Annotated in this window: 92 protein-coding genes (2 of these 92 running past the window's edge); 49 read left to right on the top strand and 43 right to left on the bottom strand. The window is 74.6% G+C overall.

The genetic code is table 11. From position 1 onward, the window contains the following. The 3 genes from O7633_RS17730 to O7633_RS17720 all read right to left on the bottom strand — a co-directional run. Nucleotides 1-294, bottom strand: partial view of a cupin domain-containing protein gene (locus O7633_RS17730; RefSeq protein ID WP_282323210.1) — the 5' portion only. Its footprint begins 168 nt before the window's first position; the window shows 294 of its 462 coding nt (coding positions 1-294); its start codon is at nt 292-294; its stop codon lies beyond the left edge, outside the window. A gap of 14 nt (nt 295-308) precedes the next feature. Continuing rightward, a complete protein-coding gene (locus tag O7633_RS17725; protein ID WP_282323209.1) occupies nt 309-1,262 on the bottom strand; it encodes a helix-turn-helix domain-containing protein in 954 nt (317 codons plus the stop codon). A 151-nt stretch (nt 1,263-1,413) separates the two neighbouring features. Continuing rightward, nucleotides 1,414-2,046, bottom strand: a complete 633-nt coding sequence (locus O7633_RS17720; protein ID WP_282323208.1) for a hypothetical protein — start codon at nt 2,044-2,046, stop codon at nt 1,414-1,416. A 338-nt stretch (nt 2,047-2,384) separates the two neighbouring features. Between O7633_RS17720 and O7633_RS17715 the strand changes: the two genes are divergently transcribed. Further along, on the top strand, nt 2,385-2,804 hold the full coding sequence (locus O7633_RS17715; RefSeq protein ID WP_282323207.1) for a peptidase inhibitor family I36 protein: 420 nt from the start codon (nt 2,385-2,387) through the stop codon (nt 2,802-2,804). Nucleotides 2,805-3,015: 211 nt separating this feature from the next. Next, nucleotides 3,016-4,455: an alpha/beta fold hydrolase gene (locus O7633_RS17710; protein ID WP_282323206.1), complete on the top strand. Its 1,440-nt coding sequence runs from the start codon at nt 3,016-3,018 to the stop codon at nt 4,453-4,455. A 102-nt stretch (nt 4,456-4,557) separates the two neighbouring features. Here O7633_RS17710 and O7633_RS17705 read toward each other — a convergent pair whose 3' ends face one another. Beyond that, nucleotides 4,558-6,150: an MFS transporter gene (locus O7633_RS17705; protein ID WP_282323205.1), complete on the bottom strand. Its 1,593-nt coding sequence runs from the start codon at nt 6,148-6,150 to the stop codon at nt 4,558-4,560. A gap of 168 nt (nt 6,151-6,318) precedes the next feature. Continuing rightward, a complete protein-coding gene (locus O7633_RS17700) occupies nt 6,319-7,278 on the bottom strand; it encodes an NAD(P)/FAD-dependent oxidoreductase (RefSeq protein WP_282323204.1) in 960 nt (319 codons plus the stop codon). A gap of 95 nt (nt 7,279-7,373) precedes the next feature. Here O7633_RS17700 and O7633_RS17695 point away from each other — a divergent pair, with 95 nt between their 5' ends. Further along, nucleotides 7,374-7,970 (top strand): XRE family transcriptional regulator, encoded by a 597-nt coding sequence (locus tag O7633_RS17695; RefSeq protein WP_282323203.1) that lies wholly within the window; start codon nt 7,374-7,376, stop codon nt 7,968-7,970. A 99-nt stretch (nt 7,971-8,069) separates the two neighbouring features. On the opposite strand, the gene O7633_RS17690 is transcribed toward O7633_RS17695, so the two are convergent. Both O7633_RS17690 and O7633_RS17685 read right to left on the bottom strand, forming a co-directional pair. Beyond that, entirely contained in the window at nt 8,070-8,819 is a 750-nt protein-coding gene (locus O7633_RS17690) for an MOSC domain-containing protein (protein ID WP_282323202.1), read from the bottom strand. A gap of 304 nt (nt 8,820-9,123) precedes the next feature. Further along, complete coding sequence (locus O7633_RS17685) at nt 9,124-9,834, bottom strand: hypothetical protein (RefSeq protein WP_282323201.1); 711 nt, start codon at nt 9,832-9,834, stop codon at nt 9,124-9,126. 236 nt (nt 9,835-10,070) lie between these two features. On the opposite strand from O7633_RS17685, the gene O7633_RS17680 reads away from it, so the two are divergent. The 3 genes from O7633_RS17680 to O7633_RS17670 are packed head-to-tail and all read left to right on the top strand — an operon-like array spanning nt 10,071 to nt 13,131. Continuing rightward, the gene (locus O7633_RS17680; protein ID WP_178066803.1) at nt 10,071-10,877 is read left to right on the top strand and encodes an SAM-dependent methyltransferase; all 807 of its coding nucleotides are present in this window, start codon (nt 10,071-10,073) and stop codon (nt 10,875-10,877) included. Then, a complete protein-coding gene (locus O7633_RS17675; RefSeq protein WP_282323200.1) occupies nt 10,874-12,730 on the top strand; it encodes a bifunctional diguanylate cyclase/phosphodiesterase in 1,857 nt (618 codons plus the stop codon). The genes O7633_RS17680 and O7633_RS17675 overlap by 4 nt, the downstream gene beginning before the upstream one ends. Beyond that, nucleotides 12,721-13,131 carry a hypothetical protein gene (locus O7633_RS17670; RefSeq protein ID WP_282323199.1) on the top strand — a complete coding sequence of 137 codons (411 nt, stop codon included), beginning with the start codon at nt 12,721-12,723 and terminating at the stop codon, nt 13,129-13,131. Before O7633_RS17675 ends, O7633_RS17670 begins: the two co-directional genes overlap by 10 nt. 82 nt (nt 13,132-13,213) lie before the next feature. Here O7633_RS17670 and O7633_RS17665 read toward each other — a convergent pair whose 3' ends face one another. The 3 genes from O7633_RS17665 to O7633_RS17655 all read right to left on the bottom strand — a co-directional run bounded on the left by O7633_RS17665 (nt 13,214) and on the right by O7633_RS17655 (nt 16,473). After that, on the bottom strand, nt 13,214-14,413 hold the full coding sequence (locus O7633_RS17665) for a cellulose binding domain-containing protein (protein WP_282323198.1): 1,200 nt from the start codon (nt 14,411-14,413) through the stop codon (nt 13,214-13,216). Between the two features lie 86 nt (nt 14,414-14,499). After that, nucleotides 14,500-15,741, bottom strand: a complete 1,242-nt coding sequence (locus tag O7633_RS17660) for a S8 family peptidase (protein ID WP_282323197.1) — start codon at nt 15,739-15,741, stop codon at nt 14,500-14,502. A 327-nt stretch (nt 15,742-16,068) separates the two neighbouring features. After that, nucleotides 16,069-16,473 carry a hypothetical protein gene (locus O7633_RS17655; protein WP_278130101.1) on the bottom strand — a complete coding sequence of 135 codons (405 nt, stop codon included), beginning with the start codon at nt 16,471-16,473 and terminating at the stop codon, nt 16,069-16,071. Between the two features lie 74 nt (nt 16,474-16,547). Here O7633_RS17655 and O7633_RS17650 point away from each other — a divergent pair, with 74 nt between their 5' ends. The 3 genes from O7633_RS17650 (at nt 16,548) to O7633_RS17640 (ending at nt 20,689) form a co-directional block, all read left to right on the top strand. Beyond that, nucleotides 16,548-19,466 (top strand): tetratricopeptide repeat protein, encoded by a 2,919-nt coding sequence (locus tag O7633_RS17650; RefSeq protein ID WP_282323196.1) that lies wholly within the window; start codon nt 16,548-16,550, stop codon nt 19,464-19,466. Nucleotides 19,467-19,484: 18 nt separating this feature from the next. Beyond that, a complete protein-coding gene (locus O7633_RS17645; RefSeq protein ID WP_282323195.1) occupies nt 19,485-19,922 on the top strand; it encodes a hypothetical protein in 438 nt (145 codons plus the stop codon). A 104-nt stretch (nt 19,923-20,026) separates the two neighbouring features. Next, nucleotides 20,027-20,689, top strand: a complete 663-nt coding sequence (locus tag O7633_RS17640) for a hypothetical protein (protein WP_282323194.1) — start codon at nt 20,027-20,029, stop codon at nt 20,687-20,689. On the opposite strand, the gene O7633_RS17635 is transcribed toward O7633_RS17640, so the two are convergent. Next, entirely contained in the window at nt 20,663-20,821 is a 159-nt protein-coding gene (locus O7633_RS17635; protein WP_282323193.1) for a hypothetical protein, read from the bottom strand. The two genes, O7633_RS17640 and O7633_RS17635, sit on opposite strands and share 27 nt — an antisense overlap. Before the next feature lie 62 nt (nt 20,822-20,883). On the opposite strand from O7633_RS17635, the gene O7633_RS17630 reads away from it, so the two are divergent. From O7633_RS17630 to O7633_RS17615, 4 genes are all read left to right on the top strand, one after another. Further along, nucleotides 20,884-25,947 carry a CHAT domain-containing protein gene (locus tag O7633_RS17630; protein WP_282323192.1) on the top strand — a complete coding sequence of 1,688 codons (5,064 nt, stop codon included), beginning with the start codon at nt 20,884-20,886 and terminating at the stop codon, nt 25,945-25,947. 266 nt (nt 25,948-26,213) lie between these two features. After that, a complete protein-coding gene (locus O7633_RS17625; protein ID WP_282328590.1) occupies nt 26,214-28,943 on the top strand; it encodes a cytochrome P450 in 2,730 nt (909 codons plus the stop codon). Continuing rightward, entirely contained in the window at nt 28,940-29,962 is a 1,023-nt protein-coding gene (locus O7633_RS17620) for a hypothetical protein (protein WP_282323191.1), read from the top strand. The genes O7633_RS17625 and O7633_RS17620 overlap by 4 nt, the downstream gene beginning before the upstream one ends. Nucleotides 29,963-30,057: 95 nt before the next feature. Beyond that, nucleotides 30,058-31,416 carry a cytochrome P450 gene (locus O7633_RS17615; protein ID WP_282323190.1) on the top strand — a complete coding sequence of 453 codons (1,359 nt, stop codon included), beginning with the start codon at nt 30,058-30,060 and terminating at the stop codon, nt 31,414-31,416. 55 nt (nt 31,417-31,471) lie between these two features. Here O7633_RS17615 and O7633_RS17610 read toward each other — a convergent pair whose 3' ends face one another. Beyond that, nucleotides 31,472-32,971 carry an FAD-dependent monooxygenase gene (locus O7633_RS17610; RefSeq protein ID WP_282323189.1) on the bottom strand — a complete coding sequence of 500 codons (1,500 nt, stop codon included), beginning with the start codon at nt 32,969-32,971 and terminating at the stop codon, nt 31,472-31,474. 132 nt (nt 32,972-33,103) lie between these two features. Next, nucleotides 33,104-33,724, bottom strand: a complete 621-nt coding sequence (locus tag O7633_RS17605) for a helix-turn-helix domain-containing protein (protein ID WP_278130093.1) — start codon at nt 33,722-33,724, stop codon at nt 33,104-33,106. A gap of 233 nt (nt 33,725-33,957) precedes the next feature. Here O7633_RS17605 and O7633_RS17600 point away from each other — a divergent pair, with 233 nt between their 5' ends. Beyond that, nucleotides 33,958-34,131 carry a putative ATP-grasp target RiPP gene (locus O7633_RS17600; RefSeq protein WP_178066790.1) on the top strand — a complete coding sequence of 58 codons (174 nt, stop codon included), beginning with the start codon at nt 33,958-33,960 and terminating at the stop codon, nt 34,129-34,131. Nucleotides 34,132-34,283: 152 nt separating this feature from the next. Beyond that, entirely contained in the window at nt 34,284-35,021 is a 738-nt protein-coding gene (locus tag O7633_RS17595) for a hypothetical protein (RefSeq protein WP_282323188.1), read from the top strand. Between the two features lie 46 nt (nt 35,022-35,067). Here the strand turns inward: O7633_RS17595 and O7633_RS17590 are convergent, their stop codons facing one another. Continuing rightward, nucleotides 35,068-37,089, bottom strand: a complete 2,022-nt coding sequence (locus tag O7633_RS17590; RefSeq protein WP_282323187.1) for an ABC transporter permease subunit — start codon at nt 37,087-37,089, stop codon at nt 35,068-35,070. Continuing rightward, nucleotides 37,086-38,474: an extracellular solute-binding protein gene (locus tag O7633_RS17585; RefSeq protein WP_282328589.1), complete on the bottom strand. Its 1,389-nt coding sequence runs from the start codon at nt 38,472-38,474 to the stop codon at nt 37,086-37,088. The genes O7633_RS17590 and O7633_RS17585 overlap by 4 nt, the downstream gene beginning before the upstream one ends. 699 nt (nt 38,475-39,173) lie before the next feature. Between O7633_RS17585 and O7633_RS17580 the strand changes: the two genes are divergently transcribed. From O7633_RS17580 to O7633_RS17540, 9 genes are all read left to right on the top strand, one after another. Beyond that, nucleotides 39,174-40,634, top strand: a complete 1,461-nt coding sequence (locus O7633_RS17580; protein ID WP_282323186.1) for an RICIN domain-containing protein — start codon at nt 39,174-39,176, stop codon at nt 40,632-40,634. Nucleotides 40,635-40,735: 101 nt separating this feature from the next. Continuing rightward, nucleotides 40,736-41,530, top strand: coding sequence for a PrsW family glutamic-type intramembrane protease (locus tag O7633_RS17575; RefSeq protein ID WP_282323185.1), 795 nt, complete (start codon nt 40,736-40,738; stop codon nt 41,528-41,530). A 209-nt stretch (nt 41,531-41,739) separates the two neighbouring features. After that, a complete protein-coding gene (locus tag O7633_RS17570; RefSeq protein ID WP_282323184.1) occupies nt 41,740-43,692 on the top strand; it encodes a hypothetical protein in 1,953 nt (650 codons plus the stop codon). 362 nt (nt 43,693-44,054) lie between these two features. Further along, nucleotides 44,055-44,828: a hypothetical protein gene (locus O7633_RS17565; RefSeq protein WP_278130081.1), complete on the top strand. Its 774-nt coding sequence runs from the start codon at nt 44,055-44,057 to the stop codon at nt 44,826-44,828. Between the two features lie 27 nt (nt 44,829-44,855). After that, entirely contained in the window at nt 44,856-45,353 is a 498-nt protein-coding gene (locus O7633_RS17560) for a YcxB family protein (protein ID WP_178066782.1), read from the top strand. A 349-nt stretch (nt 45,354-45,702) separates the two neighbouring features. After that, nucleotides 45,703-46,308: a lytic polysaccharide monooxygenase gene (locus O7633_RS17555; RefSeq protein ID WP_178067926.1), complete on the top strand. Its 606-nt coding sequence runs from the start codon at nt 45,703-45,705 to the stop codon at nt 46,306-46,308. Nucleotides 46,309-46,572: 264 nt separating this feature from the next. Then, nucleotides 46,573-47,997, top strand: coding sequence for a non-reducing end alpha-L-arabinofuranosidase family hydrolase (locus O7633_RS17550; RefSeq protein ID WP_282323183.1), 1,425 nt, complete (start codon nt 46,573-46,575; stop codon nt 47,995-47,997). Between the two features lie 141 nt (nt 47,998-48,138). Beyond that, nucleotides 48,139-49,347, top strand: a complete 1,209-nt coding sequence (locus O7633_RS17545) for an aldolase/citrate lyase family protein (RefSeq protein ID WP_282323182.1) — start codon at nt 48,139-48,141, stop codon at nt 49,345-49,347. Between the two features lie 46 nt (nt 49,348-49,393). After that, nucleotides 49,394-50,008: a dihydrofolate reductase family protein gene (locus O7633_RS17540; RefSeq protein ID WP_282323181.1), complete on the top strand. Its 615-nt coding sequence runs from the start codon at nt 49,394-49,396 to the stop codon at nt 50,006-50,008. A gap of 16 nt (nt 50,009-50,024) precedes the next feature. Here the strand turns inward: O7633_RS17540 and nshR are convergent, their stop codons facing one another. Continuing rightward, nucleotides 50,025-50,945, bottom strand: coding sequence for an NshR/TsnR family 23S rRNA methyltransferase (nshR, locus tag O7633_RS17535; protein WP_282323180.1), 921 nt, complete (start codon nt 50,943-50,945; stop codon nt 50,025-50,027). Between the two features lie 141 nt (nt 50,946-51,086). Here nshR and O7633_RS17530 point away from each other — a divergent pair, with 141 nt between their 5' ends. Continuing rightward, nucleotides 51,087-51,404 (top strand): helix-turn-helix domain-containing protein, encoded by a 318-nt coding sequence (locus tag O7633_RS17530; RefSeq protein ID WP_256095454.1) that lies wholly within the window; start codon nt 51,087-51,089, stop codon nt 51,402-51,404. Between the two features lie 15 nt (nt 51,405-51,419). Then, nucleotides 51,420-51,914 (top strand): SRPBCC domain-containing protein, encoded by a 495-nt coding sequence (locus tag O7633_RS17525; protein ID WP_282323179.1) that lies wholly within the window; start codon nt 51,420-51,422, stop codon nt 51,912-51,914. An 85-nt stretch (nt 51,915-51,999) separates the two neighbouring features. Here O7633_RS17525 and O7633_RS17520 read toward each other — a convergent pair whose 3' ends face one another. Together O7633_RS17520 and O7633_RS17515 are read right to left on the bottom strand one after the other, a co-directional pair. After that, nucleotides 52,000-52,458 carry a helix-turn-helix transcriptional regulator gene (locus O7633_RS17520; protein WP_282323178.1) on the bottom strand — a complete coding sequence of 153 codons (459 nt, stop codon included), beginning with the start codon at nt 52,456-52,458 and terminating at the stop codon, nt 52,000-52,002. Between the two features lie 438 nt (nt 52,459-52,896). Beyond that, on the bottom strand, nt 52,897-55,458 hold the full coding sequence (locus O7633_RS17515; protein WP_282323177.1) for a S8/S53 family peptidase: 2,562 nt from the start codon (nt 55,456-55,458) through the stop codon (nt 52,897-52,899). Between the two features lie 130 nt (nt 55,459-55,588). Here O7633_RS17515 and O7633_RS17510 point away from each other — a divergent pair, with 130 nt between their 5' ends. Beyond that, a complete protein-coding gene (locus O7633_RS17510) occupies nt 55,589-57,373 on the top strand; it encodes a sigma-70 family RNA polymerase sigma factor (RefSeq protein WP_282323176.1) in 1,785 nt (594 codons plus the stop codon). Between the two features lie 87 nt (nt 57,374-57,460). Here the strand turns inward: O7633_RS17510 and O7633_RS17505 are convergent, their stop codons facing one another. The 3 genes from O7633_RS17505 to O7633_RS17495 are packed head-to-tail and all read right to left on the bottom strand — an operon-like array spanning nt 57,461 to nt 61,705. After that, nucleotides 57,461-58,858 carry a PHB depolymerase family esterase gene (locus O7633_RS17505; protein ID WP_282323175.1) on the bottom strand — a complete coding sequence of 466 codons (1,398 nt, stop codon included), beginning with the start codon at nt 58,856-58,858 and terminating at the stop codon, nt 57,461-57,463. A 40-nt stretch (nt 58,859-58,898) separates the two neighbouring features. Then, complete coding sequence (locus O7633_RS17500) at nt 58,899-60,602, bottom strand: PQQ-dependent sugar dehydrogenase (RefSeq protein ID WP_278130058.1); 1,704 nt, start codon at nt 60,600-60,602, stop codon at nt 58,899-58,901. Nucleotides 60,603-60,637: 35 nt separating this feature from the next. Beyond that, a complete protein-coding gene (locus O7633_RS17495; RefSeq protein WP_282323174.1) occupies nt 60,638-61,705 on the bottom strand; it encodes an SMP-30/gluconolactonase/LRE family protein in 1,068 nt (355 codons plus the stop codon). Nucleotides 61,706-62,156: 451 nt separating this feature from the next. On the opposite strand from O7633_RS17495, the gene O7633_RS17490 reads away from it, so the two are divergent. Further along, nucleotides 62,157-62,981 carry an SAM-dependent methyltransferase gene (locus O7633_RS17490; RefSeq protein ID WP_282323173.1) on the top strand — a complete coding sequence of 275 codons (825 nt, stop codon included), beginning with the start codon at nt 62,157-62,159 and terminating at the stop codon, nt 62,979-62,981. A gap of 34 nt (nt 62,982-63,015) precedes the next feature. Here O7633_RS17490 and O7633_RS17485 read toward each other — a convergent pair whose 3' ends face one another. Then, the gene (locus tag O7633_RS17485; protein WP_282323172.1) at nt 63,016-63,525 is read right to left on the bottom strand and encodes a helix-turn-helix domain-containing protein; all 510 of its coding nucleotides are present in this window, start codon (nt 63,523-63,525) and stop codon (nt 63,016-63,018) included. Nucleotides 63,526-63,730: 205 nt separating this feature from the next. Between O7633_RS17485 and O7633_RS17480 the strand changes: the two genes are divergently transcribed. The 17 genes from O7633_RS17480 to O7633_RS17400 all read left to right on the top strand — a co-directional run bounded on the left by O7633_RS17480 (nt 63,731) and on the right by O7633_RS17400 (nt 86,966). Then, a complete protein-coding gene (locus O7633_RS17480) occupies nt 63,731-63,973 on the top strand; it encodes an acyl carrier protein (RefSeq protein WP_074474870.1) in 243 nt (80 codons plus the stop codon). Further along, the gene (locus O7633_RS17475) at nt 63,966-65,540 is read left to right on the top strand and encodes a class I adenylate-forming enzyme family protein (RefSeq protein WP_282323171.1); all 1,575 of its coding nucleotides are present in this window, start codon (nt 63,966-63,968) and stop codon (nt 65,538-65,540) included. Before O7633_RS17480 ends, O7633_RS17475 begins: the two co-directional genes overlap by 8 nt. A gap of 112 nt (nt 65,541-65,652) precedes the next feature. Further along, nucleotides 65,653-66,372 (top strand): Phenylacetic acid catabolic protein, encoded by a 720-nt coding sequence (locus O7633_RS17470; RefSeq protein WP_176734421.1) that lies wholly within the window; start codon nt 65,653-65,655, stop codon nt 66,370-66,372. Nucleotides 66,373-66,391: 19 nt separating this feature from the next. Next, entirely contained in the window at nt 66,392-67,522 is a 1,131-nt protein-coding gene (locus tag O7633_RS17465; protein ID WP_074474872.1) for a radical SAM protein, read from the top strand. A 30-nt stretch (nt 67,523-67,552) separates the two neighbouring features. After that, a complete protein-coding gene (locus O7633_RS17460) occupies nt 67,553-67,810 on the top strand; it encodes a phosphopantetheine-binding protein (protein WP_043960761.1) in 258 nt (85 codons plus the stop codon). Next, nucleotides 67,807-68,691: an SDR family oxidoreductase gene (locus O7633_RS17455; RefSeq protein ID WP_282323169.1), complete on the top strand. Its 885-nt coding sequence runs from the start codon at nt 67,807-67,809 to the stop codon at nt 68,689-68,691. Before O7633_RS17460 ends, O7633_RS17455 begins: the two co-directional genes overlap by 4 nt. A gap of 21 nt (nt 68,692-68,712) precedes the next feature. Continuing rightward, nucleotides 68,713-71,865 carry a 3-phosphoshikimate 1-carboxyvinyltransferase gene (gene aroA, locus O7633_RS17450; protein WP_282323168.1) on the top strand — a complete coding sequence of 1,051 codons (3,153 nt, stop codon included), beginning with the start codon at nt 68,713-68,715 and terminating at the stop codon, nt 71,863-71,865. Continuing rightward, complete coding sequence (locus O7633_RS17445; RefSeq protein ID WP_282323167.1) at nt 71,862-73,010, top strand: acyl-CoA dehydrogenase family protein; 1,149 nt, start codon at nt 71,862-71,864, stop codon at nt 73,008-73,010. The genes aroA and O7633_RS17445 overlap by 4 nt, the downstream gene beginning before the upstream one ends. Then, a complete protein-coding gene (locus O7633_RS17440) occupies nt 73,007-73,801 on the top strand; it encodes an SDR family oxidoreductase (RefSeq protein WP_282323166.1) in 795 nt (264 codons plus the stop codon). Before O7633_RS17445 ends, O7633_RS17440 begins: the two co-directional genes overlap by 4 nt. Beyond that, nucleotides 73,798-75,786, top strand: coding sequence for an FAD-dependent oxidoreductase (locus O7633_RS17435; RefSeq protein ID WP_282323165.1), 1,989 nt, complete (start codon nt 73,798-73,800; stop codon nt 75,784-75,786). The genes O7633_RS17440 and O7633_RS17435 overlap by 4 nt, the downstream gene beginning before the upstream one ends. After that, nucleotides 75,783-77,894: an ATP-binding cassette domain-containing protein gene (locus O7633_RS17430; RefSeq protein WP_282323164.1), complete on the top strand. Its 2,112-nt coding sequence runs from the start codon at nt 75,783-75,785 to the stop codon at nt 77,892-77,894. Before O7633_RS17435 ends, O7633_RS17430 begins: the two co-directional genes overlap by 4 nt. Beyond that, a complete protein-coding gene (locus O7633_RS17425; protein ID WP_282323163.1) occupies nt 77,891-79,729 on the top strand; it encodes an ABC transporter ATP-binding protein in 1,839 nt (612 codons plus the stop codon). Before O7633_RS17430 ends, O7633_RS17425 begins: the two co-directional genes overlap by 4 nt. Before the next feature lie 58 nt (nt 79,730-79,787). Then, nucleotides 79,788-81,056, top strand: a complete 1,269-nt coding sequence (locus tag O7633_RS17420) for a cytochrome P450 (protein WP_074474879.1) — start codon at nt 79,788-79,790, stop codon at nt 81,054-81,056. Continuing rightward, nucleotides 81,049-82,854, top strand: a complete 1,806-nt coding sequence (locus O7633_RS17415) for a condensation domain-containing protein (RefSeq protein ID WP_282323162.1) — start codon at nt 81,049-81,051, stop codon at nt 82,852-82,854. Before O7633_RS17420 ends, O7633_RS17415 begins: the two co-directional genes overlap by 8 nt. Before the next feature lie 130 nt (nt 82,855-82,984). Further along, nucleotides 82,985-84,271, top strand: coding sequence for a beta-ketoacyl-ACP synthase II (gene fabF / locus O7633_RS17410; protein WP_282323161.1), 1,287 nt, complete (start codon nt 82,985-82,987; stop codon nt 84,269-84,271). Then, entirely contained in the window at nt 84,268-85,353 is a 1,086-nt protein-coding gene (locus tag O7633_RS17405) for a branched-chain amino acid aminotransferase (protein WP_282323160.1), read from the top strand. The genes fabF and O7633_RS17405 overlap by 4 nt, the downstream gene beginning before the upstream one ends. Continuing rightward, the gene (locus O7633_RS17400; protein ID WP_282323159.1) at nt 85,353-86,966 is read left to right on the top strand and encodes a polyketide synthase; all 1,614 of its coding nucleotides are present in this window, start codon (nt 85,353-85,355) and stop codon (nt 86,964-86,966) included. Before O7633_RS17405 ends, O7633_RS17400 begins: the two co-directional genes overlap by 1 nt. A gap of 86 nt (nt 86,967-87,052) precedes the next feature. On the opposite strand, the gene O7633_RS17395 is transcribed toward O7633_RS17400, so the two are convergent. Beyond that, on the bottom strand, nt 87,053-87,508 hold the full coding sequence (locus tag O7633_RS17395) for a PaaI family thioesterase (protein WP_074474883.1): 456 nt from the start codon (nt 87,506-87,508) through the stop codon (nt 87,053-87,055). A gap of 131 nt (nt 87,509-87,639) precedes the next feature. Here O7633_RS17395 and O7633_RS17390 point away from each other — a divergent pair, with 131 nt between their 5' ends. Next, entirely contained in the window at nt 87,640-88,953 is a 1,314-nt protein-coding gene (locus O7633_RS17390; RefSeq protein ID WP_282323158.1) for a helix-turn-helix domain-containing protein, read from the top strand. Here O7633_RS17390 and O7633_RS17385 read toward each other — a convergent pair. Together O7633_RS17385 and O7633_RS17380 are read right to left on the bottom strand one after the other, a co-directional pair. Continuing rightward, nucleotides 88,946-89,668: a response regulator transcription factor gene (locus tag O7633_RS17385; protein WP_282323157.1), complete on the bottom strand. Its 723-nt coding sequence runs from the start codon at nt 89,666-89,668 to the stop codon at nt 88,946-88,948. The two genes, O7633_RS17390 and O7633_RS17385, sit on opposite strands and share 8 nt — an antisense overlap. 74 nt (nt 89,669-89,742) lie before the next feature. Then, nucleotides 89,743-90,267: a LuxR C-terminal-related transcriptional regulator gene (locus O7633_RS17380; protein WP_278130023.1), complete on the bottom strand. Its 525-nt coding sequence runs from the start codon at nt 90,265-90,267 to the stop codon at nt 89,743-89,745. 271 nt (nt 90,268-90,538) lie between these two features. Between O7633_RS17380 and O7633_RS17375 the strand changes: the two genes are divergently transcribed. Then, nucleotides 90,539-91,330 carry a BTAD domain-containing putative transcriptional regulator gene (locus O7633_RS17375; RefSeq protein ID WP_282323156.1) on the top strand — a complete coding sequence of 264 codons (792 nt, stop codon included), beginning with the start codon at nt 90,539-90,541 and terminating at the stop codon, nt 91,328-91,330. Here the strand turns inward: O7633_RS17375 and O7633_RS17370 are convergent. Genes O7633_RS17370 through O7633_RS17310 form a run of 13 tightly spaced genes read right to left on the bottom strand, consistent with a single transcriptional unit; the run spans nt 91,317 to nt 104,660 of the window. After that, entirely contained in the window at nt 91,317-92,516 is a 1,200-nt protein-coding gene (locus O7633_RS17370) for a zinc ribbon domain-containing protein (protein ID WP_282323155.1), read from the bottom strand. The two genes, O7633_RS17375 and O7633_RS17370, sit on opposite strands and share 14 nt — an antisense overlap. Beyond that, on the bottom strand, nt 92,513-93,106 hold the full coding sequence (locus tag O7633_RS17365) for a phage tail protein (RefSeq protein WP_282323154.1): 594 nt from the start codon (nt 93,104-93,106) through the stop codon (nt 92,513-92,515). The genes O7633_RS17370 and O7633_RS17365 overlap by 4 nt, the downstream gene beginning before the upstream one ends. Further along, complete coding sequence (locus tag O7633_RS17360) at nt 93,099-95,060, bottom strand: putative baseplate assembly protein (RefSeq protein WP_282323153.1); 1,962 nt, start codon at nt 95,058-95,060, stop codon at nt 93,099-93,101. Before O7633_RS17360 ends, O7633_RS17365 begins: the two co-directional genes overlap by 8 nt. Next, entirely contained in the window at nt 95,060-95,506 is a 447-nt protein-coding gene (locus O7633_RS17355) for a GPW/gp25 family protein (protein ID WP_282323152.1), read from the bottom strand. The genes O7633_RS17360 and O7633_RS17355 overlap by 1 nt, the downstream gene beginning before the upstream one ends. Before the next feature lie 7 nt (nt 95,507-95,513). Continuing rightward, nucleotides 95,514-95,885 carry a PAAR domain-containing protein gene (locus O7633_RS17350; RefSeq protein ID WP_074474894.1) on the bottom strand — a complete coding sequence of 124 codons (372 nt, stop codon included), beginning with the start codon at nt 95,883-95,885 and terminating at the stop codon, nt 95,514-95,516. A gap of 14 nt (nt 95,886-95,899) precedes the next feature. Next, nucleotides 95,900-97,663: a VgrG-related protein gene (locus tag O7633_RS17345; protein WP_282323151.1), complete on the bottom strand. Its 1,764-nt coding sequence runs from the start codon at nt 97,661-97,663 to the stop codon at nt 95,900-95,902. Next, nucleotides 97,650-98,381 (bottom strand): LysM peptidoglycan-binding domain-containing protein, encoded by a 732-nt coding sequence (locus O7633_RS17340; RefSeq protein WP_074474896.1) that lies wholly within the window; start codon nt 98,379-98,381, stop codon nt 97,650-97,652. The genes O7633_RS17345 and O7633_RS17340 overlap by 14 nt, the downstream gene beginning before the upstream one ends. Beyond that, nucleotides 98,378-98,809: a phage tail protein gene (locus O7633_RS17335; RefSeq protein WP_043960744.1), complete on the bottom strand. Its 432-nt coding sequence runs from the start codon at nt 98,807-98,809 to the stop codon at nt 98,378-98,380. Before O7633_RS17335 ends, O7633_RS17340 begins: the two co-directional genes overlap by 4 nt. Before the next feature lie 36 nt (nt 98,810-98,845). Then, nucleotides 98,846-101,998 (bottom strand): hypothetical protein, encoded by a 3,153-nt coding sequence (locus tag O7633_RS17330; RefSeq protein ID WP_282323150.1) that lies wholly within the window; start codon nt 101,996-101,998, stop codon nt 98,846-98,848. A gap of 6 nt (nt 101,999-102,004) precedes the next feature. Beyond that, nucleotides 102,005-102,163, bottom strand: coding sequence for a DUF6760 family protein (locus O7633_RS17325; RefSeq protein ID WP_176734857.1), 159 nt, complete (start codon nt 102,161-102,163; stop codon nt 102,005-102,007). Continuing rightward, the gene (locus O7633_RS17320; protein WP_282323149.1) at nt 102,160-102,636 is read right to left on the bottom strand and encodes a hypothetical protein; all 477 of its coding nucleotides are present in this window, start codon (nt 102,634-102,636) and stop codon (nt 102,160-102,162) included. The genes O7633_RS17325 and O7633_RS17320 overlap by 4 nt, the downstream gene beginning before the upstream one ends. Next, nucleotides 102,633-103,073 carry a phage tail protein gene (locus tag O7633_RS17315; protein ID WP_043960741.1) on the bottom strand — a complete coding sequence of 147 codons (441 nt, stop codon included), beginning with the start codon at nt 103,071-103,073 and terminating at the stop codon, nt 102,633-102,635. Before O7633_RS17315 ends, O7633_RS17320 begins: the two co-directional genes overlap by 4 nt. Nucleotides 103,074-103,103: 30 nt before the next feature. Then, on the bottom strand, nt 103,104-104,660 hold the full coding sequence (locus O7633_RS17310) for a phage tail sheath subtilisin-like domain-containing protein (RefSeq protein ID WP_278129998.1): 1,557 nt from the start codon (nt 104,658-104,660) through the stop codon (nt 103,104-103,106). A gap of 274 nt (nt 104,661-104,934) precedes the next feature. On the opposite strand from O7633_RS17310, the gene O7633_RS17305 reads away from it, so the two are divergent. Further along, a complete protein-coding gene (locus O7633_RS17305; protein ID WP_282323148.1) occupies nt 104,935-106,221 on the top strand; it encodes a DUF4157 domain-containing protein in 1,287 nt (428 codons plus the stop codon). A gap of 72 nt (nt 106,222-106,293) precedes the next feature. Here O7633_RS17305 and O7633_RS17300 read toward each other — a convergent pair whose 3' ends face one another. The 4 genes from O7633_RS17300 to O7633_RS17285 all read right to left on the bottom strand — a co-directional run bounded on the left by O7633_RS17300 (nt 106,294) and on the right by O7633_RS17285 (nt 113,200). Next, a complete protein-coding gene (locus O7633_RS17300) occupies nt 106,294-108,570 on the bottom strand; it encodes an ATP-binding protein (protein WP_282323147.1) in 2,277 nt (758 codons plus the stop codon). After that, nucleotides 108,567-109,295, bottom strand: a complete 729-nt coding sequence (locus tag O7633_RS17295) for a DUF4255 domain-containing protein (protein ID WP_282323146.1) — start codon at nt 109,293-109,295, stop codon at nt 108,567-108,569. The genes O7633_RS17300 and O7633_RS17295 overlap by 4 nt, the downstream gene beginning before the upstream one ends. Before the next feature lie 10 nt (nt 109,296-109,305). Next, the gene (locus tag O7633_RS17290; RefSeq protein ID WP_282323145.1) at nt 109,306-112,380 is read right to left on the bottom strand and encodes a hypothetical protein; all 3,075 of its coding nucleotides are present in this window, start codon (nt 112,378-112,380) and stop codon (nt 109,306-109,308) included. A gap of 199 nt (nt 112,381-112,579) precedes the next feature. Further along, nucleotides 112,580-113,200, bottom strand: a complete 621-nt coding sequence (locus O7633_RS17285; RefSeq protein ID WP_074474905.1) for a response regulator transcription factor — start codon at nt 113,198-113,200, stop codon at nt 112,580-112,582. Nucleotides 113,201-113,367: 167 nt separating this feature from the next. Here O7633_RS17285 and O7633_RS17280 point away from each other — a divergent pair, with 167 nt between their 5' ends. Further along, nucleotides 113,368-114,675 (top strand): hypothetical protein, encoded by a 1,308-nt coding sequence (locus O7633_RS17280; protein WP_282323144.1) that lies wholly within the window; start codon nt 113,368-113,370, stop codon nt 114,673-114,675. A 38-nt stretch (nt 114,676-114,713) separates the two neighbouring features. Here the strand turns inward: O7633_RS17280 and trpS are convergent, their stop codons facing one another. Next, nucleotides 114,714-115,343, bottom strand: the 3' portion of a protein-coding gene (gene trpS / locus O7633_RS17275; protein WP_282323143.1) for a tryptophan--tRNA ligase. It continues 429 nt past the right edge of the window; 630 of the gene's 1,059 nt are visible here — the last part of the coding sequence; its start codon lies off the right edge, out of view — the gene reads right to left on this strand; its stop codon occupies nt 114,714-114,716.

Here is a 115,343-nt window from a genome sequence, read left to right as displayed (position 1 = left end):
GATGTTGGCGAACGTGTGCGGCGCGCCGGTCGGCACGATGACCCAGGTGCCCGGCCCGGCGTCGTACTGGTCCTCGCCGACGGTGAACCGGAACGTTCCCGCCAGCACGTAGAAGCCCTCGTCGTGCTGGGCGTGGCGGTGCTGCAACGGGCTCGGGGTGCCCGGTGGGATGGTGACCTCGGCGAACCCCAGCCGGTGGTCGGTGTGCTCGCCGTTCTCCAGGATGCGGATCTGCTGCGCCCCGCTGCCGAGGATCTCGCCCTCACCGGGGCGGACGATGTTCACCTTCGCCACGACGTTCTCCCAATCTATTGCCGGCCTTGGTGACCACCATCCTGTTCCGGGCCGGCTGCGCGCGTCTTGGTCGTCCGTGCCCGGTTGTTGGCTGTCAGCGCACGGGCGTTGTGGCCGTACGTCGCCTTGAAGAGCTTGCTGAAATGGGCGGGATCGGAGAATCCCCACCGGGCGGCCACGGCGGTGACCGTACGTCCGCCTCCGGTCAGCTCTGCCCGGCAGCGCTCCAGGCGGCGACGACGGATCAGGGCCGCGACGGTGAGCGGCTGGTCCTCGAACAGCTTGTGCAGCCGGCGTACGGAGATGTGGTGGGCGGCGGCGATGCCGGGTGGGGACAGACCGGGATCGGCCAGCCGGGCCTCGATGTAGCCGGCGATCCGGTTCCGCAGCCGCTCGTCGGGGGCCGGTTGTTCGTCGCCCAGCCTGGCCTCCAGCGCGACCGCGATCAACTCGATGACGGCCGCCGCCGACCGCAGCGCCTCCGCCTCGCGGAACTCGGCCGCCGACCGCGCCGACTCCCGGGCCAGCACGGAGACGAGAGCGCCCGGACCGCGGCTGCCGTCGATGCGTACGCCGATGAGCCGGTCGATCTGCGCGGGCCGCATCCGGAGCTCCCGGCGCGGAACCAGGACGGTGACGTGCGTCGCCGCGGTGCTCTCGAAGCGGAGAGGACGCGTGGGGTCGAGCAGCACCAGGTCGGTCGGCCCGAGTTCGGCGTCGCCGCGCCCCTGCTCGATCCGCGTCCGGCCCCGGGTCATCACCTTGACCGCGAGGTGGTCGCCGGCGGAGGCGTCGCGCTTCCGCCCGACGCAGGCGCTCGCGGGCGTGTCGAGGGAGACCAACCGCAGCGGCCCGAGGTCACGGGTGGCGATCCGGCCCCGGAAGCCGGCCCCGGCCAGCTTGTTGACCAGCGGCGGAAACCCGCAGGCGGCCAACTCGTCCTGGAACGTCTCAAGGTTGCCGATCACCGGTCAACGGTAACGGCGGCCCTGCCGCTCGGACATGTGTGCGGCCGGGGTCGCAGCGGCACTGCCCGGGGTCCGTCCCCCCGGCGATGATGCCGGAAGCCGTCTGCTCCGTTACCCGGACGCGCTTCGGGCCGTCACGGTCGCCCCGGCCCTACCGGGTGTACTCGGCGTGCAGTTCGGCGTAGGGGCGGCGGTGGTCGGGGTGGCGTCGGATCCTGCCCATGCTGACCTCGGCGCAGCAGTGCGTCTCAGGCTCGTGGGCGCGGTGTGCCGGGCACTCCTCGGCCAGGGCACGGACCTCGTCGGCCTGCCGCTCGAACGCCTCGCGGCTGCCGGTGAGCACCAGCGTGTCGGCGGCGACGTCCCACCGCAGGTGGTCGCGGAACTCCCGGTGCCAGGCTTTGCGGTGGTCGCCGGCAGGCCGTGCCGGCCAGGCTCGGCCGGGTAGCACGACGGTGTGCGGCCTGCCGGTGCCGAGCCGGGAGCGGACCTGTTTCCAGCGTGACGGCGGGAACGCGAGCCGGTGGTGCAGCAGCACCATGTCGAGCGGGCGTCCCCAGGCGTGGTCGGTCGGCAGCTCCGCGCGACGCAGTGGGAGGTAGACGATCGTTCGTGGTGACCGGGCGGCCAGGCCCCATGCCAGGGCGAACGTCGCCGCGGTCTCCTTGTCGAGGCAGAACTGCGCGCCGAGGCGGGCCTCGTAGAGGCCGGCGAACCTCGGCGGCCTGACGGGCCGCAGCACCCGGTACCGGTGGTGTCCGAGCTGCACCGTGCTGATCGTCACCGGCCATCTGCGGCCGCCCAGCCGTTGAGTCACTCCAGCCGTATCCTCTCGACCAACCGTCGACCCGCCTTCCCGTGCGGGCATTGTCGCCCCGGCCTGCGCGACGTGGCGACGGACTTTCCGGCGGACGCTGGGCGCGGCCGGAGAACAGCCACAGAAGTTGCGACCCACCAAAGCATCGACTACCCTCGATGACAGTGGAGCAATTGGTGCAAGTCCTCACTTTCCGACATCTTCGCTCAGCTTGAACCCGCCCGACCCGGGTTCGTCATCCGTCCGCGCCACCGCAGCCGAAGGCGCGGCATCGAGACCGATCGCGAGCAGAGGAAGGTACTGGGATGCTGAATCAGCCCGTTCCACCGACCGTTCGGCGGGTGCCACGCGCCCTGGTGGCGGTCGGCCTCCTGGCAGCGGTTCTGGGCACGGCCCCGGCTCCGGCCGCGGCGAGCCCAGGCCCCGCCGCGCTTAGCACGGCCGCCGCCGACTGCCCGTTCGTCAACACGCTCTGCCTGTTCGAGGGCGCCAACTTCACCGGCGCGCGGCTCACCCTGAGCTCTCTGGTGTCGCCCGGCACCTGCGTGAGTCTGGTGGACGCCGGCTGGGGAGACCGCGCGCGTTCCGCGATCAACACCAACAGCCGGAGCGCGGCGATGTTCATGAACGACGACTGTGTCGGCGGGGCCTTCGAGGTCCCGGGCAACAGCTCCCTGTCGGACTTCGGGGGGTTCGCGCCCGAGAGCGCCTGGGTGCCCCGGTAAGGCCGATGCCGGGTGACACGTGACGGCGTGTCACCCGGTTCCTCCGGCCCGGAGATGTCCGGTGTCCGGCCGGACCGGACCGGACCGGACCGACGACGGTGGGGCGCAGGCCATCAGGCCCGCGCCCCACCGTTGCGTGGTGGGTACGTGCGCCCTAGCGTGTGCGGTGCAGATGTACGCGAGTCGATGTCCGGAGGGCGTCATGCGCGTGGTGGCCGCTGTCGTTGTCGCCTGCCTCACCTTGGTCGTCGCCCCGGCCGGGGCGGCCAGCGGGGCGACCCTCGCCTGGCGGGACTGCCCAGGCGTCGACGACCCGCGCCTGCGCTGCGCCACCGTCCGGGTGCCGCTCGACCACGCGCGACCGGCCGGCCCCACGATCGACATCATGATCTCCCGGCTCCCCGCGACCGACCCGGCGCTTCGTCGCGGCGTGCTGGTCACCACGGGCGGCGGGCCGGGCGGCGCGGGCGTCCCCGAGCCGCTGAACCTCGCCACCGTCGTCGACCCCGCGGTGCTCGCCCGCTACGACATCGTCGGGTTCGACATGCGCTTCGTCGAACGCAGCACCCCGATCACCTGTGGCCAGCCGGAGGAGGAACCGGGCGGCTACTGGGTGCGTACCGCTACCTATCAGCCCCTGAAGGACACCGCCGCCGAGGCCCGCGAGTACGCCCGCGCCTGCGCCCGGCACGCCGGCTGGGCGCTGCCGTTCGCCACGACCGCGCAGGCCGCCCGCGACATGGACGCCATCCGGGCGGGCCTCGGCGAGCGGAAGCTGTCCTTCCTCGGCGGCTCGTACGCGGCGATGCTCGGCGTCGCGTACGGCACGCTCTTCCCGCACCGGGTGGACCGGTTCGTGCTGGACAGCCCGGTCAACTACGACCTCGCCTGGCGTCCCTACGAGCTGCGGCGGCTCCCGGCGTTCGAGGAGAACTACGCCGCCTTCACCGGCTACCTCGCCGACAACGACGCGGCGTTCGGGCTCGGCGCAACGCCGGTCGAGGTCGCGGAGACCCTGAGTCGGGCGTTCGCCGAGGCGGCGGTCGAGCCGATCGTGGCCGGGGACCACGCCTGGACCACCGGCGAGCTCGGCTCCCTGACGGTCATCGCGACGTACTTCGAGCAGTTGTGGCCGGTGGTCGCGACCGACCTGGCCGCCATCCTCGCCCGCACCCCGCCGCCGATCCCGCTCGACCTGCGGCCGGCTCCCCTGCCCGGGACCCCGGGCGTGCCGGCGGACAACCACACCGCGGTCAACATGGCCTTCCGCTGCGGCGACGACGCCTGGCCCCGCGACCTGGCCACCTACCGGCGCGACCTGACCCGCCTCGGCACCCGCTATCCCGTCTTCGGCCCGTCGATCGCCAACCTCAACCCGTGCGCCTTCTGGCCGGTCAGCCAGGACAACACCCCGCCGCTCGCCGGCAACCGCGCGCCGGCGGCACTCGTCGTCGCCGCACTGCGCGACGCATCGGTGCCGCCGGCCAACTCGGCCGCGACCGCCCGGGCCATCACCGGCTCCCGGCTGGTCACCGTGGACGAGCAGACACACGTGCCGCTGCTCGGCGGTCAGGCCAATGCCTGCCTGACCGGCCTGGTCACCGCCTACCTGGTGCAGGGGCGCCTGCCGGAGCAGGACACGGCCTGCTAGGCCGTCCTTCCCTCCCGGTGCGGCGGCTCGCGCTGTCCGGGGCCGGGCGGGGCCGGGCGTGCGTGCCGCGCCGCCGCAAGCCGCGGGCGCGCCGGGCCGGCGTCACCCGGCGGCGACGTCACTGGTCGACTCCGGTGCGGTCGCCGGTGGGGTGGGCCTGGTGCGGCGCGGGCCCCGGGCCAGGACGTAGCCGAGGAGGACGGTCATGACGGCGACCCCCGCCCACATGGCCTGTTGCCAGCCGTCGACGAACGACTCCTGGGCGGCGCGGACGAGGGCGGGCGCCTGGGCGCCGGCGTCGTCGGCGGTGGCGATGGCGTTGGCGATGCCCTCGCGGGCGGTGTCGGCGGCGTCGCCGGGGACCGTGGTGAGCCGGGGGCCGATGGCGTTGCGGTAGCCCGCGGTCAGGACCGCTCCGAGCAGCGCGACGCCGAGGGCGGTGCCGAACTCCCGGGTGACGTCGTTGAGAGCGGACGCGACGCCTTGGCGTTCGCGGGGCAGGGCGGAGGTGATGGCCTCGGTGGAGGGAGTCTGGGTCAGCCCCATGCCGAGTCCCATGGCGAGCATGCCGGGCAGGATCGCCAGGTAGCCGCCGTCGACGGAGACGAGGGTGGCCATCAGTGCCAGGCCGGCGCCGCCGAGCAGGATCCCGACCGCCATCGTCGCGCGGGCTCCGGCGCGGGCGGCCACGCGTGGGGCGAGGCCCGAGGCGAGCATCATCATCGCTGCCATGGGCATGAGCGCGAGGGTGGAGCGCAGCCCGGACCAGCCGAGGACGGCCTGGAAGTAGGGGAACAGGACGACGAAGATCCCGGCCTGGACGCCGAAGAGTGCCAGCAGCGCCAGCGAGCCGCTGGCGAGGCGTCGGTCCCGGAACAGGCGCACGTCGAGCAGGGGCGCCGCCCGGCGCAGCTCCCAGGCCACGAAGCCGATGGCGGCGATGACGCCGACGAGCAGGCTGGCCAGGGTGCCGGGTGCGGTCCAGCCGTGGACCGGGCCTTCGTGCAGGACGTAGATGAGCGCGACCACGGCGATCACCGACGTCAGCGACCCGAGGAGGTCGAAGCCGTGCGGGGACCTCTCGCGGGAGTTCGGGACGGCCCGCAGGGCCATGACGGTGGCCGCGGCCACGAGCACGACCGGCAGCAGGAACAGCCACCGCCAGCTCGCCCAGTCGACGAGGACCGCGGACAGGTACATGCCGAGGATGCCGCCGCCGCCGGCGACGCCGGTCCAGACGCCGATCGCCTTGGAGCGTTCCCCGTCGGGGAAGGTCGAGGTGATGACGGCCAGGGTGACCGGCATGATCATGGCGGCGCCGACACCGGCGAGCAGCCGGGCGGCGATCATCATCTCGGTCGAGGTGGCCAGGCCCGCCGCCGCGCTGGCCACGCCGAAGATGGCCAGGCCGGCGAGCAGGATCGGCTTGCGGCCCACCCGGTCGCCGAGGGCGCCGAGCGGGAGCAGCAGCGCCGCCAGGCTGAGGGTGTAGATGTTGATCATCCAGAGAACGGTGCTCTGGGAGGCGTCGAGCGCGACGGCTACCTGCGGCTGGGCGACGTTGAGCCCGGAGACCGAGGCGATGACCGCCATCAGGGCGATGCACACCGCGATCAGGATCGCGCGGCGCTGACGTGGGTCCTGGATCGTCGCGTCGGGGACGCTCAGCTTCGGTGAGCTGTTCGGGGCAGGCATGTGCGGGTTCCTTCCAAGGGGCGCGATGGGGTACGGCGCCGGGGTTGGGCCTCGGGTCCGGCGTCGCGGAGAGGATGGGTTCAGGGCTGGCAGAGGGCAGGCGCGACCAGGTCGGATCGCGGGGAGCGCAGGGGCCCGCCGATCAGCAGGCGGCCAGGCGGGCGTACGTCACCGGGCGGTCTGCGCGTCGGTCGACCGGGCGACCGCCCGGTCGGTGTCCTCGGCGACGAGGTCGGCGTTGAGGTGGGCCGCAGCGCGGGCGCCGCCTGCGGCGGCCGCGCCGACCTGGGCGGACAGGTCGGTGGAGTTGCCGGCCACCCACACCCCGGGCACCGGGGTCCGGCCGGTCTCGTCGGCGGCGATGAAGGAGCCCGCCGGGTGCCGCGTCGTGGTGATCCCGATGCCGTCGAACGCCTCGGCGCGGGCGACCATCCGCGGTGCCACCGCCACGGTCTCGACCGGCACGACCCGGTCGTCGTCGAGGCGGACCCCGGCCAACCGGTCCTCGACGATCTCCAGGCGGGAGACGCGGCCGGCGACCACCGGGATGCCGAGCGCGTCGAGTTTCCGCCGGTCCTGCTCGCCGAGGTCCTGGTCGTGGCTGAAGTACCGCACGTCATCGCTCAACTGCCGGAACAGCAGCGCCTGATGCACCGACATCGGCCCGGTGGCCAGCACGCCGATCGCCCGGTCGCGGGCCTCCCACCCGTGGCAGTACGGGCAGTGCAGCACGTCGCGGCCCCACCGCTGCCGCAGCCCGTCGATCTCCGGTAGGTCGTCGACCAGGCCGGTGGCGATGAGCAGCCGGCGCGCGTGCAGCACGGCCGCGTCGCGGGTCATCACCGCGAAGCCCAGCGACGTGCACGACACGTCGCTCACCTCCGCGGAGATGATCTCGCCGCCGTAGCGGACGACCTCGGCCCGGCCCCGCTCGAGCAACTCCAACGGGCTCACCCCGTCGAGCGCCAGCAGACCGTGTACCGCCTGCGCCGGCGCGTTGCGCGGCGTGCCCGCGTCCACGACCGTCACCCGCCGCCGCGAACGCGCCAGGATCAGCGCCGCGCTCAACCCGGCCGCGCCGCCACCCACCACGACCACGTCCCGCACGATCTCCGCCTGCTTCGCCATCGGACCTGCCCTTCCCGTCTTCGCCGGTCATGGCACGATCCTGAGCACCCCCGCCGAGATGCGCAAAGATTCTTGCCGAATGGCAAAATGGCGGCATGGACGAAGACCTGGACCGCACCCTCGACGCGGTGGGCCCGCGGCTGAAGCAGCTGCGGCTGCGCCGCAACATCACCCTCACCGACCTGGCCGAGGAGACCGGCATCTCCGCCAGCACACTGTCGCGCCTCGAGGCCGGCCTACGACGCCCCACGCTCGAGCAGATGCTCCCGCTGGCCCGCGCCCACGGCGTCACCGTCGACGAACTCGTCGACGCGCCGCTGACCGGCGACCCCCGCATCAACCTGCGCCCCATCGCCGCCGGTGACGGAGCGACCATCCTGCCCCTGACCCGCAGGCCCGGAGGTATCCAGGCCTACAAGTTCGTCCTGCCGACCGGCGACGACGAACGCGTACCCGACCTGCGCACCCATGAGGGCTACGACTGGGTCTACGTCCTCAACGGCACCCTTCGTCTGGTTCTCGGCGACGAGGACCTCATCCTGCGACCCGGGGAGGCCGCCGAGTTCGACACCCGTACCCCGCACTGGTTCGGCGCCACCAGCTCCGGGCCCGTCGAGTTCCTCAGCCTGGTCGGCAGACAGGGCGAACGCGCACACGTCCGCGCCACCCCGAAGCCGGAAGCGCGCGGCTAGCCGACGACCGCGACGCGCCCGTACCGGTCCGAGGACGGCCCGCCTCGGGCGGTCGCAGTGTCCGGGAGCGGGCACCGCCCGCCGGCTGCGCCCCACGCCTCACGTGTCGACGAAGACGGGGTCGCCGACGTCGACATGGCCGGGCTCGACGGTCGAGCCGTAGACGCCGAGGCACACCGTGCGGTGGCGGGCGACGGCGCGCAGGACGGCCGGATCGCGCAATGCGGTCGTGGGGTCGACGTTGACCACGCCGCACCGCTTGTCGCGCGCGTCGACGCGCATCCGCATCCGGCCCACCCGCAGGACGTGGCCCACCCAGGCGTCCTCGGGAAAGGCAGCCGGGCCGACCGCCTCGATCAGAAGGTTGGGACGAAAGCGTCGGGCGTCGAGTTCCGCGCCGATCAGTTCGCCGATGCCGGCGACGCTCTGCGTCGTGATCACCGACAACGGCATGGCGTCGAAGATCCCGCGATCCAGCTTGATCACCCGTAGTCCCCCGCCCAACTCGCCGGCCAGAGCGGGATCGACGACGTCGAACGCCTGACCCGACGGGGAGCACACCATGGTGCGGGACGCGTCGGGCCGGTCGGGCTCCGCGAACCAGGGGCGATAGTGGACCATGTCCGGCCGCCGCGAGATCGACAGCCAGGGCGTCCCGCTGCGCGCCTGGCCGTCGCGGATGAACGCCCAACGACGATCGCCGGCCAGGCCGTGCCAGGAGACGTCGACCGCACGCAGTTCCTCTGCGGCCATGGACTTGACCGGATAACGCCACAGCGCCGCCACCCGGCCCACCAGCCGCGCATTCTCGCCGAACGGCCTGTCCGATGCTGGACGGGGAAACGCCATGACCACCTCCCGGATCGGAGGCGCCCTTGCTTCGACACCGAGGTGGAGCGTGGCGGACCGGGTCCGTCGCAGCGCCTCTCCAACCGGCCCTGCCGGCGGGCGGCACGACGGCCGGACCGGCAGGCAGGCGACCACCGTCGCACAACCGGCGTGCCCATGGCAACAGCCGCGGCCGTGCCGACGCCGCGGTATCGGGGCGGCGTGGCCGTACCGCCGGAACAGGGCGTCGTCCGACCGGACGCGACATGCGTCGTGCCGGTGCGCGACGACGCCGGCAGCGGCCCGGGGCCGCCCCCGGCGACGGTCAGAGCAGCCGCGCGAGTCGGTTCTTCTTCGTGTTCTCCCGGACGACCCAGGCCACGTCGCGGTCGTCGACGGCGGCCAGCGCCCGGAAGCGCGGCAGGCCGGCCGCCGGATCGGCGGCCACCGCGACACTCCAGCAGTAGCCCAACGCCTGACGCAGCGCGCGGACGCCGTCGGCACGCCGCTGCTCGGCCGAGAGGTCGGCCAACCCCCTGGTCGCCCGTTCGCACAGCGCGACGGCGCGGGCGGCGGCGTCCGGGGCGGTCAGCAGGCGCGGCTCGCACACGCCCGCGACCGCCGCCCGCCGGAGCAACGGGTGCGGCCGCGTGGCCCAGGCCGTCGCGAGTGTGAGCAGGCGCGGCAGGTCGGCGTCGCCGAGACGCTGCAACGCCATGGCCACCGCCTCGCGCACCCGCCAACGGGCGTCGGTGGCGTGGTCGCGTAGGCGCGCCTCGACGGCCGCGCGGGTCCGCGCGTCCGCGGCGGTGGCCAACAGCCGGCCGAGACCGAGCACCCCGCAGAACACCAGGTACTCGTCGTCCGTGGAGATCAACCGATCGAACGAGGCCGGGTCGCCCTCGTCGGCGACGGCCTCGGCGAGCGCGATGTTGGCGCGTGGGCCGGGCAGCCCCGAGTGCTCCCGGAGGAAGTCCGGCCAGCGCGCCGGATCGAACCTGCGCAGCTCGGCCCGGTACTGAGCACGCCGGTCCACCACGGCAGCGTACCCCGGGTGACGGCCACGCCGGGCCGGTCCGGGCGGATCCCGGGGCCGGCTGGCCCCCGCGTGCCGGCACCGTGGCGGCGCGCAGTGGCGCGGCGCGGTGCCGCCCCGGCGGTCCCAGGTCGGGCGGTGTGCCGGCGGCGTGATTTCGGTGCGATCAAACGAATCGGTAAACTCCGATTACAGTGGCGGCGGCCACGTGACCGTGGTGGTGAGGAAGGGCGGCGATGGAACGGCCGGAGTGGGCGCCAGCAGATGTCGATCTCAGCCGGCCGAGCGTGGCGCGAGCCTACGACTACTGGCTCGGCGGCTCGCACAACTTCGAGGTCGACCGGGAGTTCGCCCGCCAGGCGCTCGCGGCGGTGCCGGACCTTCGCCTGGTCGCGCGCGCCAACCGCGAGTTCCTGCATCGCGCGGTGCGGTTCATGCTCGACGAGGGGATCCGGCAGTTCCTGGACATCGGGTCCGGCATCCCGACGGTGGGCAACGTGCACGAGATCGCCCAGGAGGTCGATCCGGACACCCGGGTGGTCTATGTGGACATCGATCCGGTGGCGGTGACGCACAGCACGCACATCCTCGCCGGCCAGCCCAACGCGATCGCGCTGCTCGAAGACCTGCGCCGCCCGGAGGCCATCCTGGGCCACCCGGAGGTCCGCCGGCTGCTGGATCTCGACCGGCCGGTCGGCCTGCTGCTCGTCTCGGTCGTGCACGCCGTCCCCGACCACGACGACCCGTACGGGCTGATCAAGCGGCTGTGGACGGCGCTGGCCCCGGGGAGCTGCGTGGCGATCAGCCACGTCACCACCGACAGCCGGCCGGACGAGATGGGCGAGGGCACCCGGCTCAGCGGCCGGACGAACACGCCGGTCACCGCCCGCACCCGCGCTCAGGTGGAAGACTTCTTCGCCGGCCTGGAACTGGTGGAACCCGGCGTGGTGTGGTCCCCGCTGTGGCGTCCAGAGTCGCGGACGGATGTCGGGGAGCACCCGGAGCGGATGAGTTTCTACGTCGGAGTCGGACGCCGCGGGTGAGCGGTCCGTCCGCCGCCGACGGACTCGACGACGGGCGTCGCCCCGGCGTCGAGGAGTTCGTCACGGCGTGGACTGCAGCCCTGCACCGGGCCCACTACGTGCCGATCAGCGCCGGGCGGCGGCGTCGCATCGTGGCCGGGCTGGCGGACCGTCTGGTCAGTGCGGTGCTCGCCGATCCGGCCGAGCCCGGCGACGGCCGGCGGATCGGCGAGGATCTGGTGGCGGCCGGCTTCGGGTCGCCGGAAGCGCTCGGTCGAACGATCGCGCTCGTCGGCTCGCGGCTCCTGGGCGAGCTGGGCCTCGCCGCCGATCCCACCCGCGCCGCCCGGCTGACCGGCCTGCTGGCCGAACTCGCGGCGGGCTTCGCGTCGGCCGCGCACGACCGCATACTGAGAGCCCAGGACACGGTCCGGCTGGCCGCGCTGGCGGCCCGCAACCAGGCCGAGGAGGCGCTCAGGGTGAGCGAGGCCAGGTTCCGCCGCTTCGCCACCCACGACCAGTTGACCGGGCTGCCCAACCTGACGCTGTTCACCGAGCGGTTGGGCCGGCTGTCCGCCGCCGACGAGCCGATCGACCGGGTCGGTGTCTGCTGCCTCGACGTCGACGACTTCGCGGCGGTCAACGACGTGCTCGGTCATCAGGTGGGCGACCTGCTGCTCCGCGAGATCGCCGGTCGGCTCGGCGTGCTCACCGACCGGCGGATCGACCTGGTGGCGCGCCTGGACAGCGACCGGTTCGCGATCCTGGTCCGCGACACCACCTGCGCCGAGGACACCGTCAAGATCGCCGATCAGGCGCTCGCCGCGCTCGCCGCCCCGTTCCGCGTCGACGGCACCGAGGTGCCCCTGACGGCGAGTGCGGGAGTGGCCGAGGGCGCCGTCGCCGACGGTGGCGCCGCGGCCCTGATGCGCGCCAGCGAGATCGCGCTGCACTGGGCCAAGGCCGACGGGAAGGCCACCCTGCGCCAGTTCGACCAGGATCGCAGCAACGCCGACGCCGCGCGTTACCGCCTGTCGGCGGCCATGCCGGCGGCGCTGCGCCGGGGCGAGTTCGTCGCCGCCTACCAGCCCATCTCCGCCCTGCGATCCGGGCGGCTGGCCGGGGTGGAAGCCCTGGCCCGTTGGCAGCATCCCCAGCTCGGCCTGCTGAGCGCCGCCCGGTTCATCGAGCTCGCCGAACGCACCGGCGTCGTGGTGGCGCTCGGTGCCCAGCTGCTGGAGCAGGCGTGCCGACAGGCCAGCCGTTGGCAGCGGATCCAACCCGGCCTGTACGTGAGCGTGAACGTGTCGGTGCGCCAGCTCCGCCAGAACGGCCTGGCCGGGGCGGTGGCCCAGATCCTCGACCGGACGGGGCTGCCGCCGCACCTGCTCCAGCTCGAAGTCACCGAGCAGGCCGTGATCGATCTGACCGGCGTGGTGACGGAGACCCTGGCGGCGCTGATGAAGATCGGGGTCCGGATCGTCATCGACGACTTCGGCATCGGCTATGCCAACCTGGCCAACCTCCGCTCGCTCCCCCTGCACGGCCTCAAACTCGACGCGAGCCTGACCCGTTCGTCGGCGCAGCCGGTAAGGCGGCCGGGGGCCCGCCGCCCCGGCACGGACGACGAGTTCCTCAGCACCGTCGTGTCGCTCGGGCACAAGCTCGGCCTCGTCGTGACCGCGGAGGGCATCGAGACCGCCCAGCAGGCCGACCGACTGGCCGCGACCGGGTGCGACAACGGGCAGGGCTGGCACTTCGGCCGTCCGGTGCCGCCCGACGAGATCACCGCCGGGATCGTGGCCCAGCAGCACCGCGACGCCGTGCCAGGCGACGCCGTCGTGCGGCCGGAGCGTCCGGTGCGGTGGCGCTGACGCCGCCACCGGTGCAGCGTGGCCTCGCACGTACCTTGACCAGCACGGGCAGCGCGCCTGCGTCCCGAGTCGGCAACCTGACAGCCGGCAACGAGCGCAGGCACGATCATCGACCCGACGCCCGGAAGGAGTCCCACTTGCCCGCCTCGATCAAGCGCATCCGAGACAACTGGAAGGTGCAGTCCACCAAGAAGGACAAGGGACTGACCCTTACTGTGACTGTCACCGCCTACGACAACGGCATGGTCGAGGTCGACGGCGTGCCCATCAACGCCTCACCCGCCTACGACCAAGGGCACGGATGGCTGGTGGCTGCCGAGACGGTGGTAGCGACCCTCGTCGAGTTCCGCAAAGACGCGGTCAAGCGCCAGAAGGAGAAGGGCAAGAGCGTTTCCGGCTGACGTACACCCCGAGCCGTCCACCGGCGTGACCACAGCGTGTGACGTCACTCTTCTTGCCGCCCCCAGCTCTCCCTGCCGCGCCTCAGGCCGTGGCGCAGGGGACGCCGTTGAGGGCGAAGCCGGTCGGCGGCGCGTTGCTGACGCCCCACCTCCCCTGCATGCCGAAGGTCGCGGAGCCGTTCGCCGCCAGCGCGCGGTTCCAGTCGACGTTACGCGCCGTCACCGTGGTGTCGCTCTGGCTGACCGTGGCGTTCCAGGCGGAGGTGACCTGCTGGTCGCCCCGGAAGCTGAAGGTCAGCACCCAGCCGTCGATCGGGGCCGCGCCGGTGTTCTGGACGGTCACCGCGGCGACGAATCCGTCCTGCCACTCGGACTGGTTCTGGTAGGTCACGCGGCAGGTCGACGGTGGTGGGGTGGGCGGGGTCGGCACGGTGGGTGCGGTGACGGTGTTGGACGCGATCGACAGGTTGCCCACCGCGTCCCGGGCCCGCACGTAGTAGAGGTTGCGCAGCGGAGGCGTGGACGACGGGAGCGCAATCGTGTGCGTCGTCGTCGTGACGGTGGCGATCACGACGGAGGTGAACCAGCCGTCGAAGCGGTAGACGTTGTAGCCGCGCACGCCGACGTCGTCCGTCGACGGCGACCAGGACAGGGTGGCGGTCGACTCGGTCACGTCGCCCATGGTCAGGTTCTGCGGCGCGCTCGGCGGGGTGGTGTCGGGGCCGGTGTCGGTCACCGGAGTGACCACGGTCACGGGCTCCGACGAGTTGGAGCGGTGCCCGAGGCCGTCCTTGGCGGAGACCCGGAACTGGTACTGCCTGCCCGGCCCGATGTAGTTGCTGATCGTGGTGGTGGTGACGTTGCCGACGCTGGCGGAGAAGACGACGTCGTCGAAGGCCATGTAGTAGGTGATGTCGTAGCCGGTGACGGCGCAGCAGCCGGGTGTCGACGCCGTCCAGGTGAGGGTGACCGACCCTGTCCGGACGTCGGTGGCGGTGACGTTCGTGGGCGTACTCGGCGGAAACGGCGAGGGGTTCGGCGCGGTGGGCCCGGTCGGCGCCGGGGACGTGGTCGCGGCGGCCCCCGTGATCGACGCCGAGGCCGCGCCGGGCGCGGGGGCGGGGCGGCCGACGGGTGCCGCCGCGGTGCGCGTTGCGGTGCCGGCATCGGCCGCCGGCGCGGTGACCAGCCCGACGCCGAGCATCGTGACCGACGAGACGACGGCGGCCAGCAGGCCGGACCGTACGCGGCGACGCCGCGGGTGCGAGTGGACGCCTACCATGCGTCAAAGATGCGGCAATCCATCGATGTCTGTCAACTTAATCCGGGGCTGGGCCGCCGGCCGGGCGCGGCCGGCGGCCGGAGAGGTCAGAGCGCCGGGGACAGGTACAGGAGACGGTTGGGCGAGCCGGCGCCCGGGTTGAGCACCGCCGGATTGGCGACGCTGAACAGGTAGCTGGACACCTGCGCCGGCGTCCAGGTCGGGTTGTTGCCGAGCACCCGGGCGGCGACGCCGGCGACGAGCGGCGCGGCGTGTGAGGTGCCGCTGAGCGTCTGGGTCGCGGTGGGCGAGCTCCACCAGGCCGACGTGATGCGCTCGCCGGGGGCGAAGATGTCCAGGCAGGTGCCGTAGTTCGACCAGCTCGCCCGGTTGTCGTTGGTCAGCGTCGCGCCCACCGTCAGCGCGGTCGGCGCCGACGCGGGCGAGACGTTGCAGGCGCTGGCGTTCGAGTTTCCGGCCGGGGCCGTCACCGTGATGCCGTCGGCGACCGCGTTCGCCACGGCGGCGTCGAGCGCGGCGGTGGGACTGGTCAGCACGCCGATGTTCGCCACGGCCGGCTGCCCGGCGGGGTGGTTGGCGACCATCCAGTTGATTCCGTTGATCAACATCGACAGGGTGCTCGGCAGGGCGCAGTCGAACACCTTGACCGCGACCAGCACGACGTTCTTGGCCACCCCGAACGTCGTCCCGCCGACGGTGCCGGCGGCGTGCGTGCCGTGTCCGGTGCAGTCGTTCGCCGGGAGCGTGCCGTCGACGGCGTCGTAGCCGTACACCGCCTGGCCGCCGAAGTCGGCGTGGCCGATCTGGATCCCGGTGTCCACGATGTACGCGCGGACGCCCGTCCCGACGCTGGTGAAGTTGTAGGTGCCGGTGAGCCCCAGCGGGGCGTCGATCCGGTCGAGGTTCCACGGGGCGTTCGGCTGGGTGGTGGCCAGGCTGGTCAACCGGTCCTGCTCCACGAGCGCCACCGCCGGGTCGGCGGCCAGCCGGCGGGCCACCGGCTCGGTGGTCCGCACGGAGAAGCCGTTGAGCGCGTCGCGCCAGATCTGGTCCGGCCGGAGGCCGTACCGCTCGGCGAGGCGGGTCACGCCCGTGCGCCGATCGGCGGCCGAACCCGCGCCCTCCTTGAGGACGACCACGTAGCTGCCGGGCACGCGCACCGCGTGGCCGGCGTCGAGGAGCACGCCGGTCGTCCCCGCCGCCAGGTCGGCGACGGGTGCCGCCGCGGCGGGGCCGGCCGCCATGGCCAGGAGCATGACCGCGGCGCCGAGCGTGGCCGCGCCGGCCCGATGCGCGCGCCCGAAGATCGTGTGCCAGTGGAGTTTCATCTCCCAGCCCTCCCATGGGTTCTCCCAGCGGACATCGGGCAGGTTTCCACGCAGGAAGGCACTCGAACAATCGACGTGCGTCTTGTTGTGCTCGGGGTGGGAGAGTTCCTGTCCGATGTATCAGGACCGTCTCCGGAACCTCGCCCCATCGATCGACGCCCGCCGTGACGCGGGCGTGTAGCGTACGGTTTCGGAGCGGTGACCTCGGTTCAGGCGACGTCGGGAGGAACACCATGATCGCGGAGACGGTGGAGTGCGCCTACTGCGGGCAGCCCAAGTCGGACCGGGTGCGCAAGTGCCCGCACTGCGGCAACGGGTGAGGATCCGCTACCGCACCCGCATCTGCATGACCTGCCCCTCGGGGTCGGTGCGGACCTCGAACGGGCGCTGGTCGGCGATTCCCTCCGCAGACCACGACCTGTCCACCAGCTGCGCGACCTGTCGGATCTCGATCGTCCGGTATCCGACCGAGGTGAGGTGGACCGTTATCGCCGAGGCGATGCTGACAGCGCTCGCCGGGGGACGCTTCGCCAGGAATCCGCGTGCGCGCAGCTGGAGCGCCACGGCCTTCAGCACGTCGTAGGTGAAGTTGCCGGTCACGCCAGCCAGGACGGCGTCCCGGAGGAAATCGGCGACGTCGAGCGTGTGGGCCGCCCCGGACAGTTCCTCCTTGGCGACCCCGTCCAGCACCAGGGAGGAACCGTCATCCAGCGGAACGATCAGCTGCGTCATGCGCACATGCTGGCAGATCCGCGCACCGTGATCGTAGGGAGGACCGGGTGGGGGGTGGCCTCGGATCCGGGAGCGTGTGGTGGCTCGGTTTCTGGCAGACCGCCAGGCACGCCCACTGGTGGCTCAGCGCGGACGTGCGCCTGCCCGACCGCGCCGACCCCCTGGCCGTGGGCTCCATCGAGCTCGACCGGCTGACCGAGCCCCTGGCCGCTCTGGCGGCCGCGCTCCCGGGCCTCGTCGCGACGGAACGGGCGGCCCTCGTCGACGTCGACCGCCGCATCGCCGACACGGTTCCCCGGGGCGACGACCCCGCCTCGACGGCGTCCGCCATCGCGACCCGCATCGAGCTGCTCGGTGACCGGGCCGTGGTGCTCGGTGCCGCCGCACGCCGCGCCTGGACCGGCGCGATGGTCGACCCGGCCGGCAACCTCGCGCTGTTCCGCGAGCTGGGCGGCATCCTGCTGCCGCAGGAGCTCCGCGACCGGCTCAGGACGGCGCACGCAGCCGACACGACGCTCGTCGTGGCCCCCGGTCCCGGCCTGTCGGGCGTGCCGTGGGAGCTTCTCGTCGTCGACGACGACCACGACGTCCGTCTCGTCGAGCGCGCCACCGTGCTCGGTGGGGTCAGCCCGGCGATGCTGGTCAACCTGGCCAGGCCGGCGTCCCGGGCCGGGGGCGGCCGGGCCGTACGGGTCGTCGACCCCACCGCGGCCGGGAGCCGCACCGGGGGCGGGCGCATCTACCCCGACGGGGTGCCCGAGGCGTGGCGCAGCCGCACCGGCGACGGCGACGCGCTGCTCGGCGCGGGCGCGGCGGGCGGCTGCTCGCCCGCGGAACTGTCCGCCGCCCTCCAGTCGCAGGAGTGGTCCCGCCTGGTGTTCGTCGGCCACGCCTCGGCCACGGACCCGGCGATGCCGACCTCGGCCGGGCTCGAGCTGGCCGGCGACGGGGAGACCGGGGACTCACGGCTCACCGCCGGGCAGTGGCTCAGGGATCCCACCCGGTGGCCCGCCCCCCGTCGGGTGGGCTTCGTCGCCTGCCAGTCCGACGACGCCGGCTACACCGAGCAGATCGGCCTCACCCTCGCGGCGTTGAACGCGGGCGCGCGTACCGTGGTCGCGACCCGCTGGAGCCTGCCGAGCGACGGTTCGGAGCGCCTTGTGGCCGGCGGGGCGCCGATCGGCTCGGCCACGACCGCGCTCGCCCTGGCCGTCGACGCGGCGCTGGGCACGACCGATCCCGTCGGGGCCATCGGCGAGTGGCAACGTGACCGGCTCGCCTGCTGGCGTTCCGCGCGCAGCGACGCCGCCCGCCGCCTGCACGCACCGCTGGTGTGGTCGGCGTTGGTCACGTACGACATTCCCGACGCTGCGGTCAGCGCGATCCCGGGGGCCGACGACCAGCCCGTCGCGCGGCGTCCGGCGCCCGGGGCGCCACGTCACGACGCCCTCCGGGTGCCGCCCGCCGGCGACGCCGCCGAGGTCGCGAAGGCCAGCCTGGCGGCCGGCGTGGCGGCGTTCGGCCGCGCCGACTGGCAGGAGGCGCGCGAGCACTACCTCGTCGCCCTCGCCGCCTTCACCGCCTGCGGCGACCTGAAGGGCGTCGCCGACGCCACGACCAACGTCGGCAACACGGCCTACTTCCTGGGCGACCTGGAGGAGGCCGCCGACCGGTACCGGGCGGCGCTGCCGCTGTACCGGGACCTCGGCCTCGATCGGCAGGTGGCCGTCGTCGGGCAGAACCTGGGCAACGTGTCGTTCCAGCGCGGGGAGCTCGATGTCGCCGCGGAGCAGTACCGGGCCGCCGCCGAAGCCCTGCTCAGGGGCGACTTCCGGCGTCATGCGGCGGACACGCTGGTGAACCTGGGCGCCGTCCTGATCGAACTCGGCCGCCCGCACGTCGCCCTCGGACACCTCGACCAGGCAGGTGCCCTCTACCGGGAGACGTGTGACGAGAGCGAACTGGGCGGCAAGCTCGCCGAACTCGACCAGAACACCGGGTTGGCGCTGGCCGGGGCGAAGTCCTTCGAGCGCGCCCGCGCCCACCTGCTCTCCGCCCTGCGGCACTGGCAGAGCGACGAACCGTCGGCGGAGCGGGCCGCCCGCGCCAACCACAACCTCGGGCTCGTCGCGTTCCGCGCGGGCGACCTGCCGGAGGCGCAGCTCAGGTACGCCCGCGCGCTGGAGCACTTCCACACGGTCGGCAACGAGCACGAGGCGGCCGACGCCAGGCTCGGCCTGGGGACCGTCGCCCGCCACCGGGGCGATGTGCGCGCAGCCCGGTCGAACTTCCGGCAGGCACAGGAGCACTACCGCAGGACGGGGCAGTGGCTGGCCTACGCCCAGGCCGCGTTCAACGAGGGGCTGACCCATCCGGGTGACAGCGACCGGAGGTTCGACCTGCTGGCCGGCGCGTGGGCGGCGATGCAGTCGATGTCGTGGCGGCTGGCGCACGTCAGCGAGCGGGCGGCATGGCGCGCCGCCCTCGACCACGCCAACGACGAGGTCCTGGAGACGGCTCGGCTCGGCGGCCGCGACCGGCAGTTCGCCGAGCTCCTCGAGTCGCTGCGAATCGCCGGCACGCTGCGCCGCGTCGCGCCGACGCCCCTGTCTCCGAGCTCCCTGTCTCCGAGCTCCCAGTCACCGACGTCCCTGACTCCGGCGGGTCAGGAGGAGGCCGACCGGGACTCGCCGTTCGTCGAGCCGCTGCCGTCGATGACCCTCTCCGCCGGGCCGGTCGTGCCCTGGGCGGCGTCGTCGGCCGCCGACGAGGCGCCCTGCGACGCGCCACCGTGGATCGACTGCGGCTGGCCGCCCACGCTGGTCGACGCCGTCGCCCGCGCCGAGGAGATCGTCGCCGTCGCCGGAGCGACGACCCTTCCCCTGCGCCGGGGAGCGGTGTCGCTGATCCCGCTGCTGAGCCGCCACCCGGAGGAGGAAGGACCCGGATGGACCGACCGGGCGCCGGGCAGCACGGGCCCGGATGCCGACTAGACCACGGAGGACCACCCCATGTTTCCACTCGAACTGTCGCAGCAGGCCAAGGGCACGCCCGTGGAGACCCTGCACCGCATCGTCGGGGCGGTCGGCCTCGTGATCACCGTGCAGGGCTCCGGCGATCTCGGGCGGATCGTCGGCGACCTGGTGACGGTCGCGCCCCGCCTCGCCGAGGACCACGAGGTCAGAGCCGACGGCCTGATCGTGAGCCGCGTGGGGCTCTACCGCGTCTTCTGGGGCGCGCTCAGGTGGCCCGGCGGGAGCCTGGCCATCCTGGCCCCGCTCTCCCTGCACGACAGACAGGAGGTCAGCGAGTGGACCCGGCACTTCATGAGGGAGGTGCTCGATCCGATCCGGACCCTGTCGCAGCAGGGCTACTCCGTCGGTGGTGGCGGCAACGGCATGGTGACCGAAGAGGGCTTCTGCCGCGCCTTCCAGCAGGCGTACGTCTAGCGCTTCGGTCGTGGATCCTCCACCGCCCGGGTCCGGTGAACCCGGGGCGCGGGCTCGCGCGGCCCGTCCGGCCACGGGAGCGCCCGGCTGCCACCATGGCCGTCATGGATCCGGAGAGCGCGACTCCCCCCAACCCGTACGGGGCCTACACCGCGGCCGAGGGGCTCGGTGGGATCGCCGCGCCGCTGCTGGCCGCCGCAGCCGTCACCCTGCTCGGCCTGGTCCTCCAGATCGAGGCGGCCCTGCGCTGGCCGAGCCTCTCGCTCCTGCTTCTCGGCGCGGCCACCGTCCTGATGCTGCGGGTGGTCCAGTGCAACGCCCGGGCGCGCGGCTACGCCGTCACCCCGGGCGACGCGCTGGCGTGGTACCCGGACGCCGACGACCCGCAGCGGCGGCAGGCAGTGTTCCGGGAGTTGGAGCGGCACCGGGCGGCCTGGCGGTTCTGGATCGGGAGCGCCCGCCGGCAGTACAACCTCGGCGTCCTGCTGCTGCTGCTCGGCACGATGGTGCTTCTGGTGCCGGCCAAGGCGACGGCCCTGACCCCGGTCCGCTGGCTGGCGATCGGCGTGCTCGGGCTCGGCTGCGCCGCCGAGGCCCTGGCGATCCTGCTCGGCTGGTGGCGGCCCCTCTGGCTGACGCGCTGGTGGCTGGTCGAGCCCGGCCGCCCCTGGTACGCGCGCTGGCCCGCCGCCCTGGCCCGCCGGGTGGCACCGCCCGACCCGCCGGTGCCGCCGCCCCCGTCAGCGGGTGGCGCGCCGGGGGCCTGACTCCGGACGCTCCCGCCAGACGCCGGTGAAGCGGCACCGGGACAGGTGCTCGGCCTCCGGCGCGACCTTGCAGATCGGGCACCGTTCGTCCTGCTCCGGAGGCCATTCGCGGGTGGGCTCCCTGCTGCTCATCATGCCATTGTGGACACGCCCGGTGCGGCAGACAACCGGCGCGCCGACGGGAGGCACCGCTCATGCCGATCCGAGACCTCGCCCTGACCGCCACCGAGGTGACCGGCCGCTGGCGGTGGCGGTGGGTGCTGACCGACGCCGCGACCGGAACCCGCCTCGCCGAGCACACCGTGCGGCTGAACCCGGACCGGTGGGAGGTGACGGCGCTCACCGACCTGGACGCGTACCTGTCCTGGCGCGCCGAGCCGGACCGGCGGGTGGCCAGCGAGGCCGAGCTGGTGGCCCGGCTCGGCGAGTTCGTCGGGCGGGAGGTGCTCGGCGTCGACGTGCTCGCGGCGCTGCGCGGCGTCGACCCGGCGCGGCTGCGGATCCACGTGGGCGACGCGCCGTTCCTGACCGCCCTGCCGCTGGAGCTGGCCGAGCTGGACGGTGTCCCACTGGCCTGGCACGAACGGCTTCGGGTCTCCTTCGTGACCACCGGGGCCCGGCGCAGGACGCCGCCCACCGGTCCGGTCCGGATGCTCGCCGTGTTCAGCCTTCCCACCGGGACGACCGCGCTGCGGCTGCGCTCCGAGCGGCAGCGTCTCACCAGCCTGATCCGTGGGCTGGACCGCTCGATCGAGCTGGAGGTCATGCAGTGGGGCGTGACCCGCGCCGCGCTGGCCGACGCCATGGCCCGCGACGGCGGTCCCGACCTGCTGCACCTCTCCGGGCACGGTCGTCAGGGCCGGATCCTGCTGGAGGGGCCGGACGGCCGGCCCGACGAGATCGGCGCCGGGGAGCTGGTGGAGCTGGCGCGCCCGGCCCGGGACCGGCTCCGGCTGGCCTTCCTCTCGGCGTGCGAGTCGGCGCTGGCGCCGCCCGACGCGCCGCCCGACGCGTTGCCCGACCCGCCGTCCGACCCGCCGTCCGACTCCGCCGGCCCCGCCGGCCCCGCTGATTCCTTCGGCCCCGCCGGCCTGGGGGCGCTGCTGGCGCAGGAACTCGAATGCACCGTGCTGGCGATGCGCTACCCGGTCACCGACGACTTCGCCGGCGACCTGGCCGCCGCCTTCTACCAGGGGTTGATCGACGAGGGGCTGGAGGCGGGGGCCGCGGCGGCGCGTGCCGTGCGGGCGGCGGCGGGCCCGGACGCGGCGGCGTCCCGACCGGCCCTGTCCCTGGCAGCGCCGGTGCTGATCGGCCCGGACGACATGGTCCTGGACCTGCCGCCGGCCGGTCCGTCGCGCCCGGCGAGCACCGGCCTGATCCCGCCCGAGCCGGAGCGGTTCGTCGGTCGGGACGGGCTGATGACGGCCGCCGCCGAGGTGCTGCGGCCCGGCAGCGGCGTGCCGATCCTGGTCCTGACCGGGATGGCGGCCGTCGGCAAGACCACCTGCGCGGTGGAGCTGGCGCACCGGCACCGGGACGAGTTCGGGGCGATGGCCTTCTGGGCCGCCCCGGAACGGGACGCGGGCCTCTCGGACGGCCCGGCCGCGTTCGTCGAGGCGGTCGAACGTGCGCTCGGGGACGTGCCCGAAGGCGGCGCCGATCTCGGCGCGCTGCTCGACCGGGCCGACCGCCGGTCCACCCTGCTGGTGCTCGACAACGCCGAGTCGCTGCTGAGCGAGGAGGGCCAGTGGCACGACCCGCGCTGGGCGGACCTGCTGGCCGCGGTCGCGGCCCGGACCGGCCCCACCCGGCTGGTGGTGACCAGCCGGGTCCCGCCGGCCGCGCCCGCCGGCCCGCGGCTGCGGCACCTGGAGGTCGGCCTGCTCAGCGGCGGTGAGGCCGACGCCCTCGTCCGACAGCTTCCGCGCCTGCGCCGCCTGCTGCACATCGACGGGCCGGCCGCGGCGGACGACAGGCGGGACCGGGCCCTGGTGGCCGCGGTGCAGGCCGCGGCCGGCGGCCACCCCCGACTGCTGGAACTCGCCGACGCCGCGGCCGGCGACCCGGCGACGCTGCCCGACCTGCTCCGGACCGGCATCGACGAGACCCTGGACGGGTGGACCCGGCAGGCGATCGAACGGCTCGACCCGGACGCCCGGCTGCTGCTCCAGATCCTCGCCGTCGCGGAGCCGGCGCACCGCTTTCCCAGCGTGCTCGACCACGCCTGGCCCGAGGTGCGCGCCGCGCTGGGGCGGCCCGAGACGCCGCCACCCGTCGCCGCGCTCGCCCAGGCCGCGCTGACGCACCTGCGGGGAGACCGCTACGAGCTGCATCCGGTGGTGGCCCAGGTGGCCCGGGCGGGAGCCGACGCCGAGGTCGCCGCCACGGTGGACACGGTGCTGGCGCAGGCATGGGAGCGGATCGCCCTGGCGCAGGGCGAGGCGGACACCTCCGTCGTGGTCGGCGCCCACCTCTCGGCGGTGCCGTACCTGCTTCGGTTGGACCAGCAGGCCAGGGCGGCCGCCAACCTCAGCGCGGCCCTGGCCCGGGATGCCGGCCCGCGTACCGCGCGGATGGCGTTGCCCCTGGTCAGGGCGCTCGCCCCCGACGCACCGGTGCGGGAGCTGCTGCTCGGGTTCGCCTACCAGCCGCTCGATCCGGACGAGGCGGAACGGCTGCTGCGCGCGGCGCTGGCGAGCGGGGACGACGACGTGGCCGGGGCCGCCGCCGGCGCGCTCGCCAACCAGCTGCACCAGCAGGGACGGCTCACCGAGGCGGCGGCGCTGGCGGGGCAGGCCCGTCGGCTCGGCGAGCGCTACGGCCCCTGGACCCAGGCCAGTTCCCGGCTGCGCGAGTTGCAGGTGCTGCACGAGACCGGCCGGTCCGAGGCGGCCCTGGCCGAGGTCACCGGCCTGCTCGACGAGATCCGTGCGTTGCCGCCCGACGGGTCCGGGGCGACGGAGAGCGTCGTGCCCTGGGCGGTCCGCGAGGCCGCGTTGGGCCTCGCGGTGAGCGCCGCTCTGAGCCTTGAGCGCTGGCAGGTAGCGCTGGACCACAACGGCGAACAGCTCGACAGCGTCCAGCGGCGCGGCGCGGCCGAGGCGGAGATCGCCTTCGCCTGGTTCAACGACGCGGGCGCGCTGATCCGGCTCGGACGCTTCGACGAGGCACGGCAGGTGCTGGACTACTGCCAACGGGTCTTCGACGAGCAGGGCGACGAGCTGAGACTGTCCCGGGTCTTCGGCACCCGGGCGCTCCTCGCGTCGGAGCAGGGCGACCTGGGTGAAGCGGTCGAGCTGGAGCGGACCGCGCTGCGGCTGGGCTACCGCCACCCGCTCGCGGAGGACCTCGCCGCGGGTCACGGCATGCTCGGCAACCATTTGGCCGGCCTCGGCGTCGATCCGGCAGGGCAAATCGGGCACCACCTCGCCGCCGCCCTGCTGACCCGGCTGGTCGGCTCGGAGACGTTGCGCCACCGGCTGCGGATGGTCGCCGGCGACCTGGACGTCTACGGTCGGAGCTGGCTGCCGGACGACCTGGCCGCGCTGGCCGCCAGGGTGGAGCGCGTGCCCGGCGTGCGGTTCCTCGACGTCGTCCGGTCGTTGCTCGCCCCCGGCGCCGACGCCGAGGCGGAGTTCCGTGGCCTCCTCGCCGACACCCAGGCGTCCGTCGAGGAGGCCGGGTACGACGCCACCGGCTACCTGATGCGGTGGGAGAGCCGGATGCCGCTGATCGCCGCGGCGGCGGCCGGCGAGGAGCGCGCGACCCGCCCGATGGCGCTGACGCTCCAGTCGCTTGAGCGGGGGACCGACGGGTGGGGGCTGCCCGCCGCGTTCCGGCGGATCATCGCCGGCCAACGCGACGAGAGCTCCCTCGTCAGCGGCCTGAACCCGGCCGACGCCGCCGTGGTCCGTCGGGCGCTCGCGACGATCGCCTGGCACGCGAAGGTGACCGGGGCCGCCACGGAGGCCGAGCGGTTCGCGTTGACCGAGGGGGATCTGCGGGCGGCGACCGACGAGGGGGACCGGCTGCGGGCCGGTACGCGCGCAGCCGAACTCAGCGGGCTGCTTCGCGTGCGGCAGGAGTTCACGGCCGCCCTGCGGTACGCGGACGACGCCATCGCCCACGAACGGCGGGTCGGATTCGGGCCGTGGCGGCAGCGGTTCAACCTCGGCCGCCGGCTGCAACTCGTCGCGGACCTGGGACGCCCGGAAGAGGTCCTCGCGGCGTTGGAACCGCTGCGGCCGCACTTGCGGGGGGAGCCGGACCTGCCCACCCCGGCGGATCCGGCCAACCCGTCGGTCGTGCGGGAGAACCTGCTGACGCTCGGCCAGCAGGCCGCCCTGGCCCTGGGGCGCTGGGAGCTGGCGCTGGGCTTCCACGAGGACCGGGCGGCCAGCGCGGAGCTGCGCGGGGCGGACGCCGCCGAGCTGGCGGAGCTCCGGCTGGACCGGGTCAGGTGCCTGATCGGTCTCGGGCGGACGGCGGAGGCGCGCTCGCAGCTCGACGAGATCCGGCCGCTGCTGCGTGGGGACGATCCGGCGCTGGCGGTCGAGGTCGCGTCGTACGACGCGACGCTGGCCGGCGGGACGACGAAGGCTGCCGAGGCGCTGGCCGAGGCGTACCGGCGGTTGTCCGGCGGCGGCCTCGACCCGAGGCTGGTCGCGCGGCAGCACGTCGTGCTCAGCCAGCGGCTCGGCCAGGAGGGCGAGCCGGCCGGGGAGGCGGCCCACCTGCTCGCGGCGGCGCTCATCTGCGCGCTCGTCGGCGACCGGGACACGGCCGCCCTGACGCTCCGCCACGCCGCGCTGCACCTCTACCAGGCGGACGGCACCCGGCTCGCGGTCACCCTGCCGATGCTCGTGGCCGAGGTCGAACGCGTTCCCGGCGTACGGTTCGGGCACCTGGTCACCCGGGTGATCGGCACGCCGGACGGTGCGACCGACCGGCTGGCCGCGGCGGTGCGGGCGGCGTACGCCATCCCGTTGACCGAGCTGTTCGCGTTCGACCGGCTGGTGGCCGACCTGGAGGACGAGATCGCCGTGGTGGTCGCGGCGGCCACCGGAGGGGAGGGGGACCGGGCGGCCGTCGAGGCGACCCTCGCCGGGCTGGCCGGCGTGCCGGACATGGTGCCACTCGTGGCGGCCCTGCGCCGGGCCGCCGCCGGTGACCTGCCCTCGGAGTCCGAGCAGCAGGCGATGCACCCGGTGCACGCCGCCGTCCTGGCCGAGGTCCGGGCCCGGCTCGGCGATTGATCGACGGGGGTCCGTGCGCACGGGCCCGGTGACCGTCGCGCACCGACGGCGGGCGTGTTCCGGCCGGGACGTTTGAAGGATCCGCGACCGCAGCCGTCGTCAGGGGTGTCCGGTCCCGACCGCATGGGTGGCCCGAGCGGGAGGGACGGCGTCGTGCGCCCGGACACCGTCGGGCCGCCACCGTACGGGCCGACGCGGAGCGCCCCTGCCGCGTGCCGGCAGGTGCCGGTGCCCACCGCTGACGAGGATGGACGAGCGTGACCAACATGCTGTCGGTCTCCGGGACCGAGCCGGGGTGCCTGCCGAGCATCTCGGCGGCGCTGGCGGCGGCCGGCCGCACCGCCACGATCGTTGTTCGGCCGGGCACGTACCGGGAGCAGGTGCGCCTCACCGGAGACGTCACGGTGGTGGCCGAGGACGGCCCGGGAACGGTGACCATCGACGGTGCGGACGGGGTGGCGGTCCTGGTCGGCGGGGGAGAGCCGACGCTTCGCGGGCTCACGGTGCGCGGCGGTTCCGCCACCCGGCCGGCGGTGCAGGTCGTCGGCGGCACGCTGCGGGCGACCGGGTGCGCGATCACCGGCCGGGGCTCCGTCGCGGTCCACGTGCCGGGCGGGCAGGTGGACCTGCGCGACTGCCAGGTGGGCAACCCGGGCGGCGACGGTTTCCGGTTCGAGCACGGCGGTGGCGGCACGGTCAGCGCCACCACCGTCCGGGGCGCGCGCAACGGGGTGGTGATCGCCGACGGCGCGGACCCGGTCCTGCGCGGCTGTGCCCTCGTCGATCTCCGCGGCGTGGGCGTGCTGTCGACCGGCGGCGGACGGGGCACGCTGGAGGACTGCGAGATCCGCGCGGTCGGTGGGCACGCGATCGTCGTCTCCGGGACCGCCGACCCGCTGTTCCGCCGCTGCGCGGTGCGTGGCGCCGCCGGCTACGGCCTGCTGCTGAGCGAGCAGGCCACCGCCACCTTCGCCGACGGCACGATCGTCGACGCCGGGACGGCTGCCGTCGTGGTCACCGGCTCGGCCGCGCCGCTGATCGACGGGGGCGAGGTCGCCGGCGGGCCGGGTGGGGCGCTGTTGTTCCAGGGCGAGGCGACGGGGGTGCTGCGCCGGTTGACCGTGCGCGGCGGGCCCGCCGGGATCGTGGTCGGCGGGTCGGCCGCGCCGCTGATCGAGGACTGCGTGGTGGAGGGGGCCGGCGAGTACGGCGTGCAACTGCTCGATCAGGCCCGGCCCGTGGTCCACGGGACCCGGGTGCAGCGGTGCGTGACCGGTGGGTTCCTGGTCGAAGCCGGGGCGACGCTCACCGTGGACCAGTCGACGGTGCGGGACTGCGGACTCGGGTTCCAGCTCGACGGCGCGGCGACGGTGACCGGGTCGGACGTCGGCGCCACCCGCGGCGCCGGCATCCTGGTGCAGCCCGGGGCGCACCTGACCCTGCTGCGCAGCCGGGTGCACCACAGCGGCGGGCCGGGGGTCTGGTTCACCGCCGGCTCGTCGGGGCGGGTGAACGCCTGTGAGCTGGTCGAGAACGCGGGGGAGGGGCTGCTGCGGGACAGCGCCGCACCGGTCCGGGTGGACGCGACCACGATGGTCGGCAACGGTGGCGCGCCCGTCGGCGCGCAGCACCCCCCGCCACCGCAGGACGTCCCGGAGGCGCCCGGAGCCTGGCCGCTCCTCGGCCACATCGTGCCCATGCTCCGGCAACCGCTGGGCTTCCTGCCCGGCCTGGCCAGGCACGGGGACGTCGTCCGGGTGCGCTTCGGCCGGCTCCCCGTCTACGTCGTCACCCACCCCGACGCCGTACGCGACGTGCTGGTGCCGGGGGACGTCGACTTCGAGCGCGGGCTCTGTTTCGACCGGCTGGAGCCCGGGCTCGGCCAGGGGATCGCGACGGCGTCCGGCGTCGAGCACCGCCGGCTGCGCCGGCTGCTCCAGCCCGTGTTCAGCCGGGAACGCCTCGCCGGATACTCGTCGATCACGCGGACCGTGGCCGAGGAGACGACCGCGGCCTGGCGTGACGGCCAGGAGCTGGCCGCCGACGAGGTCATGGACGACCTGGCGCTGGCCGCGCTCACCCGGAGCCTGTTCAGGTTCACCCCGGACGCCGAGACCGCCGAGGCCGTCAAGCACGGCATGCGGATGCTCACCCACGGTCTGCTCCGGCGCATCGTGCTGCCTGCGGCGTGGGAGCGGGTACCCACCTTCGGCAACATCCGGTTCCGGCGTGCGATGGCCCGGATGAACCGGGCCGTCGGCCAGGTCGTCACCGCCTACCGCGAGGCCGGCGAGGACCGGGGCGATGTGCTTTCCGCGCTGCTCATGACACGTGACGAGGGCGGCGTCGGCCTGTCCGACCAGGAGGTGCACGCCCAGGTGGCGACGCTGGCGTTGACCGGCGTGGAGGCTCCCGGAGCGACGCTGGCCTGGCTGCTGTACGAGATCGGCCGCAGCGCCGAGGTCACCGGCCGGGTCTGCGCCGAACTCGACGAGGTGCTCGGCGGCCGGACGCCGGAGCACGACGACCTGCCCGCGCTGGAGTACACCGGCCGGGTCGTCGACGAGGTGCTGCGGCTGCACACGCCCCTGCTCTTCTCCCGCCGCACGGTGACCACGGCCAGGGTGGGCCGGTCGACCATCCCGCCCGGCGCGGAACTCGTCTACAGCCCGTACCTGCTGCACCACGACGACCGCTGGTTTCCCGACCCGGCCCGGTTCGATCCGGACAGGTGGCTCCCGGCGAACGCGCGGCAGATCCCCAAGGGGGCCTACATCCCGTTCGCGGCCGGCTCCTTCCAGTGCATCGGCCGGCAGTTCGCGATCTCCGAACTCGTCATGATCACGGCGGTGATCTTCAGTCGCTGGACGCTGCGACCGGTGCCGGGCGCAGCCGTGCGTGAGGTCGCCAGCGCCCTCGTGCGTCCCAGCGAGCTGCCGATGACCGTCCACCTGCGGGGCGGCGGCGAACGGCCCACCCCGGCCGGGCCGCGATGAACACCTACCGCACCGCGGACCTGAGCCTGCCCTTCGCGCGGGCCGTCCATCCCTGGTCGGGCCGGGCGCAGGAGTCGACGGAGTCGTGGGCGCGCCGCTGTGGTCTGCTGCGCTCGCCGGAGGCGGTCGCCGCGTTCCGCGCGCTGGGCTACGGCCGGCTCATGTCGACGCTCTGCCCGTACGCCCCGTTCGACGGGCTGTCCCTGGTCACCGACTGGAACAGCCTCTTCTTCGTCACCGACGACCAGCAGAACGTCGCGTGCGCGACCGGCCGGGCCGACCGGTACGAGGAACTCGTGGCCAGCATGCGGCGGATCGTCGGCGGCGACGTCCGGCCCACGGCACACGACCGCCATCCCCTCGTGGTCGCGCTGCGCGACCTCCTGCGCCGCTCGCTGCCGGGCCGTCCCGGCCACTGGGTCGCCCGGTTCCGGCGGCACCTCGAACGGTGGCTCGACGGCCACCTGCGGGAGAACGCCCACCGCACCGGCGGCACCGTGCCCGGCCCGGACGAGTACGTCCTGCTGCGGCGGGACGCGTCGACCGTGCTGCCCACCCTCGATCTCGTGGAGCTGGTGGAGGGCGCCGAGGTGCCGGAGCGGCTCTACCTCTCGCCGCAGTACCAGACGTTGGTGCTCGGCACCGCGGACGTCATGTGCTGGGTCAACGACATCCACTCGTGGCACATGGAGAGGGGCGACCCGATGAACCTCGTCACGGTCCTGGACCGTCACCTGGGGCTCGGCACGCAGCGGGCCGTCGACGCGGTAGCGGCCCGGGTCGCCGGCCGGGTGGCCGACCTCCTCGCCGCGACCAGGAGCCTTCCGGCGGCCATGGACGAGCTGGGCGTCCCCGCAGCGGACCAGGGGGCCGTCATGCGTTGCGTGCGGGACCAGCAGTCCTGGGCCGCGAGCATGGAGACCTGGGACCGCACCGACACCATCCGCTTCGCCGACGCCGGGTCCCCCGGCGCGGGCCGGGTCGCCCCCTACGTCGAGGACCTCCTCCCCGACACGTAGGCGGACCGCGAGCCGGCCCGCCGGCACCCACGCGACGCGTCCACCCGTCGTGGACGAGCGCGTGGCACACCACACCCACCGACGATTGGACCCCCATGGCCATGCCGTTGTCCCGCGAGGCCCCCGACGCTCCCGGCGGGCTGCCGCTGCTCGGGCACTCCCTGTCGCTGCTGCGACGTGACCGCCTCGGCTACGTCACGGGCCTGCGGGCGGTCGGCGACGCGTGCTGGGTCCGATTCGGCGCCCGCCGGTTCCTGGTGCTCAACGCGCCGGAGTTGGTGCACGCCGTCCTGGTGGAGCAGGGCAGGCACTTCGACCGGGGCCGTATCTTCGACAAGGCCCGGCCGTACGTCGGCGAGGGGCTGTACACCGCGGAGGGCGCCGAACACCACCGGCAGCGTCGCATGGTGCAGCCGGCCTTCGGCTCCGCCGAGGTCGGGCGGTACACCGCGGTCATCCACGACGTGACCCGGGAGCAGATCGCCGCCTGGCCGACCCACGGCACCGTCAACATCGAGCGCGCGATGCACGATCTGCACAGCGAGATCATCGGCCGGACGATGTTCCGCGCGCCGCAGGCCCGGCAGGTGGTCCAGGCCGCCCGCGACGAACTGCCCACTCTCGTACGGGGGCTCGGCGTGCGTACCCTCATGCCCGACGCCTTCGCCCGCGTGCCCGTCCCGGTGAACCGCCGCTACGACGCGGCCTGCGCCCGGGTGCGCGGCGCGTGCGACCGGCTCGTGGCGGCCCACCGCGAGATCCACGGTGACCTCGGCGACTTCGTGTCGATGCTCGTCCGCGCCCGGGACGCCCGGACCGGGGTCACGATGTCGGACACCGAGATCCGGGACCACGTCATGACCCTGTTGATCTCCGCGATCGAGACCCCGGCCACCGTGCTCGCCTGGGCGTTGTACGAGGTCGCCCGGAATCCCGAGCTGCGCGACGGGCTGGAGCGGGAGGTCGCCGAGGTCCTCGGCGCGCAGGGGCGCGTCATCGAGGTCGACGACCTGCCCCGGCTGCGCCTCACCGACGCCGTGGTCCACGAGGCTCTCCGCCTCCACCATCCGTTGTGGATGCTGATGCGGCGGGCCGTCCGTCCCGTGACCGTCGGGGGCGTCGACATCCCGGCGGGCGGTGAGGTGATCTACAGTCCGGCGGCCATGCACCGGGACCCCACCGTGTTCCCCGACCCGTTGCGGTTCGACCCGCGTCGGTGGCTCGACGGGGCGGCGACCCCGGCCATGCGGCGGGCGTTCGTGCCCTTCAGCCTGGGCAACCGGCAGTGCCTCGGCGACAGGTTCGCCTGGAACCAGATGAAGACCACCCTCGCCGCGATCGTGGGCGGATGCCGCCTCGCGTTGCCCGACGGCTTCCGGGCGAGGACGGTGGTGAGCAGCATCGTTCATCTTGAGCGCCTGCCGATGGTCGTGCAGCCGCGGAAGCCGTGGTGACGGTCGGCGCGGGCCTGCCGCAGAGCCTCTTCCCGGGCGACCCGGGCGGCGATGGTCATCGTGGCGGGCCGAAGTGCCGGGCGAGCGCGGCGCGCAGCGTGCCGGCGTCGCCGGCGGACCAGGCGACGAAGCAGTCGGGGCGCACGAGCAGCGCGGTCGCGGTCGTGCCCCTAAGCGGGCCGGTGACCACGTCGACCCGGTCGCGCCACCCGGCGGCGGTCTCCGCGTAGGCCCCCGTGGAGTCCAGCAGCAGCGGCCGGGCGGCGTGGGTCAGCTCGGCGAGGCGGGTCGGCCCGTGCGCGCCGAGCACGACCACGTCGGGGGCGTAGCGGCCGGCCAGCGGGTCGGCCGGGTCGGCGGGGTAGCGGGTGTCCGCGCCGGACATCAGCGCCGCGATGTGCCCGGTCACCTCCGGCATGCGGAGCAGCTCGGCGAAGAGTTGCCGCAGGCCGGTGATCTCGTCGCCGGGGCCGGTGAGCGCCGACTGCGCCTGGGTGGACATGACGACCCGCTCGGCGACCGGCCGACGCTCGGTCTCGTACGTGTCGAGCAGGCCCGGCGGTGCCCAGCCGAGGACCGTGGCGGCGAGCTTCCAGCCCAGGTTGACGGCGTCCTGGAGGCCCAGGTTGAGGCCGGGACCGCCGATGGCGGGGTGCACGTGCGCGGCGTCGCCGAGCAGGAGCACCCGGTCGGCGCGGTAGCGGGCGGCGATCCGGGTGTTGCGACCGGTCAGCCGCCGCAGCAGGCCGGGGCCCTCGGCAGGGCCGAAGGGGACGTCCGCGCCGAGCACCCGGGCGACGCTGGCGCGCAGCTCCGCCAGGTCCATCGGGGTCTCGTCGTCCGTCGGCGCGTCGGGCCACTCCGTCGTGGTCAGGAGCGCCGGGCGGTCGGGGAACGGGGCCCAGGCGATCAGGCCGCGCGGGGTGCGGGTGTGCTGGAACGGCGGCACGACGCCGTAGCCGGGGACACGCAGGCCGCCGGTCGCGGGGTCGAGAAAGGACGCGGGGACGGCCACGGTCGCGGTGCGGGAGGTCGACCGGTCGTCGGTGACGCCGGGGAAGTCGATGCCGACGAGACGGCGCACCGTGCTGCGGCCGCCGTCGGCGCCGACGAGGAACCGGGCGGTGAGCTGCGTACCGTCGGCAAGGTGGACCTCGACCGCGTCGGGCCGTTGGCGGAGGTCGACGACGTCGTGGCCGTGGCGCAGTTCGACCCCGAGCTCGGCGGCCCGGGCGGCCAGGGTGGCCTGGAGCTGGGCCTGCGGCACGCCGAGCACGTAGTGCGGGTTGTCGGCGAGCACCGTGAGGTCCAGCGGGAACGCGCCGAAGGTGAAGGCCGGCTGCGGGGCCGGCGGGGTGTTCCCGCCGGTGAGCCGGGCGTAGAGGCCACGCCGGTCGAGCAGGCGGACGACCTGGCCGACGAGGCCGTTGGCGCGGGGCTCGCCCCCGAGCGTGTCACGGCGTTCGAGGACGACGGGGCGGAGGCCGGCGAGGGCCAGTTCGCAGGCGAGCATGAGGCCGTTGGGGCCGGCTCCGGCGATGAGGACGTCAATCATGATCGTGGTCCCTTCGGGGGTGCGCGTCGTCGCCACGACGGGCGCGGCGCAGTGCCGGCCCGCCGCGGAGGTGTGACGCGGCGCAGGCGTGGGTGGGACGGGGTGGGACTGTGGCTCGGGCGGGGCCGGGCTTCAGCGGGGCGGCGTCGGGAGGCCGGCGGCGACCTGGGCGAAGGCGTCGGTGATGAGGCGCTCGATCGGGGCGGGCGGGTCGGCGCTGTCGAGGTAGTGCTGCATGGCGACGGCGACGGCGGCGCTGGCGGCGGCCGCGACGAGCCGTGGGTACATGTCGGTGGTGAGGTCGGTGCCGGTGCGCTCGGCGACCGCGGCGGCCAGCCCGGCCTCGGCGATCGCGGCGGCGCGCAGCCGCTCGCCCTGGAGCGCGGGCTCGGCGAGCATGGTCCGTACGCCGGCCACCCACTGCGCATGGGCGGGGGACGGCATCGCCTCGACCTCGGGGCCGGGCGTGAACTGTTCCAGCGCCGCCGCGGTGAGCGCCGCCCAGAGCGGCTCGTCGGCGGGGCGTTCGCGTAGCGCGGCGGCGGTGCGCAGGCTGCGGTCGAGGTGGCGGGAGGCGATCGCCTCCGCCTTGCTGGAGAAGTAGTTGTTGAAGGTGCGCGGGGAGACACCGGCCGCCTCGGCGATGTCCTCGACGCGGACGTTGTCGTAGCCGCGCTCGGCGGTGAGGTGGATCGCTGCCCAGCCGAGCGCCGCCCGCGTCTCGGCCTTCTTGCGCTCCCGCAACCCCGTCATGCCCCCACCCTAGCACTAGTTGCGTGGAACGCAATAATGCGTGTCACGCAAAAATGGTCGCCGGTGCCGCGCCCGCCCGGCGCGTCCCCTGGTCGGGAGCCGCCCGGCCGCCGGCCAAGACTGGGGTCCCGGACCAGGGAGAACCCCGGTCCGTACGCGGCACCCGACGGCACACACTGCTAGGCGTCCGGTCGTGCGGCCGGACGGTCAGTCAGGGTGAGAAGGGGTACGACATGAGGCGTAGGACCGTGCGGATCGACACCATCCCGGCCGACGGCGTGGAGCTGGCCGACGAGCAGCTCGCCCGGATGCTGGGCGGCCTGCCGAGGCGGGACGCCGGCGGTTCGTCGAAGACCATCGACGACATCCCCAACGGGGGCCGGAACGACACCGACAGCGACTTCTGATCAGTCGCCGCCACCGGCCCGCCCTGTCCGGGGCCGACCGGTGGCGGCGGACCGGGGCCGGCGGAGGTGTCGGTCCGCCCGCCGCCCGGGGCGGTCCGGGCCGGCAGGTGGCCGCCGCGCCGGAGTCGTACCCCTGGTGCAGACTGCGTGGCGTGGACCTGACGCTCGCGTTCGCCGCCCTGCTCGGGCGGTCCGACTTTCCCGCCGGCTCCTACGACGCCTACTACGGCGGCGACACCCTCGACGAGTTCCTGCTCCCGGCCTCCTGGCTCACGCCGGCTGCCCTCGCGTCGTCCGCCCCGGTCGCGCTGCCGGACGTCGACGCCTGCTTCCTCGACGACGACCACGCGGATCTGGCCTGGGAGTTCGACCTGGCCGGCTCGCTGTTCGCGATCGAGTGGGCCGAAGACGTGCTGCCGGCGGCGTTCCTCGCCGACGCGCGGGCGGCCGACCCCGACCTGCTCGTCCGCGGCGCCGACCTGGGCGTGCTGCTCGCCCGCCACGGCGTCGACCTGACGGCCGAGTCGGCGGGGCGGCTGAGCTACCGCATCTCGCCGCTGCTGCGCCTGGCCACGGACGGCACCCTCCACGACGCCGTGCGGATGGCGACGTTCACGCACCGCCTGCCGGCGCTGGTCCCGTTCGGCGACGAGGGGTGGCGGCGGGTCGAGCCGGGCTGGGCGGAGGCGCTGGCCGCAATCGAGCCGCCGGAGCTGCGTGACCACCTGAGCCTGCACTGCCTGGAGCCGTTCTCGTCGCGGGCGGCGGGGGCCTGCTACCTGGGCGCGAACGAGTGGCCGACCGGCACCTCGGCCCTCGACGGTCGACGCAAGCTGCTGGCGGGCTGGGAGTTCGGCGAGTCCCAGTCGGGGGTGGCCGTGGTCGCCTGACCAGGGCGGTGCCCCGCCTCACCTGCGACGGCGACGCCACCGGGGTTCAGCCCTTCACCGCGCCCGCCGTGAGCCCCTCCGTCAGGAAGCGCTGCCCGAAGGCATAGATGATCACCACGGGGAGGCTGACGAGCAGCGACGCCGCGGCGAGCTGCCCCTGCGGCACCACGTCCCCGGTGATCATCGACTGCATCCCGACCGGGAGGGTCTTGTACTCGTCCTTCGTGATGAACACGAAGGCGAAGAGGAACTCGTTCCACGCGTTGGTCAGGGTGAACAGCGCGACCGCCAGCAGTCCCGGCTTGGCCAGGGGCAGCACCACCCGGCCGAACGCCTGGAGCCGGGTGCAGCCGTCGACCAGCGCGGCCTCCTCCAACTCGACGGGGATCGACGCGAAGTATCCCGTCAGCAGCCAGGTGGCGAACGGAAGCGTGAACGTCGGGTACGTCACCACCAGCGACCACAACGAGTCGGTGAGCCGCACCCCGATGAGCAGCTGGTAGAGCGGGATGAACAGCAGCGCGCCCGGCATGACGTAGGTGATCAGCACCGTGACGGTGAAGCTCTGCGCCCCGCGGAACCGCAGCCGGGCCAGCGCGTAGCCCGCGAGGGCGGCGCAGACCAGCGCCACCACGGTGGACGCCACGGACACGAGCACCGTGTTGAGGTACCAGCGGCCGAAGGGCTTGGTGGCGAAGAGGTCGGTGAACTGCTGGAGGGTCCACGGCGTCGGCCACAGGTCGTGGACGCGCATGACGATCTGCCCCTCGGACTTGAACGCCGTGACGGCGATCCAGTACAGCGGGGCCAGGACGAAGGCGAGCAACACGGCCAGGGCGACGCCGGACGCCAGGGCGGACACCAGCGACGACGACCGCCGGCTCCCCCGGGCCCCGAGCGCCGAGACCACCCGGCCGACCGCCGCCGCGACCAGCAGGAACGCCCCGAGGACCACGGCCGCCTTCCAGGCGATGTGTGGCGACGCCCAGACCAGCAGGCCGACGACCGCCGTGGCGACCGCCCACGGCAGGGCCTTGGGCAGGGTACGGGCCCGTGGGGTGGTCCGCGCCGCGCGGACCCGGCGGGGCGGCTCGATGCCGATGTCCCGGCGCAACAGCCGGACCAGCACGAACACCAGTCCGCCGATGACCGGCAGCATCACGAGCGTGACCGCCGCCCCGGCACCGTACTGGAGTTGCAGGATCGCCTTCGAGTAGGCGACCAGCACGTAGGGCGCCGTCGCGTTGCCGGGGCCGCCCTGCGTCAGCAACCAGATGAGGTCGAAGTTGTTGAACGTCCAGATCGACGACAGGGTCACCGTCACGGTGATCACGTGACGCAGCCCGGGCAGCGTCACGTGGGCGAACCGCTGCCACGGCGACGCGCCGTCGACGGTCGCCGCCTCGTAGAGGTCCGCCGGGATGGCCTTCAACCCCGCGAGGAACGCGACGGTGAAGAACGGCACGCCCTTCCACACGTTGACCAGGATCACCGACGGCATGGCCAGCGACGCCTCGGACAGCCAGCCCGCCGGCCAGGCGTCGACCAGGTGCGCACTGGCCAGCAGCGGCCCGATCCCCGAGTCGGTGAGCAGCGTGTTGACGCTGCCGAAGATCGGGTCGAGCAGCGCGCGCCAACTGAACGCCGTGACCACCGTCGGCACCACCCACGGCAACAGGAGCAGCCCGGCCAGCACGGCCCGTCCACGGCGCAGTCGGTGCAGCAACAGGGCTGCGGACAGCCCCAGCACCACCTTGAAGACCTCGGCGTAGGCGGTGAAGACGAACGAGTTCAGCACGCCCGTGCGGAACTGCTCATCGTCGGCCAGCGCGGCGTAGTTGGCCAGGCCGACGAACACGCTGTCCTGCCCGTGCCGTTCCGTGGTGCTGGTGACGACCGACCAGGCGATCGGCGCGAGGATGAGGCTGCCGACCAGCACGGCCATGGGCGCCAGGAACAGCGCCGCCAGCCGCCAGTCACGACCCAGCCGTCGCTGGGTGGCGGTGAGGGAGCCGGCCCCCGGCGGCGGGGCCGCCGCCGGGGCCGGTGCCGATCGGGTCGACGTCACTGCGGCAGCCCCTGCTGGGTGAAGATCTGCACCATCTTGGCGTGGGCGGCCTGCACGGCCTGCGCCGCCGGCGTGCCCTGGATGACCTGCTGCATCATGTCGGTGAGGACGTAGGCGCCGACGGCGGCCTGCTGGCCCGCGCTGGCCTTCTGCGGGAAGCTCAGGCCGTTCTTCGTGACCAGCGGAAGCTTCAGCTGGGTGATCTTGCGCATGACGGGGAACGCCGGGTCACCGCTGGTGAAGAACGGGTCGGCGTCCCAGACCTTGTCCCAGGCGGGCAGCGCCAGGCCGGGCGCCTCCTTCGCCACCCCGAGCAGCGCGGGCGCGGTGACCAGGTACTGCGCCAGGAGCTTGGCGAGTGCGGAGTTCTTGGCCCCCCTGAAGATCACGAAGCACTGGGACTGGCCGAGCAGCAGGGAGTTGTCGGTGGCCGGCCCGGTGCAGTCGGCGAAGACGTGGGTGTTGGCGTAGACGGGGTTCTTCTTCGTCTTGGCGTCCGCGTAGACGCTGAACTGGTTGCGGGTGTAGCCGAGGATCCCGGCGAGCCAGTTCTCGTTGTTGCTGGAGTCGGTCCAGGCGGCCACGCCCGGCGGCAGCATCGGCTTGAACCTCGGGTTGGTGTAGATGTCCCCGAGGAAGGTCACCGCCTGCACCGTCTCGGGCGAGTCGAACGTGACCTTCCGGCCGTCGTTGGAGGCGATCGCCCCGCCGTACGCGTTGATCACCGCCTCGATCATGCCGTTGGCGTCACCGGACCGGTTCACGGTCATGCCCCAGCCGAACCGCCGCTTGCCCGGATCGGAGATCGCCAGGCACAGGTCCCGCAGCTCCTCCCAGGTGTAGACGTCCCTGGGGGAGATGCCCTTGTCCTGCATCCAGTCCTTGCGCAGGAACGACCCGATCCCGATGAAGTGGTAGGGGATCGCGAACCACTTGCCGTCGAAGACGCAGTAGTTCTTGGACTCGGCGGTGGGCTCGCCGTACTTCGCCGTCAGCGCCTGGACGACGTCCGTCACGTCCTCCAGGTCGCCCAGCGCCTGGAACTGCGCGACGAACCGCGAGTCGGTCATGAACGCGAGGTCACGCGCCACGCCACCCTCGACCTCGGCGTGGATCTTGGCCACCGCGTCGCCGGCGTCGGCCTGTACCAGGCTGTTTCCGATCTTCGTGCCGGTGACGTCGGCGAAGTTCTTGATCGAGCTGTCGAGCGCCGCGTTGGCCGCTTCCGAGTACAGCTTCTGCGACAGCATCCCCATCGAGGAACCGCGCAACTCCGCCGCGGCGTCGATCAGCTCCTGCGGGACCGCGGCCTGCACCCGGGGCGTCGACGGCCCGGTGTCCCCGCATGCGGCCAGGCCGGCCGCGCCGAGCAGTCCCACCCCCATTCCCAGAAAGCCGCGTCGGGTACGTAACGGGTTGTCCTCCATGGCCTGTCGCCTCCTCTGCCTCGCCACTGCACGTCGAAGGCGGCCGAGAGGTCTGCTGCCTCCCGCTGGGCGTCCACCATCCGCACGCGGGGGCGCTTTGCCCGGTCGGGTGGGTGGTCGCAGCCGGTCTCTGCCGCGCAGTCATCGGAAAATCGCCCCGGTGTGCGGCGGCCCTCCCCCGACCAGTCCCGGGACATGCGCCGCTGGCCCGATACGTCGGCTGCCCGGCGGTGCGCTCACTTTACCCATTTCGGAAAGTCGCGCCTAGAGCTGAAACGATTTCTGGAAACAGGAATGTCATCATCGAAGATCAATGTCCTCGACCGGGATCGCCGCCCCGTTGGCGGGTCGCGTCCATCGAGGCTGTTCATTCTGTCGATCTCGGGGCGTCGGGTCCCTGTGCCCGTCGGTCGAAGGAGCTGGCGACGCATCGAGCGAGCATCCTCGATGCCTTGACACCCCGGATGAGATCGCTAACACTGAGCTGCAACGCGGACTTAACAGGCAGATAACATGCTGCCCCCAGCGTCCCGGGAGGACGTCGTGACCCTGGTTCCACGGCGCGCGGCGCGGACGACCGGCCAATTCCCGACCGGGCTCACACCGCCCGACGGTCACGAGCCGGCCCCGCCACGGCGTCGCCGGCCGGCACGTCGGTTGCTGGCCGCTCTGACCACGCTGACGACCGCCGTGGCGGCGATGGTCGGCGTCGTCGTCACCTCGGGCCCGGCCGTTGCCGCCACCAACCAGTTCCGGGGCATGAACTGGGCCGTCCTGGGCGACAACTTCAGCACCGGCCCCCTCGTGGTGCAGGGCCTGAGCGCGTCCGACAGCAACGCGACGGTACGGGCCAAGGCGAACGCCCTCTACGACGACATGGCCGCCACCATGGGGGTCAACACCGTCCGGCTGCCGATCAACACCCACACCGTCGGGACGGCCTGGTGGGAGGCCTACCGGGGGGCCATCGACGCCGCCACCGCCCGCGGGTTCAAGGTCATCCTGGCCTACTGGGAGGACGGTGCCGCCTCCGGCGGCAGGATCACCAACCTCGCCGCCTGGAACGCGATGTGGTCCACGGTGACCAACACCTACGGCACGAACCCCAACGTCTACTTCGAGCCGATGAACGAGCCGCACGGCTACAGCTCGGCGGAGTGGCGCAACGTCGCGGCCAACTGGCTCAGCTACCACTACTCGGCGGTGCCCGGCCGGGTGCTCATCGGCGGCACCGGCTTCAGCCAGGACCTGCGCGACATCTGCACCGACAGCCGCTTCAACGCGACGCTGCTGTCCTTTCACTACTACGCCTTCTTCTACGGCGAGATGACCTACGACGCCTTCCGGAGCCACATCCAGGCCCGCCTCGGCAACTGCGCCTCCCGCGCGGTCGCCACCGAGTTCGGCGCGCCCATGAACGACGGCCGCAACTACGCCGACGCCAACAGCACCGACAATTTCGTGCGCTACATCCGCGCCATGGCCCAGGTCATGCGCGACAACCAGATGGGCGGCACCTACTGGCCCGCCCTCGGTGGCAAGCCCGGCAGCATCGGCTACGATTGGTACTCGATGTACTCGCTCAGCGGGAGCGGCACCGACCTCAACCTGACCGTCCGCAACCCCTCCGGGGCCGACCGGATCCGGTACGGCTGGGGCGACGCCATCGGCAGCGACCCCACGACGCCGCCGCCGACGGGGACGTTCTACCGGGTCACCGTGCGGCACAGCGGCAAGGCGATGGACGTCCAGCAACCGAACACCGACAACGGCGCGCGCGTCGGCCAGTACACGTACGGCGGCAACGCGTGGCAGCAGTGGCAGTTCCAGGACGCCGGCAGCGGCTACTGGCGCATCGTCAGCCGGCACAGCGGCAGGTGCCTCGACGTGGTGGGCGCCTCCAGCGCCGACGGCGCCGAACTCATCCAGTACACCTGCGGCAGCGGCACCAACCAGCAGTTCCAGCTGGTCACGAACGGCAGCTACTTCCAGCTCCGGGCGCGGCACAGCGGCAAGTGCGTGGACGTGCCGGCCGCGTCGACGGCGGACGGTGTGGTCCTCAAGCAGTATCCGTGCAACACCGGCGCCAACCAGCAGTGGTCGCGCGCGGCAGTCTGACGACCGGCCGGGCCGGGCGCGCCGTCGCCGGGGCGGGAGTGACCGCACCGGAACGCCGGCGCGCCTTCCCGCCCCGCCCCTGACCTTGGAATACTCCCGACATGGCCAAGTTCGGACGCCGGTGGGCGTGGGTAGCGGTCCTCGTGCTCGGCGTAGCCCTCTACCTGCTGGTGCTGGCGACGCTCGTCGACACCCGGAACATCAACTTCATCCCGGCGCTCATCATGCTCGGCGCCTCCATCGCCCCCGCGACGTTCCTGACGTTCGCGCAGGGGCGCACGGGCCAGTGGCAGGTGCCCGGGTCGGTGATCGCGGCGGCGGCGTTCTTCGGCGGCATCATCGGGGTGGTCGCCGCCGGGTGGCTGGAGTACGACACCCTGCGCAGCCTCGGCGTCCTGCCGATGCTGTTCGTGGGGCTGATCGAGGAGACCGCCAAGCTGGTCGTCCCCGTGCTGATCCTGCTGCTCTGGTGGCCGCACCGCTCGGCCGGCAACGGCCTGGTCATCGGCGTGGCCAGCGGTGCCGGCTTCGCCGCCCTGGAAACCATGGGATACGCCTTCACCGCCCTCGTCCAGTCCCAGGGCAACCTCGGCGACGTCGAGCAGACGCTGCTCGTGCGCGGGCTGACCGCCCCCGCCGCCCACCTGTCCTGGACCGGCCTGACCGCAGGCGCGCTGTTCGCCCTCGCCGCCGCGCCCGGCGCGCGCCGGGTGCTCGTGTTCGGGGCGACGTTCGTCGCCGCGGTGGCGTTGCACGCCTGCTGGGACACCTTCGCCAGCCAGCTCGCGTACGTGCTCGTCGGCCTCGTCTCGCTGGGCTGGGTGCTGCTCCAGATGCACCTGTACCGACGGGCCGACACCCGGGCCCGGAGCGCGGCCCGGCCGACCGCCGGGTGACCACCGGCCGGCCGTGCTCCGCGCCGGTGCCGTACGGCGTCGACCCGTCGGGCGCGGTGCGCCTGCCCGCGTGATGCGCCTCCCGCTGGCGTGCCGGACTCATGCCGGGCTCTCATCGTCGTCCGGCCCGGCTCCGAGGTGCCGCTGCGACCGTGGCGGCGAGCACCCGGGCCACCCGGCCCGCCGCCCAGCACACTCCGAGGAGCAGCATGCGCAGTCGCCTCCTGACGGCGTTCGTCGTTTTGGCCGTGACCGCGGTCGTACCGCCGGCGAGCGCACAGCCGCGACCGTCGACCGCCCACGGCCCGAGCCACGAACCGATCGAGGTCGTCGCGACGATCCCCTTCCCCGGCGGGGTGGTTCCCCAGGACCCCAAGACCGGCGGCACCAACTTCAGCGCCGACCTGGCCCCCGACGGCCGGCACATCGTCACCACCTTCGCGCCCACCGAAGGGGAGAAGCAGGTCGGGGTGATGGACCTCGACGGGACCGACTTCCGCTGCATCACCTGCGGCAGGATGAAGTCGGCCTGGGGCCCCGACGTCTTCCCCGACCAACGGCGGATGCTGGTGCAGGTCCCCAGCCCGATCGACAGGTTGACGGACGCCCTGCCGGACGGGCTCAACCCGCTCTCCGCCGGCACCGGCGACCAGAGCTACGCGATCGTCGAGTGCCTGCCGAGCATCTACGACTGCCGCACCCTGCGCAGGCAACCGCTGGAGTTCCCCCGCAACTCCCTCCTTGAGGGGGCGCAGAACCGGACGGTGTCCGTCTCGCCGGACGGCAGGTACGTCAAGTGGGCGGAGATCCGGACGCTCCAGGGGTCGGTGATGGTCATCGGCCGGCTCCACTCCGACGGCGCGAAGTACACCGTGCGGGACCCGCTCGTGCTGAACCCGCCGTACCGTCTCGACTCGGACGTGGCCGCGTGGTCCGACGGCAGCCGCTACTACGAGACCGGCGCCTTCGCCGACGGCGGCCGGACCCTCAAGTACGGCACGGAGGGCACGGCGCTCAACTACGACATCTACGAGCTGGACCTGGCGACCGGGCGACGCACCCGCGTCACGACGGACCTCGACTACAACGAGCTGTACGCCGCCTCGCCCGACGGCGCGAGCCTCGCCTACAGCTCCGGTCGCGGCCTCGACCGGATGACCGTCTTCTCGCAGGTGACCCGGCCGCCGCTGATCGACCTGATGAGCTTCTCCCAGCTCGGCCGGATCGCGCTGTGGAACAACCGGCTGTGCATGAACGAGATGTGGCTCATGCCCCGGGGGACCCAGTCCGGCACCTACGGCGGGCAGCCCGTCGTCCCCGAGGACAACTGGCACATCCGTGGCTGGAGCTGGTTCGCCGACGGCACGAAGGCACTGGTCACCGAGTTCCGGGATCCGGCCGAGGCCACCCCGGTTGACCCCGCCGAGCGGGTCCGGCTCCAGATCCTGTCCTTCCCGAACCGGAAGCCGACCGTCCCTGAGCCGGTCGTCGATCTCGACACGGTCGACATGGCCGGCTGGGCGATCCCGTACGACCGCTACGTCGGGATGGGGGCCCACGCGGTGACCGACCGGACGATCGCGGGCAGCGCGGCCGGCACCGCCCGCGTCCGGTATCTCGGCACGTTCGCCGCCGGGTCGTGGACCGTCGACTACGACCACTACTCCGAGGACGGCGTCACCTTCCTCGACGGCTCGGAGAGCATGGCCACCCCCAGCCCGGTCGTCCTCGGCGTCTACCAGGCCGACCTGCGCCTCACCGGCAGCCGGCACGGCTACCTCCGGGCCGACCTCACCGTGCTGGGGCAGGACCGCTACCGGGGCAGCATCGAAAGCGAGGTCGACGGCAGGCGGCTCAGCGGCGTGCCCACGCAGGCGACGTGCCCCGGCGTACACCAGCCCGATCTGCGCCTCACCGCCACCGCCACCGCGGTCACGGCCGGCACCGCGCGGATCCGGGCGACGGTCGACAGCCGCGTGCTGGCCGACGCGGCGTACCGCCCGGTCGCCGGCGCCGTCGTCGAGGTCGCCGGGGTCACCGCGACGACGGCCACCGACGGCACCGTGTCGTTCGACGTGCCGGCCCGGTCGGGCGACGTGCTGCCGGTCCGGGCCGGCGCGGGCGGCTTCCGCCCGGCCGACGTGCGGGTGACCGCCGGGTGAGCCCGGTGGGGCCGGCCGACGGCCGCGCCGGCCCCACCGCCTGCGGGCGTGCCGTGGCCCTGCCGGTCGCGCCGCCGGGCCGGGAGGGCGTCGATCGTCGTCGATGTTGCCGGAACGCGTGCGGCGTGCTGGAATGGATCACATCGCCGCAGCACGGGGGCAACCGCGCTGGGAAACGGTGAGCACGGGAGCATCGCAGCGCCGGGAACGCGCCGCTTCGGCGGGCGCGCGCCGCCTCGCCGGGCCGATTCCGCGACGACGGGCAGGAGCCCCGTCGTCGGTGCCCTGTCCCGCCACGACCGAGACGTCCGGCCTCCGACCCGCCACGGGCGGCCGAGCTGCGGACGTCATGGAGGATGACCATGCGCAGTTACCTCGCGGTGCTCACCGCCGCCCTGATCCTCGGCAGCGCGGCCGGCAGCGTCCCGGCCGGCGCGTCGACCGCCTCCCCGCGGGCGTGCGACCGCGGCCTGCTCTTCTGCGAAGACTTCGAGCGGCTGCCCCCCGGCGGTCCCAGCACCCTGAAGTGGGGCGTCGACACCCGCAACGGCACGCTCACCGTCGAGCGGGCCCGCCACGGCAACCAGGTGCTGCACGTCCGCACCGTCGACAACGGGCGCGCCTTCCTGCGCGTCGACGACTTCGCCGCACCGGGCAACCGCTTCTTCGGCCGGATGCGCCTGCGCGTCGACGCCTTCCCCACGGCCCCCGACTGGGCGCACTTCACGCTGGTGGAGGCGACCGGCGCGGGCAGCTCGGAGGTCGTGCGCCCGGTCGGCGGCCAGTACGCGCCCACGGTGCCCGGCACCTTCTGGGGGGTGGGCGCCGACGGCGGCCCGACCGGCGACTGGACCAACTGGCGGGAGTCCGCCCCGGTCACCGAGGACACCTGGCAGTGCTTCGAGTGGGAGCTCGACCCGGCCGACAACCGCGTCGCGGTGTGGATCGACGGCGTGGCGAACCCGGAGCTGACCGCCTCCACGAACGACCACGGCGGCAACGACGTGCCCTTCGTCCTGCCGGCGGTCGACACGGTGAAGATCGGCTGGCAGCTCTACCAGGGCGGCACCACGCCGGGCGAGTTCGACCTCTGGATCGACGACATCGCCCTCTCCACCAACCGGCTCGGCTGCTGAGGCGAGTGGGGGCACTATCGTTCTGGCGTGCACATCCGCTTTGACGTACCTGCCGACCCCGGCTACCCGGGCCGCGTGGCCGCCGCGCTCAGCAGCGTCCGGCTGCGGAGGTACGGGCAGGTCGGCGCGGTGCTGCTGGTGGTCGGCGCGGTCGGGTTCGCCGTCTCGCGCGGGTCCGCGCGGGGCGAGCAGTTCTCGTCGCTGTGGCTGTCGCTGCTCGTGGGCGGCCTGCTGTCGATGCTGTACGCGCCGTGGGTGCGGTGGCGGGCCCGGCGGCGGTCCGGCCGCTACGCCGTCGAGGGCGGCTACGACATCACCGACGACAACATCATGATGCGGAGCGGCTCGGAGTCCGGCGGCATCGCGTGGGACGGGGTCGACCAGGTGCGGGTCACCCCGGAGTTCTGGATCGTGTACGTCGGCCGGATGCCGGCGACCGTGATCCCCCGGGGCCTGATGTCCGCCGAGGACGCCGAGACGCTGCGCGCCTTCATGGCCGCGCGCGGACTGCTCCAGGAGCGGTGACCCGTCCGCCGCGACGCGCCACGGCGGTCGCGGCGGACGGAGCGGGTTCCTGCCGGGATGCCCGCGCCGAGGTCGTGCCGAGGATGGGAATCGCGTCGGAGGTCGGTTTCCCTTTCGATCTCCCTGTGGCGTGATCGAAATTTCTCAGCAAACTCGGCGGAATAATTCATCGTGAGTTATCAATAGATGATCATTGATATAGTGACCTATCGGTGCGATGCTGGTGTAAAGCGCTCTTAACCCGATATTGAGCGCCGGAGAAGGAGGATGTGCAGTGTTTCCACACCAGTCCGATCGATCCGGTCGCCCCTCCCGGTCGGCGGTCCGTCGGTCCGTACAGGCGCTCGTCATGGTGTTCGCCATGCTGGCCGGCACGCTGACCTGGGCCGGCGCGGCCCAGGCGCACGGCACCATCGTCAGCCCGGCAACCCGCGCCTACCAGTGTTGGCAGGCCTGGGGAAGTCATCACACCGACCCGGCCATGCAGCAGCAGGACCCGATGTGCTACCAGGCGTTCCAGGCCAACCCGGACACCATGTGGAACTGGATGAGCGCGCTCCGGGACGGCCTCGGTGGCCAGTTCCAGGCCAAGACTCCCGACGGGCAGCTGTGCAGCAACGCCCTCAGCCGGAACGACAGCCTGAACCGGCCCGGTGCGTGGAAGGCGAGCAACATCAGTCGCAACTTCTCGGTCCAGCTCTACGACCAGGCCAGCCACGGCGCCGACTACTTCCGGGTCTACGTGAGCAAGCAGGGGTTCAACCCCACCACCCAGAGCCTCGGCTGGGGGAACCTCGACTTCATCACGCAGACCGGGCGCTACGCGCCGGCGCAGAACATCACGTTCAACGTCTCGACGTCCGGTTACACCGGCCGCCACATCGTGTTCGTCATCTGGCAGGCGTCGCACCTCGACCAGGCCTACATGTGGTGCAGTGACGTGAACTTCGTCTGATCGGCACGACCGGCGGCACCGGTACCGCTCCGACCCGAACGCCTCGGGCCGGAGCGGTGCCGGTGCCGCCGCGTGGCCGGACCCGGGCGCGCGACCACCCCGGGCTGAGTCGAGGATCAGGGTGGCGCGTCTGCGCGGATGGCAGACGCATCAATGTCTTGAGGCGATGGGAGCGCTCCCGTAACATACCTGACGCGGCTGTTAACGGTCACATACTCGGGCCACCACCAATTTCGAGCCGCCGTCCCATCAGGAGGATGCCTTATGGCAAGATCCAAAGCGACCAATGTCGGCGTGTTGTCCGCCGGCGTCGCGTTGCTGGCTTCGGCGACGGTCGCCGTGGCCTTGCCGGCCAACGCCGCAGCCGCCGGCTGTTCGGTGACCTATGCCGTGTCGTCCCAGTGGGGGGAGGGCTTCGGCGCCAACGTGTCGATCACGAACCTGGGCGACCCGGTGAGCAGTTGGACGCTGACGTGGTCCTATGGCGCGGGCCAGACGGTCACGCAGGCGTGGAACGCGACGGTCACCCAGAGTGGCGCCGCGGTCACCGCGAAGAACGTGAGCTACAACGGGTCGATCGCGACCAACGCCTCGGTGTCGTTCGGCTTCAACGGGTCCTGGTCGGGCAGCAACCCGGCGCCGACGAGCTTCGCCCTGAACGGCGTGGCGTGCAACGGCGGCACGACCCCCACGACCCCGCCGACGACGCCGCCGACCAACCCGCCGACGACCCCGCCGCCCACGACGCCCCCGCCGACCACCCCGCCGGCCTCCTGCGCGCTGCCGACGTCCTACCGGTGGTCGTCGACCGGCCCGCTGGCGCAGCCGAAGGCCGGCTGGGCGTCGCTGAAGGACTTCACCATCGCCCCCTACCAGGGCAAGCAGTTGGTGTACGCCACCACCCACAGCAGCAGCGCCACCGGCGGCTGGGGTTCGATGAACTTCGGCCTGGTCGACAACCTCAACCAGCTCGGCTCGGCCCCCCAGAACACCATGAGCCAGAGCACCGTGGCACCGTCGCTGTTCTACTTCGCGCCGAAGAACATCTGGGTCCTCGCCCACCAGTGGGGTCCGACGTCGTTCTCGTACCGCACGTCGACCAACCCGGCCAACGCCAACGGCTGGTCGGCCCCGCAGCCCCTGTCGACCGCGACGATCACCGGTTCCAGCACCGGTGTGATCGACCAGACGATCATCGGCGACGACCAGAACATGTACCTGTTCTTCGCCGGTGACAACGGCAAGATCTACCGTCAGATCATGCCGATCGGGAACTTCCCGGGCAGCTTCGGCTCCAGCTACACGACCATCATGAGCGACACCTCGGAGAACATCTTCGAGGCGCCGCAGGTCTACAAGGTGCAGGGCCGCAACCAGTACCTGATGATCATCGAGGCCAGGACCAGTTCCTGGGAGCGCTACTTCCGCTCGTTCACGGCGACCAGCCTGAGCGGCACCTGGACGCCGAACGCGACGACCTACAACAACCCGTTCGCGGGCAAGGCCAACAGCGGCGCCACCTGGACCAACGACATCAGCCACGGCGAGCTGCTGCGCACCAGCGCGGATCAGACGAACACGATCGACCCGTGCAACCTGCAGCTGCTCTACCAGGGTCGTTCCCCCAGCTCGAGCGGCGACTACGGCCTCCTGCCGTACCGGCCGGGTCTGCTGACCCTGCAACGCTGACCGCGTGAACCGACGCTGACGGCGTGAGTTCGATCGAGCGGCGGGTCCGGCACAGGCCGGGCCCGCCGCATCGTCGTGGTGGTCCACGGCGACCGCGTCGCCGGGCTTCCTCACCCTGCCCGCATGCGGGATGATCGATGGATGTTGGACCCCGCAGTCCTGCGCCGGCTCGACGCCCTCCTCGCCGCCGACGACCAACAGCGGGCCGCGCGCTATCCGGGTCTCCCTCCGGCTGGCCAGCCCGTGCACACCGTCTACGTGCCGGCCGACCGGTACGGTCCGCACACCGTCGACGAGTGGCGGACCGCCGCGCTCGCGGCACTGGACGGGCACGGCCCGTTGCCCGGCGTCGCCGACGCGCTGGCCGCCCGGGTCCGCGCCAAGCTCGCCGCCGAGCCGATCGAGGACCTGCGGATCGACTTCGAGGACGGGTACGGCGTCCGGGGTGACGCCGAGGAGGACGCCGCCGTCCGGGCCGCCGCCACCGCGCTCGCCCGGGGGCCGGTCACCCGCCACGTCGGGCTGCGGATCAAGTCGCTGGAGCCGGCGACGCGCCGCCGGGCGGTACGCACCCTCGACCTCTTCCTCGACGCGCTGCTGCGCCACCGGCCCCTGCCCGACGGCTTCCGGGTGACCCTGCCGAAGGTGACGTCGCTGCCCCAGGTCGAGGCGATGGTGCAGCTCTGCACCGAGCTGGAGGCCGCCCACGGGCTGTCGCTCCTGCGCTTCGAGATCCAGGTGGAGACCCCGCAGGCCGTGCTCGGCGCCGACGGCACCGCGACCGTCGCCCGGATGGTGCACGCCGCCGCCGGACGCTGCGTGGGGCTGCACTACGGCACCTACGACTACTCGGCCGCGCTGGGTGTCGCCGCCGGCCAGCAGAGCCTGGAGCATCCGGTGGCCGACCACGCCAAGGCGGTGCTCCAGGTGGCGGCGGCCGGCACCGGGGTCGCGGTCAGCGACGGGTCGACCAACGTGCTGCCGACCGGCGACCGCGCGGCGGTGCACGCCGGCTGGGCGCTGCACCTGCGGCTGGTCCGCCGGTCCCTGGAACGCGGCCTCTACCAGGGCTGGGACCTGCACCCCGGGCAACTGCCCACCCGATTCGCGGCGACCTTCGCCTTCTATCGGGACGGGCTGCCCGCGGCCGCCGCCCGGCTGCGGGCGTACCTCGACCGGGTCGACAGCGGCATCCTCGACGAGCCGGCCACCGCCCGGGCGCTCGCCGGATTCCTGCTGCGCGGGCTCGACTGCGGGGCGCTGGACGACGCCGAGGTGTCCGGCCCGGCCGGCGTCGCCCGGTCCCACCTGCACGAGATTGCCGGTGGCCGGCCGATGAGTTTGGGATGATGCGCCGGTCTGCCTGCCGAATCACCTGATCTGAAGGGGGCATCCGATGGCAAAGGTCATCTCCACGCTCTTCATCTCCGCCGACGGGGTGGCCGAGATCGATCCCGACTGGCACATGCCGTATTTCGACGAGAACATGGGCCGCGCCGTCGGCGAGGACTACGACGCCGCCGACGTGCTGCTCATCGGCCGCGAGACCTACGACAGCTTCGCCGGTGCCTGGCCCGACCGCGAGGCCGCAGGCGGTGACGACGCGCCGTTCGCCAAGCAGCTCGGGGACATGCGCAAGGTGGTCGTCTCCCGTCAGCCGCTGGAGTTCTCCTGGCGCAACTCGGAGCTGGTCGACGGCGATCTCGTCGACGCGGTCGCCGCCCTCAGGGCCGACGCCGGCGTCCGGGGCATCCTCATCCCCGGGTCGATCTCCGTGGTGCAGCAGCTGCTCGCCGCGGGGCTGGTCGACGAGCTGCGACTGCTGGTGCATCCGGTGGCGGCGCGCAAGGGGCGCAGGCTGTTCGACGAGGGCGACGCGCCGTACCACCTGAGGGTGACGGCGACGGAGGCGTATCCGACCGGCGTGCTCCGGGTGATCTACGCCCCGACCACGACGCCCGGGAAGGTCGGCTACGACGAGGTCAAGGACCAGGTGCCCGCCGGGAGGTAGCGCGGACGGGGCGCGGTCAGCGGCTCCGGCGGCCCGGGAAGGCCGGTCGGCTGGGCCGCCCGGCGCCGCGCCCCGCGGCCGGCCGCGAAGCCCGGGGCGGCTGCGGGGCCTGGGGCGGCTGCGGGGCGCGCCGTCGGTCGACGAGGTTCCAGTGCGAACGCTCGTAGAGCGCGATCCCGGCGCAGACGGAGACGTTCAGCGACTCCGCGGCCGGGTTGATGGGGATCGACACCGTGTGGCTGGCGATGCTCTCGAAGGAGCTCGACGTGCCGGTCTTCTCGCTGCCGAGCAGGAGGCCGAGCTGCTCGTCGGCGTCGCGCAGGTCGCCGACCGCGAGGTCGCCCTCGGTGTCGAAGGCGATCAGCGGCACACCGGTGCGTCGGAAGTGGTCGATCGCGTCGGCGCGAGACGCGAGCACGATCGGGAGCGAGAAGACGTAGCCCCGGCTGGCCCGGACCAGGCGTCGGTCCGCGATGGTGGTGAGATCGCTGTCCACGAGCACGATGCCGCCGGCGCCGAGCGCGAAGGACGTGCGCACGATGGCGCCGATGTTGCCGACGATCTTCACGCCGTCGAGGACGACGATGTCGCCCGTCGTGCGGGCCAGCTCGTCGAAGCTCCACGGCCTCGGCACCCGGGCGATCCCGAACGCCTTGGGCTTCTTGTCCGTCTTGAACAGGTCGTTCATGATCGGGGCCCCGACCAGACGGACCGGGATGTCCCGCTGCCGGCAGGCCGCGAGCACCTCGCCAGGGACGGGGGCGGTCTCCACCCCGTAGACCTCGATGAACTCCAGCCCGGCGCGGATGCACTCCACGAGCGGCTCGGCGTCCTCGATGAGCACGGTGCGGACGACGGATCGCGAGTGCTTGGTGACGTCGGCGATCCGCTGCACGGCCGGATCCGACCGGTCGGTGATGACGTCGGGGCTTACCACGAATCGACCCTAACAGAGCCGTGATCGGCCCCCGTCCGTGCTGGACCGGCGCGGGTCCGCCGCCGGTCACGCCGGTGCCGCCGGGTCGCTTGCGTCGGGCGTCCACCGCCACTAACGTACAACCATATGGTTGTAGAAGTGGTGACCGGGGAGCATGCCGACCGCATCTTCCACGCCCTCGCGGACGCCACCCGGCGCGACATCGTCGCCCGGGTCATCCGCCACGCGGAGTCCGTCTCGGCGCTCGCCCGGCACTACCCGATGAGCTTCGCGGCCGTGCAGAAGCACGTCGCGGTGCTCGAACGGGCCTCGCTCGTGACGAAGGAGAGGCGGGGGAGGGAGCAGATCGTGCACGCGGACATGACCGTGCTCCGCCGGGCCGCCCGGCTCCTCGACGCGTACGAGGAGATCTGGCGGGAACGTGTGGCCCGCATCGACCAGCTGATCGCCGAAGACTGAGAGAGGGAACCGAACATGCCCGTGACGAGCATCCAGAAGGACGTCGAGGCGTTGACCCTGACCTTCGTCGCCGAGTTCGACGCCGGGGTCGAGCGCGTGTGGCAGGTGTGGGCGGACGCCCGCCAGCTGGAGCGGTGGTGGGGGCCGCCGACCTGGCCGGCCACGTTCGAGCAGCACGACTTCGTGGTGGGCGGCTGGTCCCACTACTACATGACCGGCCCGGAGGGGGAGAAGGCGCGCGGCTGGTGGCGGATCACCGCGCTCGACGCGCCGCACCGGCTGGAGTTCGACGACGGCTTCTCGGACGAGCACGGCAACCCGACCGACGCCGACCGGCCGACCCGCGCCGTCGCCACGCTGACGGCCGACGGCGCGCGCACCCGGCTGACGCTGGTCACCCGGTTCGCCGACGCCGACCAGCTTGAGCGGATGGTGAACATGGGCATGGAGGAGGGGCTCCGCGAGGCCCTGGGCCAGATCGACGGCCTGCTCGCCGACACCGGGCGCTGACCCGGCCCGGTGGGGCGGCCGGTGTCGCGGTCGCGGGGGAACCGCGTCGGCGTGTCGCCCACCGGAAGCCGTCGGAGCTCCCCGGTCAGGTCGCCTGGTTGCGGGGTGACCGGGGAGCATCCCGGACGGGCCTGGTCACCTGCTTCGACACGCAGGCCGGCAGACCCACCGTGCTGAGTGCCGCGCGCTGCCGGTAGCTGCTGGGCGGCATCCCCACCAGCTCCGCGAAGCGGGTGCTGAAGGTGCCCAGCGACGCGCAGCCGACCGCGAAACAGACCTCGGTGACGCTGAGATCGCCGCGGCGCAACAGGGCCATCGCGCGCTCGATGCGCCGCGTCATCAGGTAGGAGTACGGCGACTCGCCGTAGGCGAGGCGGAACTGGCGGCTGAGGTGCCCGGCCGACATGTTCGCCCCCCGGGCGAGCGCTTCCACGTCCAGCGGCTGGGCGTAGTCCCGGTCGATCCGGTCGCGGACCCGCCGCAGCCGCGCGAGGTCACGCAGGCGCTGGGCTTCGGCGGCACCGCTGGTCACCCCCGGGATCATGCCACCCCGCCCGCACCGCGACGAAAGACCCTGGCGTGGGCACCGTCATCTCCTGCGGTCGCTGCCTCCCAGCGTCGATCGGTGACGTAGAGTGGCTGTCTCGCTGGACGGCCCACCCCACCGGACTCCCTTTGCTCTGCACCCACCTGCGCAACAGCCACGTAGCGTCATCGGCCGTCGCGGCCTTGATCGTCCGTGCTCTGGTGTGAGCGCTGGTCGGGCGAGGTGCTGCGCCGATGGGTGCAGAGCAAAGCAGTCGAGGGCGTCGGTGGGGGCCGGAGGAGAATCACGAAGAGTCAGGTCGACGGCCGCAGGGTGCGGCTCCGCGATCATCACGGGGAGTGCCCGAGGTCTGCCGGGTTCCGCGGCCCACCGGGGCCGCCCAGCCGGGAGGGCCCGGCCGTTCGGCCGGGCCCCGGTGGCCGACGGACACCCGGGTCAGGGCGTGGCCACCTGGATCCGCACCGGCACGGAGTCCACGCCGACCAGCCCGGCCGAGTCGAAGACCTCCAGCCACACCGACCAGGTGGTGACGTTGCCCGTGCCCAGGCCCAGCTCCGCGCTGAAGCCGGCGCAGCTCTTCGGCAGGACGATGTCGTCGACCGGGCCGCCGGTGGGCACCGCGCTGCCCTGGCAGAGCACCTTCTTGACGCCGCCGTCGCCGTACGCGGTCCACCGGTAGCGGGTCCCCGCGACCGTCCCGTCCTCCACGTCGGTGGCCGTGCCGGCGAACGCGACGAGCTTCGGCTTGCCGTCGATCGCCGTCAGGTCCTGCGCCGCCGCCGGCTTGCTGATCGTGGCGGTCGGCCGGTGCTGCCCGGGTAGCAGCGCGGTGACCGTGAAGCTGCGCTGCGCGCTCGCGCCGCCGGCCGTGAACGTCGCCGTGTACGACCCCGCCGTGACCTTGCCCGCCGGCAGGAGCGCCAGGTGCCCGGTCTGCTGGTGGACCACCGTCCCGCCCCGCCGGACCGTCCAGGACGCCTTGGCGTCGGGCACCGGCCCGAAGGCGTCCGGGTCGTTGGAGGTGCCCACCAGGCTGACCGACTGGCCCGGGGCGAGCGTCAGCCCGACCGGAGGCGAGACGATGGCCGCGGTCGTCGGGCTGTCCACCACCGTGACGGAGACGGTCGCCGAGCCGGTGCGCCCGAGGCCGTCGGTGGCCTTGGCGGTGATGACGTGGGTGCCGGGCGACAGCGACGACACGAACGTCTGCGACTCGTGGCCCAGCACACCGTCGAGGCTGCTGATCCAGGTGATCGGGAGCTGCTTGCCGAGGAAGTCGGTCGCCTTGCCCCACAGGTCGACCGACTGGCCCACCCCGACGTGCTGTCCGGTCGTCGGCGCGCTGATGCTCACCGCGGGCTCGTCGACCTCGACGCCCAGCGCCTTGGCCACGGCGGCCAGGGCGTCGACCCGGCGCTGGCTGCCCGTCACCTTGGCGCCGAGCCCGCCGACGTGCGCGGTGTCGTTGAGGATGTCCCGGACCTGCGCGGCGGTCAGGCTCGGGTCGGCGGCCATCACCAGCGCGGCGACGCCGCCCACGAACGGCGCGGCGACGCTCGTGCCGCAGGCGTCGGACCGGGTCTCGTTGACGGCCGGCTTGCCGGGGTCCTTGAGCCCCATGACGCAGTAGGGGCCGTAGATCTCCACCGAGGTGGTCAGGTCGCTGGTGCCGAAGTTCGACTTGTTCGCCAGCGTCGCGTCCGTCCTCATGCCGCCCACGCACATGACGTGGGTGCTCTCGCACGGCACGTAGAGGGTGTCTCCGTCGATGTTCGCGGCGTCGTTGCCGGCGGACGAGACGATCAGCGCTCCGGTGTCGCGGACGTGCTTCATCCGCCGGTCGGTCCACGTGCTGGCGTGGGACTTGCCGAGGTTCACGTCGCGGGTGAAGCTCAGGTTGACCACGTCCGGGTGGCTCGCCTCGGCGGCCTTCTCCAGCCGGCGCAGCACCGTCCAGTAGTCGATGCCGTTGCGCACGGCGACCAGCTCGTCGACCACCGGCCCGGCCGGCCCGGCGGTGCCGTAGCCGTTGTCGACCCGGCCCATCGCGGCGAGCACCACGTCCGTGGCGTGCCACGGGCAGGGATTGCCGCCCGTGCAGTCGTTGGTGTTGGTCTTGCCCCACTCCACCGAGTGCAGGGACACCTTGGTCGGGAAGTCGGGGTTGGACTGGAACCCGCCGTCCTGCACCAGGTACTTCACCTGCTTGGTCAGCTTGCCCTTGGCCTCCAGCAGCTGCCAGGCGGGCGCGACCCCGATGTCCATCGCGCCGCCGTACTCCATGAACATCCAGTCGAAGACGTTGTTGGTGATGTCGGGGGCCTCGTAGACCTCGCCGTCGACGATGCCGGTCGGCTCCACCAGCCAGTCGAGGACCAGCTCGGTCCCCGCCCGCCACTCGGCGGCGGCGAGCGCGAGCAGCCGCAGCGCCCGCTCGTCGCCGACGCGGTAGGTGCCGGACTGGCCCGGCTCGGCGGCCCGCAGGTCGTCCACCAGCTTGGCCGGGTCGGCGCGGTCGGCGTCCACCCGGACCAGGTGGTCCTGCCCCTGCTCGTCGGGTGCGAACGAGTCGAGCACCTGACCGCCCCACCGGGTCAGGAAGGCGTCCAACTCGGCCTGGTCGGCGACCCGCACCATCACCTCGTCGAGCACCAGGCCGGCGGGCGAACCGTCGGGTCCGGCCACCACCCCGAGCTCCCGGTCGGTGCCGAGCCGGCCCACGGGGTCGATCGGCAGCCGGGGAGCGGGCAGCCCCGGGTCGATCCGGACGGCCAGCGGCTCGCCACGGGTGCCGGCGGGCGTCGCGGCCGGGCCGGCGGGCGTCGACGCGGTCGGGCCGGCTGACCCCGGGGCGGTGGGTCCGGCCGCCGTCGGCGCGGCGACGGCGGCGGGCCCGGTGGTCGTGACGATGCCGGCGGCGAGCGCCGCCGCCACGACGGTGGCCAGGGTCCGGCGCGGGCCGCCGGCGGGGCGGCGGACGGGTGGCGTCGGTGTCATGAGCGTCTCCTCGGTGGCTGCGGTGCGCTGACACCGGTGGGAGCACGGGCGGGTCGGCATGCCAACAGAAACGCACCGGGATTTATCTTTTCCGTTCTACTGGACCGGTCGGAGAACGGTGGGAGCACGGATGGACACGGCGGCACAGGACGACAGGGCGCTCGTCGAGGCGGTGCGCCGGGGCGACCGGGCCGGCCTGGAGGGCATGTACCGGCGGTACGCCGACCGGCTCTACACGTACGCGCGGGTGCTGGTGCGCGAGCCGGAGGCCGCCGCGGACGTCGTCCACGACGCGTTCCTCACCGCCAGCCAGCGCATCGACCAGCTCCGTGACCCCGACCGGCTGCGCCCCTGGCTGTACGCGATCGTGCGCAACGAATGCCTGCGGCAGCTGCGGGAGCGGTCCCGCTCCTCGGCGCTGGAGGAGGCGGGCGACCCGGTGGCCGACACCGTCGACCCGGGCGCCGGGGTCAACGCCGACCAGGTGCGGGAGCTCGTGCACAGCGCGACGGCGGCGCTCAACCCGGGCGACCGCGAGGTGGTGCACCTGGCGATCCGGCACGACCTGTCCCCCGTCGACATCGGCGCGGCGCTCGGGGTGCCCGCCAACCACGCCCACGCCCGGCTGTCCCGGGCCCGGTCGCAGCTCGAACGGGCGCTCGGCGCGCTGCTCGTCGCGCGCAGCGGCTCCCGGGACTGCGCGGCGCTCGCCGGGTTGCTCGACGGCTGGCAGGGGCGGCTCACCCCGACCCTGCGCAAGCGGGTCGCCCGGCACATCGACGGCTGCGCCGCCTGCGGGCTGCTCCGGCGCGAGCAGCTCAACCCGGCGGCGCTGCTCTCCGCGTACACGGCTCCGGGGTTCCTGGTCGTCGCCGACACGGTGTGGCCGAGACTGGCCGACTCGGCGTGGCCGGGTTCGGTCGACGGCGGGCCGGCGGAGGCGGCCGACGGCGGGGTGACCGGGGCGGCCGACGGCGGGTCCGGGGCGTCCGCCGACGCGGCGACCGCATCGCCGCCGGCACCGGTCGAGCCCGCCGGCCCGTCGCAGCCGGCCGGGCCGGACGGTGGGCCGCAGCCGGCCGGGCCGGCGGAGGGCGCGGCGTCGGCGGAGGGCGCGCACACCGCGAGGTCGACGGAGCGGCCCGCCGCCCGGCCCGCCACCGCGCTGGCCGGGGGCGGCGCGGCGGCTCCGCGGGCCGGGTCGGAGTCTCCGCGTACGGCGTCGCGGTCCCGGCGGCGGCGTCGGCTGGCGGCGAGCGCCGGGCTGCTGGTGCTGCTCGCCGCGGCCGGCACCTGGGCGCTGGGGCCCGGTCGCCCGGCAGCCGACCGGGTGGCGGCGACCTCCGGCGCGGGTGCCGACGGACCGGCGACGCCCCGGTCGGGGCCGGTGGGCTCGGCGGGCCCGACCGACGCCGCCGCGCCCGGCGGTTCCGGGGCCCCGGCGGGGCCGGGACCCGGGCCGGACGGCACCGGCGGCATGCCCACCGGTGCGGTCCCGCCCGGTGCGCCGCCGCCCGGCGCGACCGGTCCGGTCTCCGGTCCGGTCTCCGGGCCCGGACCGACGGCTTCGCCGACCGGATCGCCGGTCGCGCCGCGGCCGACGGGCACGCCGAAGCTGGCCACGGCGTTCACGCTGCGGGCGAGCGCGCACGTGCGCTGCGGGGCGGACACCTACACGCTGGTCGTGCAGGCCACCGGCAGCGCCGCGATCGAGGCGGCCCAGGTGCGTTGGACCGCGTCCGACGGGACCGCGTCGAGCCGGGCCATGACCGTGGACGGGTCGGCGGCGCGGGCGAGCGTGGGCCAGCTCCGCGCGTCGGCCCTGACCTGGACGGTGCGGGCGACCGCCGCCGACGGCCGCACCGCGCAGAGCCCGTCCTACCGGGTCACCGATCCGTGCCTGCGGCCGGGCTAGCGGGGCGGAGTCGACGCGACCCCGCTCCGCCCGGGCCGCTCCGGGGGAGTCGTCCGGCCGTCCGGCCGACTCCCCGAGGCGCGTGGATCAGGCCCGCAGCGTCCAGCGCTGGTTGGCCTGGCCGCTGCAGGACCAGAGAATGATCTTCGTGCCGTTGGCGGTGCCCAACCCGCTGGCGTCCAGGCAGAGCCCGGACTGGGCGTTGGTGACGGTGCCGTCGGCGTTGACGTTCCACTGCTGGTTGGCGCCGCCGTGGCAGTCCCAGATGATCACCGGGGTGCCGTTGCTGGTGCCGCCGCCGCTGGCGTCGAGGCACTTGGTGCCGTTCACCTGGAGCTGCCGGCCCGCCGTGTAGGTCCAGCGCTGCTGGGCGGCGCCGTGGCAGTCCCACAGCTGGATCTGGACGCCGTTGCCGCCGTTGGTCGGCACGTCCAGGCAGCGGCCCGACTGGGTGCCGACGACCATCACCCCGGCCGCCGGCGGCGGGGTCGTGGGCGGCGGGGTCGTAGGCGGCAGGGTCGTCGGGGTCGGGGTCGGCGTGGTGGTGGTGCCGTCGAGGCCGAGGAAGGCGATCGAGTACGCGATCTGACCGGCCTGCGGCAGCTCGTGCCCGACGCCGCTGATGCTGATGCCCTCGACCGTCGCCCGGGTGCCGGTGTCGCCGTACCGGGTGCGGGTCCAGTTCGACTGGGGGCGGTCGGTGAACGCCGGCGTCTGGCTCAACCCGTGCAGGTTGGTCCACTGCTTGATCTCTTCACCGAAGTTGACGTACGACAGGGTGGTGTCGGTGGTCCCGTGCAGGAACTGCATCCGGGGGTACCGGCCGGTGTAGCCGGGGTACATGGCGCGGGCGGCGTCGCCCCACTGCTGGGCGGTCTTGGTGATCTGCCCACCGGCGCACTGGCTGTTCCAGGTGTTGGTGCTGCTGCCGGTCGCGAAGCAGGTGGCGGGCACGCCGCTGAACGCCGACCCGGCGGCGAACACGTCCGGATACTCGGCGGCCATCACGTTGGTCATCATCGCCCCGGAGGAGAAGCCGCTGACGACCACCCGGGCGGGGTCGACGTTGTGCCGCTGCTTGGCGTAGTTGACCATGGAGATGATGCCGTCGGAGTCGCTCCCGCCCCCGCGCCGCAGCCCCTGCGGGGAGTAGACGTCGAAGCACTTGCTGCTGCGCGTGACCTCGGGCAGCACGATGATGTAGCCGTACCGGTCGGCGGCGGTGACGTAGTCGCGGCCGTTGCCGTTGAAGATCGCCGGCCCGGAGCCGCCGCAGTAGTGGATCAGCACCAGCAGCGCCGGCCTGGGCGCGACGTTGTCGGGCACGTAGAGGTACATGTTGAGGCCGCTGGGGTTGTTGCCGAAGTTGGTGACCTGGGTCAGGGCCGCCGCCGAGGCCGGCTGCGCGGCCATCAGCACCGTCATGGCGAGCAGCGGCACGGCCGCGAGGGCCGCCACCGCCCTGAGAAGACGTTTCACGGACATGGGCTCCGATCTGGTGGGACGGGGATGGTGGTGGGTGGGGCTAGCTGCCGAGGGTCACCTTGAGGATCCGCTCGTTGCTGTTGTTCGGGACGCTGTCCTTGTCGCCGCCGGTGCTCGTGGTCAGCCACAGGTTCCCGTCGATGGTCGGCTCGACGGTGCGCAGGCGGCTGTAGGTGCCGACGAAGTACTGCTGCACGTCGGTGAGGGTGTCGCCGCTGATCACCTCCCGGTACATCCGGTTGCCGCGCAGGCAGGCGAGGTACACCACGTCGCGGACGATGGCGAGGCCGCTGCACGAGGCGTCGGCGACCGGGTAGGTGCGTACCGGCGCGAGGTAGTTGGGGTTGGCGCAGTCGCCGACCGTGCCCTCGCAGGCCGGCCACCCGTAGTTGCCGCCCCGGACGATGATGTTGGTCTCGTCCATGACGTTGTTGCCGAACTCCTGCTCGAAGAGGCGGCCCCGGGAGTCGAAGGCCAGCCCCTGCGGGTTGCGGTGGCCGTAGCTCCACACCTGGTTGCCGAACGGGTTGTCCGTCGGCACGGTGCCGTCGGGGCGGATCCGCAGCACCTTGCCGGCCAGGTCGTTGACGTCCTGGGCGCGGTCCGGGGTCTGCCCGTCGCCGGTGGCGGCGTAGAGCATCCCGTCGGGGCCGAAGCGCAGCCGGCCGCCGTTGTGGTACTTGTTGCGCGGGATGCCGGTCACGAGCACCTGGAGGCTGCTCGTCTGGAGCGTGCCGTCGTAGCGCATCCGGACGATCCGGTTGTCGGTCGCCGTGGTGTGGTAGATGTACAGCCACCGGTCGGTGGCGAAGGTCGACGCCACGGCCAGCCCGAGGACGCCGCCCTCGCCGTTGGTGCCGGCGGCGTTCGGCACCGTGCCGATGCTGCGCTTGTTGGTGCCGTCGGGGTTCATGGCGACGACGTCGAACAGGTCGCGTCGCCCGTACAGGACGGTGCCGTCGGAGAGCTGCACCAGCCCCCACGGCAGGTCCCGCTCGGTGGTGACCACCGTCGTGCCGCAGACCGCGCTCGTGCAGGCCGAGCCGGTGCGTACGCTCACCGCGGCGCTGGCCGCCGAGGCGTTACCCTGCGCGTCGCGGGCGACGACCGTGTAGCTGAACTGGGTGTTCGCCGCCAGCCCGGTGTCGGTGAACGTGGTGGCGGGCGGGTTGGCGGCCGTGCCGGTGACGGAGCCGACCGTCGTGCCGCCGCGCAGGACGTCGTACCGGGTGACGGCGACGTTGTCGGTGGCGGCCGACCAGGTCAGGCGCACGTCGGTGCCGTTGACGGTGGCGGCGAGGTTGGTCGGCGTGCTGGGCCGCTGGGTGTCGACCTGGCAGAACGGCGGCGTGACGGTGAGGGTGGCGCTGGCCTGCGACACGTTGCCGGCGGCGTCCCGGGCGTTGACGTACCAGCCCCAGGTGACGCCCTGCGCGACGGTGAGCGTGGCGGTCAGCGTGCTGCCGCCGACGGAGGTGACGAGCTGACCGTCGTGGTAGACGTCGTAGTTCGTGACGCCGACGTCGTCACGGGACGCGGACCAGGTGAGCGTGACGGACTGGCAGGTCAGCCTGCTGCTGCGCAGGTTGGTCGGCGGGGTGGGCGGCCTGGTGTCGGCGGCGGGCCGGACGGCTGCGGCCGTCGACCCGCCGGCCGGCGGTGGCGCGGCGGCGGCGGGCGCGGCGGCCAGGACGGCGCAGGCGCCGGCCAGCAGGGCGAGGGTGGCGCGGGAGCGGGTTGGCACGTTGTTCGTCCCTTCCGGGGGGTGGAGCCTGGCGGTCAGTACGGGTAGCCGGGCACGTTGAGCCGCACGCTGTAGAGCCCGGAGTCGTTGGTCGGGCCCGAGGTGACGTAGAGGGTCCGCCGGTCGGAGCCGCCGAACGCCACGTTGGTGGTGCCCGAGGCGCCGGAGCGGACGGTGCCGAGCTGGACGCCCGTGGGCGAGTAGACGTGGACCAGGCCGTCGAAGCCCGACGCCCAGTACACGTTGCCGGCGCAGTCGACGGTCGCGCCGTCCGGGCCGCCGACGTAGTTGACGAAGACGCTGCGGGGGCCGGTGCTGCCGTCGGGCGCGACGGCGTACTTGTAGATCTTGTTCTCGCCGTAGGCGCCCACGTAGAGCGTCGCGCCGTCCGGGGAGAGCGCGATGCCGTTGGGCTGGCGCAGCGCGTCGTCGACCAGCGACACCTGCCCGCCCGAGACGCGGAAGACGCTGGTGCGTCCGCCCATCTGGTCGGCGCGGGCCCCGCGCTGGAAGTTGGGGTCGGTGAAGTAGACGACGCCGTCGGAGCGGACCGCCACGTCGTTCGGGGAGTTGAACGCCCGGCCCTGGTAGTTGGCGGCGACCACGCCGCGGGTCAGGTCGTCGATCCGGTACGACGAGACGCTGCGCTGGTCGTGCGTCGCGGCGACGAGCTGCCGCCCGTCGGGGCTGAGCGCGAGCCCGTTGCTGCCGGAGTTGGCCAGGAACGTGTCGAAGGTCGCCGGCGGGGTGAACCGGCGGATGGTCGACGGCTGGACCCGTTCCGGCCCGGTGGCCGCGCCCATGTCGGACACCAGCAGGTAGCCCCGGTCGGCGAGCCAGACCGGCCCTTCGAGGAACGAGAAGCCGCCCCGGATCTTCGCCGCCGTGACCGAGGTCGTCGGCAGCGGCGGGCCGTAGCTGGCGTCGGCCGGGCAGACACCGGGCGGCGCCCCGGGTGGCCCGGCCAGCGCGGTCGCGGTGTGAGCGCTCACATGGCCGGCGCGAAGAAGCTGCGGCGGCGCGGCGGCGGCACCCGCCGGGACGGCGGCGGGCAGGGCGAGGCAGAGGCTGGCCAGCGCGGCGAGTGTGGGAGTCGGGACCATCGGGGACTCCGATCGGCGAGGGCCCGCCGCCGTTGGCGGGCGCGGGGTGGCGCGGCGACGGATCCGCCGGCTGGCTCGGGTGGTGGCGGGCGGGCCCGTCGGGCGCGATGGGGACATCGGGCAGCATAAGTCCTAATCCATCGATCTGCATGATTTGGTTGCCGCCAACTTCCCATGTGGGGCGGGGTGGGCCGCGGCGCTTGAGTTCGGCGAAATGACCCGGTAACATCGCCACGCTTCAATGGACCGCCGCCGAGGTGGGCAACTTCTGTGCCCCGGCCGTCCGGACTGTCGTGGGTGGAATCGACGTTTCGGGGTTGCTCATCTACCCTCAGGGCACATCCGGTCCCATCTTTCGTGGGCCGGCGTCGGTTCGGCAGCCATGGGTGTCGTGTGTGGTCTCCCCGCCAGTGTGTGAGCGACCATGGCCGTGTACGGAGGGGTCGAAGCGTTGACCAGCGAAAAGGTGGCGCCTCCGGGCGTCGACACCACCCGGCCCAGCATCGCCCGGGTATACGACTACTACCTCGGCGGCAAGGACAACTTCGCGGTCGACCGGCAGGCCGCCCAGATGGCCATGCAGGTCACGCCGGACGGTCCCGAGGCGGGGCGGGCCTGCCGGGCCTTCCTCCGACGTTCGGTCAGATTCCTGGCGGCCGAGGCCGGCATCCGGCAGTTCCTCGACATCGGCTCCGGGCTGCCCACCCAGGGCAACGTGCACGAGATCGCCCACGAGGTCGACCCGGACGCCCGGGTGGTCTACGTGGACAACGACCCGATGGCCCTCGCCCACGGCCGGGCCCTGCTCGCCGACGCCCGGACCACCACCGTGCTCGGGGGTGACGCCCGCCGGCCCGACGAGCTGCTGGCGCAGCTCACCGAACGCAAGCTGATCGACTTCGACCAGCCGGTCGGCCTGCTGCTGCTGGCGATCCTGCACCACCTCAACGACGATGACGACCCGGCCGGCGTCGCCCGGCGGCTCGTCGCCGCCCTGCCTCCCGGCAGCTACCTGGCCATCTCCCACTTCCACGACCCGGGCGAGGCCCAGCCGGAGGTCTCGGAGCGGGCGCGGGCGGTGGAGAAGGTGTTCAACGAGACCCTCGGCACCGGCCGGTGGCGCACCCGGGCGGAGATCATGGGCTTCTTCGGCGACCTGGAGCTGCTGCCGCCCGGGCTGGTCCCGCTGGCGGAGTGGCGTCCGGACGGCGAGGAGGACCGCCAGCAGACCGCCACCTACCACACCATCGTCGGTGGGGTGGCCCGCAAGCTCTGAGCCCGTCCGGCGCAGCCACGCGCCGGAAGTTCGTTCACGGTCCCGGCGGATGCCGACAGGGGCCGCCGACCCGCCCCGCGAACCGTGGGTCGGCGGCTTGCCGGTGTCCGTCCTGGACGTGCGGCCGCAGCTCGAACCGTCGCCAGATGCGCCCCACCGTCGAGGCGGACAGCCCGCTGTGCGCGGCCATCGACGCCCGGGACCAGCGGGCCGCCCGCTCCGGCTGCGCGCCCAGGGTGGCGGCCACCACCTGCTCCACCCGGCCCGGCCCGATCGTCGGGGGCCGGCCGGCGCGCGGCGCGTCGGCGAGGCCCGGCAGCCCGCGCGCCACGAACCGGGACCGCCACTTGCCCACGGTCGGCGGTGACACGCCGAACCGGGCCGCGACCTCCGCGTTGCTCGCCCCGTCGGCGCAGGCCAGCACGATCCGGCAGCGCAGCGCGTACGCCTGCGTCGAGCGGGCCGCCCGGGCGCCCCGCGCCAGCCGTGCCCGCTCCTCGTCGCTCAGCATCAGCTCGGCCTTCGGCCGGCCTCTTCCCCCCATGCGGCCGATCGTACATATATGTAAACGAATTTGTGGCGCAGATATCCGGACGTCGCAGGTGGTGGGACGAATCGATGTCCCTTCTGGACAGCGTCAGCCCCCCTGGGTATGGTCCCGACGAGTTCCCAAGCGTGGGATTCGCTCGCTGCTGCAAGGTCGCGGTGGCCCGTGGAATCACATTGACATGGAGGCCGCTTCAGTGACTATGACCGATTTGCAACTGAAGATGACATCCATCTGCGCCGACGTGCTGAACCGTTCCACCCTCGGCCCGGACGAGGACCTCGTCGCGCTGGGCATGGATTCGGTCGCGGCGGTGGAGATCGTGACCCGCGTCGAGACGGCCTACGGGGTCGACGTCGTCGACGTCATCTTCGACAACCCCACGGTGAACCGCCTCTGTGACCTGGTGGGGGCCGCCGCCGGCAGCGACAGCACACATGCCTAGTCCGCTCGACGAGCCGGATCTCGCGGTCACCACGAACCTGCTCGACCTCGTCCGCGCCGCCGCCGAGCGGCACGGCGACCGCCCCTACCTGGTCCCCGCCGAGCCGGGCGGCCGGACGGCGAGCTTCGCCGACGTCCTGACCTTCACCCGGGGCTGCGCCGCCCTGCTCGACGAGCACGGCGTGCCGCCGGGCGGCCGGGTGGCGGTCGTCATGCACAACACCTCGCTGACGGCGCTGCTGTTCATCGGCGTCATCGCCGCGCAGCGCGTGCTCGTGCCGCTCAACCCGAAGTCGGGGCCGGGAGAGCTGGACGCGTTGCTCGCGCACTGCGCGCCCGCGCTGGTGCTCGCCCCCACGCCGGTCCTCGCGAAGATCGGCCCGGGGCCGCGCCGGGTCGCCGTGGACGACGCCGAGGCGCTCCTGGCCGACGTGCTGGCGCGCGGCGCGGCGTACCGGGGGGAGCTGGCCGCGCCCCGCGACGGCGGGTCGGGCGACGCGGAGATCGTCTACACCTCCGGCTCGACCGGGGTACCCAAGGGCGTCGTGCTGTCGCACCGCAGCCTGCTCGCCAACTCCCTGGCCATGGTGAAGTGGGCCGATGCGGGCCCCGACGACGTCTTCCTCAACGTCGTCCCGCTGTTCCACGCCGGTGGGCAGGGGTTCCCGACGCTCACCCCGCTGTGGAGCGGCGGCCGGTCGGTCTGCGTGCGGTCCGAGACGGCGCTGGTGCGGTTCTGGCACTACGTCGACCGGCACCGCCCGACGTGGACGCTGGTCGTCAACGCCTACCTGGCCAACCTGGTGGAGCGGCCGGAGCGGCCGGCGACCGGCAGCCTCAAGGGCGTCCTCGCCGGTGGCTCGGCGCTCGGCCCGGAGCTGATCCACCGCTTCGAGGACACCTTCGGCATCCGCGTCCACCAGGTCTACGGCATGACGGAGATGACCTCCCTGACGACGGTGGAGCCGCGCGACCGCCGGCCGGGGGAGCGCCGCAGCGCCGGGCTGCCGGTGCCGTTCGCCCGGGTGCGCGTGGTCGGCCCGGACGGGCGGGACGCCCCGCCGGGCGAGAACGGCGAGGTCCTGCTCAGCGGCCCGAGCATCTTCACCCGCTACGAGGCCGCGCCGGAGCTCACCGCGAAGCGGCTCGACGACGGCTGGGTGCGCAGCGGCGACCTGGGGCACCTCGACGAGCGCGGCGAGCTGTCCATCGTCGACCGGATCGACAGCATGGTCATCGTCAGCGGCGAGAACGTCTACCCCGCCGAGATCGAGAACGCCGTGCCCCACCTGGCGGGCGTCGAGGACGCCGTCGTCGCGGCGCTGCCGCACCCGGTCACGGGCGTGGAGCTGATCCTCGTCTACACGCTGCTGCCCGGCGCCGTCGCCGACGACGACGCCTGGCGCGCGACGCTGCTGCGGTTCCTGAGCCCGTTCAAGGTGCCGCGCAGGTTCGTCGCGCTCAAGGAGATCGGCGTCGACGCCTTTCCGCGTACCCCGCTCGGGAAGATCCAGCGGCCGGAAGTGCAGCGGCTGGCGGTCGACAGCCTCGCACCGATCCGGACCTGATTCGGGCCACCAGAACTCCACGCGATTCGGCGGGAATGCCGTAACGGTGCGGCAGATCCCATTCTTTCCGGCCGGCACCATTCGGGCTTTAGTCGACAGGAGGTGGTTTGTCATGTCAGTCGAGATCCTCGACGACGAGGAAGTCGTGGTGCGCACCCCCGAAGAGTTCAAGCGCATGCCGCGGGCGTACCAGAAGGCGCTCATCAGTCAGGTCATGATCAATACGGAGGGTGAGCTCTCCGGTGGCGACGACTACACCATGATGTTCATCCCGCTGGCCCCCAACGCCGAGGAGCGCCAGGTGTGCGCCGAGCGGGCGGCGGAGGAGTACGACCACTACAAGATCGGCAAGCGGGTCCTCGCCGAGATCGGCATCGACACGACCTACATGGAGGAGCAGACGATCGAGGAGCGGCGGCTCTTCTCCGACAAGCGCCTGCACCAGTGCACCACGTGGGCCGAGCGCGGGATCTACTCCTACATCGGCGAGGAGAGCGCCCTGCTGATGATCAGGGAGTTCGCCGAGAGCAGCTACAAGCCCTGGGCCGACGCCGTCCGCACGATCATCCTCGACGAGAAGATCCACATCGCCCACGGCGCGCGCGTCTGCCGCAACCTGGCCACCACCGACGAGGGCCGCGAGCAGCTCCAGGCGGGCCTCAACCGCCTGTGGCCGGTGTTCCAGGGCCTCTTCGGCACGCCGGACTCCGAGCGCTCCAAGCGGGCGGTCCGGTTCGGCCTGCGCCGGACGACCAACCGCGAGGCCCTGGAGAAGTGGTTGCAGACGGTCACGCCCCGCATCCACTCCCTCGGGCTCGTCGTACCGGACTGACGGAAGGGACGACCGCGTCATGCCCACCCCTGTCGCCATCAATCCACGCCCGCCCTCCCGCAAGGAGGCCAAGGCCCGGCTCCAGGCGCTGCTCGCCGGCCGCCCCGACCTGGCCGCGCGGCTCGCCGCCGTCCGGGACATGGGCCTGCGGGTCACCGCGTCCGAGGTCCACCTGACCACCACGTGCAACATCCGGTGCAAGGGCTGCTGGTACTTCGAGGGAGGCTTCGACGCGGCCGTCCCGGAGACGTCCGACCCCGTCGTCATCTCCGACTTCGTCGACTCGCTCGTCGCCCGGGGCGTCACCCAGGCGACGCTCATCGGCGGCGAGCCCACGCTCGTGCTCAACCGGGTCGTGCCGTTCGTCGAGCGGCTCCCGTACGTCACGATCTCCACCAACGGGATCCGGCCGCTGCCGCGCGCCGGGTTCGAGGACGTCGCGGTGGCGATCAGCCTGTTCGGCGGCGGCCCGCTCGACGACTCCCTGCGCGGCTACCGCCCGAACGGGTCGGCGTTCACCGGGCTCTTCGAGACCGCCCTCGGGCACTACCGCAACGACCCGCGCGTCATCTTCGTGTACGCGCTGTCGGAGGAGGGCCTGCAGTACGTCGAGCCGACGGTGCGGGCCATCCAGGACAACGGCAACCAGGTCACCTTCAACTTCTACTCCGACCACGGCAGCGACCACGCCCTGCGGATCGACAACGAGCAGCGCACCCTCGCCGAGGCGCTGCGGATCAAGGAGAAGTACCCGGAGACGGTGGTCAGCCACCCGTACTTCATCGAGACGCTGATCACCGGGCGCAGCCACTGGGGCGGCCAGTTCGGCTACGACGTCTGCCCGAGCATCAGCGTCGAGCACCCCGACCACGCCGACCGGATCGCCAACGGCAACCCCGTCCTGGACGGCTTCGCCGTCTACGGCGCCGACTACCAGACCCTCCAGTTCTGCTGCACGTCCGGCAACTGCGCCGACTGCCGCGACAGCCAGGGCGTCTACAGCTGGCTCCTGGTCAGCGCCAACCGGTTCCTCGACGACGTCGGCCGGCTGGAGACCTGGCTCGACCTGGCGGAGAGCTACTGGCGGCAGTGGTACTGGGCGCAGCGGCACCACGCCAACTTCGCCCGCCGCGCGCCGCTGGCCGCGTAGCCGACCATCCCGACCGAAGGAGTGCCCCGCATGTCTTCCCCCTCTGCCCCGATCACCGAGTCCGTCGTCGCCGACCGGCTCCGCGTCGAGCTGATCGACCTCGGCGTCGACGAGGAGGCGATCACCCCGGACGCCAAGTTCGACCAGCTCGACATCGACTCGCTGGACGTCGCCGACCTGATGGCCATGGTCGTCAAGGAGTTCAAGGTGGAGATCCCGCGCAGCGAGCTGGCCGACGTCACCATCGGGCAACTCGTCACGCGGATCGTCGCGGGCGCGTCACATTGACCTCCCTGCTCAGCCTGGACAAGCGCCGCTACCTCGTCACCGGCGTCCTCAACAACGAGTCGATCGCCTGGCACGTGGCGGCGGCCCTGCAACGGGAGGGCTGCGAGGTCGTCCTGACCTCGTTCGGTCGGGTGGCCCGCATCACCCGCAAGGTGGCCGACCTGCTGCCGTCCCCGGCCGAGGTGCTCGACCTGGACGTCATGTCCGACGGGAGCGTCGCGTCCCTGGCCGAGCAGATCGAGAGCCGGTGGGGGCAGCTCGACGGCGTGCTGCACAGCATCGCCGCCGCGCCGCCCGACGCGCTGGGCCCGGGCTTCGTCAGCGCGCCGGCCAGCGGCGTGCTCGACGGGTTCCGGGCGTCGGCGTACTCCTTCCAGCAGCTCACCACCGCGCTCGCGCCGCTGCTCGCGCGCGCGCCGGGCGGCGGCGCGGCGGTCGGCCTGACCGTCGACTCCACCCGCGCGCTGCCCGGCTACGGCTGGATGGGGGTCTACAAGTCGGCGCTGGAGGCCGTCGCCCGCTACCTCGCGCTGCACCTCGGGCCGTCCGGCATCCGGGTCAACCTCGTCGCCGCCGGCCCGGTCGAGACCGTGTCGGCGCGCGGGGTGCGCACCTTCGCCGAGCTGGCCGACCAGTACGAGCGGTGGGCCCCGCTGGGCTGGGACCGCGCCGACCCGGCGCGCGTCGTCGGCGCGGTCCTGTTCCTCCTGTCGGACCTGTCCCGGCACACCACGGGGCAGGTGGTGCACGCCGACGGCGGCATGCACGCCGTCTTCGGCGGGGTCGGCGTGTCGCCGGCGGCGGGCACCGGCGTGCCCCCCACCGTGACGGCACCGGCCGGCGGGACGACGGCGTCGCGCGGCGAGACCGCGACCGGCTGACACACACTGCGGGGAGCGACCGTGCGTCTTGTCATCAAGGGGACCAGCGAACCCCTCGTGGGGGAACTCGACATACCGGCATCGAAATACCATGCCCACCGCGCGCTGATGCTGGCGTCGCTCGCCGACGGCACGAGCCGCATCCACGGCGCCTGCGGCGCCGGCCACGTGCGCCACACCATCGCCGCCCTGCGGGACCTCGGCACCTCGATCACCGTCGACGACGACACGTTCGTGGTGCGGGGCGGCCCCTACCGGCCGGTCCGCCGGGAGGTCTCGGTCGGCAGCTCCGGCACGACGCTCTACTTCCTGACCGGGCTCGCCGCGCTGGCCGGGTCGCCGGTCACCATCACCGGCCAGAAGTACTTCCGGCGGCGGCCCATCGGCCCGCTGCTCGACGCGCTGGCCGGCATCGGCGTGGAGATCGGGTCCACCGGCGGGCTCCTGCCGATCCGGGTGCCGGCCCGCCCGCCGACCGGGGGCCGGGTGGAGATCCCGGGCACCCTCTCGCAGTGGATCTCCAGCCTGCTGCTGGTCGGCCCGTTCGCCACGGGCCCGACCGTGGTCGACGTCGTGGGCCCGTTCAACGAGCGCTCCTACGTCGACCTGACCATCGCGATGATGCGGCGGTTCGGCCTGCACGTGAGCGTCGGCGCGGACGGGCGGCGGTTCGAGATCGAGCCGGGGCAGCGGGCCACCCCCGCCGAGATCCACCTGCCGCCCGACGTCGGCGCGGCGGCCTTCGGCCTGGCGGCGGCGGCCCTGCACCCGTCCGACGTCCTCTTCCGGGGGCTGCCGGCCGGCCCGTCGGGCGAGGTCGACCACCCCGAGGCCGACCTGCTGGACCACCTGCGCGAGATGGGCCTGCCGCTGCTGCGCGACCCGGCCACCGGCTGGACCCGGGTGCGGCACGACGGGTCCCGGCTGACCGGCGTACGCGTCGACTGCCGCGCCGTGCCCGACATGCTCCCGGTGCTCAGCGTGCTGGGGGCGCACGCCCGGGGCAGCACCGTCCTGGAGAACGTGGCGCACGTCCGGCTCAAGGAGTCCGACCGGGTGGCCGCGATGCTCCAGCTCAACCGGATGGGCGGGCGGGTGCGGCTGGACGCCGACCGGCTCGTCTGCGACGGCGTGGACCGGCTGCGGGAGGCCGACCTGTCGTCGTTCAACGACCACCGGGTGCTGATGGCCCTGGCCGTGGCCGCGTCCCGGGCCTCCGGCGAGAGCCGGCTCACCTACCCCAACGCCCACCGGATCTCCTACCCGCAGTTCCTCGACCAGATGAACGCGGTCGGCCTGAACATGTCCGTCGACCGGGCCCCGGTCGACAGGCCGCCGGCCGACCGGGAGCCGGCCCGCCCGGCGGCGCTGCCGTCCCCGGCCCGGCTGGCCGCCACCGGCCCCGCCGACCTGGTGCGCCGGCATGCCCGCGCCCACCCGGGCACCGCCGCCGTGATCGAGGCCGCCTCGCCGGGGCGGCCGGGCGGCGTACTCACCTGGGGGGAGCTGGACCGGCGCGCGGACGCCGCGGCGGCGCTGCTGCTGGAGCTGGGCGTCGCCCCGGGCGAGGTGGTCGCCTGGCAGCTGCCCAACTGGCACGAGTTCGTGGTGCTCTCCCTCGCCACCCTGCGCGTCGGCGCCGTCTGCTGCCCGATGATGCCGTTCTTCCGCGAGCGGGAGGTCGACGACCTGCTGCGCCGCTCGCGGGCGCGGGTGTTCGTGGTGCCCGCCGCCTTCCGGGGGCGCGACCACGTCGCCGAGACCGCGGCGGTGCTGGCCGTGCCCGGCGCGCCGGCCGTGGCGCACGTGCTCGTCGTCGGCGGCGACGGCCCGCTGCCGGCGGGGGGCGCGCTGTCCCCGGGTGCGGCGTCCCCGGGGCCGGAGCCGGCGGGCCCGGCGTCGCCCGGTGCGGCACCGGAGGCCGGCCCGGCCGCGCGGTGGCAGCGGTTCGACGCGGCCCTCGCCCGGCAGCGCCCCGACGCGGCGGCCCTTTCCGCCCGCCGGCCCGCCCCCGACGCCCTCGCCCAGCTCATGTTCACCTCGGGCACGTCCGGCCAGCCCAAGGGCGTGCTGCACCGCGCCGACACGCTGACCCGCGCGGCGGCCATGCAGGCCCGCCACCTCGGGCTCACGGCGGCCGACCGGTTGTACGTGCCGTCGCCCCTGGCGCACCAGACCGGCTTCCTCTACGGCATGTGGGTCGGCTTCGTCCTCGGCGCGCCGGTCGTGCTGGAGCCGATCTGGAGCGGGCCCGCCGCCCTGGCCACGCTGCACCGCACCGGCGCGACCTTCGTCCAGGCCGCCACGCCGTTCCTCGCCGACCTGGTGGACGCCGTCGAGGCCGGCGGCGGGCCGCCCGGGGCGCTGCGTGTCTTCGTCGCCACCGGCGCGGCGGTGCCCCGCGCCCTCGCCGAGCGGGCCACCCGCACCCTGGGGGCGGCGGTCTGCGGCGCGTGGGGCTCCACCGAGTCCTGCCTCGGCACGCTCGCCGCGCCGACCGACGAGCCGGCCCGCGCCTGGGGCACGGACGGCCGCCCGCTGCGCGGCGTGCGGATCCGGGTCACCGACGACGACGGCACCGTCCTGCCCGCCGGCACCGAGGGCAACTTCGAGGTGGGCGGGGACTGCCTCTTCGCCGGCTACCTCGACCATCCCGAGTGGACGGCCGCCGCCCTGACGCCCGACGGCTGGTACCGCAGCGGGGACCTGGCGGTCATCGACGAGGCCGGGTTCGTGCGGATCACCGGCCGGGTGCGCGACGTCATCAACCGGGGCGGGGAGAAGATCCCGGTGGCCGAGGTGGAGCAGCTCCTGCACACCCACCCGGCCGTCCGCGACGTGGCGATCGTCGCGATGCCGGACCCGCGCCTGGGCGAGCGGGCCTGCGCCTTCGTCGTGCCGCAGCCGGCACCGGAGGCAACCGGACCGGCGGCGGCGGGACCGGCGGCCGGACCGGCGGCGGCGACCGGACCGGTGGCCGGACCGGGGAGTGCGCCGGAACCGCTCACGCTCGACGGGATGCGGCGGTTCCTGGACGGGCGCAAGGTCGCCAAGCAGTACTGGCCCGAGCGGCTGGAGACCGTGCCCGAGCTGCCCCGCAACGTGGTCGGCAAGGTGCAGAAGTTCGTGCTGCGAGACCAGCTCAAGCAGATCATCAGCGAGGAGGCCACGTGACCGACGACGACGGCGAGGCGTTCGCGACGCTCGCCCGCGAGGTCGAGGCGTTCGTCCGCGGGCCCGGCGAAGAATACGCCGAGACCATCGAGCGCACCCGGGCGGTGCCGCCGCAGCTCTGGGACGACCTGCGCGACCGTGGCTACCTGCGGCTGGCCGTCCCGGCCGAGTACGGCGGGGCCGGGCTCTCCTTCACGCAGTACCTGCGGCTGCTCGAACTGTTCTCCATGTCCCACGCGTCGCTGCGGATGATCGTGCACGTCTGCAACGGCGTCTGGCGGGCGATGGACCAGTTCGCCACCGACGAGCAGCGCAAGCGGTTCGTGCTCCCGCTGGTGGCCGGCGACCTGCGGGTGGCGTTCACCCTCACCGAACCCACCGCCGGCACCGGGGCCGACCTGCGCGCCAGCGTGGTCCGCGACGGCGACAGCTATCTCCTCTCCGGCGAGAAGCACCTGATCACCTTCGGGGTGAGCTGCGACTACTGGCTGCTGTTCGCCCGGCTCGCCGGTACCACCGGCAAGGACGGCACCGTCGCGCTCATGGTGGACCGGCACGTCCCGGGCGTCCGGGTCGAGCCGATGGCCGACACCATGGGGGTGCGCGGCACCGACCACGCCCATTTGTTCTTCGACGGGGCACCGGTGCCGGTGGCCAACCGGCTCGGCGAGGAGGGCGCGGGCCTCGCGGTCGCCCTCGGCGGCTTCCTCACCCCCAGCCGCATCGGCGTCGCCATGACCTGCGTCGGCCTGGCCCGCCGCGCCCAGGAGCTCGCGGTCGCCCACGCGCGCCGCCGGGTCACCTTCGGCAAGCCGCTGACCGCCCGCCAGGCCATCGCCTTCGCGCTCGCCGAGAACGCCGCCGACATCGAGGCCGCCCGGCAGCTCACCCTGCACGCGGCGCGGCGGTGGGAGGCGGGGGCCGCCGACGCGGACGCGCTGTCCTCGATGGCCAAGCTGGTCGCCGTCGACATGCTGACCCGGGTCACCGACAAGGCGTTGCAGGCGCACGGCGGCATCGGCTACTGGGAGGGCAGCCCCATCGAGCGCGTCTACCGCGACGCCCGCGCCCAGCGCTTCGAGGAAGGCACCAACGAGATCCAGAAGACGGTCATCGCACGAGAGATCCTGGCGGGGCAACGGTGACGAGCTACCACGGCAAGACCGCACTGATCACCGGCAGCTCCCGGGGCATCGGGCGGGCCCTCGCGCTCACCCTGGCCCGGGGCGGCGGCTCGGTCGTCGTCAACTACAAGAAGAACGCGGAGCTGGCCGACCAGGTCCGCAAGGAGGTCGAGCAGCTCGGCGGCCGGGCGCTCACCGTGGCCGCCGACGTCGAGCAGCCCGAGGAGATCGACAGGCTGTTCGCCGCCGCCGAGCAGGAGTTCGGCACCATCGACTACTTCGTCTGCAACGCGGCGGCCAGCTCGTTCAAGAACATCATGGACCTGAAGGTCCACCACCTCGACCGCTCGTACGCGATGAACCTGCGCGCGTTCGTGCTCGGCTGCCAGCACGCGGTGCGGCTGATGCCCGACGGCGGCCGGATCGTGGCCCTGTCCAGCTACGGCAGCATCCGTGCCTACCCCACGTACGCGAACCTCGGCGCGGCCAAGGCCGCCATCGAGGCGTGGGTGCGCTACATGGCCCTGGAGTTCGGCGGGCGCGGCATCAACGTCAACGCCGTCAACGGCGGCATCATCGAGACGGAGTCGTCGCAGTACTTCTACGACGTGCCCGGCATGGCCCCCTTGTCCACGGTGCTGCCCAAGATCCCCAAGGGGCGGATGGGCACCGCCCAGGAGATCGCCGACGTCGTCGCGTTCCTGCTCTCCCCGGCGGCCGAGTACATCACCGGGCAGACCATCGTCGCCGACGGCGGCCTGTCGATCGTCTCGCCGCCGTTCGTCCAGGACCTGACCGCCCCCCTGACATGACGACCGGCTTGGAGCACGTGCTGCGTCCCGGCCGGATCGGCCGGCTGGCGCTGCCGCACCGCGTCGTCACCGGGGCCATGCACCTGGGCTGGGAGGCCCGCGACGACGGCGGCGCGGCGCTGGCGGCGTTCTATGTCGAGCGGGCCCGGGGCGGGGCCGGGCTGATGGTCACCGGCGGCGCGGCCGTCAGCCCGGAGGGTGCCGGGGGGCCGGGCTACGGGGTGCTCGACGACGCCCGCTTCCGCGCCCGGCTGCGGCGCGTCGCCGCCGAGGTACGCGCCGCCGGAGGGCTGCTCGCCCTGCAACTGTTCCACGCCGGCCGGTACGCCCGGCCGGCGGCGGGCGGCCCCCACCCGGTCGCCCCGTCCGCCGTCTACAGCGCGTTCTCCCGGCACACCCCGACCGCGCTCGACGCCGCCGGCATCGCGCGCACGGTCGCGGACTTCGCCCGGGGGGCCGCCCACGCCCGCGACCTCGGCTTCTCCGCCGTGGAGATCATGGGCTCCGAGGGCTACCTGCTCGACCAGTTCCTCTCCCCGCTGACCAACCTCCGCGACGACGAGTGGGGCGGCGACCCGCAGCGGCGGTCCCGCTTCCCGGTGGCGGTGCTCCACGCCGTGCGCGCGGCCGTCGGCACGGACTTCCCGGTGATCATGCGGATGACCGGCGACGACCTGCTGGTCGGCGGCACCACCCGCGACGACGTCCTGGCGTACGCCCGCGCGCTCGCCGCCGCCGGCGCGGACGCCCTCAACGTCGGGGTCGGCTGGCACGAGTCCCCGGTCCCCACCGTGCAGGCCGTGGTGCCGCCCGGACACTGGGTGCCGGTGGCGGCGGCGGTCAAGGCGGCCGTCGGCGCGCTCCCCGTGCTGGCCAGCAACCGGATCAACCGGCTGTCGCAGGCCGAGGCCGTCCTCGCCGGCACGCCGCTGGACCTGGTGTCCATGGCGCGGCCGTTCCTCGCCGACCCGGCGCTGGTCGCCAACGCCCGCGCCGGCCGGCCGGTGAACGTCTGCGTGGCCTGCAACCAGGCCTGCATCGACCGGTCGCTGGCCGACGAGCCGGTGTCCTGCATGGTCAACCCCCGCGTCGGTCGCGAGCACGAGCCGGCGGCGACGCCCGCCGCGTCGCCCCGCCGGGTCGCCGTCGTCGGAGCCGGCCCGGCGGGCCTCAGGGCCGCCCACGGGCTTGCGCTGGCCGGGCACCGGGTCACCGTGTACGAGGCCGACGACGAGCCCGGCGGCCAGTTCCGGCTGGCGGGCCGGGTGCCCGGCAAGTCCGACTACCTCGCCGCGACCGGGTTCCTCGTCGCCGAGCTGTCCCGGCTCGACGTCGAGCTGTACACCGGCCGCCGGATCACCGCCGCCGACCGGGGCCTGCTCGGCGGCTACGACGGGGTGGTCGTGGCCACCGGCGTGCTGCCCCGGCCCGTGCCGATCCCCGGCGGCGACCTGCCGCACGTGCTCGGCTACCCGGCCGCCTTCGCCGACGGCGCGCTGGGGGAACGCGTCGTCGTCATCGGCGGGGGCGGCGTCGCCGTGGACGTGGCGCACCTGGCCAGCGACCCGGCCGGTCCGGCGCGGCGGGTCACGGTGCTGCACCGGGGCCGCCGGCTCGGGGCCCGGCTGGGGCGCTCGACCCGGTGGGCGGTGCTCGCCGAGCTGCGCCGGCAGCGGGTCGACGTCGTGCCCGGCGTGCGTGACCTACGGATCAGCCCGGCCGGGGTGCGTTTCGCCGACGCCGAGGGGCGGCCGCGCGTCGTGCCCGCCGACACGGTGGTGATCGCCGCCGGGCAGGTGCCCGACGACGGCCTCGTGGCGACGGTGCGCGCGGCCGGCGTCTGGCACCACGTCGTCGGCGGCGCGCGGGACACCGCCGGGCTGGACGCGGTGCGGGCCTTCGCCGAGGGCGCGGTGGCGGTGGAGGCGTTCCGGCGCGCACAGGACCGTGCCGGCCAACTCGCGGGGATCGAGGAACGGGTATGACCGTCGACGGGCCGGAACGCTTTCCCGCGCTCGGCGTGCTGCGGCGCACCGCCGTGGACCGGTGGCGCATCGTGCGGCTGCTGCCGCGCGCGGGCTGGGCGGCGGTGACCGCCGCCGTCGTCAACAACGTGCTGCTGGCCGCCGCGCCGGTGCTGTTCATCGTGATGACGAGCCTGCTCGTCGGGCGGCTGCCCGCCGCCGTCCGCGACGGGGTGGACTCGCCCGCGTTCGGGCGGCTGGTGACCGCGTTCGTCGTCGCCGCCGCCGCGCTCAGCGCGCAGCAACTGCTGGCCCAGCTCCAGCTCACCACCGGGCTGCTGGTCCAGCGCCGCGTCGACGGGTGGGTCGCCGACGAGCTGATGGCCGCCGCGCTGAGCAGCCCGGGTATGGAACCGCTCGACGACCGGGCGCTGACCGACCGGCTCAGCGAGGCGTCCCGCGAGGTGGAGCAGGGCATCCAGAGCCCCGGGGCCGCCTGCGCCGGGATGCTGGCGCTGCTCGCCCGCTACGGCCAGCTCACCGGGTACGCGGTGGTCGTCGGCGTGGTGTTCTCCTGGCTCGCGGGCGTGGGCCTGCTCGCCGCCGTCCTGGCGTTCCGCCACGGGCAACGCGGCGGCCTGCGCAAGTACGCGGCGATCTACGGCACGATCGTGGCCCGGGTGCGCCGGCTGACGTACTTCCGCTCCGTCGCCACCGGCAGGCCGGCGGCCAAGGAGATCCGCGTCTTCGGCCTCCTGCCGTGGCTGCGCGAGCAGTACGCGGCGGCCTACCTGGACTGGATGCGCCCGGTCTGGGCCGAGCGCCGCCGCGTCTACCTGCGGCCCTACTTCGGCTACACGGCCCTCGGGCTGGTGGTGCTCGTCGCGGTCCTCGCCGCGCTGGGCGTGGCCGGCGGGCAGCGGGACGTCGACCTCACCCGGCTGGCGCTGGTCGTCCAGGCGGTCCTGGCGGCGATCCAGCTCGGCGAGTTCTATCCCGAGGCGGACGTGCAGACCCAGTTCGGCATGAACGCCTACCGCGCGGTCGACGAGTTCCGCGCCGGCATGCGGGCCCGATCCGCCCCCGCCCTTGCTCCCGACGCCGCCCCGGCGCTCGTTCCCGACCCCGCCCTCGTTACGGACCCCATCCCGGCACCCGCGCTCCCGCCCGCGCCGCGCCCGGCCGGGGAGCCGGGCCCGCCGCCCGCCGCCGGGCCGATCCGCTTCGAGGCGGTGTCCTACCGCTACCCGCACCGGTCCGCGCCCGTGTTCACCGACCTGGACCTCACCCTGCCCCCGGGCAGGTGCACCGCGATCGTGGGGCTCAACGGCGCCGGCAAGACCACCCTGGTCAAGCTGCTCGCCCGGCTGGCGACCCCGACATCGGGCCGGATCACCGCGGGCGGGCAGCCCGTCGACGCCCTACCCGTGGCGCGGTGGCGCGGCAACCTCGCCGTGATCTTCCAGGACTACCTGCGGTACGAGGCCAGCGCCGCCGACAACATCGCGCTCGGTGCCGCCGGACACGCCGGTGACCTCGCCGGCATCCGGGCGGCGGCCGAGGCGGCGGGCATCCTGGACACGCTCGACGCGCTGCCGCAGGGACTGGACACCCCGCTGTCCGGGCAGCTACGCGGCGGGGTGGACCTCTCCGGCGGCCAGTGGCAGCGGCTCGCCATCGCCCGGGCGTTGTTCGCCGTCCGCCACGGCGCGTCGGTGCTCGTCCTCGACGAGCCGACGGCCAGCCTGGACGTCCGCGCCGAGGCGCGGTTCTTCGACGAGATCATCGCCGCCACGGCGGGCGTCACCACGGTCCTCATCTCGCACCGGTTCGCCACCGTGCGCCGCGCCGACCACATCGTCGTGCTGGCCGAGGGGCGGGTCGTCGAGCAGGGCTCGCACGACGAGCTGCTGCGCCACGGCGGCCGGTACGCCCGGCTGTTCGAGTTGCAGGCGGCCCGGTTCCTCGACGACCGCCCGGGCGGCGGCGACCCGGACGGCCCGGGCGGCGGCGACCCGGACGGCCCGGACGGCGGCGACCCGGACGGCCGGGACGGCGACGCCCCGGCAGCCGCAGCCGGCCGGGACGGCGGGCCGGTGGAGATCGGACAGGAACGGAGCCCCGGATGAGTCGTGGACTGCTGTCGGCCGCCTGGTCGCTGTGGCGGACCTCGCTGCGTCAGGACCGGCGTAAGGCCGTCACGGCGCTGGTCCTCGTCGTCGCCGGCGCGGCGGCGTGGCCCCTGGTGGCGATCATGCTGCGCGTCCTGTTCGAGGCCGCGAACGCCGGGCGGCCGGTCGCCGCGAGCCTCGCCGGGGTCGCCGTGGCGGTGCTGCTGATCGCCGGCCTGACCCTCGGCCACTTCGCGCACATCGCCTACTTCGAGCTGTCGGAGCTGGACGTCCTGCACCTGCACCAGGAGCTGATGGACGCCACCAACGGCTCGGCCGGGATGGCCCACTTCGAGCAGCCCGAGTTCGCCGACAAGGTCAGGATCCTGGAGGAGGACGTCGAGCAGCTCCGCGTCGGCCTCCAGGCCGTGCTGACCGGCGTCGGCCTGGCCGTCGCCATGACGCTGACGACGGCGGTGCTCGCCTCGCTGCACCCGCTGCTGCTGTTGCTGCCGCTGGTCGCCGTGCCGCCGCTGCTGGCCGGCCGGTGGGCGGAGCGCATGGTCGACCGGTCGCGGGAGGCCAGCGCCGAGTCCACCCGCCGGGCCCTGGGCCTGTTCCGCCTCGCCACCCACGCCGCGTCCGGCAAGGAGCTGCGGGTCTTCGGCCTGGAGCAGGAGGTGCGCCGCCGGCACGGGGCGTTCCGGCAGGACGCCACCCGACGGCTGTGGCGCACGCAGGCCGTGGCGAGCCTCGTCCGCATGCTCGGGCAACTGGCGTTCGCGGGCGGCTACATCGCCGCCGTGCTCCTGATCCTGCGCGACGCCGTCGCCGGCCGCCGGGGCGTGGGCGACGTCATCCTGGTCATCACCATCGCGGCGCAGGTCAATCAGCAGGTGGCCGCCGCGGTCGGCGTCCTCCAGGACCTCCAGCGGCTGCGCAGCGTCTACCAGCGGCTCGACGAGGTGCACGGGCTGGTCCGGGCCGGGGAGCGCGCCGACCGGCCCGGTGCCCTGCCCGCCGGTCCCGGCGACCCGACCGGCGCCGCCGGTTCGGCCGCGCCGGCGCCGGTGCGGCTGCGCCACGGCATCCGGCTCGTCGGCGTCGAGCTGCGCTATCCCGGCGGGGAGCAGCCGGTGCTCGCCGGGCTCGACCTGCACCTGCCGGCGGGCGCGACCGTGGCGATCGTCGGCGACAACGGCGCCGGCAAGACCACCCTCGTCAAGCTCGTCTGCGGGCTGCTGCGCCCGACCGCCGGCCGGGTGCTCGTCGACGGCGTCGACCTGACCGACCTGTCGCTGCCCGGGTGGCGGGCCCGGATCGCGGCCGGCTTCCAGGACTTCGTACGCCTCGAACTGCCGGCCCGGCGGACCGTCGGCGTCGGCGACCTGCCCCGGCTCGACGACGAGCCGGCGGTGCGTGCCGCGTTGGGGCGTGCCGGCGCGGACGACCTCGTCGGGCAGCTCGAAGCCGGCCTGGACACCCCGCTCGGCCGCGAGTACGCCGACGGGGCCGAGCTCTCCGGCGGTCAGTGGCAGAAGCTCGCCCTCGGCCGGGCGTTCATGCGCGACGACCCCCTGCTGGTCGTCCTCGACGAGCCCGCCGCCGCCCTCGACGCCGAGGCCGAGCACGCCATGTTCGAGCGGTACCGGCTCCAGGCCGCCCGGGTCGCCGCCGCCACCGGCGCGGTCAGCGTGTTCGTGTCGCACCGCTTCTCCACCGTCCAGCTCGCCGACCTGATCGTGGTGCTCGCCGACGGCCGGGTCGCCGAGCTGGGCTGCCACGCCGACCTGATCGCCGCCGACGGCCTCTACGCGGAGATGTTCGAGCTACAGGCGAGGGCGTACCGGTGACCGGGGCGGACGCCGAGGTCCGGCCCACCAGCCACAGCGAAGTCCGGAGGACCCGTCAGTGACCAGCGCGACGCACACCGCAGAGTTCGACCCCTTCTCCCCGAGCGCCATGGACGACCCCTATCCCGCGTACGCCGAGCTGCTGCGCCACGAGGAGCCGCTGTACCTGGCCGACCGCGACATGTGGCTGGTCATCCGCTACGACCACGTGCGCGCGGCGGCGAAGGACCACGGCGGGCTGTCCTCCGCCGAGGGGATCGCCTACCACCGGTCCACGCTGCCCGTGCTGTTCGGGCTCGACCAGCCCGACCACACCCGGATGCGCGGGCTGATCCGGCACGACTTCTCGCCCCGTGGCGTGCAGTTCTGGCGGCCGTTCATCGAGCAGGTCTGCGGCGAGCTGCTCGACGAGGCCGTGGCCACCGGCGACATCGACCTCGTCCAGCAGGCGATCATCCTGCTGCCCGTCAAGGTGGTCACCACGATCGTCGGGGTGCCCAGCGACAACCTGGCCAAGCTCAAGCTGACCGCCGGGGTGCTGGAGAGCTTCATCGCCAACGCCAAGGTCGGCGAGGACGCCCCGGACGACCCCGACGAGAACGCGCTGCGGCTGCGGGCCGCCAAGTCCGCGCTCTCCTCCGTCGCCGGCCTGTCCACGTTCCTCGGCGGGCTGCTGGAGGAGCGCCGGACGCAGCCGCCCCGCAGCGACGTGGTGTCGAAGCTGTTCGCCGCCGCCGAGAAGGGCGGGGTGACCGAGAACGAGATCCTCTGGCTCTGCCTCACCCTGCTCGTCGGCGGCCAGGAGACCATGACGCACTTCCTGGGCAACATGCTGGACGCGCTGCTGAACCACCCCGACCAGTTCCGCCTGGTGCGCGACCGGCCCGAGCTGATCCCGGCGACGATCGAGGAGACGGCCCGCTTCTACCCGCCCGTGCAGAACGTCTTCCGCACCGCCACGACCGACGTCGTCGTCGGCAACACCACCATCCCGAGGGACGCCCGGGTCGAGCTGTCGTTCGCGGCGGCCAACCGCGACCCGCGTAAGTTCCCCGACCCCGACGCCTACCGGATCGACCGCCGCACCGACGGGCACCTGGGCTTCGGGGCGGGCATCCACACCTGCGTCGGCATGCACCTGGCCCGCCTCCAGGCGGCGACGTTCCTGCGCCTGCTCATCGAGCGCACCGACGACATCGAGCTGATCGGCGAGTTGGTCAAGATCCCCAGCCCGGCGTTCCGGGGGCTCGACCACCTGCCGCTGCGCCTCACCCCGAAGGGCGGTCGCCCGGCCGCCGCGCCGGTGAACGGGGGGCACCGTGCGTGACGCGACCACCGGCGGCCCGCCGGAGACGGCCGTGCTCGACCTGCCGTTCGCCGCGGGCGAGGCCGCGTCGGGGCCGCTGACCTGGGCGCAGAGCGTGATGTGGGACGCGATGCAGTGGTTCGGCAAGGAGGCGAACCAGTTCAACATCGGCCAGCCCCTCGTGCTCGCCGAGCCCGTCGGGCAGGCCCGGCTGCTCGCTTCCCTGCGCGGCCTGGTCGAGGCGCACCAGACGCTGCGGACCCGGTACGTGGCCAGGTCGGGCCAGCCCCGCCAGGAGGTCCACGCCTCGGGGTCGTACGACGTGGCGGTGGCCGACGGGCACGACGACCCGGCGCGCGTCGCGGGGGAGCTGGCCGGGCGGCTGGCGGAGACCGCGTTCGACCACGAGGCCGAGTGGCCGCTGCGGGTCGGCTGCGTCGTCGACGGGGAACGCCGGGTCACCGCCGTGGCGCTCGTCGGGTCGCACCTGGCGTTCGACGGCTGGGCGTTCAACACACTCGTCGACCTCCTGCGCGCCGGGCTCAGCGGCGACTCCGAGCAGCGCGGGCAGCCGGAGCCGGCGGCGGCCGCCGCTTTCGAGCCGCCCGCCGGTGTCGAGCCGTCGGCCGGCGTCGGCGTGCCGCAGGCGCTGGAGCAGGCCGCCTTCGAGGGCTCACCCGCCGGTCAGCAGCAGAGCCGGCTCGGGCTGCGGCACTGGGAACAGGGCCTGTCGACCGCGCCGGCCTCCATGTTCGACCTGCCGCGCGCGGCCACCGGCGACCAGCCCATCGAGCGGCACCTGCTCGACTCGGCGGCGGTCGCCGCGGCGGCGGCCACCCTCGCGGCGCGCACCCGCACGTCGTTCTCGACCGTGCTGCTCTGCCTCACCACGCTCGTGCTGACCGCCTACAACGGCCACGACACCGCCGTGCTCAAGCTGATCACGGGCAACCGGCTCGACCGGCGCAGCCGCGACCTGATCGCGCTGAACACCCTGGACGCGCTGCTGGCGTTCACCGTGCCGCGCGACGTGGACCTGCTCACCGCCATCCGGCAGACGCACCGCCCCGCGTTCGACGCGTACCGCCGGGCGCAGTGCGACCCGCGCGCCGTCGCGACGGTGGTCGAGGAGACGGGCCGGCGGCGGGGCGTGTCGTTCGACCTGTCCACCTACTTCAACAACGGCCACCGGGGCAACGACTGGGCGGTCACCGGCCCGGAACCGGGGCCGGACCGGCTCGCCGAGCTGCGCGCCGGATCCCGCTACACGCGGCTGGACCCGTTGCCGCGCAGCGACATGAAGTTCATGGTCGCCGCCAGCAACGGCGGCGAGGGCGTCTGCCGCCTCGGCCTGCTGGTGGACACGACGTACCTGCCGGGCGCGCTCGGCGAGACCATCGTGCGGGGCATCGAGACGCTGCTGTGCGACGCGGTCGCCGAGGAGGTCGGCGTCGCGGAGATCCCCGGCCGGATCGGCCTCGCCCCCGCCGTGCGGGGCGCGGACTGGGTGCGTACCCCCGCCGGCTGGGTGCGCCCCGCCGACGTGGCGGAGCTGGTCCGCGAGGCGGCCGGGGGCGTCGAGGTCGCCGTCCTCGCCGCCGGGCCCGAGCCGGGGACCGGGCTGACGGCGTACGTCGCCGACGCGTCGGCCGTACCGGAGGAGTTGCACCGGCGCGTGCTCGCCCTGCTGCCGGGCCGCACGGGCGTGGCCGCGCCCGACGGGTACGTCGCCTGCGCGGCGGCCCCGCCCGCCGGGGCCGGGCCCGACGCCTGGCGGGGCGTGCCCGTCGTGGCGCGCGGCCCGGGGCGGCCGGCATGATCGGCGGGGCCGTCCGGGCGGCCGGCGGGAGGGCTGGCGCGACCGGCGGGAGGGGCGGCGTAGGTGGCGACCGCCGTGCGGACAACTGCCGCGCGGACACGGCGATTGATAGTCTGCGGTGGGTCGTTCGATGCCTGAGAAGTGGGGCCGTGGCGCGATGGTAGGGGGCGACGTCGTCATCACCGGCATCGGCGCCGTCACGCCGCTCGGCCTCGACCGGGAGAGCACCTGGCACGGCCTGCTGGCCGGCAAGTCCGGCGTCGGCGCGATCAGCGCGTTCGACGCCGGTGACCTGCCCACCCGCATCGCCGCCGAGGTGCGGGGCTTCGACCCGGCGGCGCACTTCACCCCGAAGCGGGCCCGCCGGATGGCGCGGTTCAGCCAGTTCGCGGTCGTCGCCGCGCGGGAGGCGGTCGCCGACGCGCGGCTGACCGTCGACCCCGAGCACGCCGACCGGGTGGGCGTGGTGGTCAACGCGGCAGTCGCCGGCTTCGACACCGTCGAGGCGGCCACCCGGGGGCTCCTCGCGCCCGTGCCGTCCGCGCCCAGCGCCCAGTTCGTGCCGTCCTCGCTGACCAACATGCCGGCCTGCGAGATAGCCATCGACCTGGGCGCGCACGGGCCCGTCAACGCCAGCGCCCTGGCCTGCGCCAGCGGCGCGTACGCGCTGCTCGACGCCCGCCGCCTGATTCTCGCTGGCGAGGCGGACGTGGTCGTCTGCGGCGGCACCGACGCGGCGATCACCCCGGCCATGTTCGCCGGTCTGGTGAGCATGGGCGCGATGTCCGAGCGCAACGCCGACCCGGCCGGCGCCAGCCGGCCGTTCGCCGCCGACCGCGACGGCTTCGTCTTCGGCGAGGGCGCGGTGGTGCTGGTCCTGGAATCGGCCGGACACGCCCGCCGCCGGGGCGCCACCCCCTACGCCACCCTCGCCGGTGGCGCGCTGACCAGCGACGCGTTCCACGTGAGCGCCCCCGCCCCGGGCGGCGTGCACGCCGCCGCCGCGATCCGGCAGGCCGTGGCCCGCTCCGGGCTGCGCCCCGACGACGTCGACTACATCTGCGCCCACGGCACCTCGACGAAGGCCAACGACCGCACGGAGACCGTGGCGATCCGCGCCGCGCTCGGCGACGCCGCCGACCGGGTGGCGGTCAGCGCGCCCAAGTCGATGCTCGGCCACCTGATCGGCGCGGCCGGGGCGCTCGGCGCGATGGTGTGCGCCATGGCGATCCGCGAGCAGGTCGTGCCGCCCACGATCAACCTGCACGAGCCCGACCCGGAGTGCGACCTGGACTACGTGCCGCACCAGGCCAGGGAGATGCCCGTGCGGGCCGCGCTCACCAACGCCTTCGGCTTCGGCGGGCAGAACTGCGTCGCCGTCTTCACCGCGCCACCGTCCCGAGGAGAGCCCAGATGACCGCCGAGTTCCGGTTGCGGCGAACCGACCACCCGACTTCCCCGCAGGCGCGGGAGGAGATCCTCGCCGACCCCGGGTTCGGCCGGCACTTCACCGACCACATGGTCACCGTGACGTGGACGCCCGACGCCGGCTGGCACGACCACCAGGTCACCGCGCTGGCCCCGTTCACCCTGCACCCCGGCGCGGCCGTCCTGCACTACGCGCAGGAGATCCTCGAAGGGCTCAAGGCGTTCCGCCGCGCCGACGGCAGCATCTGGCTGTTCCGGCCCGGCCTCAACGCGCGCCGGTTCGCCGCGTCCGCCGACCGGATGGTCCTGCCCGAGCTGGACGAGGAGACCTTCGTCGAGAGCGTCGCCGCGCTGGTCCGCGCCGACGAGGCGTGGGTGCCGCCGTACGGCGGGGAGCAGAGCCTCTACCTGCGCCCGTTCATGTTCGCCTCGGAGGCGTTCCTCGGGGTGCGGCCGGCGCAGCAGGTCACCTACTGCGTGATCGCCTGCCCGGCCGGGTCGTACTTCCCCAACGGGGTCACCGGCGTGACGCTGTGGATCTCCACGAAGTACAGCCGGGCGTCGATCGGCGGCACCGGGGCGGCCAAGTGCGGCGGCAACTACGCCGCGAGCCTCGCCCCGCAGCGCGAGGCGCTGGGGCACGGCTGCGAGCAGGTGCTCTACCTGGGCGGCGAGCAGCGCCGCGACATCGACGAGTCGGGCACCATGAACGTCTTCTTCGTGACCCGCGACCAGCAGCTCGTCACCCCGAGCCTCGGCACGATCCTCGACGGGGTGACCCGCGACAGCGTGCTGACGCTGGCCGCCGAGCACGGCCTCGACCCGGTGGAGCGGTCGATCGGCATGGACGAGATCCGCGACGGGCTCGCCGACGGCACGGTCACGGAGGCGTTCGCGGCCGGCACCGCCGCCGTGATCACCCCGATCATCGGGTTCAAGAGCGAGGAGTTCGCCGCCGAGGTCGGCGACGGCACCCCCGGCAAGTACACCCGCCAGTTCCGCACCCACCTGCTCGACATCCAGTACGGCCGGGCCGAGGACACCCACGGCTGGATGCACCGGGTCCTGTAGTGGGCACACCGATCGCGGTGGTCGGGATGGCCGTCCGCGCGCCGGGCGGCATCGCCGACCTCGACGCGTACTGGTCGGCCATCCTGCACGCCCGCGACCTCACCGGGGACCTGCCGGCCGACCGGCGCGACGCGTTCGGCGCGGCGTGGGACGGCATGGTCACCCGGGGCGGTTACCTCGACGCGGCGTTCGACTTCGACCCGAAGTTCTTCGGCATCGCGCCGAAGGAGGCCCGGGTGCTCGACCCGCAGCACCGGCTGCTGCTGGAGGTCGCCTGGGAGGCGTTCGAGCACGCGGCGATCCCCGTCGCCGCCGTCGCCGCGTCCACCGGCGTGTTCGTCGGCATCACCGGCCGGGACTACTGGCAGTGGCTCTCCGGCGACCCCAACTCCTACTGGACCATCGGCAACGGCCACGCCTTCGCCGCCGGCCGCGTCGCGTACACCCTGGGGTTGGGGGGTCCGGTGTTCGCGCTGGACACGGCGTGCTCGTCGTCGCTGGTGTCGGTGCACACCGCGTGCCGGGCGCTGGCCGCCGGTGACTGCGACGTGGCCCTCGCGGGCGGCGTCAACCTGGTCCTCGCCCCGGGCACCACCCGGGCGGTGGCGCAGACCGGCGCGCTGTCGCCGCAGGGCCGCTCCCGCCCGTTCGACGCCGACGCGAACGGGTTCGTCCGGGGCGAGGGCTGCGGCCTGCTGCTGCTCAAGCGGCTCGCCGACGCCCGCCGGGACCGCGACCGCGTCCTCGCCGTGATCGGCGGCACCGGCATCAACCACGACGGGCGCACGGCGACGTTCACGACGCCGAACGTGTCGGCGCAGGCGGGGCTCATCGACACCGTCCTCGCGGCGGCCGGCGTGTCCGCGCGGGACGTCGGCTACCACGAGGCGCACGGCACGGGCACCCCGCTGGGCGACCCCGCCGAGCTGGAGGCGGTCGTGTCCGCGCTCGGCCGCCGCGACGGCCGCCCGCTGTACGTGGGCTCGGTCAAGGGCAACCTCGGGCACACCGAGTCGGCCGCCGGGGTGCTCGGGCTGGTGAAGGCCGTGCTGTGCCTGCACCACCGCACGATCGCCCCGCAGGCCAACTACCGGGCGCTCAACCCGCGCGCCGACCTGTCGGGCACCGGCATCGAGATCCCGGGGTCAGCGGTGCCGTGGGACGACCGGCTGGGCCCCTGCGCGTCCACGAGCTCGTACGGGATGAGCGGCACCAACGCCTTCGCGGTGCTGTCCCCGGCACCGCCGCCCGAGCCGGCCGCCGCCGTGCCCGCCCCGCGCGGCTTCCCCGTGTCGGCCGCCACCCCGGGCGCGCTCGCCGAGCTCGCCGGCCGGTACGCGGCACACCTGGCCGCCCTGCCCGGGGCGGACTACCCGGCGTTCGCGTCGACCGCCACCGGCGGCCGTACCCGGCTCAAGCACGCGGTGTGGGTCGAGGCGGCGGACCCGGGCGGCGCGGCGACGGCGCTGGCGGCCCTGGCCGCAGGCGAGACCCACCCGGCCGTGCGGGCGCTCGGCGCGGACGAGCCGGTGCCGGTCCCGCCCGGCCGGGCGGTCGTCTCGCTGCCCGGCTACCCGTGGCAGCGCGGCACCTACCTCTCCGCGCCGGCCTGACCGCCCCAGCCGGCACCTCCGCCCGGCTCGGGCCCGGTCAGCCTCGCTCCGGCCTCGCCGGCCACGTGGCCGCCGCCGGTGGGCGGCTACGCCCCGGCCCGGGCGGCGAGCGTGGCCGCCCGGGCGGCCCGCGACGGCAGCGCGAAGTGCAGCGTGGCCAGGGCGACCAGCCGGCCACGGTGGTCCGTGGCCCGCGCGTCCACGACCGCCGAGCGGCTGGCGAGGCTGACCACCTCCGCGGCGACCCGCAGCACGCCGGGCTCGGCCGGCTCCAGGAAGCTGATGCTGCTGTTGGCCAGCGCCATCGCGGGCGTCGGCCCGACCAGCACGTTCACCGCGACGAAGCCGGCCAGGTCGATCGCCCAGAACATCGCCGGCCCGGACAGCGCCCCGTCGATGCGGCGTTCGAGCCCGTCGGGCCCGGCGGCGCAGACCACCCGGCCGCCGTCGACCGCCTCCACCCGGAGCCGGTCGGTGCCGGCCAGGATCTCGGCGAGCCACGCCCGCGCCTCGTCGATCGCCATCACCGGTTGCCAGGCCATGGCCACACTATAAGTCGTGGTCGATCTTTCCGGTCGTTCAGCGAGGCCGGGGTTGGGCAGCGGCCCGCGGTTTCTGTAACTATCCGTGGGGTGACGTTCACGGATGAGGTCGGCGTCCCGGGGGCGCCGGGATGACCGGTCGGCTGGGGGCCCTGCTGCGGCGGCACCGCGCGGCCGCCGGCCTGACCCAGGAGGAACTGGCCGACCTCGCGGGCGTCGCCGTGCGGACGGTGCGCAACCTGGAGCTCGGCCGCGTCGCCCGGCCGCAGCGTCGCACCGTGCAGGAACTGGCCGACCGGCTCCGCCTCTCCGAGCCGGACCGTTCCCGGCTGCTCACCGCCGCCCGTGGGGGCGGGTGGGACGACGGGGCGGGCTCCCTTCCCGGTGACCTGGCCGACTTCGCCGGCCGGGCCGGGGAACTGCGCCGGCTGGCCGGCGCGGCCGAGGCGGCCGGGCGGGCCGGGGTCAGCCGGGTCGTGGTCGTCAGCGGCGTGCCCGGGGTCGGCAAGTCCAGCCTGGTGGTGCACGCCGCCCACGAGCAGGCGCACCGCTTCCCGGGTGGGCCCCTGTTCGTGGACCTGCGGGGCATGGACGACGAGCCGACGACCCTGGCGCAGGCCCTCGACCAGTTGCTGACCGCCCTCGGGGTGACCGCCGCACCGCCCTCCACGGATGCCGGGCTGACCCTCTGGCGCACGCTCGCGGCCGACCGGCGCGGCCTGCTGGTGCTGGACGACGCGCGGGACGAGGCGCAGGTGCGGCCCCTGCTGCCGGGCGGACCGGGCTGGCTGGTGCTGGTGTCCAGCCGCAACGCGCTGGCCGGGCTGGTCGGGGCGGACCGGATGCCGCTGGGCGTGCTGTCCGACGCCGAGACGCGCGCCCTGCTCGCCGCGTCGGTGGGCGGCGGGCGGATCGCCGTCGACAGCCAGGCGGCGGCGGAACTGGGCCGGCTCTGCGGCGGGCTGCCGCTCGCCCTCCGGGCGGCCGTGAACCGGCTCGCGGTCCGGCCCGAGTGGAGCGCGCAGTGCTTCGTGGAGCGGCTCCGCGACGAGCGCCGCCGGCTCGACCTGCTGCGGGCCGGCGACATCCAGGTACGCGGCGCGTTCGAACGGTCGTACCGGCTGCTCGACCCGGCCGTCCGGCGCACGTTCCGGCTGCTGGGCGTGGCCCCGCTGGCGCAGTGCACCGCGCCGGTGGCCGCGGCGCTGTCCGGCGAGCCGGTGCCGGTCGCCGAGGACCGGCTCGACAGGCTGGTCGACGCGGGGCTGCTCGGTGTCGGCACCGCACCCGGCCGCTACGTCCTGCATCCGTTGCTGGCGCTCTTCGCCGCCGAGCGGCTCGCCGGTGACGAGGCCACCGGGGAGCGGGAGGCGGCCCGGTGCCGGCTGGCGGCCCACCTGCGCAGCCGGGGCGCGCCGGCCGAGGGGGCCGACCCCCTCAGCTGACCGGGTCGGCGCTGCCCGGTCGACGCCGCACCAGGCCGAGGGTGATCGCCTCGCGGGTCAGTTCGGCCTTGTTGCCGACGTCGAGCTTGGACCTGATCCGGGTGAGGTAGGTGTTCACCGTCGCCTCGGAGATGCCGAGCCGGCGGGCGGCCTGCGCGTGCGTCAGCCCCTGGGCGATCAGCGTCAGCGTCGCGGCCTCGCGGGGAGCGAGCGCGGGCCGGCCGGGCGGCCGGAGACGTGCCCGGTCGCGACCGAGGCCCGGCCCCGGCGCGCAGGCCGGGCCCCCGCCGGCCGGGCCCCGAGCGCCGCCGGCCGCCGGCCGCGCCGGGTCCGGGCCGGCCGCGCAGGCCCGGAGCCGGGCGGACAGCGTCGGGCACAGGTAGAACCCGCCGGCCGCCGCCACGTCGAGGGCGATTCCCAACTGGGTACGCTCGGTCGCGGTGCTCACCACCGACCGCGCGCCGGCCCGGATCGCGTCCAGCGTCGCGCCCTTTGCGGACTCCGGCACCATCACCAGCGTGGGGTGCCGGGCACAGGACCAGCGGAGCACCTGCTCCGACGGGTCGACCAGGACGACGACCGTCCCCGCCCCGGCGGCCACCTCGCTCACCGCGTCGACGGTGCGCAGGCTCCGCACCCGGTCGTTGCCGTCGATGAGCTGGCGCACCCCGCGCCGGGCCAGCGGCTCGGCCACCACCACACACACGTCGAACATCGCCCACCTCTCGGTGAGCAGTCAACTACGCTGCGGGTGGCGGGGCGAGGCAAGACGACCGGCAAGAACGCCCGTCACGCCGACAGGTAGCCGAGTTCCACCGCCCGCCGGGTCAGCTCCGCCTTGTTGGCGGCCCCGAGCTTGCGGCGCAGCCGCTTGGCGTACGTGTTGACGGTCTGCTCCGTGACGCCGAGGCGGTGGGCGACCTGCCGGTGGGTGAGGCCCTGCGCGATGCACCGCAGCGTCTCCACCTCCCGGGGGCCCAGCGACACCTCCGGCGCGCCCGGGGCCGCCCGCCCGCCGCCGTCGGTCCGGCCGCCGACCAGCGTCGCCACGCTCCGCGACAGGTACGACCCGCCGGTGAGCACCGCCGAGCGGGCCAGCTCCAGCTCGTCGACGCCGTCGCCGTCGCGCAGGACGGCCCGGGCCCCGGCGGCGAGCAACGCCAGCGGGTCGACCGTCGTGGCGCGGGGCAGCACGAGCAGCACCAGCCCGTCGGCGGTGAGCGCGGCCAGTTCCGGCCAGCGTTCGCCGCTCAGGCGGTCCCACCGGACGACGACCGGCGCGGGGCCGGCGTCGGGCGGATCGACGGTCGGCATCAGGTTGCTCCCGGGAAGGAGGGACGCCCGGACCCCGGCGGGTACCGAGCGCTACCGATGGTAGATGCCGGAGAAGTCCCCAAAATGACGGCTGTCCATGTCCCCCGCGCGCCGCGCACACTGTCCCCCCGTGGCGTCGACGTCGCCACCTCCCATTCCGGCCGTCCCGCCCGCGCCGTCCCGGCGTCGTCGCCTGCGCGGCCCGGTGCCGGCGTCCGACGCGGACCGGCGCGCGGTCGGCGTCGCCGTGGCGACAAGGGAGACGGATCACATGACTTCGAGGGAGCGCCCGATCGATCCGGCGGCACATCCGGGCCTGTGGCTGCGATGCTTCGGCGGGTTCCGGCTGGAGCTGGACGGCATCCCGGTCGGCTGGTCGGGCGTCCGGCCCCGGGTCCGGACGCTGATGCGCTACCTGGCGGCCGAGGCCGGCCGGCCCGTGCACCGGGAGCGGATCATGGCAGCGCTCTGGCCGGAGCTGCCGGAGCGGGCCGCCGTCAACAACCTGCACGTGAGCGTGTCGACCCTGCGCACCTTCCTGGAGCCCGGGGTGGCCCGGGGCGCGTCCCGGTTCGTCGTGCGGGACGGGGCCTCCTACCTGCTGGACCCCGGGCCGGGCGGCGGCAGCGACGTGCTGGCCTTCGAGGCGGCGCTGGCCGTCGCCCGGCGCGCGGGGCCGACCGGCGACGCCACGGCGGTCACCGGGGCGCTGCGCGGCGCACTCGACCACTACACCGGTGACCTGTTGCCGGAGGACGGGACCGCCGAATGGGTGGTCGCGGACCGGGAGCGGTACCGCGCGCGGGCGACGGAGGCGGCGGCGCTGCTCGCGCGGGTGGAACTGGACCAGGGGCGGGCGCGGGCGGCGGCGCTGGCCGCCCGGCGGGCGCTGGAGCTGGACGGCTACCACGACGACGGCTGGCGGCTGCTCGTGGCCGCGCAGCGCCGGGCCGGCGACGTGGCCGCGTCCCGGCGCAGCCAGCAGACGTACGAGCGGGTGCTCCGGTCGCTGGGCGTGCCCCGCCCGGCGGGCGTGCGGCCCGTGCACGTCACGGCCGCCTGAACACCTCCACCTCGGCCAGCGCCACCTCCCGTCCCCGCTGCGCGCCGTAGCTGGCGTCGATGGTCAACCGGAGCCGGGTCACCCCGCCGACGACGTGGTGGAAGGTCTGCGGCCCAGGCCGGTCGCTCAGGCGCAGCTGCCGGGTGCTGCTCGGGCCGTCCCCGGTCCACAGGGTCAGCGTCAGCTCGGCCGGCCGCGCCTGCCGCACGAAGACGTCCTGCTGCGGCGACGCCCCGGTGTGCACGATCAGGTCCATCAGCCGGATCGGCGGGTCGAAGGTCAGCTCCACGTACTGCCCGGTGGCGGGCCGGTCGGCGGCGGGCGCCCAGTACCGGTTGTTCAGGCCGTCCACCAGGGACCGGGCGGGATGCCCGCGCGCCTCGCTGGAGGCCACCACGGCGCTGGGCAGGACGGCCTCGGGCGTCGTCGTGCGGTCGCGGACCGCGTCGACGGCCCGGGGGCCGAACCGGACCGCCGCCCAGGCGGCCGCGGCGAGCAGGGCCAGGACGAGGAGCACCGCGAGCAGCCGGCGCAGCCCGCCCCGGCCGGGCCGCCGCCGGGGCCAGCGCAGGCGACGCCACCACGGCACGGCCGCCGCCGGGCCCGCCGGCGCGGCCAGCGGCCCGCCGCAGCGGCGGCAGAACGACCGGCCGGCCGGGTTGCCGGTGCCGCAGGCCGGGCAGACCAGGTCGTCGGGCGCGCCGGCGGCGTCCCCGGCGAAGTCGCGGACCACCGGCGCGGGGGCCACGGGCAGCCCGGGCCGCACCGCGCCGGGCTGGTCGGCGGCGGGCGGCGGCTCGGCGGGGGCCGCCGCGGGCACCGGGTCGGGCCGGTCGGGCCCGTCGTCGTCGACGGGACGCACCGGCACGACGAGCGCGGCGGCCCGCCGTGCGGCGGTGTCCTCGGCGGCGGTGACGGGCTCGGCGGCGGTGTCCGCGCCGGGCCCGGCGGTGTCCCCGGCCCCGCTCTCCCCGGCGTCCCGGGCCCCGGTGTCCCCGGCCCCGGTGTCCCGGGCGGCGTCGGTCGCGGCCCCGGTGTCCCGCGCCGCAGGCGCCCCGACGGCGGTGGCCGTGGCCGCCGGTGCGGGCGGCGGCACGGGGTCGTTCCAGGCGAGGAACGCGCCGCAGTTGCCGCAGAAACCGTCGCCGGGCGTCACCTCGGCGCCGCAGTTGTCGCAGGTCCTCATCGCGCCCCGCCCGTCGCCGCGCCGCCGTCGGGCGGCAGCACCTCCACCGTGTACGGCACGTGCGCCGGCCGGTTCGCCTCAATGACCGCCCGCAGCCGCGCCGCCAGGGCCGGGCCCGGCTCGGCGACGCGGATCCGCACCGTCAGGGCCGGCTCGGGGGAGCCGGGCAGCTCGCCGCCGGGGGTGGCCGACCAGGCGGTGCCGCCGCTCTCGACGATCTCCGCGGCGAGTCCCGTGGCGAGCCGCACCTCCTCGGCGAGCGCGGCGGCCGTGCCGCGTACGCGGTGCCGGGCGACCGCCCCGGCGACCACCCGCCGACGGTCGTCGCCGGCCCCGTCGGGCGGGCCACCGGCGGCGACCCAGCCGCCCAGCCAGTCCACGAAGTCGGGCGGGGCCAGCGCCGGGTCGAAGTACGCCCACAGGCTGTCCAGGGTGACCTGCACCGGCGCGATCACCTGGTCGTACGCGCCGGTCAGGCGCTGGGCCAGGTCGTCGGCGGCGTAGACGGCGGGCAGCCGCCGGCCCAGCGGATCGGGCGTGGCCAGCCCCTCGACGGCGGCGCGCATGCGTGCCCCCTCCTGCTCAGGCACCCGACCGGTGCTCGTCGACGCGGACCTGGTGCTGGTGGGAGAAGACGAGGGCGTGCCGGTCCAGCTCGATCCGGGTCACCTGCTCGCCCCGGCGGCCCGTCAGCGGGTCGGCGGGGAACATGCGTACCTCCTCGACGACCTCGACCCCCGGCAGCCGTTGCAGGACCCCGAAGACCTCGCCGGAGTGCACCTGCCGCCCGAACGGCCAGCCGGTCCCCTCCGGCCCGCCGTGCACGGGGTCGAGATAGCGGTAGAGGGTGGCCGTCGCCTCGGCCCGGAGCTGGGCGACGGCGGTGTCGGGGCGGGGGACGAGCCGGGCGACGACCGTGACGCCCTGGTAGAAGGGCGGCTCCACGACCAGCCGGGCCCCGATCGGGCGGCGGGCGTCCAGGTGCTCGGCGATGGTGGCGAGCATCCCGTCCGGGGGGACGAGGTCCTCGAAGTGGAGGCGGCCCTCCTCGTCGGCGACGGCCTCCGGCACCACCAGCAGGCGTACGCCGCCGGCCGCGCTGCCGTCACCGGCGGGCAGGCACCGGACCCGGGCGGCGGCCGGGCACGCCTGCCGGGCCAGCAGCTCGTAGTCGCGGGCGGTGACCGCCCGGTCCTGGGCCCGCAGCTGCACCGGCCCGCGCAGCCGGGCCTCCGCGACGGTCTCCCCGTCGACGCCGCCGGTGGCGGGGGCCCGGTTCTCCACCCGCGACACGTACGGCATCGAGCTGCGCAGCACGGCCAGGGCGCCCCGGGCGACGTTGCCGCCGTGCCCGCCCCCGGTGCGGTAGCGCCGCACCCGGATCCGGGAACCGGCCGTCGGCACGGCACCGTAGCGGCGCAGGGTGCCGTCGGGCTGCCGGACAGCCGGACCGAACAGGATCTCCCCGGCGGTGCGGTCGACGACGACGTGCCGGTCGCCCGGCCCGGAGCCGCCGAAGGTCTCCACCTCCGTCCACTCCAGCCACCCGGTGCCGTCGCTGCTCTCCACCACCAGCGGGTGCTCGTCGGGGACGATGGGCGGCCGGGCCACCGTCAGCCGCTGGCCGGGCACCCCCTCCGCCTCGCCGACCTGCTCGCCGAGGACCGTCTCGGCGTGCACGGCGCCGACCGTGCCGCCGATCGTGGCCGCCTCCACGGAACGCACCGTCGGCGACGCGGCGTAGAACGGCTGGCCGGGGCGGGCCGCCACCAGCCGGCACCGCAGCCAGCCGGCCCGCTGCCCGGCCACCACGGAGGTGACGTGGGCGGCGGGCACGTGCAGCACCACCTCGCCGGGCCGGTTCAGCCCGCCGGTGTCGTCGTGGTCGACGACGCACGGCGACCAGCCCTCACCCGTCCACGCCTCCCACACCAGCGGCGGCTGGCGCGGGTCGACGCCCACGCCCTCCACCCGGCTGTCCATCCGCAGCAGCACCGCGCAGGACGGCACGGCGGCCGAGAGGCCGACGAGCATGGCGTCGCCCACCGACGGGACGGCGGGGAAGCAGGACACGTCCCGGCCGTCGAGCAGTTCCTCCGTCCGGTCCGCCGGCGGGCCCTCGGCGGGGTGGCTGCGCAGCCGGGCCAGCTCGCAGGGCACCACCGCCAGGTCCGCTGCGGTGGTGAAGACGACGGCCTCGTCGGTCTGGGTGCGTTCGGTGCCGACCTCCGTGCCGGCGCGCAGCACCACCGGCTGCGTCTGCGGGCCCGACAGCCAGAACGTGACGTCGCCCCGGGCGGCGGTGGGCGGGAACGGCCGCACCCCGATCAGGTCGAGGAACGCCAGGTAGTTCTTCTCCGGCACCCGGTTGAGCCGGTAGAGCAACTGGTCGACCATGTGGGCGAACGTCTCGACGAGGGTCACCCCGGGGTCGGAGACGTTGTGGTCGCTCCACTCCGGGCAGCGCTGCTGGATGAAGCGTTTCGCCTCGTCGACGAGCTGCTGGAAGCGGCGGTCGTCCAGGTTGGGCGCGGGCAGCGGCATCAGGCGGTGCTTTCCTCGTGGTTGCTTCCCCCGCGCGAGAGGGCGCTCTCCTCGTGGGAGGGGATGACATAGAACGGGAAGACCAGGTTGCGTGGGTCGTTGGTGCCCCGGATCGAGTAGCGGACGTCGATGTAGAGCAGGCCGGCGTCCTCGGCGTCGAAGTTGATCACCACGTCGGTGACGTCGATGCGCGGCTCCCACCGGTCCAGCGCCCGGCGCACCTCGAAGGCGATCCGCCCGGCGGTGTTCTCGTCGGCCGGGGCGAAGACGTAGTCGTGCACCCCGCAGCCGAACTCCGGCCGCATCGGCCGCTCGCCCGGCGCGGTGCCGAGGATGAGCCCGATCGCCTCGACGATCTCCCGTTCCCGGTCCACCAGGGCGATCCCGCCGGTGGCGTCGGTGCGCAGCGGGAACGCCCAGCCCGCCCCGATGAACTGCTCGGCCACCGCCGCCTCACCCGCCGATCAGCACGGTCGTCGCCCCGGTGCTCACCACGGCCTTGCAGGTGGTGGCGTCGCCGCGCCGGGCCGCCTGGTGCCCGCCGATCAGCACCCGGCGCAGCGGCGGCGGCACCGCCGGCACGATCCGGTTGGTCAGCAGCAGCACGGCGTGCTGCGGCGGCTTCTCGCAGACGCAGACCGTGCCGACCACGGCGGCCGGCCTGCCGGCGATGAGCACGCTGGACACCCCGAGCAGCGGGGCGCCGGGCGTGCCCGGCGGCAGGGCCTGCCCGCCCGGCGGCCCGATGGTCCCCGTGGGCGGCCCCGGGGTGACCCCGGTGGCCAGGTGGCTGATCTTGTCACCGATGCGCGCGGCCGGCGGCATGAGCGTCCCTCCGGTCAGTTGAGCTTCACGAGTGGTGCCTGGATGTCGACCTGGGTGCCGCCGTCGATGCTCACCGACCGGCCCTTCAGGGTCAGCTCGCCCGCCCCGGCGTCGAGGGTGATGCCCCGCCCCTTCACCGTGACCTGCTGCCGGGCCTCGATCTCCACGCTGCCGTCGCTGTGCACCACCACGGCCGTACGCCGGTCGTCGAGGTGCACGGTCAGCCGGTCCCGGGCCGTGGTCAGCCGGATCCCGCGCGGGCCGGAGGGCAGCGCCGACTCCAGGAACTCGATCCGGTCCCCGCGACGCGAGGCCAGCGAGCGCCGGTTTATCCGCCCCGACGAGCCGTCCACCAGCGCGCCCTCGTGCACCGACGGCTTGTCCACCCCGTTGTAGAGCCCCCCGATGACGTACGGGCGGTCCAGCAGCCCCTGCTCGAAGCCCACGAGGACCTCGTCGTTGACCTCCGGGCAGAACACCCCGCCCCCGCCGACGCCGCCGAGCTGCACCGTACGCACCCAGTCCGTCTCGTAGTCCGGCGCGTCGGTCAGCCACGGGAAGCGCAGCCGCACCCAGCCCTGGCCGACGCGCTCGGGGTGCCGGCGGTCCACGTCGGCCTTGGTGTTGGTGACGATCGCGACGGCCAGCCCCGGGATCCGGGCCGCCCGCGCGGGGGCGGTGGCCCCCGTGGCCAGGCCCCACGTCGACCGGTCCTGCCGGCCGCTGACCGTCAGCCACGTCTCGTAGAGCTGGGCGGGGCCGAAGACGTGCCGGCTCGCCGTGATCGTGTACTTCCCCTCGAACGGGGCGCCCACCTGCTGCAACGACAGCGGCACCCCGGCCCGCAGCCGGGGGTTGCCCCGGATCCCCACCTCCAGCTCCGCGAAGGCCGCCGTCACGTCGGCCGCCACCGCCCCGGCCACCGCCCGCGTCTCGGCCGCCGTCCGGTAGGGCACGTCCGCCACGCAGAGCCGGGCGGTGCCGAACGGCTGGGCGACCTTCGCCGGGGTGGTGCCGATCTGCACCTCGTCGCTGGCGTCGGTGGCGACCTCCGTGCGCACCGGCCGCTTCGCCCGCACGTCCCAGCCGCGCACCGTCACCCCGGCCACCTGACCGACGGAGGTGACGGTGGAGCGCACCGACAGCAGGTTCTCGTTCATCTCCACCACGAACGGGCTCTGCTCGGCGGTGACCCCCGCCCCCGGCGCGGCGGCGGCCCGCACCGACCGGCGGAAGAAGAACCGGCCGTCGACCACCACCACCTCGGCGTCGTTGTCGACCGCGAGCATCTTGAGGAACTCCCAGTCGTCGACGTTCGGCTGGGTGACCGTCTCGTACACCGTGGGGGTGGGGTCGACCCGGCCCACCGGGATCCCGGCGGCGGCGGCGACCTCCCGGGCGATGTCGGAGGCCTTGCGGTTGACGAAGCTGCGCACCCGCTGCCCCCGCATCAGCCGGTGCGACAGGTCCAGGGCCCGGACGGTGGTGAAGGTGCCGACCCCGTCGTACTCCGACTCCAGCGTCACCACCTCCCCGGCGAACAGCGGCAGCGGGGCGGCGTCGCGGCCGGTGCGGACCCGGACGGTCAGGTCCGTGCCGATGGTCACCCCGTTGTCCCGCAGGAACCGGCTCTGCTGGTCGCGGAAGCGCAGGGTCGCGGTGGCGGCCAGGTTCGTGCTGTCCTCCACCACCGCCGACACCAGCCGGTCGGCCCAGGCCCGGGGCAGCGCGCCGGGCAGGCCCACCACCAGGTTGTTGGTGTGGTCACCGCTGGACATCGAAGCCCTCCCCGGTACGCAGTTCCTCCGGCGCGGGCAGCAGGAGCTGGCGGCCGGGGCGCAGCCGCACCGGGTCGTCGATGTCGTTGGCCTCCGCGATGACCCGCCACGCGGTCGGGTCGCCGTACTCGCGGTGGGCCAGCAGCTCCAGGGAGTCCCCGGCGACCAGCCGGTGCACCCGCCGGGCGGTGCGGCTGCCCGACGTCGGGTTCTGCCCCGGGGTGGAGCCGCTGACCTCGTTGAGCGTCAGCGAGCAGGTCGCCCGCAGCGGGGTGCCGTCCGGGTCGAACAGGCTGTAGGTGGCGTTGACCTGGCTGACGTACGAGTAGAACGACACCGTCTGGAACTGCCCCCAGGCGAACTTCACCCACGGCGGGGACGGCGCCTTCGCCGCGATGCTCGCCTTGGTCGGCACGCAGCAGGTGAGCAGGGCGTCGACCCGGTCCTGGACGGTGCGGGAGTGGGTGTCCGTGGCGTCGAGGAAGACCTCCAGGCTCAGCGTCCGGGGCCCGGAGCCGCTGAACTCGGCGACCCCGACGTCCGCCGCCCCCCGTACCACGTGCGGGATCCAGCTCGCCGACTTGGTCAGCGCGAGCTGCTGCGGGTTGAACATGAAGGTGATCGGCCCGCCGAGGGCCCCGCCCGGCTGGTTCCCGCCCGACGTGGGCGGCTGGTACCGCTGGAGGTGCGCCGCCACCTTCCCGGCCCGTGATCTCATCCGCCGACCTCCAGGAAGCCGTGGTACGCCAGCTCGATGCTCTCGCTGGCCACCTCCGAGCGGTTCGGGTCGAACGACGGCCCGGACCACCGCACCAGCACCACGTCGGCCAGGCCCCACTGCACCAGCATCGCCAGGTCGGGCCGGAGCGCCGCGATCTGCGCGGTGCCCCGGCGCACCCCGCTGGGCAGTTGCGCGAGATAGCTGGAGACCTTGGCGGTGTCCCGGGTCAGCGGGCGGGTCAGGGTGACGTTGGAGTAGCGCAGCCGCGACGGCAGCTGCCAGACGAACTCGTTGTTGCCGCCCTCCTGGTACTGCTCCAGCTCGACCTCGCAGCCGAGCCCGTCGCAGCCGCTCCAGTCGCCCAGGTCGATGCCGTCGATCTGGAGCCGGAAGTGGACGCTCGTCCCCGGGTCGTCACCGGCCATCGCCGTCCCCCCTCTCGTGCTGATCCGTACGCCGGCTCATCGGGTGCCGTCCCGCCACCGGCCGGTCCGTTCCCGGGCGGCCCGCAGGTCGGCCCGGACCAGTCGGCCCACCGGCTCGACGAGGCGGTGGGCCAGGGCGTCCAGGTGCCGCCGGTCGAAGCCCCGCAGCAGGGCCTCCGGGTCCAGCCCGGGGTCCCGCTCCGGGGCGGTCCCGGTCCCGGTGGTCGCGGTGGCCCCGGTGGTTCCCGTGGTCCCGGTGGCGGTCCGCCGCTGGACGACCCCGGCCGCCGGTGGGGCGGCCCGCCACGTGGGCCCGCCGTCCTCCGCCCGGCTCCCGGTGCCGGGCGTCGTCCCGGTGCCGGTCGCCGCGTCCGGTCGGGCCGTGGCCCGCTGGAGGACCGCCGGTGCGCCGCCGGAGGGGCCGGTCGCCGTGGTCGTCCGCCGCGCCGGGCCAGTGGCGTCGTCCGGTCCGCCGGCCGCCGCCGGGCCCACCGCCCGCCGCGTCGGCAGCGGTACGCCCGCGAAGCCGGCCTGCCGCCGCGACGTGCCCGGCGACCCGTGCGGTGCCGGGGTGGCCGGCCCGGCGAGGAGGAGCACGGGAGCCGAGCCCCGCCCGGCGCTCGATCCACCGCCCGCCCGTTCGCCCGGCCCTCCCGGCCTGGCCCGGTCGTCGGGCCCGGTCCCGCCGGACCCGACCGGGCCGGGCCCGCCCGGTGTCCGACCGCCCCCGGCCCCGGCCGACCCGCCCCCGCCGGCCGGTCCCGGCCGGTGCCGACCGGCTCGGGCCGGGTTCCCCCCGCCGTGCCGTCCGTCGGCCGTGACCGCCGGACGGGGCGTGCCGCCCGTGCCGGCCCGGGGGGACCGCTGGACGGCGACCGGGCCGCCGGACGACGGTCCCGCCCCGCCGGACGGCGCTGCGGAGGCCGGGCCGGGGTCGTCCGCCCCGCGCGTCCGCCAGGTCACCGGCACCCCGGCCCGCGCGCCGGCCGGGGCCGCAACGGCTGGCTCCGGTGCCCCGGTCACCAGGGACAGCTCGCGTTCGGCCAGCAACGGGACCCGGGCACCGGCCGGCGCGCCCCGTGCAGGGGAGGCGGGCGGCGCGTCCTGGGCAGCGGGAGCGGGCGGTGGGTCCTGTGGAGCCCGGGCCGTCGGCGCGGCGCGGGGCAGGGCCGGCGCGGGCGGCGGTGCGTCCTGCGGGGCGAACCCGGCGGGCGGTGCGATGCCGGCCGGCGACACGTCCTGCGGTGGCGGGGTGGGCGGCAGCACGGCGCGGGCGGCGGCACCCGGGCCGGAGCTGCCGGCCGGGGCGACCGCCGTCGGCGGGCCGGCTGCGGCCCCGGGCAGGTGCGCGGGCCGCCACCGGAGCCGCTGCACCACCGGCCGCGACGAGGCCCCGGCGGCACCCCCGACCGCGCCGGCGAGCGCGGGCCGGACCGGCGCACGCGGCGGTCGGGGCAGGGCGCGGCCCGGGTCGTCCCCCGCGGCGCGACGCGGGCCGGCCGTCGGGGCCGGCGACGGCCGGGTGCCCTCCGCCGGGGTGGTCGGCGTGCTGGCCGGGGCCGGGAGCACGGGCGGAGGGGGGCCGCCGGCCGGGGCGGGGTGCGGTCGAGCGGCACCGCCCCCGGGGGCCACGACCGATGGGGCGTCGGGCGGGGAGGCCCCGCCCCGGGCGGCGTCGGGCGGGAGCGCGCCGGGGCGGGCCGGCGGGGTCGGGCGTACCACCGGGGGTGGACCGTCTGCGGGCAGCGACGGTCCCAGGCCCGCGCGAACGGGCCGACGCTCTCCGGGGCCGGCCGACCGACGCGGATCGCCGCCCGACGGGGCGTCCGGGCCGGCGCTCGGGGCGGCCGGCTCCCGGGCGGCCGGCGTGCGCTGCACCGTCGGCGGGAGGCCGGAGGGCTCCCGGCCCGTCCGGCTGCCGGCGGTGGCACCGGGGACGGCCGGCCGCCCGGCCGCGCCGGGCCGGGCGGTCTCGGGCAGCGCGGGCAGCGGTTCGCCGAGGCCCAGCCGGCCGGCACGGCGCACCGGCGGCGGCCCGCCGTGTCCCCGAGGAGCTCCACCGGGGACGGCGGGCGGCACCGGCCCGCCGCCCGGGGGGTCCGACGGTAGGTCGCCGGCGGGTGGAGCCGTGGCACCCGGTCGGCTGGACGGCGCGCTGCCGGCGGCACCGCCGGGCGGCGGGCCGGTGCGCTGGGCGGCGTCGGCGGGTGCGGGGTCGGGGGCGGCCGGAACGGTGCGGGTCCGGCCGCCGGTCGGTGCGGCGGGGCCGGCGGGGCGCGGCGCGGCGGCCGATGGGCCACCGTCTGTCGGAGGGGGGACGGCGGTCGCCGGCGCGGGCGGCGCGGCCCGCTGGATCGTGACCGGCGGACGGGCCGGTACGGCGGGGCGCGGCGAGCCGGCCAGCCTGCGGAGCGGGCCCGGCGACGGCGCGGTGACCAGCGCCCCCGCCCGTGCCGCCGACGCGGTCGTGGACGGCTTCGGGGCCGCCGCCAGCGGCAGGCCCGCAGCGCCCGCCGGTGCCGCAGGGCCCGCCGGTGCCGCAGCGCCCCCCGGCGTCGCAGCCGGCTTCGGGGCCGGGGCCAGGGGTGGGGCCGCCGCCAAGGTCGGGGCCGACGCCGAGGCCGGCACCGGAGGCCGGGCCACCGAGGGCGCGGCCGTCGCCGGCTGCGGTGCCGGCGTCACGGGCGGGACCGGCGCACGCGGCGGCACGGTCGGCGCGTCCACGCCGGCGGGGGCCGGCTCGGCGGCCGGGCGGCCCGCACCCGGGTCGCCGGCGGGGAGACCGGCGACCCTCCGCTGGACGGCGGGCAGGTGCGGAGCCGGCCGCCCGGCGTCCGGCCGGGCCGGGCGGGGCCGGGCCAGGTCGTGCACGACCCCGAGCGGCGCCTGGCCGCTGACCAGGTGGTCGAGCGGCGTACGCAGGGTCGGGTCGCGGTAGGTGGCGAGCCGGTCGGTGAACCGGGGCAGGTCGGCGACCTGGAGCGGCCCCGTGGACACCGCCCGCCGCAGCGGCGGCAGCGCCCGCCACCCGGGATCACCGGCAGCACCGGTATCGGCGGCGGTGGTGGGCGGCGGCGTCGGGCCCGTCGGCCCGGCCGGGGCGGAGGACGGGCGGGCGTCGGAGGCGGGGCCCGCCACCCGGGCGCGGGTGCCGGCGGCCAGCCGCCGCATCCTGTCGCGTAGCCCCATCGCGCCTCACTGACCTTCGTTCATCCGGGTGTTGATGCGGGCGATCTCCGCCACGTACCGGGCCCGCTCGGCGTGGGTGAGGTCGAGGATCTCGGTACGCGGCCAGTGGAAGTGGTAGGCGACGTACGAGACCTCCTCGTGGAGCCGGTCGGCCCCGTACGTCACGATTCCCCCGGGCGACCACCGGCCAGGTCCACCTCGAAGACCGACTCGCACGCGGGGCAGGTGACCTCGGCGAGGGTGTGCCCCTCGGCGTTGATCCGCCGGTACAGGTCCTGGAGGAACGCCAGGTCGGAGGCGAAGAGGCGTTCGACGACCTCCGCCCGCACCTGGGTGATCGTGCCCAGCCGGGTGACCACCAGGCTGAGCAGCACGATCGACAGGTACGCCGGGTTCTGCTTGACCCGCAGGTCCACCAGGGGCGCCAGCTCGTCGCGGGCGGTCGCCAGCCGCATGCTGCCGTCCCGGTGCACGGTGCCGTCCTCGTCGACGTACCCCCGGGGCAGTTGGAAGGTGAACTCCGTCTGGAGCCGGACAGGCGCGGCCGGCGCGACCACCGGCGCGGCGGCCTCCTGCGGGCCGGCGGCCGGGTCGACGAGGGTGTCGAGGCCCCCGGCCGAGACACCACGGCGTCTCATTGCGCGCTGATCTCCTCGTAGACCACGGTGACCTTCTCGGTCGCCGCCGTCGGGTCGCCGGCCTTAAGCCCCGGCCCCTCCCACTTGCTCACCCAGGCGTTGGACAGGTCGAAGCGCCGCGTCTCGGACTTGTCGGCGTTGTTGAGGATGATGCTGATGTTCTGCCGGGCCGCCTCCACCGCGCCCTTCAGGAACGTCTCCTTGATCCAGTCGGTGAAGGCGCTGCTCTTGTCGAGCCCCCGGGTGATGGTGACCTCGCCGGCCTTCCGGGCCCCCGGGATCTTCCGGATGATCAGCTCGCCGGTGGCGGTGACCGACTTGACCTCGATCGAGTCCAGCTCGACGGTCAGGCCGCTGACCTCCTGCACCAGCTCCACCTGGATGCCGCCCAGCTCCACCTGGAAGCTGTGCACGATAAGGGTGTCACCACTGGCCATCGTGGCCGCCTTTCGTCAGGGTTGGCCCGGTCAGTCGCTGACCAGGCTGGTGCTGTCGGAGAACTGCGCCAGCCGGAAGACGACGAACTCGGCGGGCTTGACCGGGCAGATGCCGATCTCGCACACCACCTGGCCCCGGTCGATCACCTCCGGGGGGTTGGTCTCCTGGTCGCACTTGACGTAGAAGGCCTCGGCGGCCGTCGCCCCGAACAGGGCGCCCCGCCGCCACTCCTCGGTGAGGAAGGCGGTGATGTTGCGCCGGATCGTGCCCCACAGCCGCTGGTCGTTCGGCTCGAACACCACCCACTGCGTGCCGAGGAGGATGGACTCCTCGACGTAGTTGAACAGCCGCCGGACGTTGATGTAGCGCCACGCCGGGTCGGAGGAGAGCGTGCGCGCGCCCCAGACCCGGACGCCGCGCCCGGGGAACGCCCGGATGCAGTTGACCCCGATCGGGTTGAGCAGGTCCTGCTCGCCCTTGGTGACGTTGTTCTGGAGGTCGACCACGCCCCGGACCACCTCGTTGGCGGGGGCCTTGTGCACGCCCCGCTCGGTGTCGTTGCGCGACCAGAGGCCGGCGAGGTGCCCGCTCGGCGGCAGGAACACGGCCCGGCCGGTGCTCGGGTCGAACACCTTCACCCAGGGGTAGTAGAGGGCCGCGTACCGGGAGTCGTAGCCGGCCTCGTCCTGCCGCCAGGCGCGCACCTGCTGGGCGGTCAGCTCCGGCGGCGGGTCGAGCAGGGCCATCCGGTCGCCCATCTGCTCGCAGTGCGAGATCAGGGCGAGCTGGGCGGCCTTCACCGCCTCCAGGTCGACGACCCCCTGCTGGTACGCACCCATCAGGTCCGGCGCGGCGACCATGGTGATCTCGTCGATGGCCTCCAGCCCGGCCAGGCCGGTGCGGGAGTCGACATCCCCGGCGAACTCGCCGGCGGTGAGGGCGGCCGGCACGGCGTCGCCGGGGGCGGTGGCCGGGGCCAGGGCGACGGTCTGGTTGGCGGGCCGGGCCAGCGCGTTGGCCGGGCCGACCTCCTCCATGGTGATCAGGTTGGACCGCTCGCGGACCTGGCTGACCACCGAGGTCTTGCTGTTGCGCCGGAACGAGCCGTCGTACTCCTCGACCGCCTGGCCGTCCCGGTGCACGACGAGCCGGAACCGGTCCTCGCCGGCCCCCTCGCCCTCGACGTCGGCGACCTCCACGGTGATCTCACCGCCGCCGCCGCCGGTCGGGAGGGCGGCGACCCGGAACGTGCCGAGCGCTGACGGCTCCCCGGCGGGCAGCGCCTTCTGCCCGCCCCGGCCGCCGGTCGTCCGGCCGGTCGACGGGTCGCCGATCCGCACGACGTAGCAGACGCCCCCGCCGTTGGCGAAGTACCCGTACACCGCGTGCGCCAGGTAGGCGCCCTCGACCATCCCGCCGAAGAGCTGGACGTACTGGCTCCAGTTGGTGACCAGGGTCGGCGCGTGGAAGGGCCCCTTCTCGGCGAACCCCAGGAAGGCGGTGACCGCGGTCCCGACGCCCTCGATGGGACGCGAACCGCTCTGCACCTCCTCCACGTACACGCCCGGGGACAGGTACGTCGGCATGCAAGCTCCTCTGCCAGGTCGGCGGACGCTGGCCAGCCTGCTCGGCCGGGGAGCCGGCGGGAAGGTCCCTACGGGCCGCGCGGGGGCAGACTCCCGCCCCGCAGGGGCAGGGGCGCGGGTGCCCGCCGGACGTGCGCCGTCCGGCGGGCACCGGGCAGGCAGCGGGCCCTGGGCCTGGCCGCGCGCACCTCGACCGGGCGTCCCGCCGGGGCTACCGTGAGACGCCGATGCCCGCCCGGGATCCGATGCCCGCGTGGCACGAGGAGGCCCCGACATGCGTCCCCCACGGTCCGGCCAGCACTCCGGCTCCCGCGACGACTCCGAGCGGGAGCGGCAGCAGCAGGTGCGCCCCGCCCCGCCCGCCGCCCGGCGCGTCGCCGGGCCCGCACCGGCCGGCGGCACCGGCCCGGGGGAGGCGCTCAGCCTGCAACGGACGGTGGGCAACCGGGAGACCGCCCGGCTGATCGAGCAGGAGCGGCACACGCACGGCGCGGGCTGCGGCCACGACGTGCCCGCCGTGCAACGCTCCACCGCGCCCGAGGTGCTGCGCGGCGGCGGCCGCCCCCTCGACGAGGCGGTCCGCGCCGACATGGAGGCGCGGCTCGGGGCGGACTTCTCCGACGTGCGGGTGCACGACGACGCGGCGGCCCGCACGTCGGCGGCGGAACTGGGCGCACGGGCGTACACCTCCGGCAGCCACGTGGTGCTCGGCGAGGGCGGCGGCGACCGGCGCACCCTGGCGCACGAGCTGACCCACGTCGTCCAGCAGCGCCTCGGCCCGGTCGCGGGCACCGACGACGGCAGCGGGCTGCGGGTCAGCGACCCCGACGACCGGTTCGAGCGGGAGGCCGAGGCGACGGCGTCCCGGGTGATGGCCGGCGACGCCGTCCACCTGGGCGGCGCGGCGGCCACCGGTGCGGTCGCCGCCGGCGGGCCGGCCACGGTGTCCCGCTCCGCAGATGCGGCCGGCCCGATCCAGCGGTGGTACACCGGCGAGGACCACGCCCGCCTGGCCGGCAACCGGAGCCCGGCCTACGACGAGCGCGTCAGGGACGCGACCACCCAGGCCGCCGTCGCCGACTTCGTCAACGGCCTGACCCGCAACCAGCTCGGCTGGTACGAGGACACCGACAGCATCCCCGGCACCCGGCAGGCCCTGATGGACGCCAGCCCCAGCCGCACCACCACCGATCCGTGGACCGACCAGATCATTCAGATGTGGCAGTGCGCGTCCTGCAGGAACGGCGTCGGCTACGCGGGCGTCGACCTCGGACACAAGGTCGACTGGCGGGCCTACCTGCACACGAAGGGCGTGCTGAACCTGGCCGAGGCCCGGGCGGCGTACAACGACCTGGACAACCTCCAGATCGAGTGCGCCACCTGCAACCGCAGCCACGACTTCGAGCGCAACTCGCAGGGCTCGTTCCGGGACGGCGGGGCGGCATACTCGTCGGAGCGCAGCAGCGACCGCGACTTCGTCGTCTCCGACAGCGCCTCGCTGTCGGGCGGCTCCGCGACGGGCACGCCCCCGCGCACCGGGTCCCCGATGGACGAGGGCTGACGGCCCGGCCGGCGACACCGGCCGGAGCCGACGAGCCTGCCGGAGCCGACGAGCCGGCCCGCCCGCTTCCCGTCAGGCGCGCCGGGCCCCCGCCCCGCCGCCCGGCGCGACCCGCCCGCCGTTCGCCGGCCCGGCCGGCAGGACCAGCCGGCCCAGCTTGCGATACTCGCGCCGGGCGGCGGCCGTCACCATCGCCATGGTCACCGGGCCGCCCGCCGCGGCGGCCAGGTAGCCGGCGCTGACCGCGCAGGCCCGGATGCCGCCCCCGCTCAGCTCGAAGTCCAGGGCGCACCGGTCCAGGTCGACGTCGGCGGCCCGGGGCAGCTCGGTGCCGAGGCACCGGTCCCACAGCGCCCGGCGCTGCGCCACGTCCGGCACCGGGAAGTCGACGATCACGTCGAGCCGGCGCAGGAACGCCTCGTCCAGGTTGGCCCGCAGGTTCGTGGTCAGCACGGCCACCCCGTCGAACGACTCCATCCGCTGCAACAGGTACGCGCTCTCCAGGTTGGCGTACCGGTCGTGTGCGTCGCCGACCTCGGAACGTTTGCCGAAGATCGCGTCCGCCTCGTCGAACAGCAGCACCCCGTTGACCCCGGCCGCCTCGGTGAAGATCCGCTCCAGGTTCTTCTCGGTCTGGCCGACGTACTTGTCGACCACCGTGGACAGGTCCACCACGTAGAGGTCGAGCCCCAGGTCGGCGGCGACCACCTCGGCCGACATCGTCTTGCCCGTGCCGGAGTCCCCGGCGAACAGGGCGGTCACCCCGCGCCCCCGGCCCCCGCCGGGGCGCAGCCGCCACCCGCCCAGCACCTGTTCGCGGTGCCGCACCCGCAGCGCCAGTTCGGCGAGCTGCTCCCGGACCGGGGCGGGCAGGACCAGGTCGTCCCAGCCGACGGCGGGCTCCACCCGCCGGGCCAGCCGCTCCAGCGCCGCCGCGTTCTGCGAGCGCACCCCCGCCCGTACGTGCCGCGGGGCGACCCGGTCGACGCCGTCGAGGACCGCGTGCTGCGCCGCCGCGACCGCCGCCCGCCGCACCTGGCCGGGCGTCAGCACGTACGCGGCCAGCTCCCGCTCCGGGTCGACGTCGGCGGCCAGCCCCACCGGCCGTCCGGCCAGCGCGTCCCGCCACAGCCGGGCCCGGTGCGGCGCGCCGACCGGGGCGGCGGTCACCAGCAGCGGGGACTCCTCGGCCCAGTCCGGATCCCAGCGCAACCGGCCCGTGAGCAGCACCGGCACGGGCAGCGCCGTGAGCCGGCGCAGGAGCCGGGCGTGGGCCGGGCCCGCCGCCGGGTCCAGGGCGTCGACCGGGCCGGCGACGAGCCCCGCCCGGCGCAGCCGGGCCTCCCGGACCACGGCGGCGAGGGACTCCGGCGGCGTCGGGTCGCCGCCGAGCGCGTCGAGGTCGAGGAGCAGGACCGACCAGCCGGCGGCGGCGAGGGCGGCGCAGGCCAGCCCCTCGGCCGTCCCGCCGGGCTCCTCCCGCAGGTAGGCCAGCCGGTCACCGGCGCGGATCGCCGCCGCCAACCCGCCGACCGCCGACCGACCCCGTTCCGGCTCCGGGCCCGGCCCGTCGGGCGCGACCCCGGGCGGCCGGCGGAGCAGGCCGTCGGCCCGCCCGTCGGCGGCGTCCGAGCCGAGCAGGTGACCGGTGACCCGGTCGGGGACCCGCAGGGTGCGGGTCAGGAAGGGCCGGTCGGCCTCCTCGACCAGGAGCAGGCCCCCGGCCACCAGCGGCCCGTCGGGGGTGAGCCGCGCCCGCCCCGGCCCGGCGACGGGGGCCACGCCGCAGAGCGACAGGGCCAGCCCGGTCGTGGCCCGGGGGCGGGTCACGTCGTCGTTGAGGTAGCCGTAGAGCTTCTCGTAGCGCCGGTCCAGGTCGGGCAGGAGCCCGATCAGCAGCAGCTCGACGTCCAGCGGGGTCAACGCGAAGTCCGCCGCCAGCTCCGCCAGCGGCACCCGTGCGCCCGCCGCCCGGGCCTGACCGGCCCACCGGTCGGCGGCCGCGACCGCCTCGGCGGCGATCTCGTCGGGGGCGGGCGGGGCGGGACCGTCCACGAGCCGCCAGGCGTCGTCGTCGGAGACCCGTAGCCCGCGCAGCGGGTCGTCCGGGGCCGGGTCGGCCGCCCGCGCGGCCAGCACGGCCCGCCGGACCCGCTGCTCCACCAGGAACAACCGGGCCCGCAGGTACGCGGTGCCGGGCGGCTCGGCGCGTCCCGCCGCCGGGCCGGCGACCGAGGGGCCGCCGGTCGGCGTCTCACTCGCCGGGCCACCGGGGCCGGGGCGGGCATCCGTGCCGTTCACGGAGCCCTCGGCGGCACGTCGGGCATCCGCGTCGACGGTGGCGGTCACCGGCGGTCGCCCCGGATCGGCCCGCCGGTGCCCTGCCGGCGCTGCCGCTCGGCGGCGGTGCCCCGCGCCCGGCGTATCCCGACGGGGGCGACGCCGTCGGCGGGATCCGGGTGGCGCAGCCGCCGGGCCTCCACCTCCACCGCCGGCCCGCCGCCGGTCCGGTCCCCGGCGCGCAGCCGGAGCCCGTCGGTGACGGGCTGGGCGGCGAAGGTCGCGGACGCCGCGATCGGCGTGGTCACCACCAGGTCCAGCGACGGCTTCAGCGAACCCCCGAGGGCCGACCAGATGTCGGCCAGCCCCCGGTCCCGCGACGGCGGCACCGCGACGCTCATCGGCACGGTCAGGCCCAGCGCGGCCAGCCCGCCGACCAGCCGGGACGGCGGCAGCACGTCGTGCACGACCAGCCCGGCCAGCAGCACCGACAGCAGCCGGTGCTCGTCCTGCGGCTGCGCCGTCCAGGCCGTCACCAGGTACGACAGGGCGAAGTACCGGGGCGGGCGGTGCTCCGCGACGACCGCGCCGTCGGAGTCGTACTCCTCGACCCGGCCCTCCCGGCGGTGGGTCAGCTCCTCGCGGACGTCGTAGAGGAACAGGTTCACCGTCGGGGCGTTGCGCCGGGCCTCCCACTCCCGGGTCGGCGCGTCGAAGGCGAGCTGCACGTCGGTGCCGGCGAGCATCTCGTCGGTCAGCAGCGCGTGCAGCGCCTCGTCCACCTCGTGGATCATCGTCGTCCCCTCACCAGCCGCGGAACAGCAGGCCGGGCGGCTGCTGGGCGGGCAGGACCACCCGGAAGTCGGCGCGGACGGTGCCGAAACCCGGGCCGGTGGCCAGGATCCGGCGGGGCCCGAGCTGGTCGCGCGGCACCACCAGCAGCTGCGCGGCGAACGTGCCGTCGGCCGCCGGCACGGCCGGGTTCGCCGCCGAGGTCAGGCCGACGTCCCAGGCCAGCCGCACCGCCACGCCGGGCGGGAAGTCGATGCCCCGCACGGAGGTGACGAAGCCGGGCGGCCCGATGGCCGGCACGGCGACGATCCGGGGTTGCAGCACCCGCAGCGGCGCCTGGGTGGTGTCGTCGAGACCGCCGTCGGCGGCCACCGTGCCGCGCACCGTCGTCGCCGTCGCCTCGTCCGGGGCCAGCACGAACTCCAGGGACCGGCCGGCGCCCGGGGCGAGGTCGGGGACCGGGCAGGAGGTCGCGGTGCACCCCGCCGGCCGGGTGCGCACCGGCACCCCGGCCGGCAGGGCGGGGGTGATCCGGACCCCGGTCGCCGGCCGGCCGCCGGTGTTGCGGACCGTGTAGGTCACCGTGACCGTCCCACCCACGTACGCCGGGACGGGGTCGACCGTGACCGTGATGTCGAGGCCCGCCGGCGGGGGGCCGGTGGGCGGCGGGCCCGTCGGCGTCGGCGTGGCCGTCGGGGTCGGCGTGGCCGTCGGGGTGGCCGGGGGCGGGGTGGTCGTCGGCGGCGGGACCGGGACGACCGTCACCGGCACCGACGTCGTGTTGTCCGAGGGCCGGGCGTCGGCCGTCCAGCCCCCCACCGTCCACTCCAGCGGGTACGTCCCGGCGGTCACCCCGGTCAGCTCCACGCGGACCCGCACCGTGTTGCCCAGCCCGACCGGCCCCAGGTCGCAGCCCGGCGGGGCGAGCTGGCAGGAGCCCACCTCCGGCGTCAGCGCGGTGACCCGGACCCCGGCGGGCACCCGCAGGTCGAGGCGGACGTTCGCCGCCGGGGTCGGCCCCCGGTCGGTCACCGTCAGCGTCAGCGTGGTGCGTTCGCCGATCCGCACCGGTGCCGGCGGCTGCTCGACGGCCGTGGCCAGGTCCACCGACCGCTGCCAGGTCGGCTTGCGGTGCCGGCCGGGGAACTCCCAGGTCAGCCCGTCGAAGACGGCGGTGTCGAAGTCGTACGTCTTGACGTACTCGGGGCTGGCCGGCTCGGTGTACCGGCGCGAGTTGAAGGCGAGCCGGTGCCCGTCCGGCGACCAGGCGACGTCGCGCGGCCGGTGCGGCCCGTCCGGCGGGGCGACCAGCGGGCCGGCGCAGCCCACCCCCGGGGTCTGCGGCGCGAGCACCTGGCAGTCGTCGCCGTCGGTGCCGGTGACGACCAGCCCGTCGGGGCCCCGGCCGAACGCGATCCGGCCGCCGTCCGGGGAGAAGCTCGGGCCGTAGTCCGCCCCGACACACCCGGGGCAGCCGGCGTCGGTCAGGTCCCGCTGCCCGCTGCCGTCGCGGGCGTCGACCGTCCAGACGTGACTGTCGGCCGCCGCCCCGTCCGGCTGGCCCCGCACCAGGGCCAGCCTCGACCCGTCCGGCGACCAGGCCGGCTGGCTGTCGGAGCGGTCCGGGTCGCCGCCCGACCCGACGGTGAGCAGGTGCTCCCCGGTGGTCACGTTCGCCACCACCACCCGGCTGGGCCCGCCCGGCCCGGCGAGCGCGTACGCGACGCGGGTGCCGTCCGGCGACCACACCGGGTCGGTCTCGATGTCGGTGTCCCCGCGATCGGCGAGGGGAAGCAACCGGGGATCGCCGCCGTCGGCGTCGACGATCCAGAGGCGGGACACCCGGTTGCCGCCCACGGTCTCGAACCGGTTCACCACGATCCGCCGGCCGTCCGGCGAGTAGTCGGGGCGGGCCGTCCACGGGTCGCCGTCGACGGGCCGCCACAGCAGGTCCGGGTCCGTCGCCGCCCCCGGGTCCTCCCGCAGCACGGTCAGCCCGAGGTCACGGGGGTCGGTGGCGTCGGGGCGGACGTCCTGCAACGTCACCGTGTACCGGTCCGGCGCGCTCGTGCGGCTGACCACCAGCACCGGCGTGCCCGCACCCGGCGGGACGTACCAGGCGGGGTCGCCGACGAGGCGGTCCTCGGCGAGGCGGAGCACCGCCTCGCACGGGCACCAGTCGGGGCGCGGCACCCCCGTGTAGACCAGGTCGGCCGCCCCCCGCGTGCCGTCGGCGGTGGTGCGGCTCAGGAACGCCAGGGTCGTCCCGTCCGGCGACCAGCTCGGCTGGTGGCTGTCCCACGACGGGGCGAGCAGCAGCCGGTCGTCGCCCCCGACGGTGTTGATCAGGTGGATCTGCCGGGCGGCCGGGTCCTGCGGCGCGGCCGTGTACGCGATCCGGTCGTGCGTCGGGTCCGGGTCCCACGCCGGCTCCCCGGCCCCCTCCGGCCGGGCGGTCAGCGCGGTCACCGGCCCGCCGTCGACCGACGCCCGGTGCACCTGCGGCACGCCCGCGTCGTCGCGCCGCTCGAACGCCAGCGTCGTGCCGTCGGGTGACCAGGTGGGCCGGCGGTTGTCGTTGGTGCCGTCGGTGACCTGCCGCAGCCCGGTGCCGTCGACGCCGACCACGAAGATGTCGTGCCAGCTCCCCACGCCCTCCCGGGTCTGCTCGAACGCGACCCGGGTGCCGTCCGGCGACACCGTCGGCGAGCCGGCCACCTGCGCCGGGTCGTCGACCAGGCAGGTCGGCTCCTCCGCGCCGCGGCGCACCCAGAGCTGGGCCAGCTCCGACGCGCGCCGGCTGACCCAGACGACCACGTCGCCCGTGGCGGAGACCTCGTCGTCGAAGTGCGCCGGACCGCCGCCGAACAGCGGCGGCGTGGTCGCCTCCGCCCCGGTGCCGGAGACCACGCCGATGCTGCGGTGCCCGGTGCCCAGGTAGGCCACCCGCAGGTCGGTGACCGGCGGCAGGTCGGCCGGCTCGGCGTACGACGCCCGGTCGGGCGGGACGGCCAGCGCCCACGCGCCCAGCAAGGCGGCGACCGCCGTCGCGGCGGCGACGAGGGGGGACCTTCGGGTGGGACGCAATCGACACCTCGACGGGAGACGGCGGGCGGCCACGTCGCGCACGGCCCAGAGGGCCATCGTGGCCGCCCGCCACCGCCCGGCACAGGGACCGCCGGCCAGGGACCGGGGCAGAACCTCCGCCGGTACGGGCAACGCCCGCCGCACCGGCGGCCCCGGTCCCCCGCCCGGCCGGCCCCGACACGGCCCGGCCCCGGCGCGCTCAGATCAGGTCGTGCCGCAGCGCGTACGCCACCGCGTGCGCCCGGTTGCGCAGGTGCAGCCGGGTCGTCATGCCGTGCACCACGTTCTTCACCGTCCGCTCCGAGTACGACAGCTTCGCCGCGATCTCCCGCGTCTCGAACCCGTCGGCGACCAGCCGCAGCACGTCCACCTCCCGCGAGCTGAGCCCGCCCAGGCTCAACCCGCGCGGGTCGAGGACCTCCCGCTGGAGCCGGCGCATCTGGTTCAGCAGCCGGCCGAGCAGGTCGGCGGGGACGCTCCCCTCGCCCCGCGCCGCCGACAGGATCACCTCGACCAGGCGGCCGGCGGACGCCTCGCCGCGGCGTACCACCCCCACCACCCCGCACTCGACGGCGGCCGACAGTTGGGCGTCGTCGATGGTGGCCGGCACCAGCACCAGCCGGTTCTGCTCCCGGCGCAGCCGCCGCAGGACCTGCGCCACCGGCGGGGTCAGGCTGTCCACGACGACCAGGGTCACCGCCGCGTCGGCGGCCTCCGCCTGGGCCAGGACCCTGACCTCGGGACGACCGGTGAGCTGGCCCGTCACCCCCGTCCACGAGATCGGATCGGTCGCGTGCACGTAGACCGGTATCCGCTGCATCCTCGCCTCCTCTCCCCGTGCCGACGGTCCGCGCGCCGCCGGCACGGCGAGTATGGGTGCGCTGTCTTTGCGTGTACTTAACGTCGCCCGGCGGGCAGCGACCTCTGCCCGTCGTCGTACCCCGATGGCCCCTGACAGGCCCCAGTGGCGCTCCTACGCTCCAGCAGATGCGCGCATCGGCGAATCTGGCCAGCACCTCCGTGAGCGTCGCCCCCGGCGGCGAGGTCGAGGTCCCGGTCACCGTGCGGAACGCCGGTGACACGGTCGAGGCGTACCGGTTCGAGGTCCTCGGCGTGCCGGACGAGTGGGTGACCGTGCAGCCGCCCACCCTCAACCTCTACCCGGCGGGCTCGGACACCGTCACCGTCACCTTCCGCCCGCCCCGCTCCGCCCGGGTGGACGCCGGCGACCGGCCCTTCGGCGTCCGGGTCATCCCCGCCGAATACCCCGACTCCGCCGTGGTGGAGGAGGGCGTCCTCACCGTCGAGCCGTTCACCGAGCTGGCCGCGCAGGTGCAGCCGCCGTCGCGCAGCGGGCTGCGCGGGGCCCGCTACCGCATCGACACCGACAACCTCGGCAACCTGACCGAGCAGGTCGGCCTCGTCGCCGCCGAGGGCACCGACCAGGTGACGTTCGCGCTGCCCGCCGAGCCGGTCACCGTGCCCAACGGCACCCGCGCCGAGACCCCGCTGCGGGTACGCGCCCGCCGGCTGCTGTGGTGGGGCGCACCGAAGGAGTACCCGTTCGTCGTCGAGCTGCGCGCCTCGGACGGCCGGGCCCGCGGCCTCGACGCCGTCTTCGTCCAGCGCCCGGTCATCTCGGCGGGCCTGCTGAAGCTGCTGGCGGCGCTGCTGGCCCTGCTCCTGGCGTTGCTGGCCCTCTGGTTCGGGTTGCTGCGCCCGCAGGTGGAGACCGCCGCCCGGGAGGCGGTGGAGGCGGAGCAGGCCCGGCAGGTCGCGCAGGGCGAGCCGGTGCCCAGCGCCGCACCGAACCCGGCCCCGACGACGGCCCCGCCCGGCGCGGACACGCCGGGCGGCGGCACCCCCGGCGACGGCAGCACCGACGGCAGCGGGGTGGGCGGCCCCGCCGGTGCCGGTGGCCTCGGCGGGGAGCAGTTCTCCGTCGCCATCACCTTCCGCACCAGCCCCAACGGCTCGGCGGAGCGCGGCTACACCGTCCCGGCCGGGAAGACGTTCCTGCTCACCGACTTCCTGGTCGACAACGTGCAGGGCGACGAGGGCACGCTGACGGTCACCGCGAACCAGGTGCGGGTCGTCACCTACGCCCTGGAGAACTTCCGCAACCAGGACTACCACTCCGTCACCCCGATCCGCGTTCCCGCCCGGGGCCGGGTGACCCTCACGGTCGTCTGCCGCCGCCCCGGCACCCCGGCCAACGCCCCCCGGGCCACCACCTGCCGCGAGTCGCTCTACCTCAACGGCATCCTCAGGGACAACCCCGACCCGGAGGACTGAGCCCCGCGCTCCCCGCCGCTCCCGTCGTACCCCGTGGGTCAGGTCCGGGTGCCCGCGGCCCGGCGGGCGCGCTCGGCCCGCCGCCGCACCTGCTGGTACGCCCCCGTCAGTCCCATCGCCCGGCGGACCTCGACCAGCGTGCGCCGCACCTCGGCCCTGGTCCGTTCCGTGCCGTCGACGATGAGCTGGTCGACCAGGCCGGGCTCGGCCTCGATCCGGGCCCGCCGCTCGCGGATCGGGTCGAGGAACCGGTTCAGCGCCACCGCGAGCTGCTCCTTGACCTCGACGTCGCCGACCCGCCCGGCCCGGTACCGCTCCTTCAGGTCCGCCACCTGCGCCCGGTCGGCGTTGAACACGTCGTGGTACGCGAACACCGGGTTCCCCTCCACCGTGCCCGGCACGTCCGCGCGCACCCGGTTCGGGTCGGTGTACATCCCCATGACCGCCCGGCGGACGGTGGCCGCGTCGGCGGAGAGCGAGATCGCGTTGCCCAGGCTCTTGCTCATCTTGCGCTGCCCGTCCGTGCCGACCAGCGACGGCGTCTCGGCGACGATCGTCTCCGGTACGGGGAAGACCTCCCCGTAGAGGTGGTTGAACCGGCGGGCGATCTCCCGGGTCACCTCGACGTGTGCCGCGTTGTCCTTCCCGACCGGCACCACCTGCCCCTT

It is taken from the genome of Micromonospora sp. WMMD712 (assembly GCF_029581295.1).
Lineage (GTDB): Bacteria > Actinomycetota > Actinomycetes > Mycobacteriales > Micromonosporaceae > Micromonospora > Micromonospora carbonacea.
The sequence above is the reverse complement of the archived record's forward strand: the minus strand, read 5'-3'. Positions and strand labels throughout refer to the sequence as shown.

What these genes read in the sequence shown, in the direction of transcription:
- O7633_RS17715 (WP_282323207.1), top strand. Translation starts at nt 2,385, where the DNA reads ATGCTGAATCAGCCCGTTCCACCGACCGTTCGGCGGGTGCCACGCGCC.
- O7633_RS17705 (WP_282323205.1), bottom strand. Translation starts at nt 6,150, where the DNA reads ATGCCTGCCCCGAACAGCTCACCGAAGCTGAGCGTCCCCGACGCGACG.
- O7633_RS17700 (WP_282323204.1), bottom strand. Translation starts at nt 7,278, where the DNA reads ATGGCGAAGCAGGCGGAGATCGTGCGGGACGTGGTCGTGGTGGGTGGC.
- O7633_RS17695 (WP_282323203.1), top strand. Translation starts at nt 7,374, where the DNA reads ATGGACGAAGACCTGGACCGCACCCTCGACGCGGTGGGCCCGCGGCTG.
- O7633_RS17690 (WP_282323202.1), bottom strand. Translation starts at nt 8,819, where the DNA reads ATGGCGTTTCCCCGTCCAGCATCGGACAGGCCGTTCGGCGAGAATGCG.
- O7633_RS17680 (WP_178066803.1), top strand. Translation starts at nt 10,071, where the DNA reads ATGGAACGGCCGGAGTGGGCGCCAGCAGATGTCGATCTCAGCCGGCCG.
- O7633_RS17665 (WP_282323198.1), bottom strand. Translation starts at nt 14,413, where the DNA reads ATGGTAGGCGTCCACTCGCACCCGCGGCGTCGCCGCGTACGGTCCGGC.
- O7633_RS17660 (WP_282323197.1), bottom strand. Translation starts at nt 15,741, where the DNA reads ATGAAACTCCACTGGCACACGATCTTCGGGCGCGCGCATCGGGCCGGC.
- O7633_RS17655 (WP_278130101.1), bottom strand. Translation starts at nt 16,473, where the DNA reads ATGACGCAGCTGATCGTTCCGCTGGATGACGGTTCCTCCCTGGTGCTG.
- O7633_RS17645 (WP_282323195.1), top strand. Translation starts at nt 19,485, where the DNA reads ATGTTTCCACTCGAACTGTCGCAGCAGGCCAAGGGCACGCCCGTGGAG.
- O7633_RS17640 (WP_282323194.1), top strand. Translation starts at nt 20,027, where the DNA reads ATGGATCCGGAGAGCGCGACTCCCCCCAACCCGTACGGGGCCTACACC.
- O7633_RS17635 (WP_282323193.1), bottom strand. Translation starts at nt 20,821, where the DNA reads ATGAGCAGCAGGGAGCCCACCCGCGAATGGCCTCCGGAGCAGGACGAA.
- O7633_RS17630 (WP_282323192.1), top strand. Translation starts at nt 20,884, where the DNA reads ATGCCGATCCGAGACCTCGCCCTGACCGCCACCGAGGTGACCGGCCGC.
- O7633_RS17625 (WP_282328590.1), top strand. Translation starts at nt 26,214, where the DNA reads ATGCTGTCGGTCTCCGGGACCGAGCCGGGGTGCCTGCCGAGCATCTCG.
- O7633_RS17620 (WP_282323191.1), top strand. Translation starts at nt 28,940, where the DNA reads ATGAACACCTACCGCACCGCGGACCTGAGCCTGCCCTTCGCGCGGGCC.
- O7633_RS17615 (WP_282323190.1), top strand. Translation starts at nt 30,058, where the DNA reads ATGGCCATGCCGTTGTCCCGCGAGGCCCCCGACGCTCCCGGCGGGCTG.
- O7633_RS17610 (WP_282323189.1), bottom strand. Translation starts at nt 32,971, where the DNA reads ATGATTGACGTCCTCATCGCCGGAGCCGGCCCCAACGGCCTCATGCTC.
- O7633_RS17605 (WP_278130093.1), bottom strand. Translation starts at nt 33,724, where the DNA reads ATGACGGGGTTGCGGGAGCGCAAGAAGGCCGAGACGCGGGCGGCGCTC.
- O7633_RS17600 (WP_178066790.1), top strand. Translation starts at nt 33,958, where the DNA reads ATGAGGCGTAGGACCGTGCGGATCGACACCATCCCGGCCGACGGCGTG.
- O7633_RS17585 (WP_282328589.1), bottom strand. Translation starts at nt 38,474, where the DNA reads ATGGGGGTGGGACTGCTCGGCGCGGCCGGCCTGGCCGCATGCGGGGAC.
- O7633_RS17575 (WP_282323185.1), top strand. Translation starts at nt 40,736, where the DNA reads ATGGCCAAGTTCGGACGCCGGTGGGCGTGGGTAGCGGTCCTCGTGCTC.
- O7633_RS17570 (WP_282323184.1), top strand. Translation starts at nt 41,740, where the DNA reads ATGCGCAGTCGCCTCCTGACGGCGTTCGTCGTTTTGGCCGTGACCGCG.
- O7633_RS17565 (WP_278130081.1), top strand. Translation starts at nt 44,055, where the DNA reads ATGCGCAGTTACCTCGCGGTGCTCACCGCCGCCCTGATCCTCGGCAGC.
- O7633_RS17555 (WP_178067926.1), top strand. Translation starts at nt 45,703, where the DNA reads ATGGTGTTCGCCATGCTGGCCGGCACGCTGACCTGGGCCGGCGCGGCC.
- O7633_RS17550 (WP_282323183.1), top strand. Translation starts at nt 46,573, where the DNA reads ATGGCAAGATCCAAAGCGACCAATGTCGGCGTGTTGTCCGCCGGCGTC.
- O7633_RS17545 (WP_282323182.1), top strand. Translation starts at nt 48,139, where the DNA reads ATGTTGGACCCCGCAGTCCTGCGCCGGCTCGACGCCCTCCTCGCCGCC.
- O7633_RS17540 (WP_282323181.1), top strand. Translation starts at nt 49,394, where the DNA reads ATGGCAAAGGTCATCTCCACGCTCTTCATCTCCGCCGACGGGGTGGCC.
- O7633_RS17525 (WP_282323179.1), top strand. Translation starts at nt 51,420, where the DNA reads ATGCCCGTGACGAGCATCCAGAAGGACGTCGAGGCGTTGACCCTGACC.
- O7633_RS17520 (WP_282323178.1), bottom strand. Translation starts at nt 52,458, where the DNA reads ATGATCCCGGGGGTGACCAGCGGTGCCGCCGAAGCCCAGCGCCTGCGT.
- O7633_RS17515 (WP_282323177.1), bottom strand. Translation starts at nt 55,458, where the DNA reads ATGACACCGACGCCACCCGTCCGCCGCCCCGCCGGCGGCCCGCGCCGG.
- O7633_RS17510 (WP_282323176.1), top strand. Translation starts at nt 55,589, where the DNA reads ATGGACACGGCGGCACAGGACGACAGGGCGCTCGTCGAGGCGGTGCGC.
- O7633_RS17505 (WP_282323175.1), bottom strand. Translation starts at nt 58,858, where the DNA reads ATGTCCGTGAAACGTCTTCTCAGGGCGGTGGCGGCCCTCGCGGCCGTG.
- O7633_RS17495 (WP_282323174.1), bottom strand. Translation starts at nt 61,705, where the DNA reads ATGGTCCCGACTCCCACACTCGCCGCGCTGGCCAGCCTCTGCCTCGCC.
- O7633_RS17485 (WP_282323172.1), bottom strand. Translation starts at nt 63,525, where the DNA reads ATGGGGGGAAGAGGCCGGCCGAAGGCCGAGCTGATGCTGAGCGACGAG.
- O7633_RS17480 (WP_074474870.1), top strand. Translation starts at nt 63,731, where the DNA reads ATGACCGATTTGCAACTGAAGATGACATCCATCTGCGCCGACGTGCTG.
- O7633_RS17475 (WP_282323171.1), top strand. Translation starts at nt 63,966, where the DNA reads ATGCCTAGTCCGCTCGACGAGCCGGATCTCGCGGTCACCACGAACCTG.
- O7633_RS17470 (WP_176734421.1), top strand. Translation starts at nt 65,653, where the DNA reads ATGTCAGTCGAGATCCTCGACGACGAGGAAGTCGTGGTGCGCACCCCC.
- O7633_RS17465 (WP_074474872.1), top strand. Translation starts at nt 66,392, where the DNA reads ATGCCCACCCCTGTCGCCATCAATCCACGCCCGCCCTCCCGCAAGGAG.
- O7633_RS17460 (WP_043960761.1), top strand. Translation starts at nt 67,553, where the DNA reads ATGTCTTCCCCCTCTGCCCCGATCACCGAGTCCGTCGTCGCCGACCGG.
- O7633_RS17435 (WP_282323165.1), top strand. Translation starts at nt 73,798, where the DNA reads ATGACGACCGGCTTGGAGCACGTGCTGCGTCCCGGCCGGATCGGCCGG.
- O7633_RS17430 (WP_282323164.1), top strand. Translation starts at nt 75,783, where the DNA reads ATGACCGTCGACGGGCCGGAACGCTTTCCCGCGCTCGGCGTGCTGCGG.
- O7633_RS17425 (WP_282323163.1), top strand. Translation starts at nt 77,891, where the DNA reads ATGAGTCGTGGACTGCTGTCGGCCGCCTGGTCGCTGTGGCGGACCTCG.
- fabF (WP_282323161.1), top strand. Translation starts at nt 82,985, where the DNA reads ATGCCTGAGAAGTGGGGCCGTGGCGCGATGGTAGGGGGCGACGTCGTC.
- O7633_RS17405 (WP_282323160.1), top strand. Translation starts at nt 84,268, where the DNA reads ATGACCGCCGAGTTCCGGTTGCGGCGAACCGACCACCCGACTTCCCCG.
- O7633_RS17395 (WP_074474883.1), bottom strand. Translation starts at nt 87,508, where the DNA reads ATGGCCTGGCAACCGGTGATGGCGATCGACGAGGCGCGGGCGTGGCTC.
- O7633_RS17390 (WP_282323158.1), top strand. Translation starts at nt 87,640, where the DNA reads ATGACCGGTCGGCTGGGGGCCCTGCTGCGGCGGCACCGCGCGGCCGCC.
- O7633_RS17385 (WP_282323157.1), bottom strand. Translation starts at nt 89,668, where the DNA reads ATGTTCGACGTGTGTGTGGTGGTGGCCGAGCCGCTGGCCCGGCGCGGG.
- O7633_RS17380 (WP_278130023.1), bottom strand. Translation starts at nt 90,267, where the DNA reads ATGCCGACCGTCGATCCGCCCGACGCCGGCCCCGCGCCGGTCGTCGTC.
- O7633_RS17375 (WP_282323156.1), top strand. Translation starts at nt 90,539, where the DNA reads ATGACTTCGAGGGAGCGCCCGATCGATCCGGCGGCACATCCGGGCCTG.
- O7633_RS17370 (WP_282323155.1), bottom strand. Translation starts at nt 92,516, where the DNA reads ATGAGGACCTGCGACAACTGCGGCGCCGAGGTGACGCCCGGCGACGGT.
- O7633_RS17360 (WP_282323153.1), bottom strand. Translation starts at nt 95,060, where the DNA reads ATGCCGCTGCCCGCGCCCAACCTGGACGACCGCCGCTTCCAGCAGCTC.
- O7633_RS17350 (WP_074474894.1), bottom strand. Translation starts at nt 95,885, where the DNA reads ATGCCGCCGGCCGCGCGCATCGGTGACAAGATCAGCCACCTGGCCACC.
- O7633_RS17345 (WP_282323151.1), bottom strand. Translation starts at nt 97,663, where the DNA reads ATGTCCAGCGGTGACCACACCAACAACCTGGTGGTGGGCCTGCCCGGC.
- O7633_RS17340 (WP_074474896.1), bottom strand. Translation starts at nt 98,381, where the DNA reads ATGAGATCACGGGCCGGGAAGGTGGCGGCGCACCTCCAGCGGTACCAG.
- O7633_RS17335 (WP_043960744.1), bottom strand. Translation starts at nt 98,809, where the DNA reads ATGGCCGGTGACGACCCGGGGACGAGCGTCCACTTCCGGCTCCAGATC.
- O7633_RS17330 (WP_282323150.1), bottom strand. Translation starts at nt 101,998, where the DNA reads ATGGGGCTACGCGACAGGATGCGGCGGCTGGCCGCCGGCACCCGCGCC.
- O7633_RS17320 (WP_282323149.1), bottom strand. Translation starts at nt 102,636, where the DNA reads ATGAGACGCCGTGGTGTCTCGGCCGGGGGCCTCGACACCCTCGTCGAC.
- O7633_RS17315 (WP_043960741.1), bottom strand. Translation starts at nt 103,073, where the DNA reads ATGGCCAGTGGTGACACCCTTATCGTGCACAGCTTCCAGGTGGAGCTG.
- O7633_RS17310 (WP_278129998.1), bottom strand. Translation starts at nt 104,660, where the DNA reads ATGCCGACGTACCTGTCCCCGGGCGTGTACGTGGAGGAGGTGCAGAGC.
- O7633_RS17305 (WP_282323148.1), top strand. Translation starts at nt 104,935, where the DNA reads ATGCGTCCCCCACGGTCCGGCCAGCACTCCGGCTCCCGCGACGACTCC.
- O7633_RS17295 (WP_282323146.1), bottom strand. Translation starts at nt 109,295, where the DNA reads ATGATCCACGAGGTGGACGAGGCGCTGCACGCGCTGCTGACCGACGAG.
- O7633_RS17285 (WP_074474905.1), bottom strand. Translation starts at nt 113,200, where the DNA reads ATGCAGCGGATACCGGTCTACGTGCACGCGACCGATCCGATCTCGTGG.
- O7633_RS17280 (WP_282323144.1), top strand. Translation starts at nt 113,368, where the DNA reads ATGCGCGCATCGGCGAATCTGGCCAGCACCTCCGTGAGCGTCGCCCCC.